General features: G+C 67.1%; 99 protein-coding genes, 2 tRNA genes and 2 pseudogenes (1 of these 103 only partly in view). 51 read left to right on the forward strand and 52 right to left on the reverse strand.

Annotation, left to right across the window (positions count from 1 at the left end; genetic code table 11):
• Positions 1–341: 341 nt before the first annotated feature.
• Positions 342–1214, reverse strand: a complete 873-nt coding sequence (locus ACZ3HL_RS18280; RefSeq protein WP_465532321.1) for a restriction system modified-DNA reader domain-containing protein — start codon at positions 1212–1214, stop codon at positions 342–344.
• A 372-nt stretch (positions 1215–1586) separates the two neighbouring features.
• Here ACZ3HL_RS18280 and ACZ3HL_RS18285 point away from each other — a divergent pair, with 372 nt between their 5' ends.
• Positions 1587–2405, forward strand: a complete 819-nt coding sequence (locus ACZ3HL_RS18285) for a hypothetical protein (RefSeq protein ID WP_465532323.1) — start codon at positions 1587–1589, stop codon at positions 2403–2405.
• Between the two features lie 590 nt (positions 2406–2995).
• Here the strand turns inward: ACZ3HL_RS18285 and ACZ3HL_RS18290 are convergent.
• The 14 genes from ACZ3HL_RS18290 to ACZ3HL_RS18355 all read right to left on the reverse strand — a co-directional run bounded on the left by ACZ3HL_RS18290 (position 2996) and on the right by ACZ3HL_RS18355 (position 16360).
• A complete protein-coding gene (locus ACZ3HL_RS18290) occupies positions 2996–3979 on the reverse strand; it encodes a hypothetical protein (protein ID WP_465532325.1) in 984 nt (327 codons plus the stop codon).
• A gap of 334 nt (positions 3980–4313) precedes the next feature.
• A complete protein-coding gene (locus ACZ3HL_RS18295) occupies positions 4314–4655 on the reverse strand; it encodes a hypothetical protein (RefSeq protein WP_465532327.1) in 342 nt (113 codons plus the stop codon).
• A 144-nt stretch (positions 4656–4799) separates the two neighbouring features.
• The gene (locus tag ACZ3HL_RS18300) at positions 4800–4955 is read right to left on the reverse strand and encodes a hypothetical protein (RefSeq protein WP_465532329.1); all 156 of its coding nucleotides are present in this window, start codon (positions 4953–4955) and stop codon (positions 4800–4802) included.
• 39 nt (positions 4956–4994) lie between these two features.
• Positions 4995–5438, reverse strand: a complete 444-nt coding sequence (locus ACZ3HL_RS18305; RefSeq protein ID WP_465532331.1) for a hypothetical protein — start codon at positions 5436–5438, stop codon at positions 4995–4997.
• 244 nt (positions 5439–5682) lie between these two features.
• Positions 5683–6600, reverse strand: a complete 918-nt coding sequence (locus ACZ3HL_RS18310) for a hypothetical protein (RefSeq protein WP_465532333.1) — start codon at positions 6598–6600, stop codon at positions 5683–5685.
• Entirely contained in the window at positions 6597–7238 is a 642-nt protein-coding gene (locus ACZ3HL_RS18315) for a hypothetical protein (protein WP_465532335.1), read from the reverse strand. Before ACZ3HL_RS18315 ends, ACZ3HL_RS18310 begins: the two co-directional genes overlap by 4 nt.
• Positions 7235–7786, reverse strand: a complete 552-nt coding sequence (locus ACZ3HL_RS18320) for an SH3 domain-containing protein (RefSeq protein WP_465532337.1) — start codon at positions 7784–7786, stop codon at positions 7235–7237. The genes ACZ3HL_RS18315 and ACZ3HL_RS18320 overlap by 4 nt, the downstream gene beginning before the upstream one ends.
• On the reverse strand, positions 7786–8007 hold the full coding sequence (locus tag ACZ3HL_RS18325) for a hypothetical protein (protein WP_465532339.1): 222 nt from the start codon (positions 8005–8007) through the stop codon (positions 7786–7788). Before ACZ3HL_RS18325 ends, ACZ3HL_RS18320 begins: the two co-directional genes overlap by 1 nt.
• An 88-nt stretch (positions 8008–8095) precedes the next feature.
• Complete coding sequence (locus ACZ3HL_RS18330; RefSeq protein ID WP_465532341.1) at positions 8096–9829, reverse strand: VWA domain-containing protein; 1734 nt, start codon at positions 9827–9829, stop codon at positions 8096–8098.
• Positions 9830–9874: 45 nt separating this feature from the next.
• Positions 9875–11026 carry an AAA family ATPase gene (locus ACZ3HL_RS18335; protein ID WP_465532343.1) on the reverse strand — a complete coding sequence of 384 codons (1152 nt, stop codon included), beginning with the start codon at positions 11024–11026 and terminating at the stop codon, positions 9875–9877.
• Positions 11027–11107: 81 nt separating this feature from the next.
• A complete protein-coding gene (locus ACZ3HL_RS18340; RefSeq protein WP_465532345.1) occupies positions 11108–11524 on the reverse strand; it encodes a hypothetical protein in 417 nt (138 codons plus the stop codon).
• Positions 11525–12339: 815 nt separating this feature from the next.
• Positions 12340–15423, reverse strand: coding sequence for a BTAD domain-containing putative transcriptional regulator (locus ACZ3HL_RS18345; RefSeq protein WP_465532347.1), 3084 nt, complete (start codon positions 15421–15423; stop codon positions 12340–12342).
• Positions 15420–15854, reverse strand: coding sequence for a hypothetical protein (locus ACZ3HL_RS18350; protein WP_465532349.1), 435 nt, complete (start codon positions 15852–15854; stop codon positions 15420–15422). Before ACZ3HL_RS18350 ends, ACZ3HL_RS18345 begins: the two co-directional genes overlap by 4 nt.
• Positions 15855–15913: 59 nt before the next feature.
• Positions 15914–16360: a pilus assembly protein TadG-related protein gene (locus ACZ3HL_RS18355; protein ID WP_465532351.1), complete on the reverse strand. Its 447-nt coding sequence runs from the start codon at positions 16358–16360 to the stop codon at positions 15914–15916.
• Between the two features lie 42 nt (positions 16361–16402).
• Here ACZ3HL_RS18355 and ACZ3HL_RS18360 point away from each other — a divergent pair, with 42 nt between their 5' ends.
• On the forward strand, positions 16403–16924 hold the full coding sequence (locus tag ACZ3HL_RS18360; protein ID WP_465532353.1) for a hypothetical protein: 522 nt from the start codon (positions 16403–16405) through the stop codon (positions 16922–16924).
• Between the two features lie 8 nt (positions 16925–16932).
• Here ACZ3HL_RS18360 and ACZ3HL_RS18365 read toward each other — a convergent pair whose 3' ends face one another.
• Together ACZ3HL_RS18365 and ACZ3HL_RS18370 are read right to left on the reverse strand one after the other, a co-directional pair.
• The gene (locus tag ACZ3HL_RS18365) at positions 16933–17400 is read right to left on the reverse strand and encodes a TadE/TadG family type IV pilus assembly protein (protein ID WP_465532355.1); all 468 of its coding nucleotides are present in this window, start codon (positions 17398–17400) and stop codon (positions 16933–16935) included.
• Positions 17397–18332, reverse strand: a complete 936-nt coding sequence (locus tag ACZ3HL_RS18370) for a hypothetical protein (RefSeq protein WP_465532357.1) — start codon at positions 18330–18332, stop codon at positions 17397–17399. The genes ACZ3HL_RS18365 and ACZ3HL_RS18370 overlap by 4 nt, the downstream gene beginning before the upstream one ends.
• Positions 18333–18573: 241 nt before the next feature.
• On the opposite strand from ACZ3HL_RS18370, the gene ACZ3HL_RS18375 reads away from it, so the two are divergent.
• The 4 genes from ACZ3HL_RS18375 to ACZ3HL_RS18390 all read left to right on the forward strand — a co-directional run bounded on the left by ACZ3HL_RS18375 (position 18574) and on the right by ACZ3HL_RS18390 (position 22500).
• Positions 18574–19659 (forward strand): tyrosine-type recombinase/integrase, encoded by a 1086-nt coding sequence (locus ACZ3HL_RS18375; protein WP_465532359.1) that lies wholly within the window; start codon positions 18574–18576, stop codon positions 19657–19659.
• Positions 19660–19663: 4 nt separating this feature from the next.
• Positions 19664–19981 carry a helix-turn-helix domain-containing protein gene (locus ACZ3HL_RS18380; protein ID WP_465532361.1) on the forward strand — a complete coding sequence of 106 codons (318 nt, stop codon included), beginning with the start codon at positions 19664–19666 and terminating at the stop codon, positions 19979–19981.
• A gap of 374 nt (positions 19982–20355) precedes the next feature.
• Positions 20356–21693: a hypothetical protein gene (locus ACZ3HL_RS18385; protein WP_465532363.1), complete on the forward strand. Its 1338-nt coding sequence runs from the start codon at positions 20356–20358 to the stop codon at positions 21691–21693.
• A 9-nt stretch (positions 21694–21702) separates the two neighbouring features.
• The gene (locus tag ACZ3HL_RS18390; protein WP_465532364.1) at positions 21703–22500 is read left to right on the forward strand and encodes a class I SAM-dependent methyltransferase; all 798 of its coding nucleotides are present in this window, start codon (positions 21703–21705) and stop codon (positions 22498–22500) included.
• Between the two features lie 44 nt (positions 22501–22544).
• On the opposite strand, the gene ACZ3HL_RS18395 is transcribed toward ACZ3HL_RS18390, so the two are convergent.
• From ACZ3HL_RS18395 to ACZ3HL_RS18425, 7 genes are all read right to left on the reverse strand, one after another.
• On the reverse strand, positions 22545–23006 hold the full coding sequence (locus tag ACZ3HL_RS18395) for a TadE/TadG family type IV pilus assembly protein (protein WP_465532366.1): 462 nt from the start codon (positions 23004–23006) through the stop codon (positions 22545–22547).
• A 2-nt stretch (positions 23007–23008) separates the two neighbouring features.
• Positions 23009–23170, reverse strand: coding sequence for a hypothetical protein (locus ACZ3HL_RS18400; RefSeq protein ID WP_465532368.1), 162 nt, complete (start codon positions 23168–23170; stop codon positions 23009–23011).
• 70 nt (positions 23171–23240) lie between these two features.
• On the reverse strand, positions 23241–24134 hold the full coding sequence (locus ACZ3HL_RS18405; RefSeq protein ID WP_465532370.1) for a type II secretion system F family protein: 894 nt from the start codon (positions 24132–24134) through the stop codon (positions 23241–23243).
• Positions 24131–25030 (reverse strand): type II secretion system F family protein, encoded by a 900-nt coding sequence (locus tag ACZ3HL_RS18410; RefSeq protein ID WP_465532372.1) that lies wholly within the window; start codon positions 25028–25030, stop codon positions 24131–24133. The genes ACZ3HL_RS18405 and ACZ3HL_RS18410 overlap by 4 nt, the downstream gene beginning before the upstream one ends.
• Complete coding sequence (locus ACZ3HL_RS18415) at positions 25027–26403, reverse strand: CpaF family protein (RefSeq protein ID WP_465532374.1); 1377 nt, start codon at positions 26401–26403, stop codon at positions 25027–25029. The genes ACZ3HL_RS18410 and ACZ3HL_RS18415 overlap by 4 nt, the downstream gene beginning before the upstream one ends.
• Positions 26400–27284: a MinD/ParA family ATP-binding protein gene (locus ACZ3HL_RS18420; protein ID WP_465532376.1), complete on the reverse strand. Its 885-nt coding sequence runs from the start codon at positions 27282–27284 to the stop codon at positions 26400–26402. The genes ACZ3HL_RS18415 and ACZ3HL_RS18420 overlap by 4 nt, the downstream gene beginning before the upstream one ends.
• Before the next feature lie 38 nt (positions 27285–27322).
• Positions 27323–28033, reverse strand: a complete 711-nt coding sequence (locus ACZ3HL_RS18425; protein ID WP_465532378.1) for an SAF domain-containing protein — start codon at positions 28031–28033, stop codon at positions 27323–27325.
• A 352-nt stretch (positions 28034–28385) separates the two neighbouring features.
• Here ACZ3HL_RS18425 and ACZ3HL_RS18430 point away from each other — a divergent pair, with 352 nt between their 5' ends.
• The gene (locus tag ACZ3HL_RS18430) at positions 28386–28661 is read left to right on the forward strand and encodes a hypothetical protein (RefSeq protein WP_465532380.1); all 276 of its coding nucleotides are present in this window, start codon (positions 28386–28388) and stop codon (positions 28659–28661) included.
• A 496-nt stretch (positions 28662–29157) separates the two neighbouring features.
• On the opposite strand, the gene ACZ3HL_RS18435 is transcribed toward ACZ3HL_RS18430, so the two are convergent.
• Positions 29158–29931, reverse strand: coding sequence for a hypothetical protein (locus ACZ3HL_RS18435; RefSeq protein WP_465532382.1), 774 nt, complete (start codon positions 29929–29931; stop codon positions 29158–29160).
• On the opposite strand from ACZ3HL_RS18435, the gene ACZ3HL_RS18440 reads away from it, so the two are divergent.
• Positions 29932–30597 carry a prepilin peptidase gene (locus ACZ3HL_RS18440; protein WP_465532384.1) on the forward strand — a complete coding sequence of 222 codons (666 nt, stop codon included), beginning with the start codon at positions 29932–29934 and terminating at the stop codon, positions 30595–30597.
• A 361-nt stretch (positions 30598–30958) separates the two neighbouring features.
• Here ACZ3HL_RS18440 and ACZ3HL_RS18445 read toward each other — a convergent pair whose 3' ends face one another.
• Positions 30959–31318, reverse strand: coding sequence for a DUF6355 family natural product biosynthesis protein (locus ACZ3HL_RS18445; protein WP_465532386.1), 360 nt, complete (start codon positions 31316–31318; stop codon positions 30959–30961).
• A 399-nt stretch (positions 31319–31717) separates the two neighbouring features.
• Positions 31718–34018, reverse strand: coding sequence for a tetratricopeptide repeat protein (locus ACZ3HL_RS18450; protein ID WP_465532388.1), 2301 nt, complete (start codon positions 34016–34018; stop codon positions 31718–31720).
• 299 nt (positions 34019–34317) lie between these two features.
• On the opposite strand from ACZ3HL_RS18450, the gene ACZ3HL_RS18455 reads away from it, so the two are divergent.
• The 4 genes from ACZ3HL_RS18455 (at position 34318) to ACZ3HL_RS18470 (ending at position 37680) form a co-directional block, all read left to right on the forward strand.
• Positions 34318–34797, forward strand: a complete 480-nt coding sequence (locus tag ACZ3HL_RS18455; protein WP_465532390.1) for an XRE family transcriptional regulator — start codon at positions 34318–34320, stop codon at positions 34795–34797.
• Between the two features lie 65 nt (positions 34798–34862).
• Positions 34863–35408 (forward strand): hypothetical protein, encoded by a 546-nt coding sequence (locus ACZ3HL_RS18460; RefSeq protein ID WP_465532392.1) that lies wholly within the window; start codon positions 34863–34865, stop codon positions 35406–35408.
• Positions 35405–36514 carry an MAB_1171c family putative transporter gene (locus ACZ3HL_RS18465; RefSeq protein WP_465532394.1) on the forward strand — a complete coding sequence of 370 codons (1110 nt, stop codon included), beginning with the start codon at positions 35405–35407 and terminating at the stop codon, positions 36512–36514. Before ACZ3HL_RS18460 ends, ACZ3HL_RS18465 begins: the two co-directional genes overlap by 4 nt.
• On the forward strand, positions 36511–37680 hold the full coding sequence (locus ACZ3HL_RS18470; protein WP_465532396.1) for an FAD-dependent monooxygenase: 1170 nt from the start codon (positions 36511–36513) through the stop codon (positions 37678–37680). The genes ACZ3HL_RS18465 and ACZ3HL_RS18470 overlap by 4 nt, the downstream gene beginning before the upstream one ends.
• Before the next feature lie 152 nt (positions 37681–37832).
• Here the strand turns inward: ACZ3HL_RS18470 and ACZ3HL_RS18475 are convergent, their stop codons facing one another.
• The gene (locus ACZ3HL_RS18475; RefSeq protein ID WP_465532398.1) at positions 37833–38492 is read right to left on the reverse strand and encodes a YdcF family protein; all 660 of its coding nucleotides are present in this window, start codon (positions 38490–38492) and stop codon (positions 37833–37835) included.
• 36 nt (positions 38493–38528) lie between these two features.
• A complete protein-coding gene (locus tag ACZ3HL_RS18480) occupies positions 38529–39578 on the reverse strand; it encodes a helix-turn-helix domain-containing protein (protein ID WP_465532400.1) in 1050 nt (349 codons plus the stop codon).
• A gap of 2155 nt (positions 39579–41733) precedes the next feature.
• Between ACZ3HL_RS18480 and ACZ3HL_RS18485 the strand changes: the two genes are divergently transcribed.
• The 3 genes from ACZ3HL_RS18485 (at position 41734) to ACZ3HL_RS18495 (ending at position 43955) form a co-directional block, all read left to right on the forward strand.
• Positions 41734–41976: a hypothetical protein gene (locus tag ACZ3HL_RS18485; RefSeq protein ID WP_465532402.1), complete on the forward strand. Its 243-nt coding sequence runs from the start codon at positions 41734–41736 to the stop codon at positions 41974–41976.
• 136 nt (positions 41977–42112) lie between these two features.
• A complete protein-coding gene (locus ACZ3HL_RS18490) occupies positions 42113–42973 on the forward strand; it encodes a DUF5753 domain-containing protein (protein WP_465532404.1) in 861 nt (286 codons plus the stop codon).
• Positions 42974–43013: 40 nt separating this feature from the next.
• A complete protein-coding gene (locus ACZ3HL_RS18495; protein ID WP_465532406.1) occupies positions 43014–43955 on the forward strand; it encodes a helix-turn-helix domain-containing protein in 942 nt (313 codons plus the stop codon).
• A gap of 59 nt (positions 43956–44014) precedes the next feature.
• Here ACZ3HL_RS18495 and ACZ3HL_RS18500 read toward each other — a convergent pair.
• Positions 44015–44209: pseudogene (locus ACZ3HL_RS18500) on the reverse strand (helix-turn-helix domain-containing protein); the annotation flags it as partial.
• Positions 44210–44280: 71 nt separating this feature from the next.
• Between ACZ3HL_RS18500 and ACZ3HL_RS18505 the strand changes: the two are divergent.
• From ACZ3HL_RS18505 to ACZ3HL_RS18515, 3 genes are all read left to right on the forward strand, one after another.
• Positions 44281–44463 carry a hypothetical protein gene (locus ACZ3HL_RS18505; RefSeq protein WP_465532408.1) on the forward strand — a complete coding sequence of 61 codons (183 nt, stop codon included), beginning with the start codon at positions 44281–44283 and terminating at the stop codon, positions 44461–44463.
• A gap of 530 nt (positions 44464–44993) precedes the next feature.
• Positions 44994–45296: a helix-turn-helix domain-containing protein gene (locus ACZ3HL_RS18510; RefSeq protein ID WP_465532410.1), complete on the forward strand. Its 303-nt coding sequence runs from the start codon at positions 44994–44996 to the stop codon at positions 45294–45296.
• On the forward strand, positions 45293–45601 hold the full coding sequence (locus tag ACZ3HL_RS18515; protein ID WP_465532412.1) for a helix-turn-helix domain-containing protein: 309 nt from the start codon (positions 45293–45295) through the stop codon (positions 45599–45601). The genes ACZ3HL_RS18510 and ACZ3HL_RS18515 overlap by 4 nt, the downstream gene beginning before the upstream one ends.
• A gap of 27 nt (positions 45602–45628) precedes the next feature.
• On the opposite strand, the gene ACZ3HL_RS18520 is transcribed toward ACZ3HL_RS18515, so the two are convergent.
• The 3 genes from ACZ3HL_RS18520 to ACZ3HL_RS18530 form a co-directional block, all read right to left on the reverse strand.
• On the reverse strand, positions 45629–46249 hold the full coding sequence (locus ACZ3HL_RS18520) for a DUF3558 domain-containing protein (protein WP_465532414.1): 621 nt from the start codon (positions 46247–46249) through the stop codon (positions 45629–45631).
• The gene (locus tag ACZ3HL_RS18525) at positions 46249–46662 is read right to left on the reverse strand and encodes a hypothetical protein (RefSeq protein ID WP_465532416.1); all 414 of its coding nucleotides are present in this window, start codon (positions 46660–46662) and stop codon (positions 46249–46251) included. Before ACZ3HL_RS18525 ends, ACZ3HL_RS18520 begins: the two co-directional genes overlap by 1 nt.
• A gap of 148 nt (positions 46663–46810) precedes the next feature.
• The gene (locus ACZ3HL_RS18530) at positions 46811–47080 is read right to left on the reverse strand and encodes a hypothetical protein (RefSeq protein ID WP_465532418.1); all 270 of its coding nucleotides are present in this window, start codon (positions 47078–47080) and stop codon (positions 46811–46813) included.
• A gap of 292 nt (positions 47081–47372) precedes the next feature.
• Here ACZ3HL_RS18530 and ACZ3HL_RS18535 point away from each other — a divergent pair, with 292 nt between their 5' ends.
• Entirely contained in the window at positions 47373–47555 is a 183-nt protein-coding gene (locus tag ACZ3HL_RS18535; RefSeq protein ID WP_465532420.1) for a hypothetical protein, read from the forward strand.
• A 7-nt stretch (positions 47556–47562) separates the two neighbouring features.
• Here the strand turns inward: ACZ3HL_RS18535 and ACZ3HL_RS18540 are convergent, their stop codons facing one another.
• From ACZ3HL_RS18540 to ACZ3HL_RS18565, 6 genes are all read right to left on the reverse strand, one after another.
• The gene (locus ACZ3HL_RS18540; RefSeq protein ID WP_465532422.1) at positions 47563–47895 is read right to left on the reverse strand and encodes a hypothetical protein; all 333 of its coding nucleotides are present in this window, start codon (positions 47893–47895) and stop codon (positions 47563–47565) included.
• Between the two features lie 446 nt (positions 47896–48341).
• Positions 48342–48464 carry a hypothetical protein gene (locus tag ACZ3HL_RS18545; protein WP_465532423.1) on the reverse strand — a complete coding sequence of 41 codons (123 nt, stop codon included), beginning with the start codon at positions 48462–48464 and terminating at the stop codon, positions 48342–48344.
• 147 nt (positions 48465–48611) lie between these two features.
• Positions 48612–48684 (reverse strand) — tRNA-Lys (locus ACZ3HL_RS18550).
• Between the two features lie 505 nt (positions 48685–49189).
• Positions 49190–49924: a class I SAM-dependent methyltransferase gene (locus ACZ3HL_RS18555; RefSeq protein WP_465532425.1), complete on the reverse strand. Its 735-nt coding sequence runs from the start codon at positions 49922–49924 to the stop codon at positions 49190–49192.
• Positions 49921–51483, reverse strand: a complete 1563-nt coding sequence (locus ACZ3HL_RS18560) for an asparagine synthase-related protein (protein ID WP_465532427.1) — start codon at positions 51481–51483, stop codon at positions 49921–49923. The genes ACZ3HL_RS18555 and ACZ3HL_RS18560 overlap by 4 nt, the downstream gene beginning before the upstream one ends.
• Positions 51484–51558: 75 nt before the next feature.
• Positions 51559–51684 carry a hypothetical protein gene (locus ACZ3HL_RS18565; RefSeq protein WP_350592703.1) on the reverse strand — a complete coding sequence of 42 codons (126 nt, stop codon included), beginning with the start codon at positions 51682–51684 and terminating at the stop codon, positions 51559–51561.
• A gap of 286 nt (positions 51685–51970) precedes the next feature.
• Between ACZ3HL_RS18565 and ACZ3HL_RS18570 the strand changes: the two genes are divergently transcribed.
• Together ACZ3HL_RS18570 and ACZ3HL_RS18575 are read left to right on the forward strand one after the other, a co-directional pair.
• Entirely contained in the window at positions 51971–53257 is a 1287-nt protein-coding gene (locus ACZ3HL_RS18570; RefSeq protein ID WP_465532429.1) for a helix-turn-helix domain-containing protein, read from the forward strand.
• 15 nt (positions 53258–53272) lie between these two features.
• Complete coding sequence (locus ACZ3HL_RS18575) at positions 53273–53632, forward strand: hypothetical protein (RefSeq protein ID WP_465532431.1); 360 nt, start codon at positions 53273–53275, stop codon at positions 53630–53632.
• A 213-nt stretch (positions 53633–53845) separates the two neighbouring features.
• Here the strand turns inward: ACZ3HL_RS18575 and ACZ3HL_RS18580 are convergent, their stop codons facing one another.
• A complete protein-coding gene (locus tag ACZ3HL_RS18580) occupies positions 53846–54190 on the reverse strand; it encodes a hypothetical protein (protein ID WP_465532433.1) in 345 nt (114 codons plus the stop codon).
• A 33-nt stretch (positions 54191–54223) separates the two neighbouring features.
• Positions 54224–54577 (reverse strand): hypothetical protein, encoded by a 354-nt coding sequence (locus ACZ3HL_RS18585; RefSeq protein ID WP_465532435.1) that lies wholly within the window; start codon positions 54575–54577, stop codon positions 54224–54226.
• Positions 54578–54906: 329 nt separating this feature from the next.
• Between ACZ3HL_RS18585 and ACZ3HL_RS18590 the strand changes: the two genes are divergently transcribed.
• The 4 genes from ACZ3HL_RS18590 (at position 54907) to ACZ3HL_RS18605 (ending at position 61169) form a co-directional block, all read left to right on the forward strand.
• The gene (locus ACZ3HL_RS18590; RefSeq protein WP_465532437.1) at positions 54907–55602 is read left to right on the forward strand and encodes a cysteine hydrolase family protein; all 696 of its coding nucleotides are present in this window, start codon (positions 54907–54909) and stop codon (positions 55600–55602) included.
• Positions 55603–55900: 298 nt separating this feature from the next.
• On the forward strand, positions 55901–56128 hold the full coding sequence (locus ACZ3HL_RS18595) for a hypothetical protein (protein WP_465532783.1): 228 nt from the start codon (positions 55901–55903) through the stop codon (positions 56126–56128).
• A gap of 246 nt (positions 56129–56374) precedes the next feature.
• Positions 56375–58966 carry a hypothetical protein gene (locus tag ACZ3HL_RS18600; protein WP_465532439.1) on the forward strand — a complete coding sequence of 864 codons (2592 nt, stop codon included), beginning with the start codon at positions 56375–56377 and terminating at the stop codon, positions 58964–58966.
• Positions 58967–59198: 232 nt separating this feature from the next.
• Positions 59199–61169: a hypothetical protein gene (locus tag ACZ3HL_RS18605; protein ID WP_465532441.1), complete on the forward strand. Its 1971-nt coding sequence runs from the start codon at positions 59199–59201 to the stop codon at positions 61167–61169.
• 339 nt (positions 61170–61508) lie between these two features.
• Here ACZ3HL_RS18605 and ACZ3HL_RS18610 read toward each other — a convergent pair whose 3' ends face one another.
• A complete protein-coding gene (locus tag ACZ3HL_RS18610) occupies positions 61509–62255 on the reverse strand; it encodes a hypothetical protein (RefSeq protein ID WP_465532443.1) in 747 nt (248 codons plus the stop codon).
• Positions 62256–62371: 116 nt separating this feature from the next.
• Between ACZ3HL_RS18610 and ACZ3HL_RS18615 the strand changes: the two genes are divergently transcribed.
• Entirely contained in the window at positions 62372–63880 is a 1509-nt protein-coding gene (locus ACZ3HL_RS18615) for a hypothetical protein (protein ID WP_465532445.1), read from the forward strand.
• Between the two features lie 48 nt (positions 63881–63928).
• Complete coding sequence (locus ACZ3HL_RS18620) at positions 63929–65380, forward strand: hypothetical protein (protein ID WP_465532447.1); 1452 nt, start codon at positions 63929–63931, stop codon at positions 65378–65380.
• Between the two features lie 3 nt (positions 65381–65383).
• On the opposite strand, the gene ACZ3HL_RS18625 is transcribed toward ACZ3HL_RS18620, so the two are convergent.
• A complete protein-coding gene (locus tag ACZ3HL_RS18625; RefSeq protein ID WP_465532449.1) occupies positions 65384–66316 on the reverse strand; it encodes a hypothetical protein in 933 nt (310 codons plus the stop codon).
• An 812-nt stretch (positions 66317–67128) separates the two neighbouring features.
• Between ACZ3HL_RS18625 and ACZ3HL_RS18630 the strand changes: the two genes are divergently transcribed.
• The gene (locus ACZ3HL_RS18630) at positions 67129–67563 is read left to right on the forward strand and encodes a hypothetical protein (RefSeq protein WP_465532451.1); all 435 of its coding nucleotides are present in this window, start codon (positions 67129–67131) and stop codon (positions 67561–67563) included.
• Positions 67564–67750: 187 nt separating this feature from the next.
• A complete protein-coding gene (locus tag ACZ3HL_RS18635) occupies positions 67751–69976 on the forward strand; it encodes a DEAD/DEAH box helicase (protein WP_465532453.1) in 2226 nt (741 codons plus the stop codon).
• Positions 69977–70430: 454 nt separating this feature from the next.
• Here the strand turns inward: ACZ3HL_RS18635 and ACZ3HL_RS18640 are convergent, their stop codons facing one another.
• The gene (locus ACZ3HL_RS18640; protein WP_465532455.1) at positions 70431–70682 is read right to left on the reverse strand and encodes a hypothetical protein; all 252 of its coding nucleotides are present in this window, start codon (positions 70680–70682) and stop codon (positions 70431–70433) included.
• 1127 nt (positions 70683–71809) lie between these two features.
• Here ACZ3HL_RS18640 and ACZ3HL_RS18645 point away from each other — a divergent pair.
• From ACZ3HL_RS18645 to ACZ3HL_RS18675, 7 genes and pseudogenes are all read left to right on the forward strand, one after another.
• Positions 71810–78502 carry a LamG domain-containing protein gene (locus ACZ3HL_RS18645; RefSeq protein ID WP_465532457.1) on the forward strand — a complete coding sequence of 2231 codons (6693 nt, stop codon included), beginning with the start codon at positions 71810–71812 and terminating at the stop codon, positions 78500–78502.
• A gap of 86 nt (positions 78503–78588) precedes the next feature.
• Positions 78589–84411 carry an RHS repeat-associated core domain-containing protein gene (locus ACZ3HL_RS18650; protein ID WP_465532459.1) on the forward strand — a complete coding sequence of 1941 codons (5823 nt, stop codon included), beginning with the start codon at positions 78589–78591 and terminating at the stop codon, positions 84409–84411.
• 3 nt (positions 84412–84414) lie between these two features.
• Positions 84415–84750 carry an ankyrin repeat domain-containing protein gene (locus ACZ3HL_RS18655; protein WP_465532461.1) on the forward strand — a complete coding sequence of 112 codons (336 nt, stop codon included), beginning with the start codon at positions 84415–84417 and terminating at the stop codon, positions 84748–84750.
• A gap of 659 nt (positions 84751–85409) precedes the next feature.
• Positions 85410–85585, forward strand: a pseudogene (locus tag ACZ3HL_RS18660) (DUF349 domain-containing protein); the annotation flags it as partial.
• A 293-nt stretch (positions 85586–85878) separates the two neighbouring features.
• Positions 85879–85942: transfer RNA gene (locus ACZ3HL_RS18665), tRNA-Lys, on the forward strand.
• An 899-nt stretch (positions 85943–86841) separates the two neighbouring features.
• Positions 86842–87225, forward strand: a complete 384-nt coding sequence (locus ACZ3HL_RS18670) for a hypothetical protein (RefSeq protein ID WP_465532463.1) — start codon at positions 86842–86844, stop codon at positions 87223–87225.
• Positions 87226–87480: 255 nt separating this feature from the next.
• Positions 87481–87783: an ankyrin repeat domain-containing protein gene (locus ACZ3HL_RS18675; RefSeq protein ID WP_465532465.1), complete on the forward strand. Its 303-nt coding sequence runs from the start codon at positions 87481–87483 to the stop codon at positions 87781–87783.
• A gap of 274 nt (positions 87784–88057) precedes the next feature.
• Here the strand turns inward: ACZ3HL_RS18675 and ACZ3HL_RS18680 are convergent, their stop codons facing one another.
• Positions 88058–89293, reverse strand: a complete 1236-nt coding sequence (locus tag ACZ3HL_RS18680) for a PucR family transcriptional regulator (RefSeq protein ID WP_465532467.1) — start codon at positions 89291–89293, stop codon at positions 88058–88060.
• Between the two features lie 160 nt (positions 89294–89453).
• Here ACZ3HL_RS18680 and ACZ3HL_RS18685 point away from each other — a divergent pair, with 160 nt between their 5' ends.
• Genes ACZ3HL_RS18685 through ACZ3HL_RS18725 form a run of 9 tightly spaced genes read left to right on the forward strand, consistent with a single transcriptional unit; the run spans position 89454 to position 99529 of the window.
• Positions 89454–90971: a flavin-containing monooxygenase gene (locus tag ACZ3HL_RS18685; RefSeq protein WP_465532469.1), complete on the forward strand. Its 1518-nt coding sequence runs from the start codon at positions 89454–89456 to the stop codon at positions 90969–90971.
• Positions 90964–91887 (forward strand): alpha/beta fold hydrolase, encoded by a 924-nt coding sequence (locus tag ACZ3HL_RS18690; protein ID WP_465532471.1) that lies wholly within the window; start codon positions 90964–90966, stop codon positions 91885–91887. Before ACZ3HL_RS18685 ends, ACZ3HL_RS18690 begins: the two co-directional genes overlap by 8 nt.
• A gap of 21 nt (positions 91888–91908) precedes the next feature.
• Positions 91909–93255 (forward strand): NAD(P)/FAD-dependent oxidoreductase, encoded by a 1347-nt coding sequence (locus ACZ3HL_RS18695; protein ID WP_465532473.1) that lies wholly within the window; start codon positions 91909–91911, stop codon positions 93253–93255.
• 52 nt (positions 93256–93307) lie between these two features.
• On the forward strand, positions 93308–94702 hold the full coding sequence (locus ACZ3HL_RS18700) for a flavin monoamine oxidase family protein (RefSeq protein ID WP_465532475.1): 1395 nt from the start codon (positions 93308–93310) through the stop codon (positions 94700–94702).
• Positions 94699–95403 (forward strand): transporter, encoded by a 705-nt coding sequence (locus tag ACZ3HL_RS18705; RefSeq protein WP_465532477.1) that lies wholly within the window; start codon positions 94699–94701, stop codon positions 95401–95403. The genes ACZ3HL_RS18700 and ACZ3HL_RS18705 overlap by 4 nt, the downstream gene beginning before the upstream one ends.
• The gene (locus ACZ3HL_RS18710; protein ID WP_465532479.1) at positions 95400–96758 is read left to right on the forward strand and encodes an NAD-dependent succinate-semialdehyde dehydrogenase; all 1359 of its coding nucleotides are present in this window, start codon (positions 95400–95402) and stop codon (positions 96756–96758) included. Before ACZ3HL_RS18705 ends, ACZ3HL_RS18710 begins: the two co-directional genes overlap by 4 nt.
• Positions 96759–96785: 27 nt before the next feature.
• Positions 96786–97901, forward strand: a complete 1116-nt coding sequence (locus tag ACZ3HL_RS18715) for a Zn-dependent alcohol dehydrogenase (protein ID WP_465532481.1) — start codon at positions 96786–96788, stop codon at positions 97899–97901.
• Positions 97902–97918: 17 nt separating this feature from the next.
• Positions 97919–99175: an aspartate aminotransferase family protein gene (locus ACZ3HL_RS18720; RefSeq protein WP_465532483.1), complete on the forward strand. Its 1257-nt coding sequence runs from the start codon at positions 97919–97921 to the stop codon at positions 99173–99175.
• A gap of 60 nt (positions 99176–99235) precedes the next feature.
• On the forward strand, positions 99236–99529 hold the full coding sequence (locus tag ACZ3HL_RS18725; protein WP_465414964.1) for a DUF1330 domain-containing protein: 294 nt from the start codon (positions 99236–99238) through the stop codon (positions 99527–99529).
• A gap of 41 nt (positions 99530–99570) precedes the next feature.
• On the opposite strand, the gene ACZ3HL_RS18730 is transcribed toward ACZ3HL_RS18725, so the two are convergent.
• Entirely contained in the window at positions 99571–99831 is a 261-nt protein-coding gene (locus tag ACZ3HL_RS18730; RefSeq protein ID WP_465532485.1) for a hypothetical protein, read from the reverse strand.
• Between the two features lie 746 nt (positions 99832–100577).
• On the opposite strand from ACZ3HL_RS18730, the gene ACZ3HL_RS18735 reads away from it, so the two are divergent.
• A complete protein-coding gene (locus ACZ3HL_RS18735) occupies positions 100578–100910 on the forward strand; it encodes a MerR family transcriptional regulator (RefSeq protein ID WP_465414968.1) in 333 nt (110 codons plus the stop codon).
• 125 nt (positions 100911–101035) lie between these two features.
• Complete coding sequence (locus tag ACZ3HL_RS18740) at positions 101036–101590, forward strand: dihydrofolate reductase family protein (RefSeq protein WP_465414970.1); 555 nt, start codon at positions 101036–101038, stop codon at positions 101588–101590.
• Position 101591: 1 nt separating this feature from the next.
• Here ACZ3HL_RS18740 and ACZ3HL_RS18745 read toward each other — a convergent pair whose 3' ends face one another.
• From ACZ3HL_RS18745 to ACZ3HL_RS18760, 4 genes are all read right to left on the reverse strand, one after another.
• Entirely contained in the window at positions 101592–102425 is an 834-nt protein-coding gene (locus tag ACZ3HL_RS18745; RefSeq protein WP_465532486.1) for an SCO6745 family protein, read from the reverse strand.
• 91 nt (positions 102426–102516) lie between these two features.
• Positions 102517–103242 carry a dienelactone hydrolase family protein gene (locus tag ACZ3HL_RS18750; protein ID WP_465532488.1) on the reverse strand — a complete coding sequence of 242 codons (726 nt, stop codon included), beginning with the start codon at positions 103240–103242 and terminating at the stop codon, positions 102517–102519.
• Positions 103243–103411: 169 nt separating this feature from the next.
• Complete coding sequence (locus ACZ3HL_RS18755) at positions 103412–104620, reverse strand: amidohydrolase family protein (RefSeq protein WP_465532490.1); 1209 nt, start codon at positions 104618–104620, stop codon at positions 103412–103414.
• Positions 104621–104680: 60 nt separating this feature from the next.
• Positions 104681–109123 (reverse strand): DUF6531 domain-containing protein, encoded by a 4443-nt coding sequence (locus tag ACZ3HL_RS18760; protein WP_465532492.1) that lies wholly within the window; start codon positions 109121–109123, stop codon positions 104681–104683.
• Positions 109124–109335: 212 nt separating this feature from the next.
• Here ACZ3HL_RS18760 and ACZ3HL_RS18765 point away from each other — a divergent pair, with 212 nt between their 5' ends.
• From ACZ3HL_RS18765 to ACZ3HL_RS18775, 3 genes are all read left to right on the forward strand, one after another.
• On the forward strand, positions 109336–110859 hold the full coding sequence (locus tag ACZ3HL_RS18765; RefSeq protein ID WP_465532494.1) for a nucleobase:cation symporter-2 family protein: 1524 nt from the start codon (positions 109336–109338) through the stop codon (positions 110857–110859).
• A gap of 473 nt (positions 110860–111332) precedes the next feature.
• Positions 111333–111536 (forward strand): cold-shock protein, encoded by a 204-nt coding sequence (locus ACZ3HL_RS18770; RefSeq protein ID WP_005149851.1) that lies wholly within the window; start codon positions 111333–111335, stop codon positions 111534–111536.
• Positions 111537–111638: 102 nt separating this feature from the next.
• Positions 111639–112283 carry a GNAT family N-acetyltransferase gene (locus ACZ3HL_RS18775; RefSeq protein ID WP_465532496.1) on the forward strand — a complete coding sequence of 215 codons (645 nt, stop codon included), beginning with the start codon at positions 111639–111641 and terminating at the stop codon, positions 112281–112283.
• Here the strand turns inward: ACZ3HL_RS18775 and ACZ3HL_RS18780 are convergent.
• Together ACZ3HL_RS18780 and ACZ3HL_RS18785 are read right to left on the reverse strand one after the other, a co-directional pair.
• A complete protein-coding gene (locus ACZ3HL_RS18780) occupies positions 112273–112920 on the reverse strand; it encodes a response regulator (protein WP_465532498.1) in 648 nt (215 codons plus the stop codon). The two genes, ACZ3HL_RS18775 and ACZ3HL_RS18780, sit on opposite strands and share 11 nt — an antisense overlap.
• Entirely contained in the window at positions 112917–114119 is a 1203-nt protein-coding gene (locus ACZ3HL_RS18785) for a sensor histidine kinase (protein ID WP_465532500.1), read from the reverse strand. The genes ACZ3HL_RS18780 and ACZ3HL_RS18785 overlap by 4 nt, the downstream gene beginning before the upstream one ends.
• Positions 114120–114258: 139 nt before the next feature.
• Between ACZ3HL_RS18785 and ACZ3HL_RS18790 the strand changes: the two genes are divergently transcribed.
• Positions 114259–115343, forward strand: partial view of an alpha/beta hydrolase family protein gene (locus tag ACZ3HL_RS18790; RefSeq protein WP_465532502.1) — the 5' portion only. It continues 4 nt past the right edge of the window; 1085 of the gene's 1089 nt are visible here — the first part of the coding sequence; its start codon is at positions 114259–114261; the stop codon falls past the right edge of the window.

Below are 115343 nucleotides of genomic sequence, written 5' to 3' on the forward strand. Positions count from 1 at the left end.
GTGGACACTCGGCGAGCGACGCCTGGAGTCACGTGGGGGAAATCAGCCTCCGTCATGGTTTACTCCGCAAAGTCGGTCCGTGCTCCGGGTTCGATCTTTCGTGATCCACAGCGCCGTTAACCCCGTCGGGCGCGCGGGCGGCCGGTCAGCACAGAGAACCCCATCGTGCTGACCGGTCGACCCGGCGTCGACGGAACCAGCACGTCGGCAATATCGTCGTCAGCGCGATCCACGCATCGCCAGCGATACTGGGCGCGCGGATACTGCTCGGGTCGGTATCGGGCGGTTACGGTGCAAGGCAACGGGGCGGCACCGTCGGTGCTGGCGCCGCCCCTTGGGGGTCATTGGCCGCGCTGGACGGCCAGTTCGCTGCGCAGGTCACCTAACGTGCGCCCGTCGGATACGCGCCGGAACGCGCTCCAGCCGTTCTGGTGATTGCCGCCCAGTGCGGTGGTGGCGCCGGACGGGTTGGCGTATGCGCGCCCGTCGGAAAGAACAAGACAGCCGTCGGCCCGGACACGCGCGAAGTGCTCAACCCCGATGTGGCGACGGGCCCAGATGAAGTCCTCGCCTGCCTTGATCATTCCGACGGCGAGAAGTTTGGCGACGCCACCGCGTGCCCATTTCACGGGTGGCACGAACAATGATGGTGCGGGTTCCGGCGGTACGGCGGCTTCGGTGGCGTCGACATGCAAGCCCATCAGCGCGGCGGCGGTCGGCGCGACGATACGCGGCCAGCGGTCGTCGACCGCCTTCCAAAGACCGACCTGCTGCCAGTGACCGTGGTATGCCAGCAACATTTCGACATCGGTGACGCGGTCACGAGGCAACATGCAGATCGGGTCGGCGGGTGGCGCCAACCGTACGACAAGGTCTCCGTCGTGTAAGTCAGCCGACGGCATCTCGGGAATCCAGCTACCCGCGAACAGCTCGACATCGGCGGGCCCCTCAGATTCGGCGGCAAGGATGTCCACTGCCAGCACTAGCATCGCCCAGGCATGGTCCGGCGTGCGCATCGGCGTGGTGAACGCCGGGACGAGAATCGTCGCGTCCGGTGGCAAGCCTTCCCAGTCACGCAAGATGGCCTCGCCATCAGTCTCTCCCGCATCGGCTGTCCCGTCGTCACGGTCGGTCAGGCTTGTGGGTAGTTCTTCGGCCTCAGCCACGTCAACGGCGACGGCTGGTGTTTCCACGGTGTCGGATTCGGTCGTCATTGCTATGCGTCCCTTCAGGTTCGGGGCTAGGTGTCGGTGTGAACCGACCTGTATGGACGCTTCGTTGCCGGGGTTTTGTCAACCCCTGCCGGGTGCGGCAATGACGTATTTAACCCTTCTGGTGCACAAATTCCCGGCCGATGCCATCCTGCATGAAGGCAATTCGTCGCACATTGCCGCGATGTCAAAAGGATTTCCGGCCACGCGCGTGTACGTCCCCGCGAGACGTCTGTCTTGTTTGGACGGTTCCCTTGACAGGAAGGCAGCAATGGAGCGTTCATAGGCGTGTAGCCCGAACAGCCGGATGCGCACCGGCGGGCGACGCCCCGGCTGGGGCGTGACCATTTCCCCCTGTTCACAAGGAGTTTCGTCATGTCCGGTAACAACAACGCCGCTGACGCGGTCTCTGACCGTCACCTGCACGTCGTCGACAACAGCGATGACACACAGAAAACCTCGACCACCGTAGACAAGGTCTGGGCCGCGCTGGCCGCCGATCCCGGTGCCACGACCGCCCGGCTGGCGGCGGCAGCGGGGGTCGGACGGTCGACCGCCGCGAAGATTCTGACTCAGTGGGGCCGCGACGGCACCGTCATCCGCACCTCCGGTGACGGCCCCGCAAGCCCGACAACCTGGGCGCCCGCACCGTCAGAGGAGGACACCGCCGACGCCGAACCGGACAACACCGCCACAGCGTCCAGCGTCCCTATCACTGCCGACACCGCCGCGACCGGCACCAACATCCACGACACGACCGATCCCGCCGTCAACGACGGCGCTAAGAACGGCCAGGCCACCGCGACACGCGACGACGACAGCACAGGCGAGAAGGCTGGCCCGTCGGGCCAGGATGGCACGCTGCCCGCCACGGATGACGCCGGAGACACCGTGGACGCCCCGTCGACCATGCCCGTGAAGCCTGTGGCTGCGCAGTCGAAAGACCGGTTGCGCAAGGGTGGGCTGCGGGCGCTGGTGGAGGACTATCTGGCCGAGCGCCCCCAGGACAGCTTCGGTCCAGCCCAGATAGGGAAGGCGCTCGGTCGGTCGGGCGGGGCGGTCAACAACGCTTTGGAGAAGCTTGTTGTCGACGGGTACGCGCGGAAGACCTGCGAGGCCCCGAAACGGTTCGCCATCAACCCGGACAAGACCGACGTTGATACGCCGACGGAAGCCGCTACCGTCACCGTGTGAAAGCACGTCCCTGTGGCCCGGTCAGCCGGACTGACCGGGCCACAGGGCGGTTCCTGTGGCCGAATCGCGGTGTGCGCCCCCGTGTCGCGACGGGATTCGAGGTTGCGCGTAGCTGGTGCGCGTCCGTCGCGCACCGCAGGTCCAGCGGCGCTGCTGTGGTGGTGTCGAAGTACTCGAACAGCTTTGGGTCTGGTGTGAGCCGTGTCCGGCGGTCGTGCGCAGGGCGGTGGTGATGCCTTGGCTGTGAGCCGGTGGCGTGCCAAGCTCGATAGCCGGCACGGAAAGGCCGGGCCTTCGCTAGCAGGGGCCACGGCGAGGGCGGCCTGCTGGTCTTCCGGAAGCGCGAACACAACGTCGTGGGTCAAGGCGGCGGGCAGCCACGTCAACGAGTGAGTTGCGACGCGGAGCCGGAGATTGGTTGGCCGGCGGTCGGCAATGTGAGCTTGGTTCCTTCTTCGCGCGAGTACTTCGTGGGCTCGGAGGCACCGCCGTTCTCACCTCGCCCGGTCGCTGCTGCCATCCCCGCAACGCCATTTTCTGATCGCGGAAAGACTGAAGATCCACCCGCGAAAACTGTTACCACAGTTCATTCACGTCACCTCGAAAGAGAGCCATCGAAAGCGGACAACGAGACGCCCTGCCGCATAGAGTCTTCTGCCGCTATGCAACTTCCGACGATCCCTCGCCGTATTCAACGGGAACCTGCCGTGCCGCCCGAGTGGGGACTGGGCGCGGGTCCTCTTTCGCGCATCGCGTCTGGTTCTCTGGCCTGGGTCAGGATGACTGGAACGTGGGCACGATTCCCTGGATTTTGCTGACACGGGGTGGAAGATCCATTCGTCGCTGTCGATGCGGTAGGTGCCGTCGGGGCCGGGTTCGATGCGCCAGGGCAGATAGCCGTCGCGGGCGCGTCGATGCTGGTGGACGTGGACCAGTGTGTCACCGTCGAAGTACACCTGTGGGTAGTCATCAGGCCAACCGCTGTGTGCGCGGGTGCAGAATCCGGCGACGGCCTCGGCTATCTCGGGCCGGAACTCGGCGATACACCCTTCGGCGTCGTGGCGGGCCTCGACGCGGGCGGAGAACCTGCTGAATGGCAGGTTGTTCGGGTCACAGGTGACCAGGGTTTCGGCGGGGTAGCGGCGGATGCGACCTTCGCACCGTCCGGCGGGCCGGTGGGAGAAGCTGCCTGGGGTGTGAGTCGGGCCGGAGAGGAACCAGTGGCCCAGCTCGCCCAGTGGGTAGCGGCCGTCGGCGCCGAGGGCGATCTCGTGGCGGTGGTGAGCGGCGTCTCCGGTGAAGACCACCAGCAGATCGCCTTCGAAGCGGGCCAGCGGGTACCAATCAGGGTCGACCGAGTAGACCAGGTTGAGCCACTCGCACATCGCTTCAGCGACCTCCCGGCGCAGCCGGGGCCGTACCCACACGCCGTGGTGGCGGCGGGGCTCGACGACAGCGGGAAAGGTGACCTGGTATGGCTCGGCACGGGCTGCGGGCACGAACTCGATCCAGTACTCGCCGGCGGCGTGGTCGATGCCCGCGGACGCGTCCAGAGCGTTGGTGAGTGTGGTCATCGTGGCTCTCCTTCGACAGTCGTGTTCTGGTGCCGGGGGTGGATCCAGCGGTGCGCGACGGGATCCCAGGTGGCGGTGGTCATCAGGCGATTGAGGTTGGGGAGCCCGTCCCTGTAGGTCCAGCCGAACTCGAAACATTCGGCCGCGCCGGGCCATCGCCCGAACCAGGTGTCCTTCGGGCATGGGCAGGCCTCGGCGTGGCCTGTGCGCTGCTGTCCGGTGGCCAGACAGCGCGCCACAGAACACCACTCGTGATGGACGTGGCCGATCTTGGCGTGGCAACGCGGGCAGGACGGCTGCAACGGCCCGCGAGGCCGTAACCACAGCGGGGCCGTCATGCGGGCCTCCGAGCCGGGTCGTGCTGGACTTCGAGGTACTCGTCCCACGACCGTGCCTCGGCGGCGACACGCGTGTCGTGCAGACGCACGTCGGGGTTCGCGAGCAGGTGGCGGTGCGCGAGGACCAGCCCCGCTCCTGCGGTGATCGCGTCGGCGAGGCGCAGGTGCATGCGTGCCCAATCGAGGCAGCGCTTGTACTCGTTCTGGTGATACGCGCGGCTGCTGAGGTCCGGGTATATCGCGCGGGCTTGGGCGAACAGGGACTCGGCGGCGGCGTAGTGCTCGGCGGCGCTGCGTGGCTCGCCCGCCTGTATGGCAGGCGTGGTGTGGAGCGACATGGCGTCCTCTCTCAGGTTGTCGGTGATCAGTAGGCGGTGACCACGGCGCGGGCGCGGGGATCGGCCAGCACCGGGTGCGTGGTGTGGCGTTCGTCGTCGTCGGCGAGCACACGCACGCCGAAGCGCGGCGGCCCGCCGCAGGCGTCAGCCCAGCCGTAGAAGGCGGGCAGCGTCGTGGTGCGAAGTGTCGCGGTCGGCGGCGCGGTCGAGGACGTAGGCCAGCACGATCACCGGGGTCCACGGCCCGGGCAGCATCACCGCCAGCACCGTCCACAAGAGACGCTTCTTCCTGTCGCGCATGATGTGTCGCCCTCCTTGCAGTACAGGGGAAAAGGTTGGTCAGTTGAAGGTGGGAATCGCGCCCAGCGTGCCGACGACCTCAGCCACGACGGCGGGCACGTCCATCACCGCGAACACGGCGTAGCCGCCGAGCTCGGTGTTGGCGCTGGCCCCGACCCGGCTGGCGAGCACCGCCTCGCAGCGGCCGCTGTTCCACTGCTCGAACGAGACCTCCGCCTCGGTGAGCATCCGCCACGCGGCCGGGCAGTACAGGCGCAGTACCTCGGGCCACACGCGCTCGGGCACGTCGAGCTCGCCGCAGTACAGCGCGGACACCACCGCGACGATCGACGCGCGACCGGACAGGACGAAACCCCAGTCCGGATCGAATCGCTCGACCGGGCGGTACCGCTTGTCCCGTCCGGTCAGGGCGGGCAGGATCTCGCCCGCGCCGGGTTCAGCGCGACGGTAGAGGTCATGGGGAATAGGCAGGAACGTAGGCATTGCTGATCTGTCCTTTCCGGACTCTGCGGTCGTGGGGGTTTGTGTCAGAGCATGTGCGAGCAGTCGGTGGCGGGTAGGCCGGGGGCTGTCTCGCGGTCAGCACGGCGCGGCCGTGGGGGTCTCTGAGGAGGTTGTCGGGGTGGCAGGCGAACTGCAGGGACCGAGCCAAAGGGCCGTCAGTCCGGTGCCGAGGTAGAAGTCGGTGCGCGTGACCATCACAAAGTCCCTTCGTGGGATTGCCGGGTCAGAGGTCCTCGCGGACGGGGCATCCGGGTGTGTGGCCGACGCCGGAGGTCAGCCCGGGCGGGCACGGCACGGGGGTGCCCGTGGCCCGTGCGTCGAGGTAGCGGCCCAGCGCCGCAGGGTCGTTGGCCGCGAGCAGCGGTACCTCGCCGCCGCACTCCGGGCACGGCCCGAGGACACGCAGGTCGTCCACCACGCCGTCGAACGAGATGAGCCGGTAGTCGGTGCCGCCGTCGCTGATGGTCACCCGAAACCAGTGCCACCCGCCGTGCTGACGGTCGGGGTCGTCGGTGACCGTCACCGCCGTCCGCGCCACACCGAACTCCTCGGCCACGTCACGCCCCAGGGCGCGGCGGAGGGCGGCGCGCTTGAGGTAGGCGGGATCGCGGCCGACGTCGAGACCAGGGTCTTGCCGTCGGGCCCTGTCGAAGGCCTCACGAGCGCGCCCGGCAAGCGTGGACCCTTCTCCAGTAGGAGGCTGCTCGCAGTCAAGAGTGATGCTGTGCCAGTCATTCTCGGCGTTGTCGATACGGAAAACACCGTCGGGCAAGTACAGCACTCGACCGCCGTCAAAGGTGTACGCGCCGCCCGCGTGACGGCCCTTGCACTGCCACGTCTTCCACGTCGCGAGGTCGTAGTCGCAGCCGGACACCGCTGGCCCGAACCCGCACATCGGCCACGCCTCGGCCAGGACGTCCAACGCGGTACAGAAGTCGGTCTCGCTGGTAGCGGTCAGGAATCGCCGCCCGACGGGCAGCAGGGCGACGGTCGCCGGGTCGGGTGTCCTGTCCGGGTATGCGGATTCGAGGTAGCCGACATACTGGGTTCCTGGGCCCGTGCCGAGGAAGACCTCAACGAGGGACGCCTTGTGACGATCGCAGGGGAGCAGGCGCGTGAGGGTGGCGTTGATCGTGGTCATGTCGTCTCCTCGGTTTCCGTTGTGGACAGTGCGGTGGTGGCGTCATCGGCACGCAGTGCCTGTGCTAGCGCGGAAATACGAGTCAGCGCGTCGTCGACCGCCATGGTCAGCGTGATGCTCACGAGGTCGCCGCTCCTGAAGTAGATGCGGGCAGGCTCGGGTGCCTGAGGGAACGCGCTTGCCAGTTGGTCAGCGATGTGAAGCTGGGCCTTGTGCTGGCGTGCTTGGGTTTCGAGGCGTTCGCGTCGGGCGGTCTGGGCGCGGTCGAGCCACTGACGGAAGGACGGGATCAGCCGCATCTGGATGTGGATCGCGACCTCGGCGGCCGGGGCACCGACAGCGAACGTGGCAACGGGCAACGGGTCTCGGTACCAGAAGAAAACGTCGTCAAGTTCTCGCGGCAGGTCCCCGGGAACGAGCCGGTAGCGCCACGAGCCCGGTCCTGGTACCGGTTTGAAGCCGACGCTGACCCCGGTGGCCAGGCACACGACGTCGGCGGTCTGGTCCCGGTCTCGGCCACGGCCGACCGTCCATTTCCCCGGTAGCGCGGTCGCGACGTCGATCGCGGCGAGGGCAACACGGTCTTCTTTGCTGATGCGTGCGGGTTTGTCAGCCGTCTCGACTGCAGTCGTTGTCATGACAGGGGCTCCTTTCGGTGTCCCGCGCGGAGTTCCGACGCATGTGCGGAGTAGAGGCAGTGCCGGTGGTGGGCGGGGTCGCCGTGGAATTCGAAGGGCGCGGTGTCGAAGAAGCGCTCCTCGGACTCGGGGTCGAGGTGGGCGCCGAGGTCGGCGAGGCCGGCGACTCGCGCGATGGGGACCCGCGGTGCCTCGCAGTCCGGGCACGGGCCGAGCAACAGCCAGGACCACATCACGAACCCGGACGGGTCGGGAATGAAATACCAGCGGCGGCCGTCGCTGGTGACCTCGATCAAATCCCCCGGGGAGAGGGTGGCCCCGGTGCCGTAGTGGCGGTCCGGGTCGTCCCGCACGAGCACGGTGTCGACATCGACGCCGAGCGCGGCCGCGATATGGCTTGTGGTGATCGCGCGACGATTCCACGACGACCGGGCACGGTGACGATCGGCGAACGCGCGCGGCGCGATAACGCGGTGACGGCGGGCGACGGTGATCGCGCGGTCGGCCAGCGAGGCGGGTGCGTCGCTGGGTGTTTCGTCGGTGGTCATCACGACCACCCCAGCGCGTCGGCGACGGGCGCGGGCACGTATCCGACCTGGTCACTCGCTCCGAGCCACACCACGGGCTGATCGGCGCGATCCGGGACGCACACGACGCGCGCGAGCAGGTTTTCCAGGGGGTAGGTGGGTTGTGTCGCGAGCCGTACGGGGTCGTAGTGGCCGAGGGCGGCGATCAGCTCGCCCACGGTCGCGATCGTGGTGTTGGTCATCGGGTAGTCCTCTCCGGTTGTGGCGTGGGCCCGGGCGGGGCGGAAATGAGGGGGGAGGGTGTCCGCCCCGCCCGGGGTCTGTGGGTGGTTAGCGGGTGGCGCGTAGTGCGGCGGTGGCGGCGTGGCCGATCTCGCGGGCGGTGGTGGTCGGCTTCGTGAGCGGGTGCACGGTGTCCCCTTTCACAAGCTCCGCATCCGGGACGACCCGCTTGGGGGTCAGCCACAACACCGCGCACCCGTTGGCGCGTAACCGTTCGAGCCGCTTCTGCGCGTTGCTGCGGTAGTCGTCGTCGACGATGTCGGTGTCGGTCACGACGACCAGCAGCCGCGCGGCGTCGGCACGGGAAAGATTCAGCGCGCCATCAAGTGCGCTGATCGCACTGTCGAGGGCTTCGACACCGTCGAGGGCGGCGAACTCGGTCACGTCGCGGGGCACTGTTCCGGGGTGAGTGAGCGGGCGGACCGTAGCGCCGAAGATCACGCTGGCGGTGGCGGCGGGCACGCGGGTGTGGTGGGCGGCTTGGCCGAGGATCCAGGCGGCCGAGGCCACCGGGCGCGCGAACTTTCCCATCGAACCGGACACGTCGCACGCGATGCCCAGCCGTAGTGGCGGGGTGGGCACCGTCCTACGGGTCGTGCGGGTGAACGGCTCGGCGGTGGGTATGACACCCGCCGCACGTTGCGCGTCGGCGGCCATAGCGCCACGCATTCGCAACCGTCCCGGTGGTGTTGCCGACGTTGTCTTGGTGGCGGTGCGGTCACGTACCCCGGCGGTGTCCAGCGCGCGGGCGAGGTGCCGTGCGGCGGTGCGTTCGGCGGCAGTCGGCGGGCGCGTGCCTGTTGTCCGGGTACCGCCCGACCGGCTACCGCCGCTGGTGAACACGGTGTCCGCGTCCCGTTCGGCGGCCTCGCGCGCTGCTTCCTTGGCGGCTGCGGCTTCCAGCCGTTCGGTCACGAGATCGGTGGGTGCGGGTTCACTGTCCACTTCGGCCGCAATGGCACCCACCGCACGCGAGACGGCATCGGCCAGTGGCGACGGGGTGACCTCGCCGTCGCCCGGCTCGTCGGTGCCGGGGGCGTCGGGGTCGGTGCCGATTGCCTCACACCAGCGGCGTCCGAGGTCGATCATGGTGTCGGCGTCATTGTCGGCGGTGCGGTGGGCCTCGCGCCAGATTTCGCGCAGGGTCGCCAGGGTGTCGGTTCCGAGAATGCGGCGCACTATTCGGGCGACTGCGGCGGTTTCGCGGGCGTTGAGTATCCCGCCGTCTATCCGTGCCAGTAGGAGCGCGGCGGCGGTGGCCGCGCTGTGGGCGGACATCGTGAGGGCTGCGGCGCGGCCCTTGGTGTCGGCGAGGATGAGGTTGGTGGCGCTAGCCCGCAACCAGTACCGATCGCGCGGGCGGCGGCGCACCTGTGCCGCTTCGATACGCGACTCTTCCAGTAGCATCGCGGCGGCCGCAGCCCCTGGTGGCGCGCCGGAAGGAACGTTCCACACGGAATGCTTGGCGTGGGCACTTTCGTGGGTGAGCAGCCCCCATATGGTGCGGTAGCGCTTGCGGTCCCCGACCCGGTGCGGTTCGACGGTGGCGGGGTCGACACCGGTGTCCAGATGGGATCCGTCGACTTCGATGGTGGCGGAGCCGGGGAAGAAACACGCGGGGGAACCATGGCCCGCCCCGGGCGCGACGGTCACCACTAGGTCGTCACGGTCGGCGATCGCGGGAACCTCGTCACCGAACGCGGCGGACAGGGCCAACCACTCGGGGGCGGCGGGAAACACGGCGGTTGGCGTGGCGGCGAGTGCGGCTACGTGGGCGGTCATGACTTAGGTCCTTTCCGGGCAGGCGCGCGGGTCGATGGTGGCGGGCTAGAACTGTGCCCCGAGTGAGAGCGGGGCGATGTCGGCGCCGAACACGTTGCGCACGGCATCGGCGACCACGTCCCGGTCCTCTTCGGGAGCGATGCCGACCAGGTTTCCGGCGGCGGCACTGATGCCGAGCACGTCGGCGATCCGGTTGAACGCGATCAGTTCCCGCAATTGCGGCGCCCACCCGATCTCGCCTTTGTCCTGCCGTGTGGCCAGATTCTTGGCTACCCGAACGGCTTTCGGGTCGATCTTGAGCTGGGTGGCGAGGTCGTAGTCGGTGGACACGTGGATCTGCGCGGAAAACCGCGACGAGAGCGCGTCGGTGAGCACCGCGCCGTGAACCCCGGGGTTGTGTCCGGCCACCACGTAGAACCCGGGCGCGGCGTCCACGACCTCATTTTTGTGGGTTTTGATGACGATTTGGCGGCGTCCGTCCATCGCGGGGTACACCACCGCGAGCACGGTCGGCGGTATGAGTGTCGCGTCGTCGATGAACAGCGCGCGCCCGTCTCGCATCGCGGTCACCAGCGGCCCGTAGGCGAATTCGTAGCGCCCGTCGGGGGTTTGGGTGTAGGAACCCACGAAGTCGTCGGTCACGGTGTCGCTGTCGCCCTGAATGGTCACGAGGTCGTCGAACGCCGCCTCGACCACCGACGTTTTCCCGGTACCGGGCGGGCCGTACATGAGCGCGGACACGTTCGCGTCCCGCAATCGCCGTAGTGCGGTCACATCGGACAGCCCGGACAACCTACGGGGGTGGTACATCTGCCCGTTCGGACGGCGTACCGGCCCTGTCACCAGCGGGGGCGGGGCGGGTTTCGACGGTGCGGCGGCGGGAGTGGTGCCGCGCGGGGTGACCGTGGCGGTTTTGGCGGCGTCGGCGGTTTTGGTGGTCGCGCGGTAGGTGACCGGGTTCAAACCGACCTTTTCGGCTTCCCCGCGCGCTTCCAGCGTCGCCAACGCGTTACCGACCGCGCCGGATGATTTCCCGCCGAGTCGATTCGCGATGGTGCCGGGGGTGAGCGTGGCGGTGGGGTCGTGGGCGAGTTGTTCGGCCACCATGCGCCGAAGTTCGCCGTTGCGCAGTCGCAGTGCCGCGCGCAAGGTGGCGGGCGCGCCGTCCGTGGCCGGAGTCATGGCTGGCGTGGTCATCGTCAGGGTTTCCTTTCAACGCACAGGGATGACGGTCAGCAGGCGGGGGACCGGGGCGGCGGTTGTCCGGATGGGGCGGGTTCAGTCGATCGCGGCGGTGATGGTCGCGGCGAACACGGCCAACGGTGCACCGGTGAGCTGTACCCGCCACGCCTCAAACCCGTAAAAGTCACGGGTGAACGCGTGCACGTCGAAAGACGCGGCTTCGGCGTCAGCGACCGCGACGCGCGCCCATCGGTGCTCGTACCAGTGCATGTGGGGGTTGTGCGTGAAACCGCGCCCGATCAGGTAGCCAATGGCCTCGTCGGCGGGCGTGTTCGTGGCTGACATCATTTTCTCCCCGTTTCGGGATTGGCGGCGCTGTGGACATAGCTCGCGCCGGGTGCGGTATTTCGATTTTTTCCGGTTTTCCCGGTGACACAACAAACGTAACTCTGCCCCGGGCGCCGCGCAATAGGTTTTCGGGGCGAATTCGCGGGAATTTTCGCGAATTCGCATACCGTCCGGCCGGAAGCCGCATTCGCGGCATTTCGCGAACGGTGTCCGCAGGTCAGCGCCGACTTGGAGGGGGTGAAGGCTGACGGCGAATCGGGTGGGGGGCGGCTAAAGCAGGAATTCGATACCGAATTCAATAAGGAGAAAAGAGCTGGATGAGGTGAGATGTCATCGAAGGTGAGGGTGAATTGAACCAAGTTCGATACGTCAGACACCGCTGCCCGGCCCGATGTGATTACCTGCTTGGTGTCAAGCGTGTCTGGGATACCATTGGATCCCCCGTCAGGGGTATACGCTGCGTAAACGCGAGGCGTGGGGGGATCCGGCTTAAGCGGATACCGGAAGACGAGGTGTATCGGCCGGGGTATCGGCCCCGTCGCTGGCAGACACGCTCCGCGTCTCCGATCGCGGACATGGTCGCTGCGCGTGCTCGGCCAGGGCAAGGAACAGATGGGCGGGCGCGTCGCGCGACTGGGCTCCGTGGCGCTGCCGCCCGCGTGCGCCGCGGTGCGCGTGGATCCGCGTTCGCCGACGGTGCACTCTTCCCTCGCGCTGAGGTGATTTCTCGCCGCCCGTCCGCGGGTGGCGTTTCCCTTGTCGGGCAATATGTCGAGTACTCGTCGCGCATCGTCGAGTGAACAGGACAGGCGTCGAGGTAGTGCGTGTGCACGGAGATACTTTTCTTTTGCCGCAAGGGTTTCATTGTCACTGTCGACGCTAGCATCGCCGGTGGCAAAGGGCCCGTGGCCCGTCGAGGTATTTCACTGTTCTCCATTGTGGGCAATGGAGTGTCTTTTCCCGGCGTGATGTCTCTTCGGTCAGGTATGGGGCCGGTCATCGGTTGCCGCGCCGGTGGTTCCGGTGTCGGAGATCCCGGTGTGGCGGGCGCGTAGCCGCCGTGCGAGCTCGGTGGTCTCCGGGGTGGGTGTGGTGTCTACTTCGGCCAGCCGGGTCCGCAGCAGGGTCACGGTGCGGGAGATGGCTTCGTGGCGGCCCACGGTGTGTTGCAGGCGCATGATGTCGCGGTAGAGCAGCTCGTTGTGCGGGTCGAACGCGCGCGCGGTTTCCAGCAGATCGAGCGTGTAGTCGGGGTCGGTGTGCACGCGGGCGCGGGCCAGGGCCGCGACGGCGTCCAGGGCGTCGCGGCGGGTGGCCTCCCGTGCGGCGGGGAGCCAGTCGGCGTCCAGCCCGTCGGCCAGCAGTCCGCCGTAGCGGGCGACGATCTCCTCGTACGCGGCGATGCGGTCGGTGTCGGTGGTCGCTGCCCGGCGGCGGGCGACCGCGTCGGCGAAGCCGCGGTAGTCGATCTCGACGAGGGCGGGATCGAGGCGGTACTGGCTGTGCTCGACGAGGACCAGCTCGCTGACCGCGCCCGCGGTGATTCCGCCGACCGCGCTGCGGATCCGGGAGAGGATGGTGCGCAGCACGCCGGCCGGCCGCTGCGGGGCGTGCTCGCGCCACAGGGCGTCGATGAGCGCGTCCCTGGACACCCCGCCGGGATGGACGGCCAGGAATACCAGCAGTTCCAGCAGGCGCGGGGAAAACCGGTCCGAGATCTCGCGCAGGTGCTCGGGCTGGGCGGGATCGGGCCGCCAGTACAGCGCGGGTGCGCCGAAGACCGAGAACACGATCGGCGCCGCCTCGGTACTCGGCCCGTGGCTGTCCGCGCAGGTGGCGAACGGCGCGTCCGGCGGCGCGGTGGCTGGCTCTGATTCCTCAGCAGGTGCGGGTGCCGCGTGCGTGTCTGCGGGGACGGGACCGCCGGTGATTTCGAGGCTGTCGTTGCTGTCCTGGCTCGCCGCGGGCATTTCCATGTCGCCGGTGGCCGGGGTGCTGGGCGGTTCCGGGGCCCGGTGAGGGTCGGGGTGACGTTGTCGCGGTACGGGCCCGGCGTTGCGGAGGAGGGCGAGCAGGTCGCGGGTGGCGGTGTCGGGCAGGGTGAACGCCCGGGTGCCGCGCAGGGGCTCGCCCAGGCCGGGGCCGGTGGCGGAGATGGTCCCGGTGCTGGTGATGTAGGCGGTGACGCCGGGTTGCCATTGGCCCAGCAGCACTGCCGTGACACCGGCCTGGCCGCCGTTGTCCAGGAGGCTCTGCAGTCGCGCCCGCTCGTCCGTATCGGCCGGTGGGCTGGCGATCAGCACCCGCGGCGCGGGTGAGGCCGCCTCGGGTGCGCCGGCCGGGACAGTGGGCTCGAGCAGGTCGAGGGCGGCGGTCAAGTCGTCGACCACCCGCACCGTGCGAGGAAGGTCTTCAGCCTGGGCCGGGACGCCGAGCAGACGGACGAGGTCGCCCGCGGGAATCAGCACGGTGACCTCGGTGCCCCCGGTGAGCATCGTGAGGACCAGGGCGCGGGCCGCGGCGTAACCGCCGGGCCCGACCAGGCCGAGGCCATGCGCGCGGGCGAGGTCGAGCGCCAGCATCTGCCCGCCGGCCACCCCCGGCGCCTCGGTGTCGGGGCCGGTGGCGTCGTCGAGGGCGATTTCCGGCGCCACCATGATCCGCCGTCCGGGTGACGCCTCCGGGGTCCGGGTGCCGAGGACCCGCCGCTGGCCGTGCGGGAGGACCCGGACTGACCGTGATCCGGGGCGGCGCGACGCGAGAGCACGCTGACCACCGTCCCCCTCGTCCGCAGGCGATCCCGCCGCGCCTGCGGCGGGATCGGGCTCCTCGGCCTCGGTGTCCAGGGCGAGGTCGTCGTCGTGATGCTGGGCCTGCAGGTGCGCCAGGCGCAGCTGGTAAACGACCGGGGTCACGGGCAGGTCGTCTCCCCGCGTGCCGCTGCCTGGCCGGTAGGCCGCGTTGCGGCGGCGCCGCAGGAGCACGAACGCGGTGCTGACCGCCGCGGCCACACCCAGGCTGACGAACAGCTCACTGCCCCAGGACACACCCCCGGACCGATCCGCCCGTTCTCCGGCGGAGTCCGGGCGGCCGGTCGCCGCCGGTGCAGCGGGCGTGCTGGATGCCGGAGTGTGGTCCTCGATGCTCGGCGGCACCGGCGACACAGACGCCGGGGGAGCGGGCGGCGGCGGTGGGACGGGAGGTGTCGGTGGTCCGGCGTGCTGGCCGGGCCGGGTGCTGCTGGTTTCGGGCAGGCGGAACAGGTCGCCGGGGTGGATGAGGTGCGGGTTGGTCAGGGCTCGCCCGCCGGGTTGGGCGCTGCCCGCGTTGAGCGCCCAGATCTCGGGCCAGCGGTCCCCATCGCCGAGCGTGCGGTCGGCGATGCGCCACAGCGAGTCGCACACCCCGTTCTCCGGCGGTTTCGCCCTTTCCATACCCGGCGGCCTGTCCTCTCCGGCCGCCATCGCAGCGGCGGCTCGCGCCTGAGTGCCTCCGCCCACCGAGGGTGCGGGCGTGCTCCCGGCGGCGGAGCCCGAGGTGTGCCAGGCGGGCGCGGTGGCCACGATCGGGCCGCGACCGTCGCCGGTGAGTCCGCCGGTCGTGGCCGCGGGCGCGGCGGTGGCGGTACGGCCGAGGACGGAGATGAGTGCCGCGCCAAGGAGAACCGCGACCAGGCGACGCAGCAGCCCGCTGTGCTCGCGCAGCTCGGGCTGGCGAGCGCCGCGGGCCACCTCGGCCACGCAGGCGAGGGCATCGAGGGTGAAGAAGAACCACAGCAGCCAGGCCAGGCACGCCAACACATCCAGCAGGAACCCGGTCGACATCGGCTGCAGCAACACCGTAGTCAGCTCGTCGGTGGTGGGCAGGTGATCAGGCAGCGGCCAGCCGACGAAGTACACCAAGGCCCAGGGCAGGCCGGCCGCCAGAGCGAGCAGCACGACTGACGCGAGCACACCGCGCACCACACGGCCGACGAACCGGAGTACGGCCGCGACCACCCACCCGATGCGGTGAGCCGCGCCCGGTGCCCGTGCCGGGTTGCCGCGTGCAGGACGCACCGTCATGTCCCCTCCACCGCGACACCGACAGGAGCGTCCGCGCCAGCGCGAGATGCGGCACCGGATTCGGGCAGCGTGGACGCCTGCCTGCCCGTCGATGCCCTCACCACGGACGGTCGCCTACCCGTGTCGCTCTTCCCGTTGGTAGCCGACCGTTTGCGCTTGGTACTGGTGCGGGTTGACGTCCGGGCGGTCAGCCATCGAGTGAGGTCAGCGGCCGGGATGTCGGTGAACCGCGCCAGTTCGTCGACGTCGATGACATCGCCGGCCGCGGAAAGGACGTCGCCGAGTTCTCGCTCGATGGCACTGAGTTGCCCCGCGATGGTGGCTCGGCGCTGCGCGAGTTCGCCAACCTGCTGTGCCGTAGCGGATCGCTTCGCGCTGCGGGCGGAGTCGGCCTCTGCGACGCGGCGTTCGATCTCTTCAGTCGTCGCCATCCTGTTCTCCTTCCTCGATAACGACCGCTGCCCTGCAGTAGACGAGCGGCGGGGTGTGGTCATGGCTCCACGGCGCTGACCCCGAGCTGTGGATGGGCGGCGCCCCGCCCGTGGGTGTGGATGTCGTCGATCCCGGCCAGCGACAGCAGCTGAGTCCGGTAGACGGCGGTGACCTCGACGATCACCGTGTCCCTCGCGACCGTCACGGTGCCGATGGCTCCGACACTGGCCAGGTACCGCTGCACGAGGTCACGTGCCCGCACCGGGTCGAGCCGAACGACACCGGTGGCGCGATAGGCGGCGAGGTCGAGCGCTTGGGCGCCGGCACGGGCGGCGGACTCGGCCTGTCCGCCGGCGCGGACCTTGCTCGCCAGGGCGAGACCGCCGTCCAGACACAGCCCGGTCAGAGCGAGCAGCCCGAGCAGGAGAGCGAGCGCGAACGCGGTCACCCGCCCTTCCTCCGCCCGCCACCACCCGCGCAGCCGGTACACGGACGTGCCGGGCACGCGGGCGCGCGACAAGCCTGGGCAGCGGCCAGAATGAGCGGTGTGACCGCGACGTTGGAATCGCCTGAGGTGACCGAAGATCGCGTGACCGCCTGGCACGAGGCCGGGCACGTCCTCGTCTACCTGTTGCAGGGCCGGTCGCTGCGCTACGTCACGCTGCGGCCTCGCGGCGCCGGGCGTGCCGGTTTCACCGCGGTCCGGCCCCGCCTTGTCGATCTGGCCTCGGTGGCGGTCGTCGCTCACGCCGGGCCACTCGCCCAGGCTCGCTATGTCCTCGATGTGACCAGCGCGGCCGAACGGCGTCACGAGGGTGTGACCGACGACGACGTCCGTCTCGGCGCCTACCTGCACGGCGGGCACGACGACCTCGCCCTGATCGCCGAAGCCCGCCAGGTCTACGGGCTTTCCGTCGACCGGCCCGACCTGTGGGCCGAGATCGCACAGGACCTCGTCGACCGGCACTGGACCGACATCAGCCGTATCGCCGAAGCGTTGCTCCAGCACCGGACACTGACCGGCGCCCAGCTCCGCGCTCTCGTGCTTGGGCTTCCGCTCGTGCGCTGACACCACCATCAGGCATCACCCCGCCGGCCCTGGGACCGGTAGGTGTCGACAACTTCGCTGGCGGACGAGACCAGGGTCTTCCCGCCGGGTACGCCGAGCAGCGCGGCTTGTCCGAAGTCGACGGAACACCTGACGTGTACGGTCACGACCCCGGCGGGAACCAAGGATCCTGACAGCGTGGTGGTCACGTCACGGCACACCACATCCGCTTGGGCGAGCGCGGCGCCGGCGGTGTCGCGGGCGGCGGCGGTAGCGGCAGTGGTGGTGCGGTGCAGGGTGGCGGCGCGGGCGGCCTGGTGGGCGGCGTCGTCGAGCCGCAGCCGCGCGTCGACGCCGCGGTGCACCACCACGGCCAGCAGCACCAGCAGCATGACCAACACCGGTGTGATCAGCACGGCCTCGGCGGTCACCGATCCGCGCTCGGCGCGCCACCAGCCCCGTGCCCCTGCGACCAGTCTGCTTCCTTGCCGCGTCACGGCTTCCCCTCTCCTGCTGGGCCGCCGGCTCCGGGCGGTGTGGTCGCGCGGTGCGGTGGCAGCAGCGTGAGCTGGGGCCACTGCGAGGGTGGCCGCTCCCAGGGGAATTCCCCGGCCCGGGTGAGGTCCCGCGCGGCGGTCACGTGAGCGAACACGTTCCGCGGCAACACTTCCGCGGCGCCGGTCAAGTCGCGAAGCTCCTCGCGGCCGGGCAGCGCGGCCAGGACACGATCGGTGCGGCAGGTCAGATCGGTGCGCCGCAGTTTCGCTTCCCACGCGCGGGTCAGCACCAGGCAGCCGCGCAGATGCCGGGCGACCTCGTCCAGGCCGTGGTCGATCGTGGTGACCGCCTGGCGTGCCGCGGCCACCAGGTCCTCACCGGCGTCGGGATCGGTGGCGAGTTCCTCAGCGAGGGCGCGCGCGTCACGGCCGCGGTCCAGACAGCACAGGGCCTCCCACACCACCCGGTGCGCCTCAACCGGGAGTGCGGGGTCGATCCAGGTGCGAGCCGGTGTGCGATGCAGCTCGTCGACACCGGCCAGCAAGTCCCGCACCAGCCTCGCGATATCGGGCCCGAGGTCGGCGAAATCCCTGCTGCGCCAACCCTCTCCGCGGCGCAACCGGGTCCGGGTAGCAGCACGGTGCAGCCACCGCTCCTCTCTGGCCGCGCACGCGACACGCCATCCGGCCAGCAGGACGATCAGCACCACGGCGGCGAAGACGAACTTCCCGGCGAATCCGTTTCCCGTCACCAGAGCGAATCCCACGACAGTCGCCCCCACCAGTCCTTTCAGGACAGTGCCTTGTCGCACCGCGGCGAGGACCTGTCGGCGCCGCCAGTGGCGCGCGGTGGCGGCGGGATGAAGCAACACGGTGTCCGGCCCGTCCGGGAACACGCCGTCGAGCACCGGCGAATGTCTGAGGTTGCCCATCGGAAGGCTCCTGTCGATCTCGCACCAGAAACTGGGCCTGGATAAGGAAAAGTCAGGGTGTTGCGCCTGTGTCTGTCAGAACACTTACGAGTTCGTCCAGGCTGAAGAAGCCCTGGTCACGCCTTCGTGCAGGTAGCCGTGGGTTCGCGCGATCGCGAGGATAAGTTGACGTTTGGTCGGGATTCCTGAATGATCGTCGATCATCGCGACGCATGGTCGCTCCTGGTGAAGTGAGGTGTGGATGTCGCTCGCGGTGGTCCGGTCGTTGGGCAGCGGGCGACGGCTGCGGACGCCGCAGGAGTTGGAGGATTTTGAGCAGGAACTGGTCGACCAGTACCTGCTGGCCGCGGTGGGTGCTGGGGTTGGTGACGAGGCGGTCCGGCAGGACCGGATGGTGATCTTCGAGTTCCTTCGGTTCCTGGGCCGTCCGTTGTGGACGGTACGGCCAGAGGATGCTGACCAGTTCCTCTCGTCCCAGAGGAAGAAGCGCAGGCTCGCGCGGTCCACTGTCTACAAGAAATCGCTCGCGCTGTCGCAGTTGTTCGACTTTCTCCTCGTCCGCTACCAGGGCGACATCCACGCCATGACCGGGCACGTGCTGGTCCAGCCGATCGACGAGTTCAACCGTCCGACCAACCCGGACTACGGCGAGAGCCGTATCCCGCCGTCGGACGAGGAAGTCGACCTCTTGTTCGGCGGCTGGCGCTCGGAGGTCACCCGGTCGCGGAAGTACCTGCCGGCGGCGCGGGATTACCTCGCGGCCTCGCTGTGGCGGCGAGTCGGATTGCGGATCACGGAAACCACCATGCTGGATATCCGGGACTGGCGACCGGACCTGGGTGAGTTGGGCAAGCTGCACGTCCGCTACGGCAAGGGCAGCCAGGGGCGCGGTCACAAGACCCGGTTGGTGCCGGCGATCAACGGCGCGGATGCGTTGCTGACGTGGTGGCTGACCGATGTACGGCACCAGTTCGGCGAGGACTGGGCCGACCCGGACGCGCCGCTGCTGCCTAGCGAGCGCCGCGACCGTGACACCGGCCGCTGCACACGAGCGGGAGCGAACACGCTGCGCTCTGGTTTCGCCGAGGCGGTCGAGGAGCACCTGCCGAGGTGGAAGGGGCGCCTGACACCGCATGGGATGCGGCACTACTGCGCCTCGTCGTTGTATGCCCGTGGGGTGGATCTCAAAGCGGTACAAGAACTTTTGGGCCATGAGTGGCTGTCCACCACGACCCGGTACGTGCATGTTCACGACGATCACATCGAGCGCGCCTGGGCGGTGGCCAACGATCGTATCGCCGCCCGGCTGATCGGCCTGGAAGGGTGACGTCATGCGCTGGAATCTGAGAATGAAGGCCGCCGAGGCCGGAATCTGGAAGTCGACCGAATTGCGGCGGCGGCTGGCCGAGGCCGGGTTGGAGATCAGCGCCGGGAAGATGTCCGGGTGGTGGACGACCACCCCGACCACGATCCGGTTGGACGACCTGGACGTGTTGTGCTCGGTGCTGGGCTGCGAGCCGACCGACCTACTTGTCCGCGAGCCGGAGAAGGTCGCCGCCCGCAAACCGAAGAAGACCAGCGAAGCCACCACCGGCGGACCGGCGGTCAAGCCGCGACTCGGGCGGCATCGATCGGAACCGCCCGCATGAAGGGCGGAATCCCGAAGTTCTGCCCACGCTGCCGCGCCAAGCCCGTGGCGTGGACCAAACCGCTGCGAGTCGACTATTGCTACGACTGCCTGCCTGGCGGGCCATACACCCCACCGCCGTGCACGCGCTGCCAGTCCACACAGGACTATTATTCGGCCGGTCTGTGCATCTTGTGCCATCCCAAAGCGCCGCAACAACCGGGCTCGTGCAAGGACTGCTACGCCTGGGGCGTGGTCCGCAAACACAAGTGGCTGTGCTGGGGCTGCCGCTCGTGGCGCACCAAATTCGAGGTAGGCACCTGCACCTGCTGCGGTCGGGAGGTCACCGTCGACGACGACGGAGTGTGTCGGTTGTGCTGGCGTCAGGCTGCGTCGTTGCGCTGGACGAAGACCGGCCTGAGTCTCGCCGAGGCCAACCAGTATGGCCAGCAATTGTTCCTGGCTAACCTGCATCAGCGAGGCAAGCGCGCCGCTCGGGCGACTCCCTACGTCAAGCTGCCACCGCGCCCGCAGACGCCGCCTCGCGTGGTTGCCCACAGCCAGCTCGCGCTGCTCGCTCTTCCGCGCGATCTCCCTGCCGGTCTGCGCGCAGGCTTTGCTCCACCCCCGGCCCCTGAGGTCGCCGAGTTTCTGTTCCGCAGCGCTCGTGAGTGCGCTCAGCAGCACGGATGGAGCTACTCGACCACCAAGAAGGTCTGCCGTGGAGTGGAGATTCTCCTTGCCCTGCAAGACACTCCGGGCGCGCCCATACCCGTCACCCTGATCGAGCAACTGCCGAGCATTCACTTGCCGGCCAGGCTGATTCGGGAGTTCCTCGACGTCTACGACCTGGTCGAGGATGACGGCACGCCCGCGGTCGAAATCTGGTTCGACACCCAAATGGTGGGCCTGCCGGAGACCATGATCGACGAATTGCGCCTGTGGTGGACGGTGCTCCGTGACGGCAACAGCACCGTGCCGCGCAGCCATCCCCGGGTTCGCACTACCGCACAGATCAAACTGCGCTGGGCACTGCCCGTTCTTCAGAACTGGGCCGATCAGGGAGTCGACTCGCTGCGCCAGATCAGCCGAGACGACGTGCTCAAGGTCCTGCCCGCCAGCGGCAACGACCGCTACACCCTCGGCGCCGGACTGCGATCGATCTTCAAAGTCCTCAAAGCACACAAGGTCGCCTTCGACGACCCCACCGCCAGGCTGCGCCTCGGCGCACCCGAGAGCCGCCAGCCGCTGCCCGCCGACCTGGCCCTGATGCAGGAAGGACTGACCTCCCCCGACCCCACCCGCGCGGCGATGACCGCACTGCTGGCCTTCCACGGCCTGGCCGCCGGGCAGCTGCGCACCCTGCACCTCACCGACATCCGAGACGGCCGCCTGCACCTCGACGGCCGTACCATCCTGCTCGCCGAGGCCGTCCGCGTCCGGCTGACCGCCTACCTCGATTACCGCAACCACCGTTGGCCACACACAGCTAACCCACACCTGTTCATCCACTACCGCACCGCGCTGGGCACCAAACCCGTCGGCACCCGCTGGCCCGGACTCGTACTGGGCACAGCCGCCCGCGACATCCGCACCGACCGCATCCTCGACGAAGTCCGAGCCACCAATGGCGACGTCCGGAACCTCTGCGACCTGTTCGGACTCAGCGTCAAAGCCGCCAGCCGCTACACCGCCGTACTCGATCCGCCCGGGCTCATCAGGACACCCCAGTAGTCTGGGCTCGTGACTGAGGTTGATCGGGAAAAGCTGCGAACGACCTTCGGCGAAGACGCCGAACGCTACGACCGTTGCCGACCGGGCTATCCCGCCGAGATGTTCGACGACCTCGCCATCCTGGCCGGCATCGGCCCTCGGTCCCGGGTGTTGGAGATCGGCTGCGGCACCGGCCAAGCGACACTTCCCCTGGCCCAGCGCGGATGCGCGATCGTCGCCGTCGAGTTGAGCCCTGACCTGGCCGCCATCGCACGGCGGCATCTCGCTGACTTTCCTACGGCCCAGGTGGTGGTGTCGGCCTTCGAGGATTGGCCGCTGCCCGACGCCGGATTCGACCTCGTGCTGTCCGCAACGGCCTTCCACTGGATCGACCCCGAGATCCGGACGAGCAAAGCCGCTGACGCCCTGCGCCCTGGCGGCACCTTGGCGGTCATATCCACGCACCACATCGCTGGAGGCACCGAGCCGTTCTTCGCGGAGGTCCAGGAACGTTACGAACGCTTCGACCCCACCACGCCGCCAGGCTTGCGCCTTCAGGCATCCGACAACGTGCCAACCGATTCGACTGAGATCGATGACTCGCGACGTTTCGGTCCCGTCCAGTTCCGCCGCTACGAGTGGGAGCAAACCTATAGCACGCAGGAGTACATCGATCTGCTCTTGACCTACTCGGGACACCGAGCCATGCCGCCAGCCAGTCAACGTGGCCTGCTGAGCAGCATCGCGAACCTGATCGACACCAGCTACGGCGGACGGATAACCAAGCGATACATGACCGAATTGGCCACCGCGCGCCGCACAAGCTGAGACGAACCCTGCTCGTCGCACCGAACCGGAGCGTCCTGATACCGTCATCCGGCGCCTCCAGCACTCGGGTTCCCGCCAACGGACGCTTCAGAATTCGTGAACCCGTAAACGTTGGGCACGAAACGCTCGACCTGGCCGACTGTTTCGGCGTGCACGTGCAGGTGCACACCTGGCAAGACCGTTGCGGCCTCGCCACGGACACTCACCGCCACCGAGGTCGCGTCACGGGTCACGGTGAGCCGTGGCTCGCGCAGTGGGCCGGCGGCGAGGTCGTCGAGCAGCCGCTGTCCTGCGGCGTGTCCGGCACCGGCGGTGCCGTGCTGGACGCGGGCGGCGGCAAGGGCTTGCGAGGCGGCGACCTGGGCGACGTGTGTCGCGTGGGACCACACGGCGAACTGGATGATCGCCAGCAACGCCAACAGCAACAGCGGTGTCGCGATGACCAGCTCGACCGTGACCTCGCCCCGGTCCCCGGACAACGCATGGCGAAGGCGCCGGGCCGGCATGGTCAGCCGATCCCGAGGTTGATCGAATTGGCCTTCTCGGTCAATTTGGCCGTGATGAGCGTGATGATCGCGATCGCGGCGATGGCCAGCAGGGCGGTGATGATGACGGTGGTGGTGATCTCGCCGCGCTCGGGGTCGGCTCGCAGGAGGGCGATCCTCGCCAACGTGACAGTCCATATCGTACGGATGTATGGTTTCATTGCTCTTTCCTTCCTGTGCAAGGTTTTCTCTGACTCAAAGCCCGTTGAGGACCTGGACGACCGCGGGGTAGGCGATGAACCCCAAGAAGCTGAGGAACAGCAGCGTGACCGGCAATGCCATGCGTTCGGTCGCTGCCTGGGCTTCGGTCTCGGCGTCGGTGACCTGATGTGTCCGCAGCGCTTGTGCCTTCGCCGCCAGTGAGGCGCGGACGCGAGCGCCTTCGGTACCGGCCAAGGAAATCGAGGCGGCGAGTTCGGCGAACTCGGTGATGCCGAGTTCCTCACCGAGTCGGCGCAAGGTGGCCCAGGGTGTGCTGCGGGTCAGGTGCGCGGCGTTCAGCGCGCGGCGGATCTTGTCGAACGCCGGCCCTGTGCCGACGGACGCGGCGTCACCGAGAGCGGCCTCGACCCCTGCTCCACCGGCGAGGGTGATCCACACCAGATCCAGGAAGGCGGACAGGGCGTCACGGAACTCGCGCCGCGACCGGATCGCCTTGGCTCGCACCTCGAGATCCGGGGTCAGGAACCCGAGCGCGGCGAGGCCGAGCCCGGCCAGCAATGGCACCTCGACTCCCAGCGACAGCCCGCCGAGAACCAGCAGGGCTTGCAGCAGCCACGGCGCCAGCAACCCGGCCGCGGCGAGCACGGCTTTCGACGCCAGGTGAGTGTCGACACCACGGCCGGTGACCCGCAGGTCGGCCTCGACCTTCTTGCCGGGCAGCCCGAGCATCCGCAGGCCAGGCACGAACACGCGGCCCCAGGCGCGCACCCACGCGGCATCGGTGGTGAGGACGATCGGCGTGGCCGGCCGCCCGGCACCGGCCTGAGCGAGCTGGTCGCTCAGCGCCGGGCGAGGTGGCACAGCCCACGTCAGGAGAAGCCAGAGGCCGACACCAGCACCGGTGCCGAAGACGAGTGCGGGGATCATGGGCGTTCTCCTCCATCTCGCGTCCTGCTGACCCCTGGCGCGTCCAGGACGAGCACTCGCGGTTGCCGTTCACCCGTCGCGATCCGGGCGAGCCAGGCGAACCCGGCGGCGAACAGGGCCCCGATGAGCAGCAGGACGAGCTGGCCGGTGGCGGTGTTGTAGACGTCGAGGTAGACGCGGTTGAACACCACGACCCCGATGGCGAAGGCGAGGGTGGTGGCGACGATGACCCGCACCGAGGTCCGGGTCCGGGCCCGGCCGGTCTCCACCCGCATCCGCATCGCGGCCTGCTCGCGGGCGGTGATGGCCAGCGAGCCGAGCAGATCGCCGAGCTGGCGGGCCTGGTGCTCGGCCGCGAGCACGAGCGCGGCGAGGACGAGGTCCGCGGTCGGGTCGTCCAGCTCGCGCGCGAGAGCCCGCAGCGCGGGCGCGAGGCGCTGCCCGCTTTCCAGCCTCACAGTGAGGGTGGCGACCTCGCCGCGGATGGCCGCGGGCGCGAGCGGAGCGGTGGCGAGGATGGCTTGCTCGAGCCCCGCCGCGGCGGACAGGACGTCACGCAGCATCTCCGTCCACGACGCGATCGCCTCGATCCGCGCGACCCGGCGGGCGTGGGCACGGTCCGGACCGACCAACCGGGGCAGAAACCACGCTCCAGCGGTGGCCAGCACCGCGCCGACCACCCACCCGGTCACAACCCCGGCCAGCACACCCACGCCGACCGCCACGGCCAGACGCAGCAGTACCCGCCGGTCACCAACCCGACCACGCACGGCACGCCCCATCTCGTGACGACGCGAGGGCGGCGCCACGGTCCGGCGCCTGGCGGCCATGATCAGCAGCACGCCGACGGCGGTCCCCAAACCGAGCGCGGCGGCGACCATGGTGTGGATGCTCATGGCGTCCACCACCCCTCCGGACGGGCCAGCAGGTCGGGATCGAATCCGGCGGCGACGAGGTCGTCGAGAGTGTCGGCGCGCAGGGCGCCAGCCACCGGGACGGCGCGGCGGTCCGGGCCGCAGCGGTAGACCTCATTGGAGATCACCGACCCGCCCTCGGCGTCGACCACCTCCCGGATCGAGGCGATCACCCGAGTCGTCCGGTCGGCGGCCCGGTCGAGGTGCACCACGAAATGCACCGCCGACGCGACGAGCAGCGCGGTGGCCTCCAGCGGCAGCCGCTCCGGTCCTTGGGCGGCGTAGGACGCGAGGCGGGTGAACGCGATCTTCGAACTACTGGCGTGGAGGGTGGCCATGGAACCGTCGTTGCCCTGGGACATCGCGTTGCACATCGGAATGACCTCAGACCCGCGGATCTCCCCGACGATCACGCGATCCGGGGACATCCGCAGCCCCCAGCGGACCAGCTCCGCCTGATCGATCGCGCCCTCGCCCTCGACGTTGGGCTCGCGGGCCTGCAGGGCAGTGACATCGGCGTGCCGCTCCAGATCCTGGTCCAGTCCGAGTTCGAAGGCGTCCTCGACGGTGACGATCCGCTCGGTTGGGGCCATCTCCGCGGCCATACCCCGCAGCAGCGTGGTCTTCCCTGCGCCGGTGCCGCCGGTGACGAGCACGTTCTTCCGTGCCCGCACCAGCGCCCGCAGGAACCGTTCCAGCCCGACGTCGAGAGTGCCGCGGCGGCGGAGCTGGGCAAGGGTGGCGGTGAGGTAGCCGTGCCGGCGGATCGTGCACGCCGTCACCCCACCCGCGGTCAGGCCGAGGACAGCGAAGAGCCGCTCGCCGCCGGGCAGCTGGAGGTTCAGTGCCGGACTGCCGCGATCGAACCTGCGCTCCTCCGACGACGCCCGAGCCGCGAGGGTGCGGATCAGGTCGGTGAGTTCCTCATTCGACGCTGCCACCGGCGCGACCTGGGCACGGCGGCCGTCGTTGTACTGCACGAACACCCGGTCGAAGCGGTTGACCACGATCGTCTCCACCGACGGATCCGCCAGCAAAGGCTGCAAACCGCCCAAGCCGAACACCTCATCCAAGACCTGATCGACGACCCGCTGCTCCGTCGCCGAATCCACCAGGGCACGCCCTGCCAGAAGCTCGGCCTCGCTGTGCGCGGCGACCGCGGCGTCGAGGACCTCGCGGCCGATCTCGCGACGCCGCGCCACACCCAACGCGCCGCCGCTCACACGGGACACGGTCTCGACCCGGCCAGGCAGATCCGTGCTCAGCGCCTGCCGGAGCCGGGCACGCAACCGCTGCTCGGCATCCCCCGGGTCGCTCGCGGCGGACGGTGCGGCGCGGTGATTGGTCTGAGTCATGCGAGTGGCTCCTTTCCGGCGGTGCTGGGCTGATGACCGTTGCGCCGCGGATCGCTCACACGCGGCGGCGCGGACGCCGGGGGTGGCCCGAAGGCGGGCGGGGCGATAAGCACGCCACCGGGTCGGCGCACCTGCTGGACAGGTACACCCGGCACACCGGCCGACATGGGCGCCGGTGGCGAGGCAGCGGGATCGACGGGCACGGCCAGGCTGCGGGCGAGAGCGGCGACATGGCGGGCCAGGCCACTGCTGGTGCTGCGGCGGCGGGCCGGCGGCGCCCGGTGACCGGTCAGGGTGACGGCAGCGACTGGGTCGTGCGGGAGACGCCCGATCGCGGGCACCCCCAGCTCGCGCTCTACAACCACGGTCGGGTAGCCATCACCGGTCAGGAGCAGACCGGGACGTGGCGTCCAGCGCGCCAGGTCTCCCAGCCGTACCGCGGCGTGGGCGAGGTCGTCGCCGTGAGTACCAGTCACCAACACCAGAGCATCGGCGCGGCGCGCGATCGACTCGGCTGGCGATCCGGGATCCACCCGGCCACAGTCGGCGAACAGCACCACTCCCGAATCGCGGGCCACGACGGGCAGCAGCGATCCGCCCGGGGCCGTGGTCAGGGTCGACAGAGCAGCACGTGCGTGCACGCCACCTGGCGGGGCCACTAGCGCGCGGGCGCCGCCGGGCAGGGCCTGGGTGTGGTCCCACACCGCCGAGGGATCGCGGGTGCGGCGTGCCGCGGCGGCGAGGCTCACCAGCCCTGGGGTGGTCGGCAGGCCGAACCGCATCGCCAGATCACCTCCGGCCGGATCGACCTCGGCGACCAGGCGGCGCGTGGTCTCGGCGTGCGGCCATGTCATGGCCAGCGCGACAGCCAGAGTGGTCACGCCCGGCGAACCTTTCACCGAGCACAAGGCGATCAGCATCACCGCTCACCGCCCGCCGGTTGCATCACCAGCGCCAGCTGACCGGCCGGGACTTGCGCCAGCTGCGACGCCCCGGAGGTGTCGAGCTCCAGCGACAGCACGGTTGTCTGGTCCGTGGCCACAGGGGTGACCCCGACGACCGTGGCACGCCAGGATGTTCCCGGTGCTTGTCCGGTGGCCGGGCTTCCTGGCGTGGTGGCGGTGGTGACCACGACGGTTACCGGGGCGCCGGCGGCCAGCTCGGGCGGGGCCTGGCCCGGCTTCACGACGACCGCGACCACCGCCCGGCCCGCCGCCGGGATCGCGGCAGCGCCCACCGCGTCCGGCGTCAGCAGCGTTCCCGCGCCGAGGCTGGTCGCCATCGGCCGCCCCAGCACGCTCGCCGCCCGATCCGCCGGGATTAGCGCCACGCCCGGCGCGGCGGACACGTCAATGCTGCGCAGGTCGGCTGGGGTCAGCACATGCCCGAGCGGGACTGGCTTCGCCAGCGCCAGCACCGGAACCCGGTCCTGAGTGCTGGTCGTCCACCACACCGCACCACCGACGCACAGCACCACCAGCAGCAGCCCGGCCACGAGATGCGGCAACCGGCGCCGCCGACCCCGGCGCGCAGCCGACCCTGACGGGGAACCCGAGGAATTCAGCCACGGCACCGGCTGTGCTTCACCGGTCGCGCTGTGGCCGCGCGGGGAACTGTCGGTACTGGTCACGAGAAACCCCTCCAGGCATAGCTCGCCCGCACCACGTATTCACCCGGCCAGAAATGCCGCCGCGAATACGCGGTCAGGAAAGGAAAAGAAACAAAACTCTGGATTCAGATGGGAACGTCGTCCGGGCTATCCGGTGCCCAGGGCTTGGGCTTCGGCGACCCGGAAGGACGCTCCTGCGCTGGTGGTCATGTCCGGGAACGTGCCCGACGCACCGGCACCCGACCACGTGATCCGCCACGACACCGTCGCCATAACAGGAAACCGTTCGCTCGGCCCGCTGGCCGACGATCGCTGGTAGGTATGGCCGCAGTCGGGCGACGCCGACCGCGGATCTCCCTGGGCGGGAAACGGCGTGCCCGGGCCAGCGCAGGACACGGTGCTGCCGTCGCCCATCGCCCAGGACACCGAAGTCGGGATCGCGGTCGCGGTAACCGACACCCCGGGAACCGAAGCCGTCGCCGACCGCGGCCGCCACATCGCCCGGTCCAACCACAGCCACGTCGGCAGCTGCACCAGCTGGGTTCCAGCCGGGCTTGAGGCAATCACCGGACTCGGCAACCGCAGCTGCGACCGCGCCTGCTCGGCCAACTCTTCTGGCGAGGGCAGCGGCGCGGCACCCGGTGCCTGACCATCGGGAATCCACACCGGCGCCCGGTAGAGCGCGTCTCGCTGTCCCTGACCAGAACACTGATAGACGTACCACGCGCCACCCGGGCCTTGCACCAGCAGCGCATCTTGGGGCCGCGGGCGGGCCAACGACACGAACTGCACCCCACCAGAACCCGAGCGGCCTGCGTGAAAGCGGATCGTCTGCACACCGTTCGCCGGCGGCTGGTAGTTACTGCGCACGTACGAGCAATCGGCTTGGTTGCTGTTGCTCCCGACGATTCGATCGCCCGGCAGTGGCGGGGCCGTGCCCCGGTCCCCAGCCTGCGACTTCGGCGTACCAGGTTTCGGTGCTGAGCCCCGTCGCGGTGCGGGCTGCGCGCCGCGCCCTGCGTTGAGGTCACAGTAGGGCGAGGGATCGCTGCTGCAGTCGACACTGCCCCAGCCGCCGGCTAGCGCCGGTGTTGTCGCGCAAAGGAATAGCCCGAAAGCGAGGCCGGTGGTTGTACCCGTTCTCCCTAACATGTTCCTACGTCCTGAATCGCGAAGTCGGCGATTTTCCAGGACCCATCGACCGCCTTTTTCGCCATGGCGTTGATGTGCCGACGCCCTCCCGGGCCGTCGTTGGCCGGTTGGCCGTTGTCCGCGCGGTACTTGATCCAGCGGCTGTCATCGCCGCAGTCCACGATGTTCACCGTGGTCGGGTTGTCGGCGGGTTCCACGGATTCGACCGTGGGGGCGTTCTCCGGCTTCCCCTTGGTGACGATCCCGTTGTAGTGATCTGCATACAGGCCACGAGAGATCTTCGACAGCGCTTCTGCTGTCGCGTTCTGGACCAATTTCGGCGATTGCCAGTCCGAGGTCGTCGCGGCCTCGGCCATGTCGCTCCACATGCCCAGGTAGGCGGCAGTGGCCTTCTGCTTGGCGATGTCGGCGGGCGAGGCGGCTGTGCTGCTCGGGGCGAGTGGCGGTGCTGGCGTGGAAGTCGGGGTCGTGCTGTTGTCCGGGCTGCAGGCGCTCAAGCCAAGTCCGGCCGAGGCGGCGGCGAGGATGGCCACGGCGAGGCGGGGGCTGTGGCAGCGGGTCATTACGGTCCCCCATTTCTTCGACGATCGCAGGTCAGCGCGGGCGAGCCACACCGCCGTGACGCTCCACTGCAGCGGGTTCACCTCAACACCGACTTTCGTGGTGATGGCGCTCCGGGCAGCAGCACTCGCGTGAAGTTCACCCGTTGGTTTGAGAGGCGGCCGGCCGGAAGATCGGGCGGGCAGGATGGCGTACAAGGTGATCATGTGAGGGGCGGAGGAGTCGTGCAGCTGACGGCGAGCAGCTGGTGGTGGAGTGGCAGCGCGGCCGTCGGCCTGGTGCTCGGTGCGGCGGCGAGCGGGCTCACGCGCCGGTTCCTGCGACATGAGCCGACGCTGGCCGGGGCATGGTGGTTCGGCGCGATCCTCACGGCCGCCGTCCTGGGGTTGCTGGGCTGGCGCGTGGGAGCACGCGGTGAACTCGCCGTCTACGGGTTCGTGGCAGTCCTGGCGGTTCCCTTGGCGGTAATCGACTGGTGTGAACACCGGCTTCCCCGGGCATTGACGTGGCCGCAGCTTGCCGGTGCCATGCTGGGCTTCGTGGTGCTGTGCTTGGTCCGTCACGACCCCGCGCCGGGTATTCGAGCGCTTGCCGCGCTCGTCGCGGCGGGCGGGATGTTCCTGATCCTCGCCGTGGCCACCGGCGGTGGTGTCGGTGCCGGCGACGTCAGCGTCGCCGCGGTGGTCGGCCTGGTGACCGGTTGGATCGGCTGGGCCCAGGTCGTCGGAGCGCTGCTGACGGCCTCGCTGCTCGCGTTGGTCATGATCGCCGTGCCCGGCGTCCGACGCCGCGATGACGACGGCGCTGCGGTAGTGCCGTTCGGGCCGTGTCTTCTGGGAGGCGCGCTCTCCATGGTGCTGGCGGGTGGATAGAACGCATCCCGCCATGTGGTGCGACTCCATGAGTGTCTGGCTCGTCATCGTTCTTCCCTGCTTCTCTGACAACGCTCGTTGCGGGTGACGTCCTACCGGCTGGCTTGGTCTGCCAGCGGGGTTGCCGGGGTGGCGCTTGAGGGGAGGGCGCCACCCCGGCGGCTTCCGTCGATCCCTCGATGGCACCGACGGAGCGCTTGTTGATGAGCGGATAGTTGGGGTGCGGCGTGCCGGGCCAAACTGGGGCGGAGAGTTCGGATTCCCGCCACGCCGCGTCCGGGGCGCTGACCTCCCCGGAGCGCCAGACCAACCGCCGATCAGCAAGTCTCGGGTCGGCGATGACAGCTCTGGCGAGTCTGGATCACGCTGGGCCGTAGTAGCCAGGGATGCAGCGAACGCCTCCGTTCCACCAGGCCCCGGTCACCCGCCATCTGATGACCGGTTGAAGATTGGTCGTGCCGGGCCCGACGCAATAGCGGAAGAGATTGCCCAAGAAATCCTCGACGTCCAGCATCACGGTGGACCCGGTACCGCCGTCGCAGTGCCGGTACTTTCCCCAGCCGAGATAGCCACATCCCTCGCTGACGGAAGCGGGACCGCGATCCGCTGTTTCCCTTGCCGTGGCAGCGTTTGCCGTCACGCCTGACCCTACGATCGCGAGCGCTGCAACCACTCCAGCCAGACCGAATCGAACCGCACGAGTCTGCGAAATTTCAATCATATCCTCAACCCTCACGAGTAATGGAAGTGAATAGCCGAACAACGAGCCCCTGACGATCCATAAGATCGATGAAATCTATCTGCGACGGTTGCCCTGTTCTGCCATTCACTATCCACCATCGCAAGTTGAACGGGAACCCGTCAGGCGAGCACAACGTTGTGCCGATTCTGTGTTGATCTTGTCCTGACCTTGTCAAGACGGAAGCGGTTTTCATTAGTCATGGCTACGCCCTGAACCCGGGAGGCAGCGATGCATGCACGCGCCGAAGCCAGTTGAGCCCGGCCAGATCTATCCTGACTGGACTCGCGCGGAAGGCCAGGATCATGATTTCTGAGAGCACGCGCCAACGCGGCTGCACGACAGGCCGAACCATCACGTTCAACCGTGGTTGCGAATGCTTTATCGTGCCCACGAAGGCGAGTGCAGAACTGGATCAGCGGGAGCGCCCTTGGCCGCCCACTGAGGTTTTCCGCGCAACGCGGCGCGTGCACGAATTTCGTGCGCTCGCGAATCGTGGAGGCTTTCCAGTATGTCGGCAGCTTTTTCGTAGGTGGCTGTGGCCTGCGGACGAAACCCCAGGGCAAGCAGGGAGTCCGCTCGGGCGATCAGTGTGTCAGCGAGGTTCCATCGTTGCCACGGGCGCTGCCGGAGGGAGACCGCGGTATCAAAGTGCGTAAGGGCCGCCCTATGTTCGCCTCTGCGTTGCAGCAGGATGCCGAGGCTGTGGTGCGCGAGGCTTTGGATGCCGTCGGAGTCGCGCTTCTGAGCGAGGCTCAGTGCCTCGCGCGCTGTGTTGATAGCTCGCTCGCGATCACCGGCTTCGTAGAAGGCAAGGGCGAGTGCTGCTCGGTTCATGACGACGCCGATGTCGTGGTGAAGTGCCTGGAACCGGTCGTCCGCCGCCTGGAAGTGGGCGATCGCGTCATCGTGCCGTTGGCTATCGGCGAGGGCGAGCGCCAAGCCGTGTGCGGTCCATGCCGCGGGCAGCTCGTCACCGAGTTCGGCGTAGAGCTCGAGGGCTTGTGTGAGATGCGAGATGGCTTCGGCTGTCCGGCCGAGGTCACGCTCAGCCCAGCCGAGGACTTGCAGGCTACGGGCGGTGCCTGGGGTGCTTTCCGCCGCGGTCGCGGCGTCAAGCCCGTCGTTGGCGGCAATGAGCCAGTCCGTCCAGCTTCGAGTGATAGCGAAGTACGGGAGGAACGCCGTCGGCAGGACCCACAGGAGATCCTTTGCGAGGTGGCTGCGAGTGTTCTTCGCGATTTGCAGGGCGGTCGCGACCTCGATCTGGCACCAGGACATCGCCTCGTCAAAGCCAGGGCCGTCTTGGCCGAAGTCCGCGAGCAGGCTGTTGATCGTCGAGTCACGCCAGTTCGGAATGAGCGAGTTGTTGGCAGAAAGCGCTCGTGCCGTGTACCACCTCAGAACCCGGTCCTGTGCCTTCTCGACATCTCGCAGGTGCTCCTCGACCAGCGCGCGCTGATACGCGTATGCCCGCAGGAGGTAGTCGATGCGGTAGCGGCCATCCGGCATGGGCATTACCAGGTGAGCCTGCCGAAGCACGGTGAGAAGTGACTCCGCGACGTCGGGCTCGATGTCGGCGAGCACAGCAGTGGAGTCCGCGCTGACGGTGTACGCGGGGCTGATCCCCAACAGGCGGAACAGCCGTGCCGCAGCCGGTGGCAAAGCGAGGTAGGACAGGTCGATCACGCCATGGATGTCGACCGTGGGGTCCGGCGATGTGAAGAGGTCCAGCCGGTGGCGGTCGGTCGCCAGCTGGGCGGCGATCTTGCCCAGGGTGCTGTCGGGTCGCTGTTGGAGGTGTTCCGCGATGATCAGGACCGCCATCGGCAGTCGGCCGCAGCGTCGTACTACCGCTTCCGCGGCCACGGGGTCCGCGGCTAGCCGATGACGACCGGCGCGGCTGTCGAGCAAGGTCAGTGCGTCGTTGATCGGCAAGGCGGGCAAGTCGATCGACACGCCACCGGTCCGCAGCAGCAGGCTGGCTTGGTGCTCGCGACTGGTAGTGACGACGACGCTGCCGCCGCCGGGCAGCAGATGCCGCACCTGGCTGTAGTCGGCGATGTTGTCGAGGACCACCACGGCGGGGCGTTCGGCAAGGATCGATCGGAACCGTGCGGCCCGGACCTCAAGGGTGCCGTTCAGGTCCGCCTGGCCGGCGCCCAATGCCTGCAAGAAGCCATCCAGCACCTCCTCCGATGCCCTGGGCGCACCGGGGCCGAGCCCGCGCATATCAGCAAAGAGGCAGCCGCCGGGAAATCGATCGAGGATGCGGGTGACCCAGTGCACGGCCAGTGCCGTTTTCCCGACCCAGACGCCTCCCTCGATCACGATCGTGTGGGCGCCGCCGTTTACCTGGCTCGCGAGCGCGTCGTCCATCGTCCGCAGGACGTCTGCGCGTCCGACGAAGCCTGCGACGTCGGCGGGCAGTTGCATCGGCTTGTCCCCGCCCGCTGAGCCTTCGGAGCGTTGTTGTTCGGCGAGGCGTTCGAGTCGCCCCTCCGCGTCGAGGGCCGTGTCGATCTGGCGTACGACCTCCGGCAGAAGGCGCCGGTGGCCGTGGAGCAGCTTGGATAAGTAGCTCGGGCTGTAGCGGGCTTTCGCGGCTACATCACCCAGGCTCATTCCCCGTTCACGGCGCAGCCGGTGCACGGCCTCAGCAAAGCTGTTGATGTGTCGCATCTGCGTCTCCCCATCCGCAGAGCAATCGACCGCGCTAGACGCGAGCCGCTCTTGCCCCGCTGCGCCGGGGCGAGCCCGGACCTGCCTCCTGCGCTGGCGCCATTACGGTCACCATCAACTTCCTCCGACCTTGAGTTCCAAGCCCGCTAGCCCACCTGGGTGGCGAACTTTCTCCTCAGTTGAAGCTTCTTTGCCTCGAGACTATTCTCAGAAGAAAGTTGTTTTCAACTGAGGAGAAAGTGATCACCCGATTGGGTGTCTCACCAGTGAGGACGTAGAGGCTGTCATGGAGGCCTGGGGTGGCAGGGCAAGCGACGCGAACGCTCGCCGCGAAGCTGAACGACCTCTTCGCGGCGAAGAAGCGACCGGACGGCAAGGAGTACAGCAACGAGCAGGTCGCCGCAGCAATTATTGCCGGCGGATACGTCAGGACGGCATCTCAGAGCTACATCTGGGGACTCCGTAACGGCACGAAGAACAACCCGACAAAGGGTTATCTGGAGGGACTCGCGGCTTTCTTCGAGGTTCCGGTCGCGTACTTCTTCGATGACGACGTCGAGCTGGTGCGGCAAGTCGACCAGCAGCTAGAAGCGCTGAAGGCGGAGCGCGCGAGGGTGGACAGCCTGTCGGGTGACGAGGAGATTCAGCTGCTGGCGATGCGCGCCGGTCAACTGTCACCCGAGCGCCTGAAGCTGGTGAAGGACATGCTCGACCTCGTCTACCAGCAAGAACAGGCTGAGAGGCCGTCACCACCCGATGGAGGGCTTCCAGGCGTCTAGAACGGACCAGCCACAGCAATTTCTGCGATGCTGCCCGAAGTCGCTGCTGCGAAGGGAGGGTACGGGTGTCAGAACGGCGCATACGCCGACAATGCCGTGAGATGCTGAGCAAGCTCGACATTCGCCCGCCCTTGGACGTCACCGAGCTATGCCGTCAGATGGGCGAGATCCGAGGAAAACCGATCCGCCTCATCGCCTATCCCATTCCCGTGCCCGGCCCTTTCGGTATGTGGATCTCCACACGCGAAGCGGACTACATCCTTTTCCAGAAGGAAACGTCCAAGCGGCACCAGGACCACATCGTCCTGCACGAACTCGGCCACATTCTCGGCGGTCACCAGGGCGCGCTCGACAGCGACGTCCTTCCCGATGGGCTCACAACGCCAGGCACACAATCCCTGAGCGAGCAGTACCCAGATATCGGCGACGACGCGGTGAAACGAGCGCTCCGGAGAACTGCCTACGACACCGACCATGAACGGGAGGCCGAAGCAGTCGCGACGATCATCCTCGAATGGGCATCCATCCTGAACATCGCGGCCCCTCGGCCCTCTGACGGCGCTGCACGCGGCATGGACACCGCTCTCGGCGCCCGGATCGGCTGGCTATGAGCTGGCTCATCAGCGCCGCACTGATCAGCTGCCTGCTTGGCGGCCTGGTCTGGAAGGGCTATCAGCTCAGCCGACAACCCTGGAACCTGCCCCTGCAAGGCATCGTCGGCTTCCTCACCTTCGCGCTCATCGGGCGCATCCTGCGTGACGTCGTCGGCGACGCGTCGCTCGTGCGCGGGGGACCGGTGTGGTCCGCCGTCGCATGGCACGCTCCCACGTCGGCCGCCGTTCTCTCCCTACTGTTCTTCTTCGACGCAGCGACACTGCCTCGACAAGTGGCCAAACGCCGCACCCGCCGCAACCTGATGGTGCTCGTCACCGCCGAACTCGTCATGATCGGTGCTGCCGCTTCTGCGCCGGCGCCACGCTCCGTTCCGCACATGTCGGTCATCTACTTCGCCGCCAACCTCTTCATGGGCTGCGCGCTCGCAGCCTGCGCGGTCTCAGCCCTGCGCTACGCCCGCCAGGCCGAACGGCGGCTAAGTATAGGACTTCGTGTCGCGGCCGTCGGCTTCGTCCTTGTCGCGGTGACCAGCGGAATATTCGCTGCGATCGACGTCGAGTACTGGTTCACCGGAACCCTGTTCATGGACATCATCGGCGTGAACGGGACGCTGTCGTTCACCGGCATCGTCGCGATCGTCGTTGGCCTCCTCTATCCGGCGGCCCGCATGCGACTGACCGCCATACGTATCTGGTGGCGTCAACGTCGCGCCTACCAAGGGCTCGGGCCGTTGTGGACGGCTCTACACCACGCGTTCCCTGAAGACGAATTTCTCCGCGCCTCCACCACACCGTGGGACTCCCTCCGCGTATGGGACGTACACCGGCGCTACTACCGTCGAATGATCGAATGCCGAGACGGACTCGTCCGAATCAGCCCACGCGTAGCGAAACTCCGCGAACACCACGCGCGCGACACACCGCTGTCAGACCTCATCGCCGAAGCGCTCCAGGACTCCCCTGACGACCACGGTCAGCAACAGCGGGCCATCCCTCTCGCCATCCCGGACACCAACTCAGCGCACGACGAGGTCGACGAACTCGTAGCGCTCTCACGTGCCTTTGCTGCCAGACACCCAGCCACCTCAGGGAGGGCCGCGTGACCCATCACGCGATCATCGTCGGCGGCGGCATCGCAGGATCCGCGGCCGCCATAGCTCTGCGCAAAGCCGACATCACAGCCGAAGTCTATGAAGCTCGCCACGACGGAGGCGACTACAGCGGAGCCGCACTACGCCTTCCACGCAACGGTCTCAACGCCCTACGCGCCATCGACGCACACGACCTCGTCACCGACATCTCCTACCCCGTCGCCAACACCGAACTCAGCTCAGGCACCGGCCGACACCTCGGCACGGTCTCCTTCACCGGCAACGGACACAACGACGTCCCCCGCACGATGCCCCGCGCTCGCCTCGCCCGCGTCTTGCGCACCGCAGCCGCCGACCGCGGAGCCGCCGTCACCATGAACAAGCGCCTGATAGCCGCGACCAGCTGCTCCGGCAACGTCATAGCAACCTTCGACGACGGATCCACCGCCGAAGGCACCGTGCTCATCGGCGCAGACGGACTCAACTCCACCACCCGCGGGCTGACCTTTCCCTCCACACCAGAACCCCACTACGCCGGAACCCACCTCGTCTACGGCTACGCCCCCGCAAGCACTTCCGCTCCTCCGTCGCCGGACGCCTTTCACATCTACTGGGGAAAGAAGGCGACATTCGGCTACACAACCGCTGCCGGCGACATCTACTGGTACGCCAACATCGCCTCACCAGAACCACTCTTGGTGGACGAACCGCGCGACATTGAAACCTGGCGCAAACGCCTTATAAGGCTCTTCCGGCGCGACCACACGCCGGCTACGACCATCATCCGAACCGCGAACGTCATCTTGCCCTCCAACACACGCACCCTCGACACGATGCCGGCGTGGCACACTGACCACATCGTCCTTATCGGCGACGCGGCACACGCAGTCCCACCAGCCACGGAGCAGGGCGCCGCAATGGCCCTCGAAGATGCCGTCGTCCTAGGTCAAACCCTGCGCGACAACCAAAAGACAACATCGGCAATCGATGCATTCGAAGCGACGCGACGCGAAAGAGTCACACGGGCCGGATCCAGCCGACACAGCCGCACAACACATCGCCGCGGGACACCGCGCTGGATCGAGCAGCGACGCCGCGACCGCAGAGTCGCTCAGGCGGTTCAAAGCGGCGCCATGAATCCACCCGCATGGTTGCATGACCACCAAATACCCTGGTAGATGCAGTTCGCTCGCGCCTGCCTTCCAGTAGCCGCCCGGACCCTTCTGTGCGAGGTTGATCGTCGAAGTGATCCGATATCGGACCTCAACGCCAAGAACAAGGGCCGACGAATATTAGCGCGGCGAGGACCTGCTACCAATCAGCACGACGTCTAGGAAAGAAGCCGACTGTTGAATCCTTCCTCTACCAGAAGGTCGAAAGCATCGCGAACCGACTGGGGGACTGCTTGCTCAATCGCGAATCCTTGCCTGGGGTATTCCATAACTCGATGAAGATCGCCGACCATCATGTCCACGACCTCGACTGCGTCGCCGATGGTTTTGACGTACTCTTCTAGTGTATGGGGCGATGACGTGCAGACCACGTCTACGTCGGGCCAGAGCTTACGACACGTTGCGTAGGCGCGTCGTTCCATGTATGGCATAGATATGAGTAGGACTGAGTCCGGAGTTTCCACTCCCGCGTCCGCCAGCGCCAGCCGCGCAAGGGAGATGTTCGATCCGGTGTTGCGTGCTTCCGGCTCGAGAACGATGGCTTGTTCCGGTACGCTAAGTTCCAACGCATGTTCGCGGAAATGGACAGCTTCTCCGCGAGGAAACACTGCCGCTGTGTCCCGGCTGGTTGCACCAGTGAAGACGACGGTTGAAAAAAGGCCTCGGCTGTAGAGGTCTGCGGTATATGAAGCAACGCCGATGTCGTTGCAACCGAGAGCGATTGCGACTGAGCAGGGTCGGAGTATGTGATGCATCTGGTGGTAGTCCCAGACTAGCTCCGCGGCCAGCCATTGCGACTCAGTTAGTCCGAGCTTCACGATGCGTAGCACTCCTTGGTTGCGCGAGGGTTGCACTCATGACTTGCCTTCGAAGGCGTGGCGGATACCCTCGATACTCATCAGCTGGTGCATCATGCCGTACCGCGCTGACGTGGCTGCTGCCGCGTCGAGCAGGGCTAAGCCGTTGTCTGCCGTGGCCGCATCCGAGAGCAGGATATGAGCATGGGCGGTATCGAGCCGGACTCTTTGCATCGGCGCGTCTCCGGCGCGGTTGTTCAAGGCAATCTCGATCGCGTCGGAGGCGCTTCGCAGGTCGGCCGTACCACGATGGGCGAGAGCCAGCTTCTGGTAGGCGACTGACCAGTCTTGCGGCTCTTCCAGCTGCTCGAATCGCCGGATTGCGGGACGGATGAAGGAGACTGCTTCAACGTTCATTCCATGCTTGCTCAGTGCTGTGCCAACCCAAAGCTGAGCCCGCGCGCGATCTCGCTCAGCCAGCCGTTGGTCGGTAGCCAGCCGCCTATACGCCTCTGCCGCCTCGACCAACCGACCATCCATCTCATCGAGAACCGCCAGCTGTAGTTCGAGCTGCGCGACACGCCGGCTGGCGCCCAACTCGCCATAAACCTGGATCGCTTTCAGGTAGCTCTGCCGAGCTGATAGCGGCCCGCGAAGCAGGCCTTGATCTTGCCGTAGATCACCTAGTAGCCGCAGGGATCGCCCGTACAGGTGCAGACCCAGCATGCCAGCCGTCTCCACTCGGAACCGCAGGACCCAGCGATCCAGGAGAAGCCTCGCAAGGTCGAATTCCTGCCGCCCGAGACAGATCGCCGTCCGGTCTAGATCGTCTTCCCACGAGTCGTAGTCGAACTCCACGCTGACCGAGCGTTCCGGCGAACGCCCAGACGTCCGTTCATGGACCTCTCGAAGCAACAGCTCGAGCTCCGAGAGCGAGACGTTGAGAAGCCTGGCCAGCTTCGGACGCTTAGGTGGAAGCGGCTTGACTAAGCCATTTTCCCAACGACTGAGGGTGCTGACGCTGACGTCCAACGCGAAGGCAAGATTCTCCTGTGTGAGCCCGACTGTCGCCCGGGCCGCCGCCAGGGCCGACTCTTTGGTTGCCATAGGTTCACCCGCCAATACACATCGTGACAGGACACACGTTACCGCAGGTCAATGGGTCGCATGCGAGGTTCTTGCGTAGTTGCTGCGGGGTTGACGCTCTGGTCATCGCCGACAGGGCATACCAATGTCGTGACATCACGCCCCCAAGGAGCTGATGTTTGTGACTACCGACTGCCTTCCTTCTGTTGTCGACACGCGCCGACGCCGGGTTCCCGATCCGTTGCCTGTACGCGACGATCCGCGTCGAGAGCGTTTCGTCCCTGCTCGGGCAAGCAGCGTTAGCTGCTTCTCAACATCTCTACCCCTGCCGCCGGTTGATCCGCCTACCTGGGTGTTGATGTCGCGCGTTTCTCGGGGGTTATGCACGTTGTCGGAGGCCTCGCCGAATGTCCGCCCGCCGGCAAGCTTTGCGGCGGATAGCAGGTTCTTGATCGGCGAGTGACACACCATGTCTTGCGAGAATTCCACCGAGGCTCCCATGACTCTTGACGACGACTTTCAGAACCTTCGTGTCCACGGTTGGGAGGAATGGCGATTTGGGCTTGACTCCGCACCGTTCGGCGATGTCTTTCTCTACCGGTGGCCGGCTCATGCGGACATCCTGGTTCTCCGTTGTCGCGTCTCCGCTGAGGCCTATCGAACTCCGCTCGCTCCGGGCGTCGATCCTTTCACGCCTGAGGTGATTTGCTGGTCGTTCGGCGGCAGGACGCACGATGCCTTGAGGCGGCTTCTCGCTCTTCCTCATCCAGACGAATGCACTGCTCCGAATTGGGGACAGCGGTTTCATGGAACGGCTCGGGTCCCGTTGCCGTGGCTGCATGCCCCGGGGCGCCGTATCTGGCCTGAGGGCGACCCAGCTGTCCAGCAGCCCTCTGGCCGCCCCGGAGTAGCCCTCCCGCATCGGGCGCCGTCAGCCTGAGGCCTGCGCGCCGCCAAGGACCGCGTACTTCACCTGTTCTCCCTGACTCCGTTCATTACAGACCTTTCTGGACGCCACCATGCTCGAGAAGCTTCAGCCTTCCGCTACGCGTGCAACGCGTTCGGCCACCTGTGCCGTAGCGAAGATCAAGCATCAGGTCTCCACTGACGGGAGCGCTGAGGTCCGCTCAGCCGTCGGGATTACCGCACTTTGCGGGGCGGTCATTCTTCCTCAGGTCGACGACTGGCCCCCGGGACGTGCTTGCCGAGAGTGCGTCCGGGCACTCAGACATCTGAGGCGGCGAGAGGCTCTGGCCGCGATTCCGCTCGATGTCCGGGATCTGTACGCGCGCGAGAAGAAGCAGCCACCGCACCGTAGCCGGGCCGGACACCGACGACACTGCGCCCTCATCCGGCTTTTGCACCGCAGGTGCACCGGTGCTGGCCGACGGGACATCCCCAGACCGAGGGCTGAGGATCCCGCGGCTACCGACCCGAATGAGGCCACGTGACATCGCAATCAGCACTTCACCGCAGGAATCCTCGGGGTACCACCGAGTGTGTCGTGCGTGATCTCGCCATGGCTAGCGGATTCCGTTCGCTGTATCCCGGCGCAGCTGACGCTGTGGCCGCCGCGTGGCTTGTCCGCGTCGGCCGAGGGCACACGGATGTCATATTCCTGGGGCCTGGCCACCATGCCTTCGCTCACCGCTATCCCAGTCACCAAGTGATCACGGGGGTTCTGGGGCGTGCGTGGCGTGCCGTGGGCGGATGCGCGAGCTCGGTTGTCGACGCGGTCTTGAGGTGGCCACGTGACTAGGTCAAGGTCTCCCTCGTCGCCGAACGCCGGCATCCTGATGGCTCTTGCTGTCGGGGCACGTACCGTGGATTCCCGGGAACCGGCCCGGTGATCGGTCGTGACAGACGGCGTGGTCAGCGGAGCTCTCGACGGGACCTGCCCCGAGCTGGTCGAGTACTGGTTCTACGGTCGAGTTGTCCTGCACCGTGTTACACCCCGCTATCGACACCGGCTCCGGTACGGCCGGATCGCGCTCAGCGTGAGTCACTGCGGGAAGCTCTGCGGCCCACCGTTCCCCGCAGGCGAGCGGGACCTGTCCTGGTGCGACGTGTGCTATCCGCCGTCTCACGGTTAGGAACAGATGCCTTTGCGCTTCATTCAACCTACGACCGATTTCCACGCCCGTTACAACCGACGCCTCTGAAGGGAACAGCCCTAATGTCGCACCACCACACCGGCAAAACGGTTCTGCTCGAGACGGTCAGCGGCCGCACCTATGCGGAGGTCTTCGCGGCCGCAGCCGAATGGTTCGCCGACCCTGCCCAGGCGGACGTTGCTGTATGGGGTCTCACCCTGGACCAGAAGGGCCGGCTGTACATCGCCGCCGACGACTTGTTTTACCTGGAGTTCTTCTACCAGCGCTTCGACAAGGCGCAACTCGCGCACGAGGCCGGCGCCTGACCAGAATCGACACGGGTCCCAGAAGTCCCAGCGATCGTGCGTCAATGCCATCCACCAACCTCACCCACAACACGTATCGCGCCTGCGGAAGTCGCGCCGTGCTTCGGCATGGATCAGATAAGCACTATGAGGAATTGTGAAGAAAAGTAACGCGACCTCTTTGTCGACCGTGAAGATGAGGGAGCTGGGAATCGAGCTTCAGCGAATCCGCAAGCGGGAGGGCTGCGGCGGAGGCGGCCTGGGCAAGTTGCTGAACTGCAATGCGTCCACGGTTTCGCGTCTGGAGAACGGTCTCACCAAGGTCGAGGACGGGAAAGTCGCGCTCTATCTAGCGCGGGCGAATGCCACTCCCGCTGAACTCGATGAACTGGTGGCTTTGGATCGCTGCCCGGATGACGGCTATCAAATCAGGTCTCACCCGGCGGGTTTTCCTGACCTTCTTCCCATCGTCACCATGCTCGACCGCGAAAGTACATCCATCACCAGCTACGCCCCCATGGAAGTGCCCCACTACCTCCAGGTTGAACCCTACATCCGTGATGCACTCAGTCAGTACGGATACGAGGAGCGGGTGCTCGACTCGGCGGTGAAGGCCCGGCTCTCCCGCCACCCATCCTCTCTTCGCCGCCCCGGCCCCTTTACCTTCTACCTTTCTGAAGCAGCACTCCATGGGGAACTCGGAAACCTCACAGTCGCGCACGAGCAGCTGGCGTATCTGACGACCGTGTCCTCACTGCCGCCCTTTCATATCCATCTCGTTCCAGAGGGCACAGCCCTGACGGATATTGGAGCGGGATTCACCTTATACCGACACAGCGAATACCGCCCCGTACTACACCTCCAACAGCCCACCACCAGCCTTTTCCTTGAAAAGGATGCCGACATCACCTTCTACGAAAGTCGTCTGCAACATATCGCGAGCCTAGCCCTCAGCCGCAGCGAGACCCGAAAGAAGCTCGCCGCCCGCCTGGCCGAGATTAAACCGCAGTCCAAGTAACTCGGGGGCTACGTTGCCCCAGCAATCAGAGCAATCGGTAGTGCACACGATAGCGAGGCATTCGTTGACCGCAAAACGCGAAAAGAACTTTTCGACCGCTAAAAGAAGGGAGCTGGGCGCCGAACTTAGGCGAATCCGCAAACGCGCAGGTTACCTCGGTGTCAACATGGCGTCTATGCTGAATTGGGGAGAGCCTGCGATCTCGCACTTGGAGAACGGCACACGCAGGCCCCCAGAGGGAAGGGTGGCGCTCTACCTCGCACGAGCGAAAGCAACCACCGAGGAGTTCGAGCAACTGGTGGCGCTCGACCGGTTTCCCGACGACGGCTACCAAGCCCGGCCTCATCCCACGGGTTTCCCCGACTCACTGCCCATTGTCACCTTGCTCGACGACGAAAGCAGCTCCTTCGCCAGCTACGATGCTCTCGAGATCCCCCGGTGTCTCCAAATCGAACCGTACATCCGCATCGTCCTCAGAAAGCATGGCTATGAGGACGGTACCGCACTGGACGCAGCGGTACGGGCTCGCCTCACCCGGCAGCCGGCATCCATGTGCAAACCCGGCCCTTTCACGTTCTACATTCCGGAAAAAGCCCTCCTCGCCAACTCCGGGAGCCCGGAGGTCGTACACGAGCAACTGGTGCATCTGTCGATCCTGTCTTCACTTCCCCGCTGCCACATCCACCTCGTTCCCGCGGACGCCCCCGTAGCTGATCTCTGCACAAGGTTCACCCTGTACCGGCACGACGAGCATCCCCCTGTCGTCCACCATCAGCTCCCCACCGCCAGCCTCTTCCTGGAGCAAGTACGGGACGTCGGCTACTACGAGGGGCAACTGGAATGCTTGACGGAACTGGCACTCGACCGGCGAGAGACCCGGGAATGGCTTACTCGAACGCTGGCCGATGTCGAGCGGCGCCTCGCGCACGGTCGGCCTCTCGCCCCGAGCCTCGTCAAGAACGCGACGGCGGCCGGGTCATGAGATTCCCTTACGCCGTCGGCGACGCCGGTCATGCCGTACAGGGTGGCCGTCTTCACGCTCAGGGCCTTCGCCGAACCCGCCACGAGCGCCGGGCTCGGCGGAACACCGCCCTGCTCGACCTTCTTGATCAGGGACATGGAGAAGTGCGTGGCCTGCGCGAGTTGCTGCTGCGTGATGCCGACGAGCTTGCGGGTCGCCCTGATGCGGGCGCCGACGCTGTCGCCTGGCAGCTCGGACTTGGTTATGGGCGTCACCTGCTCTCGCTCACTACCGAGGATGGCGTCGTAAGCGGCGAGTGCAGACTGTCGACACAACGGGGCGGCCAGTGGACGTGGTGGCTGGCCTCGCGCTGGACAGTTCTGGGCAGCTGCGTATCGCGCTGGCGATCGGCGACGGCCAGACCGCGACGTTGCCCGGCGGCAAGCTCGCCGAGCTGGTCATGAACCTGCAGGACGCGCACGAAGGCATGGTGTACTGGCGCAGCGAGGCGGCTGGTCATGACCGATGAGGCCGCATGGCTGGCGTCCCTGGAGTTCGATCACCGCGCACCGAGTCGGCGGAGAGATCGACCTCGAGAACCGGAAGCTCCCCAAGACGATTGCGGATATGGCGGCCGAGGGCTGGGCCGAGGCAGCAGAGATGGGTGCGCCGGCGGGATACGGGGCGGCGACCGTGACAGCCGTGATCTACATCGACCCCGAGGCGATTCACTCGGTGGTCGACGGCGAGTGGCACCGCGGTGTTCGAGTCCCGCTGCACCAGCGGCGCGCACGGTGTGCCGACGGGCGCCCGGACCGTGACCGGATTTACCGGCAGGAGCACAACATCCCGCAAGCGCATGACCGGCTCTCCGCCGTCATTGATCTCCCGGGCTGCGCCTCTCTCTCGCTTGACGCGCCGCCCGGTTTCCAGACCTCACCGCCTTCTGGTGGAGGGCGCGGTGAGGGGCCCTGGCGAGCGGGCCCGAATGGGGGCGAGGGGTCCCGGCGACTGTCTCCACGGCCGGGCCCCTCGCGTTCCGCAGACGACAGGATGGGAATGCCGAACGACAACGACCCCGCGACGCTGGCGGTCGCGTACCTGGACGGCGCCACGCTCGAAGGTCTCGCCGCCCAACACGGGCTGCCCTATCAAACCGTCCGTCGAGCCGTTCTCAGCGAGGGCGTGACGCTGCGGCCGCCGAAGGTCCGGTTGCCGCCGCTCCCTCCGGGCATGGTCAACATGTACGAGAACGGCGCCTCCATCCGACAGGTCGGCGCCAAATTCGGGCATAGCTACTGCCAGGCCCGGCGCATGCTCCTCTCAGCGGGGGTCACGCTGCGACCGCGAGGCCGGCAGTGACGGACGACCTCGGCGCGACGCTCCGGCGGGAATATGAGGACGGTGCCACGATCGCCGATCTGAAGACCCGCCATAACCTCACGTATCACCGGGCGCGGACGCTGCTGCTGGCGGCGGGCACGACGCTACGCAAGGACGGCCCGTCGCCCGTCGTACCGGCGTCGCGGAGCATGGTGATCGCCTACGAAGCCGGGATGACCATCCCCGAGGTCGCCGAAAGCTTCGGCTGCACCTACAGCATGATGCGGCGGAAACTGCTCGCGGCTGGTGTCACGCCGCGGAAGAAAGGCCGTCGGCTCGGTTGAGCCCGACGGCCTCGTCTTCGGCCGCCGCTACTTCGCTGCCCGAAGGGTGGCCAGGACGCTGATCGCGGCCAGGCGCGCGGCGTCGCACGGGTCCTTCTTGCCGATGTTGTGCTCGGACTGCTCCGCCGCGACACCGACCGTTTCGGTGTCGCTGGTGCCCAACGCGACATTGCATCCGCCTTCGGCGCGCCTGTCGATCACGCCGTAGGCGGTCACGGGGTAGCCCTCGATCGGTTCGAGTGGCTCGACGAGTTTGTAGGCATTGCCCTTGGCGGCGTAAACGGCGGCCGTGCCTCCGTCAGGCCCCTTGCCGAAGATCACGTTGATCATCGGGCGGGCGGTACCGGGAGCGACCCACGCACATGCAGGTCCCGCCGATTCGTTCCGCGGCGTGGCTTCGACTTTGGGCCCGATGAGGTCTTTGGCTTGAGTGCTGGTGAGAGCGTCGCATGGCGCCGCCCGGAACCGGGCCAGATCGATCGGCTCGCCGACCTTGGGAACATCGGGCCCGGGAACCTGGCTGGCTGAACTCGACGGTGCTGGGCTGGTCCCGCCCACCGACGGTGTCGGGTTTCCGTTGTTCGGGGTGGAGCAGGCGGTCAGGACCAGCGCCGCCGCGCCGAGAACCAGGATCGTGCGTCGCGTCACTAGATACCCTTCGACTGCTGGTTGATGTCCTCGGTGGCCCGCTCTTCGGCGGTGGCGTACTTGCCGAGCGCGGCCACGTACTTGGCGGCCATCTTCTCGCAGTAGGCGGCTCGCTCCTTGAGCGCCGTGACGAGCGCTTCGCCGGACGACCGGATGAGCTGGGCGTTGTCCCCGCTCGCGTATTCGGCGCCCGGCGGCTGCGCCTTGGCGATGAACTCCGCGTCGGCAAGGTCCTTCAGGTACTCCTGGCCGAGCTCCCGCCATTCCTTGACGAGCTCGTGCAGGGTGGCCTCGTCGTACTTGAACCCGGCCCCTTCCGGCACAGGCTCACCGTAGGCACCGCCGGACGGCCGGAAGTAACCGGACACGCCCAGGTCGAGCCCGGGTTCGTAGGCAGGCGATCCCTCAGGCATGGCTCCCCCCTCGCGACTCGCACCGCGCCCCACCGACCGGACGATGCCGCCCTGAAACCCCCGTCATCGCGGAACCCTCCCCTAATGTTCACGTCGATCGACCCTCGACGGCCGAGCATAGGGCATCGTTCCGCGACGATGGGGCTACTCAGCGAAGCCGACGACCGCCGTCGTCGCGCGGGTCGGCGACCGGGGTCACGAGCGGTTCGGCCTGGCGGCGGACGCCGAACGCGGCGGCCGAGCTCGTGCCCGCGCCGACGAGCGTGGCGACGGCGACGAGCAGGACCTGGAGGGCGGTGTCTTGCTCAGCGGTGATGATGCCGACACCGGCCAGGCCGATGACGATTCCGCCGACGGCGATCCAGATCCGAGCGGTCGAGTTCGCCGCAGTCTTGACAGGAAATCGATCGGGGTTCACGGACCCACCATGACCACATCGACACCAACCCGCGCGCTCGGACTGGCCGCAATCGCCACCAAGCCTTCGCGTTGCCATTGTTCAGCAGCCTCCGCTTCCTCGCGCGCCTTTCAGGCCGCCGCATCAGCCCGCTCGATCTCCCATCGCGAGCGCCCTTGAGACCGCTTGCTCTGCGTTCCGCACGGCTGCTGCTTCTTGTTCACACACTGCCGACCGGGCGCAGCCTGGCAGACCGGGCACTCGTAATCGTCCCGGGCAGGGGTTCTTCGGGTCCGACACGCTGGTCGATTCGATGCGGCGGGTGCTGCGGGTCTGTGGGCTGGTGGTCGAGGTGCATGTGCTGGACGAGGTCGCGCCCGGCCGTGCGTCGACGCGCCGGGAGCTGGCGGAACTCGTGCAGCGGGAGTCCGAACGGGTGGCGTACGGGACGGTCGAGGTTCCCTCGTCGCGCCGGCACGCCACCCGGGTCGCCTGAACGCCGCTCAGCAGGCCTTCACGGCCACGCTGTGCACCCGGCCGGAGATGTTGTAGATGGTCACGGTGTCCCAGCCGCCGTTCGCGGTGACCTGGTACTTGTAGCCGGACGGCACCCGCTGGCTGCGCTTCGCGCCTGCCGGGACGTTGCTCTGCTGCACGACGAGCCGGCCCGCCCTCGACCCGCTGGCGTAGATGATCGAGTAGAGCTTGGGGCCGGAGCAGTTGTTGGTCCAGTTGATGTAGCCGTAGGTCGCGGCGGACGCCGGGCCGGCCGTGACGGCGAGGCCGCCGAGGGTCAAGGCCAGGGAAGCGAGCAGGACGGGCAAGCGCTGACGCACGTGTTCTCCTTCGGGTACGAATGGATCACGTGCAGCCAACACCATGCTGTTGATCACCACATCGGTCGTTCGCGCCACAAATCGGCTGAAATTCGATGGATTCCGGCGCTCGGTCTCGCGTACGGCCATGGCCCGGTTACCCTCGGTCTGAACCTGTGCCGGGGTGGGGAATGGGCGATGGCCGCGACGAGCCGCAGCCGGAGGCCGTGCGCAACCAGATCTCCGACGGCGCAGTCGTCATCGGTCCGGGTCGTGCACGACGACAACGGTGTCGTCATACAGACCCGTGCCTCGCGGGTCCGCGAACCGGGAGACGAACTCGGTCCCACGGTAGGTGACGGACTCAAAACCGCCGTTGCGGCCACCCAGCCATGCTGAGTCCACTCCCGCCCGACAACGGGATCACCGACTCGGGCCCACGCAATAGGCTCGCCGCACCAACCGGCCTACGGGCACGGCTCAAGCAACTCCGCACCCGCCGCGACGACCTCACCGCCGACCTCGACGACGGACCCGCCGCACCCGACGCCGCCGACCACATCGGCGACGTGATCGCCGAGGGCAGTCACAACCAGACCAAGGCCCTGATCGAAGCCCTCATTGCACGGGTCACAATACCGGACCCGACACGCTCAAGCCCGTGTTCCGCATCCCCCAACCCCGCAACGCAAACGAGGCCGCAACCGCTTTACCAGCGGAAACGGCCCCGAAAGGAGTGGGCCGCCCGGGGCTCGAACCCGGAACCTATGGATTAAAAGTCCACAGCTCTACCAATTGAGCTAACGGCCCGCGCTGGAGAGTTTAGCGTGAGGTCTTCGGGCACCGTGCGCCCTGGTGTGCAGTTGATGTTCGAGGCGCCATGTCCGTCGCGCTTTGTCGCGCGTCGCCTGGCGTCCACATGCCTCGTCCGGCCTGGGAACTACCTCGAGTTGGCCGTGCTCACCTGGGGTTGCAGCGGCACGTCAGTGGAATCTGTCGCTGTCGCCTGCCAGTGAGGATGAGCGGACAGTCTTCGTTGTGGATCTGGAAGGGGTCGTGGGGTCCGGGTTGAGTCCTCGGAAGTCTGCGGCATCGTCCTCGCCGATCTCCGCGGCGTTGATAGTCGTGACCGACGACGCACGTCCCGGCACTTCGCCGGCTACCGGGCCGAGGTCCGCATGTACCCGCCGCTCGTCCGCGAACCGGCCAAGGCGATCGGTCTCAGGGTCGCTGACCGGGCCCAAGTACGCCAAGCCCGATCCGCAGGACTCGACGCACTCGAAGAAGCGAACCCGCCCCTGCTCGAGGTCACCCGCTAAATCGGGCCGTACCTGGCGACGAAATGCGCGGTAGAGCCGGTCAGTGGCCCGGTGTGGTCCTGCGGGTCGGTGAACAGTGCCAGGGGCGTGAAACCGGCGAGGCCGGCGTAGAGCTCTAGTTCGCGAGGGAACAGGACGCGGCGTTCGAGGAGGTCGCGTTCGGTGGTGCCGTTGTCGAGTCGCCAGGTGCGGCGGACCGTGGCGATCTGCGTGCGGGGGTCCCAGCTGTGCTCGGTGGTGACTTCGGCGTGGAGTCCTGCCTCGTCGATCCGGCTGGAGGTAGGCGTGGTGGTGGCAGTAGGGGCTATCTGGGTGACGATGACGAGCAGTGTTCCGGGGTGCGCGTGGGTGGCGAAGGTGGTGAATGCGGCCTGGATGTCGTTGTTGTGGTGCAGGTAGGCCAGGGTGTTGCCGAGGCACGTGATCGTGTCGAAGGTGCCGTCCAGTCGGACGGTGCGCAGGTCTCCGACACGGAGGTCGAGGGCGGGATACCTCTGTCGTGCGTGTTCGATGAGTGCGGGCTGGAGGTCGACGCCTACGCAGTGGTGGGTGGTGGCGAGCCGGGCGAGGTCGCGAGCGGTGCCGCAGCCGAGGTCCAGGATGCTGCTGGTGGGTGTGGTGCCGAACTGGTCGATTAGGCGCTGGCAGGTCGCGGCCGCGGTGCTGTCGCGGGTGAGTGCGTCGTAGAGGTCGGGACGTCGGTAGGCGATGTTGTTGGCGGCGAGGTTCATGCGGCCGGGGTGGTTGTCGGGGCCTGCAGTGACCGGAGGCCGACTTCGAGGACGAGGGTGTCGCACAGCACGGACGGCACGGTAGCGCTCTGGTGGGCGCGTTGCACGGTTCGCCGGAGCGCGTCGGGGTCGACGAAGCCTTGTTCGGCGAGGATCATGCCGTCGGCCAGCAGGCGCTCGGCCAGCCGCAGTCCGTTGTGCCGCAGGCCGTGTTGCATCAGGTCCCGGAAGTGCTCGGTTCGCTGCGGGTGGGTGACCAGGGGCGGCAGGCCGGCGTGGGTGAGGAAGTCGCGGTAAAGCTTTTTGTGTCGGCGGAGCTCGAGCGGGAGTTGTTCGGCGAACCGGGCCAGGGGCGGGTGGGTGAACGGGGCGACGGGCCAGATTCCTGACCTCAGGTAGGCGGGGTGGTGGATGGCGAACCCCATCAAGGTCGGTGTCGGCAACACGGCGGAGGGCGACAGGTTGTCGTCGATCTCGACGACAGCATGGCGGGCGCGTTGCCCAAGCCATGACGCTTCTGTCAGGGGCTGGGGTGGAGGTGGGGGTAGTTCGTCGATGCGGGGTGCCATGATTTCGTCGCCGCCGTTGCCGGTCAGCATGATCCCTACGCCGCTGTGGGCGGCCCTTTCGGCGAGGGCTTCGAACGCCTCGCGGTAGAACTCGCCGCGGGGATCATGCGCCGCCCCGCTGGCGCGTATGCCGCTGTCGCAGAATGGGGCATGGTCGTGTGCATGCAGAATGTCGTCGACCGCGCCGACCTGTCTGGCGATCGTCAGACGGCGGCGGTGCTGCTCCGCGCCGGGGGCGCCGTTGACGACGAGGCCAAAGGTTCGCAGCGGTGTCGAGGCAGTTGTGCGTGCGGCGACCGCGATGGTGGCGGAGTCCAGGCCGCCGGACAGTTCGAGCCCCATCATGATGTTGCTTTCATGCCAGGGGCGCAGTGCGTCGGTGAGCAGATGGGCAAGCACGGCTGTGGGTTCTACGCCGGGGCGTAGAACCCGTGATCGCGTGACGTGCTCGGCCGGGGCCGGGTACGCGGTGCGCAGGCCGGTTTCGGTGAACGTCGCGGTCGCGCGTTCGGTCAGCATCGTCACGTCGGTGAAGAGGGTGTCGCTGGTGTAGCGGTGCCGTCTGGTCAGGGCGCGTGCCACGGCGCGATCGAGAAGGCCGGACTGCCCCGTGAGGTGGCGGAGCGCGGGGAGATCCCAGGCGCCGTGCAAGACGCCTCCGTCGGCGGCGAGGTAGATCGGCACGGTGCCACCGGCACCCGAGGTGAGGGTGATCCGTCCTGGTTGTATGCGGAGCAGCAGCGCATCTCCTCGTTCGGCGCCTGCCACGCTGTCATCGCCGCGGTTGTGGTGCGTCGTCTCCGGCAAAGTCAGCGGGCTGGCTGCGTCACGGACCAGGACCGTAGTGACCCCCGGGCGCTGGTCGATGTCGTGACGCAGCGCTGGATGAGCAACCGGTCGTATCCAGCTGTCGCCGCGGCACCATCGGTCGGTGTCCCAGTGCCACGTCGTATCGGTGCGGGTGCTCAGCGCCAGGCGAAACGAGAGCATGGTGGATTTGGTCCCTTTCCGCGGTGCGGCTCGGGCAGCACACGCTGCCCGAGCCGCAGTGCACAGGCTGGTCGATCAGCTGGCGCAGTGGTCGCCCTTGTCGTTGCCGTCGGCGTCGCCGGGCATCTTCGGGGAGTAGAGCCCCTCCACCGAGGGCACACCGAGCACCAGTTCTCCGGTGAACATCGCGTCCACGTCCATCTCGACGTCTCCTTGTCCGTTCGCTTGCACATAGCGCCCGCGGCGGCATTCCCTATCCGGACGAGCGCTCGGGCTGTTGCGAGTTCAGTCAACGTTCCGCCGACTCGTGACGACCAGAGCGCGCACTACGCATCAACTACGCACAAAGTAGGCATCGAAGCCTCTGACCTGCATAAATGACTCTCCGGCGGTGGTGGTCCGAACGGGTGCAGCTCGCTGCGTGCTGATCAGTCCCGGCAGGTTTCTGGCTATCGTGACCGGGGACCAACGGGGCAGGGTGGTGCATATGGGCGACCGGCGGACCGCCTTCGTCGCACGGCGGGAGGCGATGGGCTACACCCAGGAGTCCTTCGCGGCTGAGCTGAAGGTGGAGTTCTCCACCGTCAGCCGGTGGGAACGTGGTGAGGCGACCCCGCAGCCGTTTCGCAGGTCCCGGATCGCGAAGGCGCTCGACGTCACCCTGCAGGAACTAGGTACGTTGCTAGGGCAGGCACCGGCTCCGGCGCGGTGCCCCGCGACCGTGGCCGTAGTCCCACCCGATCCAGCGGAGGCCGACGACATGAACCGTCGCGACCTGCTGCGCTTGTTCAGCGCGACAGGGGCGCTACTGGCTTTGCCGCCGGCAACCGGGGATGTCGCCCGGGCCGCCGCTGCGGCGAGTGGTGGTGCCCTCGATGCTGCGGGGGCAGAGGAATTCGCCGTGTTCGCCAGCCATTTGTGGCGGGTGTATGGGCTGGCATCGAACAAGAGCCAAGTGCTGCCGCTCGTGCGAACCCAGCTCGATGTGCTCACCGACGCGCTGCGCCAGTCGCAAACACCGGCGACACGGCAACGGCTCTGTCAGCTGGCCGCCGACCTTTTCCAGCTGGCCGGCGAGATCTACTTCGACGGCGACCGCTACACCGACGCGGCACACTGCTACAGCCTGGCCGCAGCCGCGAGCAAGGAAGCCGGAGCGCCGGACTTGTGGGCCTGTGCGCTGACCCGGCATGCGTTCATCGCCGTCTACGAACGCCAGTTCATAGACGGCCGTCCGCTGCTCGATCTGGCTGCCCGTCTGGCGTCCCGGGGTGACACCGGCTTGTCGACCCGGCACTGGGTCGCCGCAGTCCAAGCGGAAACCTTCGCGGGCCTCGGCGATCTCGACGCCTGCCAGCGCGCACTCGACACCGCGGCAGAAGTCCAGCACTTGACAGGGCGCGTGCACAATGGCGGCTGGCTCCGCTTCGACGGCTCGCGCCTGGCCGAGGAGCGCGGCACCTGTTACGTCACTCTCGGCCGCCTCGACTTGGCCGAAGCGGCCCTGACTGATGCTCTCAACGGCGCGCTCACCGCCCGGCGGAAGGCCGGTGTCCTGACCGACCTGGCCATGATCGGTGTCCACCGCGCCGATCCCGACCAGGTCATCACCTACGCCGACGCCGTCCTGGCCACCGCTCGCCAGACCGGATCCGGGGTGGTCGCTCGCAAACTACGCGGCCTCCAGCCGCACCTGGCTCCCTTGCTCGCCGACCAGAACATTCAGCGGCTCGACGCCGAGATCGCCGGCCTCGTCAGCGGCCACGCCGCATAGTGGAGGAAGTACAGCATGCCCAACGACCGTGGCCGCGTGTTCCGCGAAGCCTGGATCGCCGGAGTCATCGAGCACTACCCCGGTGAACCGAAACCCGGCTACATCACGCCCTGGGACGAGACACCGGACTGGGAACGCGACTCTGCCACCGCCGTGTACGACCAAGTACTGGCCTTCATCACCGCCACGAACGGCGCCACGGCAAAGCTCACCTCAGACCAGAAGGGCCGCTTCGTCGCCCTGTGCTGGATCGGTCAGATCTTCAAACACTTCCCCGACCCGAAACCGTCCTACGTCGCGGACTGGGACGACCTGCCCGAGTGGCAGAAGGCCACTGACATCGACATCTTCGAACGCATCGAACGGGACGCTTAAACCTTGGCCATAAGGAGTCCACAACCACAGGCAGGAACTCGTCGCTGATCTCCCGGCAGACAGCTTCAACCGCTGCGCCCTCATCGTCGACGAGCCAAGCGCCGAATCCGCCGGAATCGCCGAACTACGTAGCGCCCTGGACGCCTACGACGACCTCGACCTGACCACCATCACCGGCCTCCTCGACCTCGCCTCGGCGAAGGCGCTGGCACTTCACCACAACGAGGCCGCCGAGCAGCTACCCATGCTGCACCACCTGTATGCCCTGGCCGACCAGCCCAACCGCGTCAGTGAACCGCGCGCGCCGCGCTCCACGACGCGTACTGCCTCGCCGCCACGGTCGCAGGCCGCTTCCGGCAACGCGACCTCGCCGCGATCGCCTCCGAACCCCATGTCGCCCTCGCGAAGCAGACCGGCGACCCGCTGCGCGTCGCGATCAGCGACTACCACCGAAGTACCCGCCACCTCCAGCACGGCGACTACCGCGCCGGTCTCCGGATCGCTATGGCGGCGGGCTCGCCCGCTGGAATGTCGTCGTGGCTCCCGCGAACGCGCCATGGCCGGACGGGACTCTCGCGCAGCGACGGGCAGCTACCACCGCTTCCGGCTGATCGGCCACCAGCGCACCGTCCCATCAAGCAGGTCGGCGGTGCGCTCTTCGGCGTCGTCCGGGAAAGGCTCCCAGCGGGAGACGTCGCCCTCGTGGACGCGGAATCCTTGCTGGTAGGTGCCGAACAGGAACGCGCCCGCCGCGCCGTGCGGGCGCTGGTGCACCCAGTCCGGCAGCGCGGCGGTGGGCAGGGTCTGCTCGATCCAGCGGCGGGCCTGGTCTTCGGTGTCGAAGTCCTGCTCTGCGACGCAGTCGACGTTGTCGTCATCGCCGATTCCGACCAGGATCGCGGCGCTGAATCCGGTGCGGACGTCCTCGTGCGTGGTCATCACCATCGTGAACTCCCCATTCACTCCCCGGCGGGTGGACCGTCCATGATCGCACTCGCGCTGCCGTGTCGCCACCCGCGCAGACGACCAGCGCTCGGATAACCGCAGTTCAGCCCCTCCGTCTGGTCTGGTCGAGGGCGCCAGCGACGTGGTCAATTGAACGTGCCACGGCCGAATTCCTCGATCCCGTGCCCGCCGAATCCGCCCAGCTACGTGACCGCCTGATCTATTGATAACCCCCGCTCCGGGTGTTGTCCTCCCCGATGCGCATCGGGGCGTCGGGGCGAACACTGCCCTCCGAAGCATTGAGGCACGCAACAGAGAAGAGGCTGACGATGAGCGATACCGCCCTGTTGATGATCGATATGCAGAATGGCTACCTCGCCGACGACGGCGTACGGGACGCGCTCGGCTGGCCACCGATTTGGCGGCTGCCTGACACCATCGCGGCGTGTGCCGAACTGCTGGCGGCCGCGCGAGAGCGGCAGGTGCCGGTGATCTACTCACGCTCGGTGGGCAGCGCCGCCGGGCCGCTCGGGGATAACCCGCGCTACGCGCGGCTCATACAGCACCGAGCCGATCGCCTGCCCCGGATCTCGGCGGAACAGCAGGAGTGGAAACGGCACATCATGGACGCGCTCACGCCGCAGCCCGGGGAGGTGGTGCTGGACAAGACGCGGGCGAGCTTGTTCGACTACACCGAACTCGAACCCCTGCTCCGTAACCTGAACGTGTCGCGGTTGATCGTGGCGGGCTTGCAAACCAACGTGTGCGTCGAAGCCACCGTCCGCGCCGCGCTCGCCCACAACTTCGAAGTCGCCGTCCCCGACAACGCCGTGTCCACCGACGGCCCCGACCTTCACCACGCCGCCCTCAACTCCATGCGCGTGCTCTACACCGAAATCGCACCCTGGCAAGAGCTCCTCGCCCCCGACGCACCCTGGGACCGCGCCTTCACCACCCCCGACTACGGCCGCAACCCCGGCTACTGGACCGAAACCACCACACACCGACCGAAAAACCAGCCGTGAGCCTGCACATAACTGCCCGACTCGATCGACGCCCAATTCGTCTGTCCAATGTAGACGATTGCGGCCACGGGGAGGATTGTTCTCTCCCCAGTCGGCGAGGACGTGCAACCGGACACGGCGCCCACAGCGCCGAAGCCCGGATCGTTGTGGCCGCCGCCGGTGTGCCCAACCTGATGGGCCACGGGGACCGCACCTGACCGGCAAGGACGGCCGCGTCACCGTAATCGATGTGGACACCAACATCGTCAAGTAAGCCGGTGTGCGCCTTGCTGCCGCCGACGTCGGGAATGCCGAGGTCGTGTTCGGCGACGGCGCCCGTGGACACGAGCCCGTCGCACCTTACGACCACGTCATTGCCTCCGTTGGCGCTTACGGGATTCCCATCAACTGGCTGTCTCAGCTGGCACCCACCGGACGGCTGGTGATAGTTCCGAGATTGTCTCTGCGGTGTCGGCGGCTTTGCCGTGCGCGCCGTCCGGCTCGGTGTGGATCAGGTAGGTGGCTAGGCACGGACAGGCTGTCTTGAAGGCGTAGAACCTGCCGCGCATCGCTTCGTCAACCAGGACGGCGGGCTGGCCCACGCCGGGCGTATGAGCTCGAGATTGCCGCGAAGAGGTGGTTGCTCAAGCAGTCAGGTGGTGGCTAGCGTCATGTCCGGTCACTCGGTGTTGTGAGATGGTCACGACCGTGCACAGCCCTGCTCCCATTCGGGACCGACTGGCTGTGACGTCGCCTGCTGGGTGTGACTGTGCAGACGCAGCGAGGGGGATGGATGGGGACCGGCGATTGGACACCTCGGCTGGAGGAGCAGCTGAAGCGGGATCTCGTCGCGATCCTCGACGAGGTCACCGGATCCGCTGAGTTGCAGGAGATCTTTTCCGAACTCAGCTGGCCGTCCACCGCCGTCGACCAGCTCAAGGCGGACCTGCTCGACGACAACAATTTCCGGCGTCGGCTGAGAGCGCGCTACGCGCACGTTGCCGAGCGGGCAACCTCCCTGGATGAGCACACACGTGACGCCCCGCCGTGGTTCGACGATGGCATGTGGTGGTTGCCGGATAGCGACCGCCGCCGCGTGTTCTGGCTCGGTGTGGTCGTTTACCCGTGGGCCGTCGCAGCAGCCGTCTCGGTGCTGCTTATGCCCGCAGTGCTCTGGTTGCAGGTTGCGTTCATGATCCTGGTCGCGGTCGCCATGTACCACGGCGAACCGCTAACCAGAAAGGTGATGCTGCCACGCGGACTCAGTGAGACGACCTGGCGGCGCCTGCAGTGGGGAAGGCACCGACGCAAACTCCGCTGGGGAGTTTCCAAACTCCGCTACGACTGGAAGAAGACCGTACGCGACGAGCTTGTGCTTCCAGAAATTCGGCAACGGATCAACAACGGCTCGCAGCGGACCTTCAGCCACAAGCTGACCATCCGTGACGCCTCCGGGCTGCGTGCCAGCGGCGCGCTTTCCTTCATCATCACCACCGGCGCGGTCGAGCACCTGCGCCGCGAACTCACCCGCATCACCTCTGGTGCGATCGCCCTGGCCGGCCGACGTGGCGTCGGGAAGACCACGCTGTTGCACGCGCTGGCCACTGGGATGATGCCGGAGGTCCAACAGGCCGATCGACTGACGGTCGTCGTGCCCGCACCGGCCCGGTACGAGCTGCGGGAGTTCGTGCTGCACCTGCACACGGTGATTTGCCGTGCGGTGCTCGCCCGCATCGGTGGCGCCGGTGGCACGTTGCCGGGGACACACGATCGGTGGGCCTCTCACTATGCGGCTGCAGGCCGGCGGACCCATTGGCGTGAGACCGCCTGGCATCTGGTGCGCGCTACGGGCTTCCTGCTGCTCGGAGCCGCGCTCAGCGGTTTGTTATGGTACCGGGACATCGCGACGCTGCCGCACTCCTACGTCGCGGACCTGACGCCCGTACTCAGCGCCGTGCTCGGGTCCGGACCGGCGCTGCACCAGCCGACGTCGATCACCGAGCTGCGCCGCTGGGCAGCTCTGGGCACGATGACCTTGTTCGTGCTGGCGGCGGCGGTCAACCTGCTTGCCATCGTGGCCGCCCCGGCTGCGCGGTGGGCGGTCCAGCGCGTAGTGGCCTGGATTTCTGCCGGAAAAGCGTTTCGGGATCGCTGGCGTACCTCACCGGCCCGGTACAGGTTGCGGCAGATAGTTCGCGACGTTGCCGACCGGTTTCACCTGCCATGGAGGCCCGGGCCCGTGTCGGCCCCGGCGCACCGGGCACAAACGCTGACCGGAATCGACGAGGGAGTGCGGCTGCCGCAGCTGGATCGTTCGGTGCGGGCACTGGCTCTGATGGCGGCCGACCAACTCCGCAAGATCCGGTTCCTGCAAACCCACACCAGCGGATGGTCCGGCAAGATCGACGCACCGAAAACCCTTGGCCTGACCGTGAACCGCTCAATCGCCCACGCCGAACAGCCGCTGACCCAGCCAGAGGTGGTCGATCAGCTGCGCGACTTCCTCGACCGCGCTGCCGCCGTCCTGATCCGCGCCGGAGAAGCCAGTGGCATCACGATCGCGATCGACGAACTCGACAAGTTCGCCGACCCCGCTCAGGCACACGAGTTCGTCAATGACATCAAGACCGTTTTCGGTGTCGAGAACTGTGTCTTCCTCGTGTCTGTCTCCGACGACGCGCTCGCCTCCTTCGAACGGCGTGGTATTCCCGTCCGTGACGCACTCGACAGCGCATTTACCACGATGATCGCGGTCGAGCCGTTCACCCTGGAGGAATCCCAGCAATGGCTCGACAGGCAGGTCATCGGGCTGCCGACCCCCTTCTCCTGTCTCTGCCACTGCTTGTCGGCTGGCATCCCCCGCGAGCTCGCCCGCTCAGCCGCGGCACTGGACGACCTGCACCGCGAGCACCGCGGCATTCGCCTGCAAGAAGTCACCAGCCGCATCATCGCCGCCGACGTCGCAGCGAAACTCCGTGCTTTCTCCCATGCCGCCCAGCAGCTCCCGGCAGGACCTGCCCCCTCCGAACTGATCGTCACTCTCAACATCGTCGGCGGGCTCACCCGGCCTGACACCGTCGCTCTCACGCATAGGCTTATGGAACTCTCCCTCACGCTGCACAACGACAAAGACGACGAAGTCAACCCGGACCTAACGAAACTGCGTCACGAAGCGGCGAGCTTCTGCTATTTGTCCGCGACTCTCACTGAGCTGTTCAGCGACACGCTCAACCAGGAGACCCTCACCAACGTTTGTATCCCTGGGATGCTCCCGCACTTGGAAACCCTCGCCGCCGCTCGACGAGCACTCGCCGTCGAACCACTCCTCGCCTGGTCGATGATCTCCACATTCCGTCAACACCAAAACCTCGCCCCACTGCAGTGAACCGATCAGCCGCTTCAGCTCTACGGCGGCCCGCACGCGGTAGCCCTGTGTCGACAACACGGCATCGAAGCCCGAATCATTTCTTCCAATCAAGCCTACGAAGTAGAAAAAGGGGCGGCCAATGTCGGAGGCTGTTGACGAAGGCAGTGCTACACCCGTTAGTCCGAACACGGAGCAGTGTGAGAAGTCGGGACGAGAGCTGTCGGTGGGTGTCGCATGGCAACCCGCGGCCGTGATCGATCCGAGCCTCGAAGACAGCGAGATTCGGCTCGTCCGCGCGTCATCGTGGACGTGGGCAGCCCCGAGCTGGGTGATGCGCGCGAGCGTGCTCTGGGGCGCGGTGGCGTTCTTGGTGGCGGGGGTCATAATCACCATGGCCACGGTGTGGAATCGACTGGCACCGGCTATGTCGTCCAACCTGCTGACCTGGATTGCCCCCATCCTCGCCGCAGCCCTGGCTACCGCCGCTCTTGTTACCGGTATTGCCGCTCGGCCCAGCATCGCCCGGCAGAATCGGCGACACCACGCGATCCTCCCCACCGATATCGTCAACACCTCGGCGCGTTCCCTGTTTCGCCACGTCTGCTGCGCTCGCAGCGCACTCGGACACTTCGGTGGCTCGTCGTTCGATCACCGCCTGTGGACGCTCGCCCTGTCCCTGCGCGATAACGCGGCGGAACCGTCCGAATCGCTGGCTACGCAGTGCCGCGAATTCGCGCAAGCGTGCTACACCAAGGCAATCGAGATGTGCCTGGACGCTCCGCCCAAGGCACCGACCAGAGGCCTTGTCCATTTGCCGTCCCGCGATCAGACCCGATGGATGGCCACCGGAGCGGTCACGCTGGACAGGCACGATGACGTCCGCATACGGCTCCGCGTGCAACAAGCAACGGCAGCAAGCCGCCCAAGCTCACTGCTGGCGAAGCGGCTCGGCGTGACCTTGATGATCTCCGGACTCGGTCTCACGGTCTCGCTGAGCATGTTGCTCACTCACAGCGGCACGGCGCACATGGCCGGGGTTGCCGTGCTCGTTCTGGTCTGCGTACCCGCCTGGTTGCGGCACATCTCCGACGCGAACTTGCTGGCGGACGTCAGCATGATACGGGCCTACCTCGTCATCAACTCGTTCACCGGGCGTCAGTGGCGGGATTTCAACCTTGTGTACGAACACTGGTGGGCGCCCTGCTCACGCGACGAATCCGCCACCTATTCGCAAGCCCATGCTCCTTGGGTCCTGACCATGATGGTCCTCGACCCGCTCGTCGACCCCGCCGCGACCCGGCGACTCGCTGGTATTCCGTCCGACGATGATGAGAACACCGACCTTGATCCGGCCGACCTTGATCCGGCGTCGTGGATACGCGAATCTGAGCACGCGCTGTCGGAGCGCCTCACCCTCACGTGGTGGCGGCATCTGTCATGGAAGCGCGTAGCCAAGCTGTTGTCCGTCGCCGGACCGGCGTTCGTGGTGTGGCGGATCGCGGCGGTCACCGATTACCACAGCACCGATATCTGGCAGGTGGCCAGCTCGATCACGCTGTCCGACTGGCTTCGCGTCGCCATCGGCACGTTGATCGCCTGGCATCCCTGGACCCTGATGGTCGCCGGTGGCCTCGCCGCGTCGATCGGCGGCTACCTGAGCTCCGTCGTGCTCTACGAAACCGGCATGGAAAGCACCCGCCAGGGACGCGACCTCATGCTCGGCACCCTCGGCGCAATGATCAAATTCACGGTCAGTGCCGTCGGCCCTCTCCTGCCGGCACTCGTGATCACCATCATCGGCCCACCGATCGTCGGTGCGGTCACCGCCGTGTGCCTGGTTGGCGCAGTCGTCACTGTGTCGACCATGGTGCCCGACCAGTACCGCCAACTGGTCGCCCAAGACCCGGCCCGGGCATCCCGAACTATCGCCGTCATACGGTCTCGCGTCGATCGTGTTGTCCGGCCCATCGGCATGACCCTGCCATTTCTCGGTCTGCTCGCGCTCATGATTGGCATGATCGCCGCTGTCCAAAGCGACACACCGTGGGTTCCCCGCGACTGCATCCGCTCCACCACGGCAGGCCACATCGCATTCCGGCCCGGCTATGCCCTCGCCGTCGCCGACCGAGGCTGGGTCGTCCTCGACCCCGCGACGCGCCACATACAGATCCTCGACAAGAACGGCACCGCCACGGCACCGTCCACCGCGTGCGGCCTCTGACTGGCTGCCATGACGACCGAATGACGACACAGGACACGACATCAAGGACCACCAAGTGGGTCCGATCTACATGGCCGCGTTCGGACGCGGCCGATAGCCTTCGCCCTTACCGTTCTGAGCTATTGGCAACACGACATCTACGGCGGCCTGGCCGCCGCCTTGGGATGGCCGATGTGCTTTCACGACGGCTCCAGGTTGGCAAGCGCGGTGTCGAGGTAGCGGGTGGCGCGGTGGCTGGTCAGGGTGATAAGGACCGTTGACAAACGCGTGGTCACCGCGGCCGTTGCGACTGCGCGTGGCACAGCACGGAGGTGACCAGTCACGGCAACGACGGCGATGCTAGTCGCGTGGTGTGGGCTGGCATGTCTGGCACGGACGTCGATCTGGGTTCGCTCGTAACCACTCGTCGGCTTGGGATGTGTTGAGCCGGAGAAGCTCGCGGCCAGGTGAGGTCGTTCGGTAGCTGGTGAGGTGGCGGCAATTGCGTCGATGCAGGACTGTCGCGGCGGGACGAGCTGTGTACTGGTGTTCCTGGTCTGTGCAGGGCCGGATCGTCTCCAACTGCTGCCGTAGCACGATTGCGCGGTGTGTGAGTTCTTGCCGTTCCTGCTCGACGGCGGAGAGTCGTTTCTCCAGGCGCGCGAGTTCCCTCTCGAGTGCGCCGGTATCGGTGGTGTGCGGCTGCTCCGGCGCGGCGAGGCCGAGCGGCGTGGCCGCGATGATGGTCGAGGGGTTGAGCCCGCAGGTCGGGCACGGACATTCGCCACCGAACGCGTCGTGGACGTACTTGTTCTCGCGGTGAGCGGTCCGCTCGATCACGTGGCTGCAGTAGAGACGCAGCCGCCAGCGCATCAGGTTGCTTCGCGGCTGTTGAGCGATCCGGCGCGTAATAGCGGCCAGGCCTTGGATCTGGTCGTGTGATAGTGGGGGAAGGGTGGCCACCGTCGTGCGGACATGTTCGACCATGGCGACGTAGTCGGCTTGGCGCCGGTGGTCGCCACGGGTCAGTTCGTGCTCGGCCAGTGGATCGCCCAGGTGCCGATATTCGGACAGATCGAACGGTGGCCAGGGTTGCTGCCAGGTCATCGGCATACCCTGCACCAGCACTCGGGGCGGCGCCTGGCGAGGCACCGCCCCGAGTGCTGGGTCGCGACGCCGATCGTGTGGCCATGGCGAGATGGATCTCGTGTCACGCTGTCGGCATGGAATCTCCGGTTCTCGCCGCCCTGGTCTGTGCTCCGGATCTGTCGCGTCCTCAGTTGCGGGGTGTGATCGCTATGGTTGCGGCGTTGGCACCTGCACACATCGTGGATGTGGCCGAGCGGAGCGATCTCGACGATGAACTGCGGGGCGAGATCATCCGCCGCGCTTCGCGCTACCTGGTCGTGGACGTTCTGGAGCGATGGCCTGCGGCTCCTGCCTTGCTCGAGGTTGCCGCAGAGGCCCATAGTGCGTTCGCTGGTCTGGTTCTGTACTGCGAGGAACAGGGCTGGCGGGATCGTGCCACCGAGCTGGCTTCTCGGGTGGACGTCGGTGACGTCGACCATCTCGTAGCGAGGTGGACCCGGAACTTCGGCTCGCTGCCTTCCGTAATCCGGATCGCGCTGATCCATGCTGCGTTGACCGAGACGGCTCCGCGGCCTCGGCTGACTGAGATGTCCAAGTGGGAGCAGCGGCAGGCGATGGAGCAGCTTGCTGAAGAGGTACGCAGGCGCGAGGGGAAGGCGTGGCAGCTTCTTGAGCCGGCGCCGGAACTGTGGGAGCAACTCGCTCGCGACGGCAAGGATGCCGGGCATGTTCGGCGTATCCTCCTCGACCATGCCGAACGGCTGACCGACGACGTTCTGGCCGCGTGCCTGCCCGAGGTGACCAATGACGACCTGCGGGATGGCGATGACTTGTTCGCGGGGGTGCGGCTGTCCCAAGCTGCAGCCCGGGTGCGCCGCTGGCCGCGTCTGCGCGATATAGCTCCGGCGGAGCTGCGTCGGGTCGTGCAGGAAGCTGTCGAGGACGGCTGGGCGCCGGACGGCCGCTTCACACATTGGCCGGAGCTCACTGCGCTGGCGGAGTTGAGCGACGACACGGCCTTGCTGTCCGGTGCGGTCGCGGCGACGCGTCGCGCCACCAAGCCGGGCTATGTGACGTGGCAGCGTCAGGACGGGCCTTCGTGGGAGGAGGAACGGGTCGGCACGGTCGCGGCACTGACGGCCAACCCCGCGACGCCGCGCGCCGAATTGGTCGCGCTGCTTCCTGTCTTGGATGAGCCTGCGCTCCTGTCTGTCGAGCAGCACGGCGATGGTGACCTGCGAGCCGCGGCACGCGCCCAGGTGGACGGACTTCGTCGAGCGGCCGACGCCGGCCGTCCTGAGCTCATTCACGTCCCCTCCGATGCTGAGCTCGCCGAGTCCGAAGACCCGGTAGCTGAACTCCGCGGACACCTCAAGTACCTGCGGGCTCGAGCCGAACAACGCGACACCACCTGTGAGGCTCTTCTCCGGTCGCGCTTCACCACCCCTGACGTCCTGCGTGCCCTGCCTGCTCACCGCGTCCTGGACAGCGCGGAGCAGTCGGAACTGACGGCCAACATGATCATCGACGTGTGCGGCGACGACGCAGCTCGATGGGAAGCTGTTGCCGGCCACCTTGACACGCCGCCTCGCAAGACGGTCACCTTCGAGGCATGGCTGAGCACTGTCGGCGGCACTCGCTAGCACTGTGACTCGTGACGACCGTGGACGGTTCCTTCGAGGGGAGGGTAGATGACCAGTCGGAAGGCGCCGCTCAATGCGGCTCAGCGGGAAGTCCTCGCGTGGGTGCGGGATGGGTGCGCGACAGGAGTCTACGAGGATTGGTCGCACCGCCTGGTAGCTCGTGCGCTGCAAAGCCGCGGCCTGCTCCTGGTGAAAGGCCATGGTCAGTCTTGGGTTGCCTCGATCACCAAGGAAGGCATCTACTACCTCGAGAACGACTCGTATTCATCCCGCGAAGACCACCGCCGGTCCTCGTCTGGCGAGAAGAAGCCCGAGCAGAGTCGCCAGACATCGGCACCAGGCGTCCAGCAGCACTCTGAGCCTGCTGCGGCTCGACCTGTTGTTACGCCGCGGGTGAAGGCGGTCGCGCAGAAGCGAGGGCCTGTCGACCAGTTCATGCAGAAGCTCCATGATGCGGTCGATCATCGTGTCCTGGTGTCGCCTGACCAGGTGTCCAAGCAACGCCAGCTCGCGGCTTCGGCAAGGCGGTTCGGGCGGATCGCGGAGGGCCAGCGGCTGTCGTTCGAATACGTTCGGCACGACGGTAGATACTGGCTGGCGATCACTCTGGGGTCGCCGCCCGAGTGGCACACCAGACTGACCGCTCGAGCCGCGTCCAAGACACTCCCGGACCCGACCGATGTGGTTCAGGCGAGCATGGAGCTGGAGGAATTCTCCGTCCAGGGAGCGCCGCGTGACCGAGCGTTCCGCCTGCTCGAGGCCCTGGTCCGGGGTGCAGGTGAGATCGGGATGACCGTGTCGCTCCAGACCGAGCGGCACACACGCGGATACGCGGGAAAAGGCGACCATCAGAATGAGGTCCGGTTCGCTCTCGACCGGGACGAGGTTTGGCTCCGATTCACCCAGGCCACGCTGCAGCGTCCGCACGAGCCGACAGAACGGGAGCTCAAGCGAGCGCGGCAGGGCTTCATGTTCCCGGACTTCGACCAGGTCCCGGATGAGCACCTCGGGATTGTCTTGTCCGGCGGCGGGCGGTTCTGGGCCGACAGCTGGAAGGACACCGACGAGCATCGTCTGGAAGACGATCTCGTGGAGATTCTGGAGGAAGTCCGGCTCCGGCTCGGTGACTTGGCGGTGCGGCGAGCGGCGGCTGAGGAACGGCAGCGTCAGGCGGAGCTGGAGCGGGTCGAACGCGCGAAACGTCAGGCCGAGGCAGAGCACCGCGCCGCGCTCGCGCAGCGGGAGCAGCTGATCGATGAGGAGGCGCGGAGTCAAGCGAGTCGCTGGGCCGAGGCCGGCCAGCTGCGTGCTTATGCGGCGGAGGTGCGCCGGCGGGCGTCATCGCTGACTGCGGAGTGTCGTGCGGATGCGATGGACTGGGCGGACCGGATCATGAAGGTCGCCGACGCGCTGGACCCGTTTCCCGACCGCGCGGTCCGTCCTCACCTTCTCCTGGGCATGCCGACCACGAGTGAGGTGCAGGCTTTCAGGAACCGGTGACGCTCACCAGCGGCGATATCCCCAGCGTCGTGGCGCGCGTTCGTACCGGACGGGGATCTCCGACGGTTTTAGTGGACGGTCGACGACAGGGCGGTAGTTGGCCGGGGTGATCCGCTCTTCCTCATGCACGCGTTCCATCACCTCGGCGAAATGGCTGTGTTCGTGTTCTTTCATCTGGTCGATGAGCCGGGTGATGAGCACGTCCAGGCGCTGCACCTCCGCCTCGGCCGCAGCTAGCCGTTCCTGCATGGTGACGGCGCGATGACCACACCAGCCCCGCAGCAGTTCGTGCCGAGGCCTGTCGTGTTCGAGGTACCACCGGTACTCCCAGTCCGGATCCGACGTCCTCTTCTGTCCGTCGTGGCCCGTGTAGGACTCGCCACGCTTGGTCTTTTCCCGGCACTGCCGTTCCTCCTCGATCACGCCGTCCAGGATCGGCATCGGGTTCACCCGGCAGGCGTACTCGGCGATCATGAGCGTGCCCGCGGGGGACACCACCGTGCTGTCCTCGGTCGTGAACGAATCGACCTGGCCGAGGAGTTCGCTGACGGGGATCCCGATGAGCGGCTCGAGCGCGACTGGGTCGTGGATTGTGGTGACCCATCGCACCAGAGCCGACCACTCCCAGGTCGCGACCTCATCCGGGATCAACTCCCTGAACACGGTCTCGACGCCCGCTTCCTCCGGATCGGTCAGCTCGAACGCGGCGAGCCGTTCCCAGTTCGCCATCAGCTCGTCGTACTCACGCACTCCGGACCACGCCCCACGGAGCCGTTTCCCGGGAACCTTCTCCCGCTTCCCGGGGCTCTCACCGTCCAGGAATTCGATCTCGTACTTCGCGGCCTTCTTTTGCATCTCGATCGCGACGACACGGACACGTTGCGAGGAGTCGAAGTCCCGGATGCGATAAATCTGCTCGTCTCCGACCTGGACCATCCGCATTCCTCCCCTCGACGGGACACCGGCAGCGTCACCACATTAGCCAGTCGGTCACGCCTCGAGATCGCGCTCGGCGGTGCCTGGAGGTCCTCAGTCGACGAGAGGTATCGCGGCACGGATCCAATCGCTGGACGTCGGTCGTCCGACGTGGACGACGGGAAGAGCGGCGGCAGTGAGGATGCCGGTGGCCTTGTCGAAACGAAGCTGGAGCCGCAGAGCCCGGTAGCCGGCAGCGGGTTGCCAGCCGAACTCACCAAATCAGTAGACCTCGTACCCGAGCAGCCGGAGTCGGCGGTCCTCCGTGACCATCTGTTAGTACAGCCTGGGAGAAGCTTGATCGCCGTCGCGCTCGACCTTACTGATACCCAGCGACACGGCGTGGCAGTCATGCAGGTTCAGCGCCATCTCCGGCTCCGGGACACCATCAAGGTTCTTCGTCGAGCGCCACCAGCCGAAGGCCCCACAGGACTACCCACTCGGTTTTTCGGTGGCGCCGCACCAGCACCATCAGGCAGCCAAGTTCCCGTAGCCAGGCTGGGTAAGCAGTAAACTCCCTCACCGGCGTACAAAGCAGAGGGAGTGACCACCTCGGCCCGCTGGAGGAACAGTTGACGGAACTATTTTCGGAGTATCGAGAAACCAGCGTCACTGACCCGCTCAGGCAGGGCGATGTGCTGGAGGCAGTGGACACCGCGGCGTCCTGCTGACGGCGTCACCTGCTCGTGCTTACTGCCGACTGCGACCTCGAACACGCCAAGCACCGGGGACGGGTGACGTGTGTTCCTCTGCTCACTGCGCGGGAGTACCTGATGGAGATGAAGGTTCCCGGTCTGCGCGAGACCGCAGTGAGGAAATTTATCGGCGAGCTGCGCACGGTTCTGCCCTCTGCCGGGCCTAACATCTCCGACGAGCGGCTCGCGGAATGGCCATGCGAAGCGGCCCCAAGTGAGATCGTCGCCGCGCTGGGCCTGACCGGCCCAAACGCGGACACAGCCACGGCAGCACTGGAATCGATCCGCCTGGCAAGCCAGGACGCGGTGACCTTGGACGAGGCAGTCAAGGCTCTGATCGAGGCCCAGGCAGGTGCACCCAATGCGAAGAAGCGCGACAATATCGTCAATGCGATGGTCCAGGCGCTGAAGACGCCCTACTCGCAGCCGCCGGGTGACGCACTGTTCCTCTCTGCGATCGCACCGGCCAACGACCTTGGCTACTTCGCCTACCTGCGCCACCTCGAGCAGTAGCAGAGGACGAGATCGCGATCGGGCCGACCAGGACCGCCGCGACGTACCGGCGCATCGCGCGCCTCCAGGACCGGTACACCCACGCACTCGTTCAGCGGTTTGCACTCGTCTTCATGTCGATCGGTCTCCCCACCTCATACGAAGAGATGCGCAACCTCCATTCCGATTATCTGGGAGAGATCTGCCGGTGAAGCCGCTCATCACCACAGTCAACGCGCTCAAGGAACTCGCTACAGGACTGTCCCGGGAGGCCATCCCAGCATCACCGCTGCTGTTCGAGTACACCGGCGTCGACGTCGACGTCCTTGTGCACGTGGAGGACACGGCCGATGAGCAGCGTATCGTCGTGATAAGACAGTCAGACACCAGGGAACGCACCGTTCCTGCCCATCCCGCCGATCTCAAAGGTGACGTGCTGAGCCGCGTTGCTTCGTTCGCCGAACGCGCTCGCGCGAATGGGCCGCTGACGCTGCCGCATGGTTGGCACCAGTACAAGCGCAACAACCTGATCACGTTCTTTGCCGGGCAGCGCGGCGACATCGAGGGGCGGCGGTGGATCGCAGAGGTGCTGCCCGGCGCGCCGCCGGACATCGTCCTCTGGGGAATGGCGAGGTCGGACCGGCCAGCGATCCTGGAGGAGTTCGAGGCCAACAAGCCTTCCCTGCCGTCGCGGTGGAAGCAAGACTGGGAATCCGCAGTCGCGGAGTGCGCCGAGTGGGTCGAACTGGCGAAGCGGTCCGAGTCAAACGACGTCCAGATCGAGCTGGGACACCTGGAGCAATCGACGACGAAGGGGTGGTCCTACGAACAGTGGCTGACGGAGATCACCGCAGATCAACGATCCTTCATCGAAGCCACAACCGACAAGTCGATTCGCTTGCGCGGACCTGCGGGTTCGGGCAAGACGCTGGCGTTGTCGCTCAAGGCGATCAGAGAGGTACTCGACGCCCGGGGTGCCGGGAGCGAGCTACGTGTACTGGTAGTGACCCATAGCTGGTCCTTGGCCACGGCGATCTCGGATTCCATCGACTCCATGGGGAAGGGGACGCTTCCGGAAATCGATGTCTTCCCGCTTCTGGAAATCGCCAAGTTGATCTCGCCGCATTACGCCAATGACAAGTCGGGGTACAGTCTCGCGGCCGACGACAGTTTCAGCGGCAAGCAGGATCAGCTGAACGAGATCCTCGATGTGCTGGACGACTTCGTCACCGGCGACTGGGTTACCTACCGAGCACGGGTCAACCACGGTCTGCGTGCCAGGTTCGACTCTGCGGAGCCCGACGACCGGAAAGCGCTGGCGTGGGACCTGCTGCTTGAATTCGGATCTGTCATCGGCGCCGCCGCGATCTTCCCCGGCGCCGGCGCCGAGTCACGGTACGTCCAGTTGCCCAGAGCTGGGTGGATGCTCCCGTTGCAAACACGAGACGACAAGCGAGTCGTCTTCGCGTTGTACACGAAGTACATGGAGAACCTGGACGCGCGCTCGACGCTGACGTCGGACCAGGTGCTGGCGGACCTGCTCAGCCACCTGGAAACTCATGCGTGGAATCGGGTGCGCAAGATTCAAGGCTACGACCTGATCTTCGTGGACGAGTTCCACCTGTTCAGTCCGCTGGAGCGACAGGTGCTCCACTACCTGTCGCGGGACGTGAGCATCTACCCGCGCGTGTTCATGGCCGTCGATCCGCGGCAGTCTCCGTCCGAAGCATTCATCGGGGTAGCCGCAGATGAAACTCGATCTTCGTCGGGCGCGTTTGAGGACAGCATCGGCGACGTGACTAACTTCGAACTGACGACGGTGCACCGGTTCACTCCCCAAATCCTGGATCTGATCAAGCACGTTCACCACGAGTTCCCGACGTTGGACCTGGGGGCGGATTGGCAGATCGACTTCGCTGCGGTGGAATCGGCACAGGAGCCCGGTCCGATTCCCCTATTGAACAAGGCAGCCTCGCGAGAAGGTGAAGACACGGACATCGCCAAGGCGGTGCAGAAGCTGTATCCAGCAGGTCGTATTGCGTTGGCCGTGGTGGACGGCCGTCACTGGCACCGGTTCAGCGAACTCGCGTCTCGGATCGCCACGTCGGGGAAGTACCACGTGTCGACGATCTCCGGCCGGACCGACATCGAGGGAATCGGCTACCGAAACCGTGGTCTTGTGGTCGGGCCTGCGGAATACCTGGCCGGACTTCAGTTCGACATCGTCCTAATCGCGGGTGTTCCGGACATGGACGTGACCAGAACCGCTCCCAGCGAACGCACCAGGTTGCTGTCACTCCTGTATTTGGCTCTAAGTCGCGCACAGACTCAGGTGCGGGTCTTTGTGAACGACGACGACGGCGGTGCTGCTGAGGTGCTCAGCCGGGCAGTCACGAACGGCGTTTTGGAGCAGCAACAGGGCAGCTTGGTGTGAACCCACCCGGGTCACCCTGCGACTGGGGCTGGGTAGCGCTTTGAGGGCGTCACAACCTCGACAGGTGGTGGCGCCACACAGCTCACCGAGGTCGAACGGCTAAGTCGTGGCGTCGGGCGGATCAGCTCTGAGCCGGTCGGTGCGACGGCATCGTGGCCGGAACGACCACCCGAGGCGTGACAGGCTTGCAGTACCGACGAGACCGGCAGCCTCGCAACTGGCAGCTGGGTACACCCGCCGCAGGGTGCTCCCCGGGTGCTCCTGTGCCGAAGCATTGCCCGGCACAGGCAGGCATTAGACGGCACTCGAAGATGAACGTCTCTCGTGTCAACCTGTACTACCGGGGCAGGTTGACACTAAGCGACACTCGGCGACACCGGGTAGTCGCAAACTTTTAATCCGTAGGTTCTGGGTTCGAGCCCCAGGCGGCCCACTCTTCGAACATCCCCGCTGATCAGCGGGGATGTTCTCGTTTGTGGATCTTGCTGGTGTCGCTCTTGGGCTTGCCGATCTCGATGGTCGCGCCGACCTGCTGGATCTGATGCGACACCGTCAGGTACCCGCCATCGAGGTCGACATCGCTCCACTGCAGCCTGATCACCTCGTCGCGGCGCAGGCCCAGCAACGCCAGCAGGTGGAACAGCGGGTAGAGCCGGTGGTCGCGGATCGTCCGCAGGAACGTCGCGGTCTGTGCGGCGGTCCACACCGCGACTGGCGGCCGGTCCCCGGTCGCTCGCCACAGGGCGACCCGTGGTGGCGTCCATACCACGGCGTGTGGCGCCTGTGGCGGGGGAGCTCGACGAACTGCGCGGGATTGCGGTCGATCGGGCCGCGCCGGACCGCCGCGCGCAAGGTGGCATGGATGCGTTGCAGCGTTCCCGCGGTGATTGGGCGGCCTGCCGCGCCGGGTGTCCGGATGATCGCCTGCACCTGTGCGTTGAGCTCTCCCAACAGCCGGTCGCCCAGGTATGGGATCAGGTGCCCGCGGATGTGCTGGCGGTAGCTGTGCAGCGTCGACGCGCCTGGTCCGACCCGGGTGTCCAGCCAGAGCTGCAGCCATTGCGCGACCGTGATCGCCACGGTCGACAAATCCTTCCCGCCCGAATCGAACAGGCAGGCCCGAGCCGGGCGCGCCGCCAGCTGCGACGAGAACCCGCCGCGGCGAATCTGTCGTCTCCGCCCTTCCGGCCACGGCGGCATCTCCACCCGGATGTACCAGCTCCCGTGCCCCCCGCACCGCCAACCCGCGACACCGGCTACCCAGCAACCGGTCCGCGCTGTCCCGACAACCGCACCGCTTGTACACAACAGCGACCTTCATGGCACACCGCTCACTCCTTCGACGGACGTACTCAGCGTGCGCCGCCGGCGTGTCGTCGCGGAACCCGCGATAAGGGACGCCGCAAGACAGTCCGACAGGAGGGACCGAGCCGACGCGCTCGCCGGGCTCCGTGGTGTCCGTGCGCGCACCCTCTCAGCGATCCCGTCTTGGTGCTCGGACGGGCTGACGTGCTCACGGCGCGATCGCATTGAGATGTGACGACGGTATCTATGACCGGGTAGCAAATTCGGCGGCAAGTCAGAAAAGCACCAACCGGTTGTTGGGGTGAACCTGGCAATTGGCGTGCCTTGAAGAGTTGACACAGAACCACTGGTTCACTCCATGATCGTTCACTCTGTTGGAGGCTTCCTTCACTCGATAGTGATCGTGAAGAGTCATGATTACTTTGTGGGTCGCGTGGCGTCGGGGACGCGCGTTGGCCGTTTCGAGGGGGATCTTTTCCAATGTCGCGTCCGTCGGTGGCGCGTGGCTTAAGGCTGCGCGCGTTACCCATGGTGTTCCTGATGCTCGCCGGTGTCGTCGTGGTGACGGCGAGTTCGCCGAAAAGTTCGCTGCCGACTCCGGTCGTTCCCGTCGCTGAGGCGCCGGATGCCGCCAGCGCGTTCGCGGCGGCCCGGTTGCAGGGCACTCCGGTCGGGGTGGCGAACCAGACCGCTGAGGCGAAGAAGGTCCTGGCGAACCCTGACGGGACGTTGACGGCGCAGTTGTCGCCGCAGCCCGTGCGGGCTCGCAAGGGCGACAACTGGGTGCCCATCGACACGGCGCTGACCTCTATGCCGGATGGCACGATCAGGCCGAAGGCGGCTGTGGCCGACGTGGCGTTCTCCGCAGGCGGGGAGGGGCCGCTGGTTCAGTTCTCACGTGAGGGCAAGCGTCTCGCGTTGCGGTGGCCTGGCGCGTTGCCGAAGCCTGAGCTCGAGGGCAGCACGGCGAGGTACCGGGAGGTGCTGCCTGGCGTCGACCTGGAGATGCAGGCCGAAGCGGAGGGATACAACCAGCGTTTCGTGGTCAAGACCCCGGAGGCGGGACGCAATCCGGCGTCGGCGTCGATCAAGCTCCTTCTCGAGACGGAAGGCGTACGGCTCAGCTCCGACGACGCCGGACGTGTCCAGGCTGTGGATTCCGCAGGACAGCAGGTCTTCGTCGCACCGGCGGCCACGATGTGGGACGCGCGGGGGCGGGAGAGCACGAGCACACCGGTCGAGGTCAAGGTCGATAACTCCGCGATGACGTTGACCCCGAATGCCGCGATGCTGGCGGACCCGGCTACGCGGTATCCGGTCGTGGTCGACCCCGATATGCGGACGCCGGGGCAGAGCATGTGGGCGAAAGTCTTTCGGGGACACCCCGACCGGTCGTATGTCAACGGGACGGGTGACGGTGACGCGTGGGCGAAGGTCGGGAAGTGCGCGGTGAGCGACTGTCAGAGCATCGATGTGGCCCGCACTTTTTTTCAGTTCGATACGGGTTTCCTGTCGGATAAGCAGATCATGTCGGTGGGTTTCGCCACGGATGTCGTGCATGGCCGGAATTGCGATGTTAAGAATCACAAGCTTTTCATCGCGGACCGGAACATTTCGTCGGATACTACGTGGGACAACCAGCCGGGCGGTCGGGATATCGGCACGGTCGGCGTGCCGGGTACTTGCGCGGCCTCCCCAGAATACAAGACGGTGAATTTCGGTGTCGGTCTGTATATCAGTCCGAGCGGTCCGTCGACGTATTTCCTGCGGGCGGAGTCGGAGTCTGATTCATACGCGTGGCGCCGTTATGATGTGACGAGAACGTTTCTGCGGATCAATTACAACACGAAGCCGAACGCGCCGTATGACATGAAGACCGACCCGCCGCTGCCAGCGCCGTGTCGTTGGTGTGGTGGTGTGCCGTATGTCGGGGATCCGTCGATCCGGTTGTTGAGCAGGTTGTCCGACCCGGACGCCAATGATCAGCTGCGTCCGGTCTGGAACATTTACGGCGGCGCTCCGGACGAGCGTGCGCCCGGCATCTTCCAGGCCTCGGGTGCCTATCACAGCACTGATGTCGATTTGACGAAGCGTGATGGGCAACGTGTGACGTGGACGGTGTGGGGGCATGACACCGCAGACGGCGGGCCTTGGCGGAACGGGCCCGGGCCGTTCATCGTCGACCGGACGGGTATCGGTACCAAACCGACCGTGACTGCGCCGCTCTACAAGGCGGACAACCTGTGGCACGGTGGTGTCGGCGTGCCGGATGTCTTCGAGTTCGGGGCGAGCGGGGTCGCGGATGTCGATCACTATCTCTATGGCTGGACGGATCCGCCCACGACACCGATCGATGCGGACGCCCTCGGTGGCAAGGCCTCTGTGAAGCTGACCCCGCCTGGAGACGGCCCGCGGGATTTGTTCGTGCAGAGTGTCGATCGTGCGGGGCATCGCAGTCCGGCACAGGTGCACCACTTCTACGTGCGGGCGGGCAACGGCCCGTTGGCGCAGTGGTCGTTGGAGGGCAACACAAAGGACACCGCGACACTGGGCTTTCGTGACGCGACGCTGCACGGCGGACCGGCTTATGTGCCGGGCAGTACGGGGTCGGGTGTCAAGCTGGACGGTGTCGACGACTACGTGACGGCGCCGACTTCGGCTGGTACGTTCCCGAGTTTTTCCTTCTCTGGCTGGGTCAACCTCGCGGGGAAGAAGCCCGGCTGGTCGACGCTGATGAGCCAGAACGCGACGACGACGGCGATGGTGAAGCTCGGGCACACCGGTACCGCGACCGATCGCTGGGCGTTGGAGTTCCGGCCTGGAAACGACCCGGCCACGGTGCCGACGACGGTGACGTCGATCAATGCGGCACAGGCGAACACCTGGACCCATTTGGCTGGTGTCTACGACTCCGGGGCGCAGCAGATCCGGCTGTACGTCAATGGTGATCTGCAGGGCAGTGCGGTGTGGAAGGACCCGTGGCCCGCGCCCCACGAGTTCGCGGTCGGGCGCGCGATCGTCAACAGTGTCGGGGCGGACTATCTGGCGGGTGCGGTCGACGAGATCCGGACTTATGACCGGGTACTGACCGACGCCGAGGTCAAGTCCGCGGTCACACGCGACAACGTCACCGCCGGCTATTGGAATCTCGATGACGCGGACGGGACGACCGCGCGCAATGCCGCCGCGGGTGGCGAGATGGCGGTCCTGCAGCCTGGCGCCAGGTTCGCGCCTTCGGGGGCGGTCAACGGTTCCGCCACCTTTGACGGTGTCAAGGGTTACGCGACCACGTCAGGGCCGGTGGTGCGGACCGATCAGAGTTACGCGATCACCGCATGGGTGAAGCCGGACAAGCTCGGGGACATGACCGCCGTCTCCCAGGACGGCACGGCGGTGAGTGGCTTCTACCTCAAGCAGAACAACGGTTCCTGGGTTTTCGGGATGAACCCCGGAGACGCCACCGGTGGCACGGCAGTAGAGGCAAGGTCCGGAGCGAACACGGTGCAGACCGCGCCGTGGACCCACCTGGCCGGCGTGTACAACGCGACCGCCAAGACCCTCACCCTCGTGGTCAACGGAAAGCAGGTCGCGAGCGTGCCTGCTCCGGCGACGCCGTGGCATGCCGCCGGCGCGTTCGCCATCGGGCGAGGCCAGTACGGGACCCCGCTCGGGTTCTGGTCCGGCGGTGTCGATGAGGTGCGCGCCTACAGCCGCACGCTCGACCTCTCGGAGATCCAGGGCATCGTCGCCCAGAACAACGTCACGGCCGCCACCTGGAAACTCGACGGTGACGCGCAAGACACCTCGGGCATGGCTAAACACGGAACCGCGAAGAACGGTGCCCAGTGGGTCGCCGGGCAGACCAGCTACCCGGATCACACCGATCTCGCGGTGAACCTGGACGGTGTCGACGACCATGTCAGCGCACCGGCGGCGGTCGACAGCAGCATGAGCTTCTCGGTCGCTGCTTGGGTCAAGATGACCAAAAAGACCCCGGGTTGGGGTGCGGTGCTGAGCCAGAGCGGGCAGAACGTATCCGCGTTCAACCTCGGTTACACCGGCGCTGCCGATGACCGGTGGGCGTTCGCGATGCACGGCCCCGACAGCACGGCGCCGGCCTCTGTCGTGCGGGCGCGGTCGGCGCAGCCGGTCCAAACGGGAGTCTGGACCCATCTCGCCGCGAACTACGACAGCAACACCGGCGAGATGCAGCTGTATGTGAACGGCACCCTGTCGGGGAGCGCGTCGTTCACCGCGAAGTGGAACGCGACCGCCGAGTTCGACATCGGCCGCGGCAAATGGGCTGGCAACTGGCTGGACGCTTTCGGTGGCGCGGTCGACGACGTCAAGGTCTACAGCCGGACTCTGTTCACCGACGAGATCCGCACCATGTCCGGCCAGGACCTCACGCTCGTGCACAACTGGCAGCTCGATGAATCCAGCGGTACCAAGGTCGCCGACTCCACCGGCGCCCGCACCGGGACGCTTGAGCCGGGAACACAGTTCGCGCAAGGCCGGGTCGGGAACGCCGTGCAGTTCGACGGCAAGACCGGAGCCATTGGCACCACCGGTGCCGATCTGCGCACGGACGAGAGCTTCAGTGTGTCGGCATGGGTGTACATGGACCGCAAATCCGACATCGTCTCCAAACTGACCGCGGTGAGCATCGATGGTGAGCGGACCAGCAAGTTCCGGCTCGGGCACGTCGCCGACGAGATGAACGCGACCTGCTTCGGCGGTGAATTCGAGAACCCCAACGCCTGCGGAAAATGGGTGTTCGAGATGGCAGAATCCGACACGGACGCGGCTCCGGTCACCAAAGCCGCGGTGCCGACTTTCCCCGCGGAGATCAATTCCTGGGTTCACCTGGCTGGTACCTATGACCGGCAGACCAAGAAGACTTGGCTGTATGTCAACGGGAACAGGGTCGGCGACGGCACGCTGATCACACGCTGGCAAGCACCCGGTGCGACCCAGATCGGGCGAGGCTTGGTCGCGGACAAGCCGGGCCAGCACTGGACCGGGAAGGTCGACGATGTCCGCCTCTACACCACAGCGCTCGACCGCGACAGGATGGCCAGCCTGTACAAGTCCTATCCCGCCGCCGATGGCGGTGCCGCGACGTTGCCGGTCGCGGACGCGGGGCAGTGGCGGTTCGACGAGAACGCCGGGAAGGTGGCGCTGGACGCGAGCGGGCGTGGAATGACCGTGGCATTGAAGGACGGTGCCGGTTGGGGCGGCGGGCTGAACAGCCCAGGGTTGCAGTTGGACGGCACCACCGGCTATGCGCAGACCGCCGGTCCGGTGCTGGATACGACGAAGAGCTTCTCGGCCGCAGCCTGGGTCCAGTTGACGAAAACCGACAGCGGCTACTACTCGGTGTTCGGGCAGGAAGGGAACCGGGTCAGTGCCTTCCTCGTCCAGTATGACGGCGGCACGAAGAGGTGGCGTGTCGTGGTCCCCGGCGAGGACAAGGACGATCCAGCGGGGGTCGAGGTCTGGGAGACCCAACCTTCGATTCCCCACAACTGGACGCATCTGGCCGTGGTGTACGACGCCCAGTTCCGGCAGCTGAAGTTGTACGTCGATGGTGTCCAGTCCGGTATTCAGGTCGGTGTCACGACCATTCCTTCGAACGGGGCCTTCTCGATCGGCCGAGCTCGCTGGAACGGCATGGACGGAGGCTTCTTCTCAGAGAGGATCGACGACGTCCGGGCCTTCTCGAAGGCACTCACCGACGCGGAGGTGCGGAAGGTCCATGACGACACCCCGCGGGGAGACGGGGGCGCATGGCGGTTCGACGACGGAACTGGACAGGACTACAGCTGGCGCGACAATGCCGTCGTCCCGTCCAGTGGTACGTCGTTCGTGCCGGGGATCAGTGGCACAGCACTCCAGCTGGACGGGGCTGGTGGCCAGGCGACCGCACCTGAGCGTGGCCTGGCGGCAGAAGACAGTTTCACGGTGTCGGCGTGGGCCAAGCTGGCCCGGACCGACCAGGTCGCGACCGTGCTGTCCCAAGATGGTTCGAGAATGAGCGGTTTCACGATCCAGTACCGCCCTGAAGTGAACCGGTGGACGTTCGGCTCGACCGCGCAGGACGCCGATTCATCACCGCTGCAGTACGTCAGCTCCTTCGACCCAGCGGTCGTGAACCGGTGGACGCACCTGACGGGCGTCTACGACCACGCCGCGCACGAGCTCCGCCTCTATGTCAATGGGCAGTTCGCCGGCAAGAAACAGAACGTGGTCCTCTGGCAAGCGGATGGTTCGTTCGCGATCGGCCGTGCCAAGTACAACGGGCAACACAAGGAGTTCTTCCCGGGCTTGGTCGACGAGGTCTATGCCCGCTATGGGATCGCCTCGGATGCGGCGATTCAGGCGCACGGAGCCTTTCCGGCGACGGATGCCGGCCAGTTCGGCCGCTTCCGCGACGAAACAGGCGAGCAGAGGAGTGCGAACACCGGCGAGGCACCGCCTGCCGGAAGTCGCTTCGAGAAGAGCCTCGGCATGCTGGTCCCGGCGACACATCCCAACACACGTGTCCTGTACTCCTGTCGAAACGGTGAAGAGTTCTTCACCTCAATGGACATTTCCTGCGATGGTCACGTCAAGCTCGGTAACATCGGATCGGTATACACCGCCCAGCCGAGCAACCTCCCCACCATGGCGGTCTACCGTTGTGCTTTGGCCGAGGAACATTTCGACAGCAGCGACGAGAAGTGCGAAGGCGCGACAAAACTGGGAGTGCTGGGGTACACACTCGCTTACGTACCACTCGTGCGGTACTACAACGAGAACGCCTATGACCATCTCGGTACGACGCACGGGGCACGGCCCGGCTATCACAAGGAGTTCCGTCATGGCTACGTTCCTCTGACCCCGCAGCAAGGTACGCAGCCCTTCACCGCTTGTGTGAACTACACGGACCACTTCGTCTCCCTCGACACCGCCTGCGAGGGCAAAACTGTCATCGAATCGATCGGCCATCTCTGGACACAGAAACCCGATGACCCCACCGCGAAATCTCTCTACCGCTGTGGCAGCAGCGGGACCGAGTCGATGACCAGCGACGACGACAACTGCGAAGGCCTGCCCAAGGACCGATTCCTCGGCTACGTCCTCGCCGACCTCCCCCGGGTCGAACCCGTCTTCGCAGCTCCGAGTAGCGCGGAACCGACGCCCGGCGAAGTACAGCCATCAGCAGTCGGCGGCGGCTAGATCTCCAGCCCGAACCGCGAATCCCCCACCGCACACGAGGTAGCCCCCGCCGGGGCGGGCCTCGCCGCGTCCAGCCTGGAGAACTGATGCGACACAAGTCGTCCACACGCCGCACTTCGAGAACCCTGACCGTTGCGTTGATCTGCTCGCTGGTCGTGACCGGCGTCAGCACCTCGCAAGTCGCGAACGCCGCAGGCGGCCCGAGCGTCGACCTGCCGAACATCGGCTCGACCTCGGTCACACAGCAGACCATGGCAGGCAGAGGGCTCGACGACGCGAGTCGCGCCGCGCTCACTGGAGACCAGCCGGCCGGCTCCACGACTCCCGACGGCGTCGGCACCAGCAGGGCGACCTCCTTGTCGCCCACGGCGACCTGGGACGTCTCGGAGCAGACTGGGGACTTCGCTTGGTCGTATCCGTTGCGGGTGCCCCCGGTGCCAGGAAACCTGACACCCAGCCTGGCACTGTCCTACGCGTCGTCGACAGTGGATGGGCGCACGAGTGCCACCAATAACCAGGCGTCCTGGGTCGGCGACGGCTGGGACCTTCACCCGGGGTTCGTCGAACGCACCTACGGCGGGTGCCAGGACGACAAGGAAGGCGGGACCACTCCGCCCAAGGTCGGCGATCTGTGCTGGAAGAGTGACAACGCCACCGCTGTCTACAACGGGATCGGCGGGATGCTGATCCACGACACCGGCAAGAACGTGTGGCGACAGAAGAGCGACAACGGCGCCCGCATCGAGCATCTCACCGGTGCCGCCAACGGTGCCCGTGACGGCGAGTACTGGAAGATCACCACCGTCGACGGCACTCAGTACTTCTTCGGGTCCGCACCGGCGTCGAAGTCGACCTGGACCGTGCCCGTCTATGGCGACGACGCCGGCGAACCCTGCCACGCGGCAGACAACAAATTCGAGAACTCTGCCTGTGTCCAGGCTTACCGGTGGAATCTCGACAAAGTCGTCGACCGGCACGGCAACCTGATCCTGTACAGCTACGACATCGAGACCAACAACTACGGGCAGAATCTCAAGGACACGGCCGTCTCATACGTTCGCGGCGGCACGCTCAAAGAGATCCAGTACGGCCTCCGTGAAGGTGACCCCGCCCCGGCGGCGGGGAAGGTGACCTTCACGACCGCGGAGCGGTGCGTTCCTGGCAGCCAGTGCGTCTTCGAGAAGCCTGAGAACTTCCCTGACGTCGCCCTGTCAGACCGATGTGACGGCGCGACGTGCAAGGACCATTACACACCCACGTTCTGGTCGACCAAACGCCTCGCGAAGATCACGACTCAGGTCCGCAAGGACAACGCCTACATCGACGTCGACAGCTGGACCCTCGAGCACCTCTTCCCCAACCCCGACGACGGCAACAAGGCCGCACTCTGGCTCAAGTCCATCGCCCATACGGGCCACGTCGGCACGCCCATCGCACAGCCCAAAGTCACGTTCGAAGGCAAGAAACTGCCGAACCGGGTCGTGAAAGACGACGGTGTCGGACCTCTGAACCGTTATCGGCTTTCGGCGATAGTTTCCGAGGCCGGTGGTGTCACCACCGTCAACTACGCTCAGCCCGACTGCACCGCGACCTCGCTTCCCGACAAACCGGAGAACAACACCAGGCGCTGCTATCCAGTGACCTGGACCAAAAAGGACTTCGCCGAACGGACCGACTACTTCCACAAGCACGTCGTCGAATCCGTCGTCCAGTCCGACCGCCTCGGCTCGAGTTCGGAGCAGGTCACCAGCTACGCCTACCCCGAAGGTGCGGCGTGGCACTTCACCCTGTCCGAGTTCACCGCCGAGAAGGACAAGACCTGGAACGAGTTCCGCGGCTTCGGCAAGGTCATCGTCCGCACCGGTAAGGCCGACGATCCCAGCGGACCGATCAGCTACACCGAAACCCGTTACTTCCGCGGTATGCACGGGGACAAGCTCCCCAACAACGGCGCGCGCACAGCCGATGCCAAAGACAGCGAGGGTGGCGTTCACGTCGACGAAGATTGGCTCCAGGGACTGGAACTGGAAACCATCACCAAGAACGGCGAGGCCGGGGCGGTGGTCAGCAAAACGATCACCGAGCCCAGCTGGGAAGGCCCGACGGCGGTCCGTGGCGCATTCAAGGCCTACATCGTCCATGCCGGTACCCAGCGCGCGTTCACCGCACTGGCAGCGGGTGGTTGGCGAGTCACGAAAACCACCACAGACTACGACTCCAACGGCCTCCCGACGAAGGTCCACGACCTCGGTGACGCCAATGTGACGGGTGACGAACGCTGCACGACCACGACCTACGCGCAGAACACCGGACGATGGCTGCTGAACTACCCCTCACGAGTCGAAACACGCGCAGGAAACTGCGGATTCCTGCCACAGTACCCACGCGACACGATCTCCGATATCCGAACGTCATACGACGGTCTCGCGAACGGAGCTCCGCCGACCGTCGGTGATGTCACACTGACCGAAGAGGTCGATGGCTATAACGGCTTCACGCCGTTCTACCGCACTGTCACCAAGTACACGCGCGACATCCATGGCCGCGCGGTCGAGACCGCCGACGCGGACGGCAATACCTCGACCGCTGTCTACACTCCCGCGACCGGCGGTCCCGTCACCCAACTGGTCGCGGCCAATGCTCTGGGCCACAAGACGACCACCGTCTTCGAGCCCGCATGGGGTGTACCGCGGCTCATCACCGATGCCAATAGCCGGGTCGCGGAAGTCACCTACGACGCTCTCGGACGGAAGACCGAGATCTGGCAGCCCAACCGGCCGCGAGCAGAGAATGCTCAAGGCAATGCGCGCTTCGCCTATGACGTCCGCAACGACGCGCCAAGTTCTGTCACGACGACTCAAATCGGCCCCAATGGCAACTACGCCACCTCGACAACGATCCTCGACAGCTTCTATCGAACACGGCAAGTCCAGACACCAGCGCCCGGCGGAGGCAGGCTCCTCACCGATACCCGGTACGACTCACAGGGGCGCGCCTACAAGACCACCCAGCCCTTCTACAACGACAAGCCGGTCGACACCTCACTCTGGGTCGCCAGCGAAACCGAAGTCCCCGGGCTGACACAGGCAGAGCACGACGGCGCAGGCCGCGTCATCACCTCGACCTATCGCGGCGGAACCACAGAATGGCGGACCAGCACGACCTACGGCGGGGACTCGGTCAGCGTCACACCACCCGAGGGTGGTGTCGCGACCACCACGACCACCGACGCCCGTAGCCGCACCAGCAGCCTCCGCCAGTACCACGGGGCCCAGCCGACCGGCGACCACTACGACGAAACCAAGTATGACTACACCGCGGCCGGCCAGCTCGCCACGCTCACCGACTCGAGCGGGAACCGCTGGTCCTACACCTATGACATCCACGGTTCGCTGATCCGCACCGATGACCCTGATCGCGGCGCCACCACCTACACCTACAACAAGCTGAATCAGCAGATTTCGAGCACGGACGCCCGCAATGCGACCTTGGCGTTCCGCTACGACAAGCTCGGCCGGAAGACCGGCGTGTTCAAGGGCAACCTGTCGGGAACCATGCTCAGTGAATGGGTCTATGACACCGCGTTCAAGGGCATCGGGCAGGTCGCGTCGTCGACGCGCTGGATCGACGGCAACGCCTACGTCAAGAAGGTCAACGTCTATGGGCCGCTGTATCAGCCGACCGTCCAATCGGTCATCATCCCGCCGGTCGAAGGGCCGAAACTCGCCGGCACCTACCAGTCGTTCCTGCAGTACAACCCGGACGGAAGCATCGGCGGCGCCGGTGTTCCCAAGGCTGGTGACCTGCCTGCCGAGAGCATGCTCCACGTCTACGACGATCTCGGGAACCCCCTCACTACCGAAGGCAGCTGGGACGGCCCTGACTACCAGGACTACGTGTCCGACACCAGCTACACGCGCTACGGCGAACCACAACGACTGCAGCTCGGCGGTGAGAGCAGCACCAGCACGGATGGGAAACGGGCTTGGCTGTCTTACTACTACGACACCAACACCCGTCGGCTCGATCGCACCATCGTCGACGCCGAGGTTCCGCAACCGATGCAGGCCAACACTCGCTACGACTACAACCCCGCGGGGAACCTGACCTCGATCACCAACGCCCCGATCGGACAGCCTGCCGACAAGCAGTGCTTCGGCTACGACTACCTCCAACGCCTCACCGAGGCATGGACACCGAACGGAGACTGCGGGCAAGCCCCAGCTACGACCAGCCTTACCGGGCCTGCCCCGTACTGGCAGTCCTTCACGTACGACAAGTCAGGCAGCCGTACCGGAGACACCCAGCATTCGCCCAGCGGGGACGTCACCCGCAAGTATACCTACGCCGCACCAGGCACACCGAAACCGCACATCCTGAACTCGGTCACCTCAGAAGGACCATCCGGGACCAAAACGGCTCAGTACACCTATGACGAGATCGGCAACACCAAGACCCGCCCCGGCGTCACCGGAGAGCAGAACCTCGACTGGAACGTCGAGAACAGACTGGAGAAGGTCACCGACGGCAGCGCGGCGACGAGTTTCCTCTACGACGCCGACGGCGAACGGCTCATCCGCCGCGACCCCGCCGGGGCCACCCTCTATCTCGGGCAGCAAGAGGTGCGGCTCGACAAGGCGAGCGGCAACGCGACCACGACCCGGTACTACACCCACGGTGGCCTGGCCGTCGCGATGCGCACCGGCGGTATCCTGAGCTGGCTCGCCGGCGACCACCAGGGGACCACGCAGGTCGCGATCAACGCGAACGACCTCACGGTCAAGCAACGGCGCCAAACACCGTTCGGGTCCCAGCGCGGTCCGGGTGTCGTGATGCCGGGCGAACGCGGCTTCGTCGGCGGCACCAACGACGCCTCGACCGGGCTGGTTCATCTCGGAGCTCGTGACTACGACGCTGACCTGGGCCGGTTCGTGTCGCTGGACCCGATCATGCGGCCGACCGACCCGCAGCAGATCAACGGCTACAACTACGCCAACAACTCACCGATCAGCCTGAGCGACCCGACCGGCACGGAACCGTGCCGCGCGAACTGTGACTGCATGTACAGCGGGAAATGCGGTGGCGGTAGCGGAGCGTGGACGCCGCCGGTGGCTCCGCCACCGTCGCCCAAAAACACGCGCCACGCCTACCCGACGTCGTTCGGCAAGGACACGCCGAAGATGTCGCCGAAGCAGCGACGGGCCACCTGGCAGACTCAGTACGCCACGTGGAAACACCTGCCGGTCGCGCAGCGTCCGGTGGACTTCGCTCAGTTCGAGTTCGCGTTCTGCTCCGAGTTCCCTGATGTTCGCAGCTGCGACCCCAGCCCACCCGGCTGGGAAGAAACCCTTCAAGCCGCTGCGTTCTTCTTCCCCTGGGGCAGAGTCGGTAAGGCAGCCTGGGAACTCGGCGTGGGGGCGACCGCGTCGAAAGCCGCGACCGTTGAGGCCGGCGGGGCTGTCGCCGCCGCTAGCGCGGCTAGTGTCGGCGCAGGAGCGACGGCTGGCAATGCCGCCATGGAGGCGGCTCAGGCGCTGCGCGTATCAGAGAAGGTCGGTGCGAGGCGCAACGTTGCGGCCGCCGAGGTAGCCCTCGATGGGCAGCCCTCGTATATCCTGACGTCCGTCAGCGGCGATGCAATACGTCCGGGTACGGTATCCGAGGTTCTAACGGCCGGGAACCCGCAGAGATTTATACCTACAGCTACAGGTCGTAACCCCAGAACCTCCGACACGGAGTTGAAGCTGCTGAACGCAATCGCAAACCGGATAGGTCAGTCTTCGCCTCACGTTCGAGGGACGATCAACCTTCATACGGACTTTGCTGTATGCACATCGTGTTCTTCTGTGATATCTCAGTTCAGGGACGCCTTCCCTGGCATCCGCCTGAATCTGACAACAGGAAGGTGAAAGATGGTAGACGATATGACTCTGGCTCATCAGGCTGTTGAGATGGAAGACCTTCCTGCGCTGCGAGACCTTCTCGACCGTGGCGTTGATGTGAACGAAGAGTGTAATGGCCTTACATTGCTGCATCACGCCGTTGACGTGGAAGTAGACGGTCATGTGCAGTCTGGAGAATCCCTGCATGTCGACACTACTGCGTACCTTCTTGCGCGAGGGGCAGATCCTCGGCGTGGTTCAAGTGGTGGTTCCGGGCCTACTGCCGAGCATATGGCTCGTTTAAGCGGACACTGGCTGGCGGTGGCATTATTTGATGACTGGATTCGTGTGCGCATGGGAAATTAATAGAAGCAGAGTTTTGACCTGAAATCATGTTCGCGTGAAAGGCGTGTAGCGAAGGCGCCTGTCAGTGATCTGAGGGTGAATGCATCGGTTTCAATATAGCAATCTGGTCGATTTATCTGAATCGAGATTAGGTCGATGACGAACGCGCGGTCGCGATCGAAGACGGGAGCTGCCCGTGCGTCATGTGAACGCTTGTTGACCTTCCCGAAAGGAAGCCCTGCGTTCAACATGCGGCCGTCGTCGGCGGAGAACTGATAGGTGCGGCGGTGGCAGGCAAGGCACAGGTGCAGCCCGGGCATTCCCCGCACACGCGGGACGGACAGGGGGAGTTCGATGCGTCAGCCGGACAACGTGGGGTTATTCCTGCAAACACGGGGCGGGCCGGGAGATCAAATTGCCGAGCATGGTTCCGAGCCCCAGGCCGGACTAGTACCGGGACACCTGGCTATAGTCCGCCCCGCGTCCGCGGGGACGGCCCGTACTGCTGCATGCTTAGTGGGATCTTGGGCGGGTCTGCCCCGCGTATGTGGGGATCGCTAGACGGACGAACGGTGCGCCACCCGCCCCGTTCGTCCTGCGTACGCGGGAACGTCCTCATCCGAGACCTCTTCAGCGTGAGTTGATCATGTCCGCCCTGCGGGTGTGGAACTGCCCGGCTCGTCTGGTCGGCCGAGGAGAGCAAGTGGCGGCGGACCGACCCAGAGGCGCAGTTTCGTGAGCAGGTGCAGCACTTCGAGTCACAGGCGGCGAAGGCCCGTGTGGCGGGCTATGGCGGCGCGCGAAGAAGGCGGACGAGCAGGCCGCGCAGTGGCGTGAGTGGCTGAAGCGGCCATAGCGGACGAGTGAGCGCGACGTCCATATTGAGGGCATGTCAATGCCGGCGCGGCCAGGTTGGCAAACGCTCGGCCCAATGGCTGCCTTTCCTGAGCGTATGGAAGCGGGTTCGAACCCGACCGCTCTCTTCCGAGGCCGGAATCGCCAGGCCTGTCGCAGGGGGCACGTCGTCTCCGATTGGGCTCCGTTGCCGACGTAGAGCCCGACACAGGTTGGTACAGGGCGACACTCGTCCCCGGCGAAGGCTGGTGCTGACCTGCACCAACTGACAATATTTGACACTGAACGTCACTAGGCGGCATGGCTGAGCTGCGGACTTTTAATCCGTAGGTTCTGGGTTCGAGCCCCAGGCGGCCCACTCACTCGACGTCCTCGCTGCCCGGCGGGGCTGTCGGTCTTGCGAGACTCGACGACGTGATCTTGTGGGCTCTCCCAGTGCTCCGCGCAGGAGATCGCTGCGGCACTCGGGGTGAGGTCGTGTTCGGGGCGTGCTTCGCCGGTGCGGCATCCGCAGGCGCGTGCCTGTGGTGCGAGCGGCGTCGAGGAGGCGAGCCGTGGCTTCTGCAAAGTCGCGGGCAAGGCTTGGCGGCCCGCTGCCGGCTGGCAGTGATCGCCGTGGCCGAAAGATCATTTTCGCCTGAATCGGGCAGGTAGGACCAGGCCTGGCGTCGTCGGCTGAGACTGGAATCCGCCCCGGCGAATCTGTCGTCTCCGCCCCGTCCGGCCACGACGGCATCTCCATCCGGAAGGGACCAGCTCCCGTGTCCTCGCGCCAGCAACCCTCGGCATCGGCTGCCCAGTAACCGCCCTGCGCTGTCTCGGCAACCACACCGCTTGTACACGCCAGCGACCCGACAACGGTGATCAAGCCGACGCGCGCGTTACCCATGGTGTTCCTGATGCACGCCGGCGTCGTCGTGGTGACGGCGAGTTCGCTGTCGACCATGAATGCAATAAAGGAGCAGTCCGCAAATGTATGCGGATTGGATTGTTCGGAAATTTCCGTAAATTTGCACAGGGCTGCAGGGCGGCGGAGGTAAAGTTGTCTCGTTCAAAGGGGAGGGTAACGAGCTGCGAGTTCGAGAAGGGGATACAATAAGGAACTATGCATATCGCCACGTGTATGCTGGCGGGTGGTACGCGTATGATCCCTCACGTGAGCGCCGAGGCTATCCCATGGGGAGACTGCATGCGAACGATGAAGTCGCTGAACCCGGGCTTGCGGTGGGGGAAATCCGGATTTGTCGGGGTGTTCTCATGATTCAGACGAGAAATGTGGTCGAGGCGCTCTCTGTTCATGGCGTCATTGGCTGGTCTCGTATTGCTGTAGGGCGTAGTATTCTTAGCGGTCTCGTCCTTCCTTCGATGATTGTGTGGCGCTATCTGGAGCCGTCCGAGGATGTCCGAAGATTCATCTCCGAATGTGTGGACAATTTTTCAGGATCATTGACATGGGTATTCAACTTCGAGCGCCGAAACTGGACGTTGATGCCGGTCAGGGTTGGCGACGCGTTTGCGAAGGCGGGTCCGACGTATGTCAATGTTTTGTCGGATCTGGCTAAAAGTGATCAAGATACCTGGGTGGCGGCTAATGAAGACTTGGCTTCTTTGTTGGGCTTGATCAAAGAAAGTATGTCTTAGTGTCGAGATTCGATGGTTGGTCGAGAATTGCGCGTCCGGCCCCGAAATATGTAGATCAGTGATTGGCCGGCTTGAGGAGGAATTTGGATGGGGTTCGAGTAGGCTGCAGGCTGATCACCCCGAGCGGCGCCGAGATGACGCGGATCTCGGTCGACCGGGGGCCGGTCTCCAAGGCTGCGACTGCGGAGGCCGGCGGCGCAGTCGAAGAGGAGGGCAATAGTGGCCGACTTAAGTCCTGCTCATCAGGCTGTTGAGATGAGCGATCTTCCGCTGCTTTGTGAACTACTTGATGGCGGCGCTGACATCAATGAAGAGCATGATGGGTTCACGTTGTTGCATCATGCCATTGATGTCGAGATCGACAGTCGCACGCAGACAGGCGAGCCGCTACACGTGGACGTCACGGCTTACTTGCTCGCACGAGGAGCGGACCCGCAGCGTCCTTCGGATGGTGGTCGTGGCGTTCCAGCGGAGCATATGGCCTTCGAGAGTCGTCATTGGCTGGCGTCGACTCTCTTCGAGGGATGGGGTAATCGTCGACAGGGAGAGGGCGCCTAGGGTTGCAGGAAGGCGCGAGTACGCAAAGCTGGGTTTCCAGTATGCGACCGGGCGCGTCGTCTCCGACTGGGCTCCGTTGCCGACGTAGAGCCCGACACAGGTTGGTACAGGGCGGCACTCGTCCCCGACAAAGACTGGCGTTGACCTGCACGAACTGGCACTACTTGGTAGTGAACTCCCGTAGGTGACCCGGCATTTGACCGTAGGTTCTGGGTTCGAGCCCCAGGCGGCCCACCTCCTCGCCGACCCCGTTCGGTCCCACGTTCCCCCGCTCTCAGCTGGACCCGGCCGCCATGATCTCCGGCGCGACGTCCAGCACCAGCAGCGCGGCCGCGACATGGGTGGGGTTGTGCTCGACCTTGACGACCGAGAGCTCGTTGGCACGCGAGACTCGGCGCTCGATGGTGTTGCGGTGGGCGTAGAGGTTGGCGGCCGCCCGGGTGGTGTTGAAGCCGCACTGCACGTAGGTGAGGAGTGCCTCCCGCAGCGCCGAGTCGGCTTCGGCCAGCGGGCCGAGGGTGTTGACGACGAACCGGCGTGCGCTGGCGCGATCTTTCGTGAGGGCGTCGATCAGCTCGACGTCGGCGTAGGCCATGAATCGCCGGCCGGATCCGAGGCGGACGATCAACGCCTGGGCTGACAGGGCATCTTGGTGGCTGGACCTGAACCCGTCGAGTCCGCGTCCGGGTCTGCCCACCGCTACGCGAACCTCGTCCGCCGACGCCACGATCTTCTCGGCCGGGTGCAGGTCCGGGGTGTCCGCTCCCGACAGCCAGATCCAGCGCGACGTGGTGCTGGCACGGGCGACCATCGTGCTTCGGCCCGCGTCAGCGGAGCGCAGGGCCGCGATCGCTTCGTCCAGGGCGGCTTGCCTGCCGGGATCGTCGACCCACAGCACAAGACCCACGTGCCACCGTGCCATCCGGTAGCGCAGGCGCCCCTCGGCGAAGTCCTCCGACATCGGCGCCCCGCTGGCGATCATCTGGATCAGGGCGATCGCCTCGGCGTCCGCGTTGCCCATCGCGGCGGCGAGGCTGGCCTCGCGCAGGGTCGAGACCGAGTCGAGAGAGTACTGCACCAGCGACTTCGCCGACACGTCCAAGACGCCCACGAGCAGGTCCCGGTCCGCGCAGTGCGCCGAGCATTCCTCCAGCCAGCGGCGCCAGCCGATCCCCAGCGCCGCCCGCCATCCCGCGACGAAGTCGGGTGCGATGCCGCGGGCGACGAGATCGCCGATGTACGCGGTGATCCTCGGGCCGAGGTAGGGCTCCACCCGCCGCCCGGGGTGCTGGATGTTCGAGGTCAGCCACTGGACGAGATCCGAGCGGTTGAGGTCCCGGTCCTCCTCGCCCAGCGATGCGTCCGTGAGCACGGCCGGGTCGTACTGCACTCGGCGAGTGGACGCGGAGAGGGCGTCGGCCAGGGCTTCCGCGTCCGGCAGGAGTCGCTGGCACACAGACCGGATCGCCTCGGCGACCTCGGGGGCGGGCGGTGGCCACAGCTCTTCCATCCCCGAAGTGTGCCTCCCCTCCGACGAGTCGGCACGGCATGTGCCGAGTGCATCGTGCACCAGCTTCGCGCGAACCCTGTGCTCAGTGTCGTTGTGACCGGAGTCATGGCTGACGACAGTGGAAAGCCATCGGTAGCCGGCTCGGCGAGGAGAGGCAGACATGACAGCTGAGGTGAGGGACGCGGTCGAGGAGTTCGACGTCGTCGTCATCGGCGCGGGAATCTCCGGGATCGGCGCGGCGGCGTATTTCAGCCGGGAGCTGCCCGGCAAGTCACTCGTCGTGCTGGAGGGCCGCGACAACATCGGCGGCACCTGGGATCTCTTCCGCTACCCGGGCATCCGGTCGGACTCGGACCTCCACACCTTCGGCTACGAGTTCAAACCGTGGCGCCACGAGGCCGCGATCGCCGACGCCCCGCTCATCCGGGAGTACCTCCAGGAGACGGTGGAGGAGAACGACCTCGAGCGCCTGATCAGGCTGCGCCATCGGGTCGTCCGGGCGGAATGGTCCTCAGTGGACTCGACGTGGACCCTCCGCGTCGAGGTGCCGGGGTCGGCCACGAAGACGATCCGGGCGGGATGGGTATTCGCCGCCACCGGCTATTACCGGTACGACAAGGGGTTCTCCCCGGAGTTCCCCGGATGCGACGACTTCGGGGGAGAGATCGTCCATCCGCAGCACTGGCCCGAGAACCTCGACCACAGCGGCAAGAAGGTCGTCGTCATCGGCAGCGGCGCGACCGCGGTGACGCTGGTACCGGCCCTGACCACCGGGCCGGACGCCGCCGAACACGTGACGATGCTGCAGCGCACTCCCGCCTACATCATGGCGCTGCCCCGGGTCGACCGCGTCGCCACGACCCTGACGAAACTGCTGGGGGAGAAGCGCGGGTACGCCGCGACGAGGTTCAAGAACATCTGGGTCGAACACGCGATCGTCAAGGGTTTGCGGGCGTTCCCCAAGCTCGGGCGGGCCATGATCCGCCGCGAGAACCTCAAGCGGCTGCCCAAGGGCTTCGACGTCGACAAGCATTTCAACCCGCCGTACGACCCGTGGGACCAGCGGCTGTGCCTGGCCCCGGACGGCGACTTCTTCGACGCGATCACGGCGGGCGACGCCTCCGTCGTCACCGGCGCCATCCGGAGGTTCAGCGAACGCGGCATCGTCCTGGAGTCGGGCGAGGAGCTCGAAGCCGACATCATCGTGACCGCGACCGGGTTGAACATGCGGCTCTTCGACGGAATGCCGATCCTGGTCGACGGGCGTGAAACCGATATCGCGGACTCGGTCTCCTACCGCGGGATGCTGCTGAGCGGGATCCCCAACTGGGCGATGGCGATCGGCTACACGACCTCCTCCTGGACGCTCAAGGTGAGCCTGATGTGCCGCTACTTCATCGACCTGGTCCGGCACATGGACGCGCACGGCCACGACCGGGTGGTCCCGGTCGCGTCGCCGGGGATGCCACGCAGGCCGGTCATGGACCTGAAGGCCGGCTACGCCAGGCGCGCCGAGAGCCGGCTGCCCAAACAGGGGCCCGTCGCCCCGTGGCGGATGGCGATGTCCTATCCCGAGGACGCCAAGGCGCTGCGCGGTCCGGTCGCCGACGAAAACCTCGAGTTCGGCACCACCCGGCCGGCGGTGCTGCCCGGGGAGAGGCGGTCGGCCCATGTCTGAAGAGAACGCCGACCAGTACGCGGCGCTGCCGTCCGGCACGACGATCTGCTTCCGTGACCACGGCGACCAGGCCGGCCCCGCGATCCTGCTCATCGCCGGACTGGGCGAGGACCTCACCTTCTGGCCCGTCTCGTTCGTCGGCGCGCTTCTCGACCGGGGATTCCGGGTCGTCACGATGGACAACCGCGACGTCGGCCGGTCCACGTTCGCGGCCACCCCGCCGCCCCGGCTGTGGCGCCAGGTGCTCGCGCGCCCTCGCGGCGACGCCTATTCGCTGGCGGACATGGCTTCCGACGCCGTCGGCGTCCTCGACCACCTCGGGATCGGGCAAGCCCACCTGGTCGGCCGGTCCATGGGCGGGATGATCGCGCAGACGATCGCCGCGGCCGAACCCGCGCGTGTCCTGTCCTTGACCTCGATCTTCTCGACCACGGGTGCGAAGAAGGTCGGTCAGCCCGCGTGGTCGACGATGCGGCTGCTCACCGCCCGGCCGGCGCGGACCAGAACCGCGGCCGTGCGTGCCCACCTGCGGATCACCGGCCACATCGCCGGAGCGGGATACCCCATCGACGACGTGGCCGAGGCCGCCGTCGCGGCGGGTGGCTGGGACCGCGGCGCGGGCGACCTGGCCGCGGGCTCGGCCCGGCAGATCCAGGCGATCCAGGCGTCCGGCGACCGGACCGCCCAGCTGAGCAGGATCACCGCGCCCACTCTGGTGATCAACGGCGATCAGGACCTTCTGGTCGCCCCCAGCGGCGGTGCCGCGACGGTGCGGGCCATCCGCTCCGCGCAGCACGTCGTCATTCCCGGAATGGGGCACCACACTCCGGAGGCCCTGGTCGAACCCATCACCCGATACATCTCGGAACACGCCAAGCGCGTGACCGAAGGGGGAAACCATGTCCGGATCTCCTGAGCGGAAAGCGGGCGCAACCTCATGAGGATCGACGACGTCGAGTGCAGCACCTTCAGCGGCTGGATCGACCCGCCGGCGGACCTCCTGCCGAGCCTCGACGGCGACCTCGCGTGCGATGTCGCGGTCATCGGCGGGGGCATGGGCGGGATGGCGACGGCGCTGCGGCTCGCCGAGCGCGGCCAGGACGTGGTGCTGCTGGAGGCCGAGTTCTGCGGCTACGGTTCCAGTTCGCGCAACGGGGGACAGATCGCGAGCGTTCCGGGCGGCGACCTCCGGCTGCTGGGCCTCTTCTATCCCAAGAAGGTGCCCGGCATGGTGCGGCTGGCCGAGAATTCCGCGAGCTTCGTCGAAGACCTCATCAAGACCCGCGACATCGACTGCGACTACGAGCCCAACGGCCTGGCGTTCGCCGCCGTGGGACCCGGACAGATGCTTCGGACGCGTACCTTGGCGGCGATTCTCCGGCACGCCGGCGGACGCGGTCACGTCGGCACGAGCGAGGAACTCGGCATTCCCCGCTGCTTCGTCGGCGGCATGCGCGAGGCCGTGGGCGGGATGCTGAATCCCGGCAAGCTGAGCCGGGGAGTACGCGGCGCCCTGGTCTCGTCGTCGGCCCGGGTTTTCGAACGGACCAAGGTCACCGACGTGACCCGGCGCGACGGCGAGGTCGTGATCACGACGCCCGGCGGCACCGTGCGGGCGAACAAGGCGGTGCTCGCGACGAACGCCTACTCGGGGGAATGGGACATCACCCCCGAGCGTCTCTCGGTGCCGATGTGGCTCATCGAGATGGAGACCGAGCCGATCGCCCCGGAGCGTCTCGCCGCACTGGGCTGGACCAGCCGGTCGGGAGTGATCACCCAGCACCAGGTCATGGAGCACTACCGCCTCACCCCGCGCAACACCATCGTGTTCGGCGTCCGGCGCGTCGAGCGCGGCATGACCTACCCCCTTCCGGCGAAGGCCCCGGACCGGGCGCTGGTCGAAGAGCTCGCCGGCGCGTTCGCGACACGTTTCCCCACCCTCGCCGACGTCGCCGTGGAGAGGGCGTGGGGCGGCTGGATCGCGATCACCTCGTCGTGGCTGTCGATCGCCGGGCGGATCGAGGACAACGTCTACTACTCGATCGCGTGCAACGGACACGGACTGGCCCAGGCACCGTACGTCGGGTCGCTCATCGCCGACCTGATCGTGGACGGAGTGCGACACGACGATCTCGACGGCATCTGGGCGAAGAAGCCGAAGTTCCCTCCCTTCGCGATGGTCGGCCCGCGTGGCCTGCGCATGGTGTGGGCACTCGACCGCTTCACCGATCTGATCAACGGCAGCCGGCGTCGCGCCCTTCGCGCCGCTGCCCGGGTGCGCTGAACCACCACTACCTCTCGCGGCACGCGAAGCCGCGTGGGCAAAGGAGAAAAGCATGTCGAGTTCTCGTAAGGCAGGCTCCCGGGCCGCCTCGGTCGATGTCGTGGTCGTCGGTGCCGGCTTCGCCGGTCTGAGCGCCGCGGAGCGGCTCGTGAGCATGGGCCGGTCCGTCCGGGTCGTCGAAGGTCGCGACCGGGTCGGTGGCCGGTCGCTCTCCGGCGAGGTGGCCGGGGTGCGCGTCGATCTCGGCGCGACCTGGGTCTCCCGGCGACACACGGCGATCCGCGATCTCGCGAACCGGGCAGGATGCACCACGACCGACCAGTTCGACCAAGGACGCAATGTCCTGTGGGCGGCCGGCCGACGCCGCACCTACCAGGGCACGATTCCCACGGTCTCGCCGGTGGCGCTGGTCGACATGGCCCGCGTGCAGCTGGCGCTGAACAAACTCGTCGCGAGTATCGACGTCGAAGCCGCCTGGAACTCTCCCGATGCCGGCCGGTTCGACGTGATCTCGTTCGGCGAATGGCTCGACCGGAAGAACGCGCTGCCTGCCACCCGTGCGTTGATGACCATCGTCAGCAAGGTGCAGTGGGGCTGCAGTCCGGGGGACGTCTCGCTGCTGCACGCGTTGCGTTACATCCGCGCGGCGGGCGGGGTCGACCACATGCTCGACGTGGAGGGCGGCCAGCAACAGGAACGGTACGCCGAAACCACCCAGGAGATCGCGAAGCGGGTCGCTGGGAAACTCGGCGACCGCGTCGTCCTCGGCACACCGGTCCGCCGGATCTCCCAAGACGACCACGGCGTCACGGTCCGCACCGACGCGGAAGAAATCAAGGCGAAGTACGCGATCGTCACCGTCGCGCCGGCGCATCGCGCCGGGATCGACTTCCACCCGTCCCTGCCCGAGCAGGCCGAAGGGCTCGCGAAAACCTGGCGTATGGGCGTCCTGAGCAAGGCGTTCGTCGCTTACGAAAAGCCCTTCTGGCGGACCAGCGGACTTTCGGGCGAGGCACTGACCGACACCGGGACCGTGTTCATCGCCTTCGACGTTTCCCCTGACGCCAACGGGCCGGGCGTCCTGATGGCGTTCTGCGACCCCCGCGTGTTCGACGGTTTCAGCCCCGAGCATCGACGCGGCAGGGTCGTCCAGCAGCTCGTCCAGCTGTACGGCGCACAAGCGAACGCGCCCATCGACTACGTGGACCATTGCTGGGGAACGGAACCGTTCGCCCCGGGAGGCCCGAATCCCGCCGTCGCCCCGTACGCGACCACGAGCTACGGCCCCGCTCTCACCGAGCCGCACGGGCGCGTCCATTGGGCAGGCACAGAAACCGCGGGCGAGTGGGCGGGCACCATGAACGGCGCCGTCCTGACCGGTCAGCGCACCGCCGAGCGCGTCGCGGCCGCGGTGGCGCGCGAACCCCAGGAGGTGGTGGCGCGATGAAGGACGCACTCTTCCTCCTCGCCGATCTGTGGATGATCTTCGTCGGCTACTTCTTCGGCTGGAAGTTCATCCGTCGCTACGGCAACTACCTGCTCGGTCTGGAATGGATGGTCGTCGCGACCTCGGGCAGCAACTTCCTGCTCTGGTCGCTGCTCGGAGGCAGCACGGACAGCCTCCTGTACGACGTGGCGTACTTCTTCGACGCCTTCTCCCGGTCGGTCGGCATCACGCTCATCCTCGTCATGGGCCTGATGAAGGTCACCCATCGCTACAAGCCGTCCCGCACCGTCGATGTCGGCGTGTTCGCGCTCGCCACCGCGGCCGGGCTGTTCCTCCGGCAGTTCCATGGCGAAGATCCCCGCGTCGACCAGGGGGCGTTCGCCGTCGCCGCGTTCTACGTCGTGGCCAACGTCGTCACGGCCGTCTTCCTGGCGTACTTCGCCAAGCGGCTCTGGGACATCGGCGCGAAGGGGCCGGCGATCTGGACGGGACTGGTGACCGCCGCCGCGATCACCATCGCGATCACCTACGACTTCTTCCCCTTCCCGTTCGACGACGCGAACCGCACGTTCTTCTACACCGCCGCGCTGGCGACGTGGGGAACCCAGGGATTCGTCTACTTCATCGGCTATCGCGTGCTGCACAACCACAACGTCGCTTCCAGCGCGAAGACGGCGCAGGAAGCGGGTGCGTCCTCATGAAGGCGGACACACAGCGGTACGCCGTGGTCGATCCGGCTACCGACGAGCTGGTACGGGAGTATCCGTCCGCGACCGACGCGGCCATGGACCTGGCGCTCGGCGCGGCCGCGAACGCCTACCGGGAATGGTCGAACCAGACCGTGGCTCAGCGCGCCGGTCTACTGCGCGCCGTAGCCGCCCTGCACACCGCGCGCAGCGGCGAACTCGCCCGGATCGCCCACCGGGAGATGGGCAAGCCGCTGGACGAAGCCGCCGCCGAGGTCGAGTTCAGTGCGTCGATCTATTCGTTCTACGCCGCGAACGCGCACAGGTTCCTCGCCGACGAGCCCATCGAGCTGATCGAGGGGGAGGGCACGGCGTTCGTCCGCCGTCAGCCGATCGGTGTCCTGCTGGGCATCATGCCCTGGAACTATCCATACTACCAGGTCGCCCGGTTCGCAGCGCCCAACCTCGTCCTTGGCAACACCATCGTGCTCAAGCCCGCGCCGCAATGCCCGGAGTCGTCGGCTGCCCTGCAACGGATCTTCACCGACGCGGGCCTTCCCGATGGCGGCTACGTCAACGTCTACGCGACCAACGAACAGGCCGCCGGCGCCATCGCCGACCGCCGCGTGCAAGGCGTGTCCTTCACCGGTTCCGAGCGCGCCGGCGCGCGAGTCGCGGAAATCGCGGGACGGCACCTCAAGAAGGTGGTACTCGAACTGGGCGGCTCGGACCCGTTCATCGTGCTGTCGTCCGACGACCTGGACGCCACGGCCCAGGCCGCGGTGGACACTCGATTCGAGAACACCGGGCAGGCGTGCAACGCGGGCAAGCGGATCATCGTCGCCGCGGACATCCATGACGAATTCCTCGACACGTTCACGAAAAAGGTGCTCGCCAGGGCTGACGGAACGGCTCCGCTGTCCTCGGTGACGGCCGCCGAGCGCCTCGAAGCACAGGTCCAGCGGGCCGTCGACGACGGCGCGACCCTGATCTGCGAAGGGCGACGCGACGGCGCGTTCTTCCCGCCTGCTGTCCTTAGTGGACTGTCACCGGCTTCGCCGTCGGCCGCCGAGGAATTGTTCGGCCCCGTCGCGACCGTCTATCGAGTGGAATCCGAAGCCGAGGCCGTCGAATTGGCCAACAGCACCCCCTATGGGCTGGGCTCCTACGTGTACACCACGGACCCCGAACAAGCGATGCGGGTCGCCGATCGGATCGAGGCGGGCATGGTCTTCGTCAACGGCGTCGGCCTCGAAGGCCCGGAACTGCCGTTCGGCGGAGTCAAGCGGTCCGGCTTCGGCCGTGAACTCGGCCGGGCGGGGATCGACGAGTTCGCCAACAAGAAGCTCATCCGTACGGCTCGGACGTGAATCACCCTAGCCAGAGGGGAATCTGCCATGCCTGTCGAATTCGACGCCGCCGTCTTCACGACACCGGACGCTCCGCTGACCATCGAACGAGTGTCGCTGCCCGATACGCCGCCGCCCGGTGAGGTACTGGTACGGCTCAAGGCGAGCGGGGTGTGCCACAGCGACCTGCACGCGCTCGTCGGGGAATGGGAAGTGCCGGCGCCGATGATTCTCGGCCATGAGGGCGCCGGAATCATCGAGAGCGTGGGCGAAGGTGTCACGACCCTGGCGAAGGGCGACCACGTCGTCCTTTCGTGGACGCCGTCGTGCCGCCGATGCCGCTACTGCGTCAGCGGCAGGCCCGTCCTCTGTGACATGGTCAGCCGGCACTCGGCCAACCACCTGTCCTTCGATGGCCGGACTCGCGTCACGTCACCGGGCGAACAGGACGTGTACAGCTTCGCGGGACTGGGAACGTTCGGCCAGTACACCCTGGTGCCCGAATCGGCCGCCATCGCGATCCGGGACGACGCCCCGTTCGAACAGTCGGCCCTGATCGGCTGCGCTGTGACGACCGGAGTCGGAGCGGCGGTCAACACCGCGAAGGTCCGGCCGGGCGACACCGTGCTGGTTCTGGGCTGCGGCGGTGTCGGGCTGAACGCGATCCAGGGTGCCCGCCTGGTCGGCGCGCGACGGATCATCGCCGCGGACATCTCCGACCAGAAGCTCGAGCAGGCTCGCGTCTTCGGTGCGACAGAGCTGATCAACAGCGGACGGGAGAACCTCGCGGACCGGGTACGCCGGCTCACCGGCGGACGCGGTGTGGAGGTCGCCATCGAGGCGATCGGGCTGCCGCGCACCATCGAGTCGGCCTACGAGGTGCTGGCGCGAGGCGGAAGGGCCGTCGTGGCCGGGCAGGTGGCGGACGGTGTACGGATCTCGATCGATCCGTTCGTCATGTCCGATCAGGAACTTTCGCTCATCGGATCCAACTACGGCTCCAGCAAGCCCGACGTCGACTTCCCGCTGCTGGTCGATCACTACATGCACGACCGGATCGATCTCGACTCGCTGGTGACACGCGTGATCGGGCTGGCAGGCATCAACGAGGCGTTCGACGAAATGAAGCGCGGCGCCGGCATCCGCTCGGTGATCAAGTACTGAAAGGGACCGATCGTCGCATGGCTCTGGAATCGTCGCGGATCGCGTTCGAACGAGCCCGTCGCAGCGTCGGCGGTGGGGTGGGGTCGGGCCTGCGCGCCGCGATGCGTCCCCACCCGCTCTTCGTGCGAGAGGCACGAGGCGCGCACGTCTGGGATCTCGACGGCGATCGGTATGTCGACTACGTGATGGCCTGGGGGCCGCTCGTGCTCGGCCACGGCGATCCGCGCGTGCTGTCCGCGGTGTCCGCGGCCGCGGCCGGGATGCAGGTCGTCGGCACCGGTCACGCCCTCGAATACCTCGCCGCGGAAGCGGTCCTGGAAGCCGTGCCCCACGGCGAGCGGCTGCTGTGGAGCAATACCGGAACCGAAGCGGTGCAGGTCGCGCTGCGCCTCGCCCGAGCCGCGACGGGGCGGCGCCGCGTCCTCAAGTTCGCCAAGAGCTACCACGGCTGGCACGACACCGTCTACGCCGGGATGTCCGAGGACGACGGGGATCGACCTGCGCGGCCGGGCGGCAAAGGGCAGTCTCCCAGCGTTCTGGACGACCTGGTCGTGGCGCGCTTCAACGACGCACCTCTTGCCGAGCGTCTCCTGAGCGAGTCCGTCGAACGCGACATCGCCGCGGTGCTCGTCGATCCGGTGATGAGCAACGCCGGTGTCGAGGCACCCACGCCGGAGTTCCTGTCCACGCTGCGAACTTCGTGTGACCGGCACGGCGTCGTCCTCGTCTTCGACGAGGTGATCGCCGGGTTCCGGATCGCGCGTGGCGGCGCGGCCGAGAAGTACGGCGTGCTCCCGGACCTGTCCGTCTACGGAAAGGCGATGGCCGGAGGATTCACCCAGAGCGCCGTCGTCGGACGGGCGGAACTGATCGATCAGGTGACGGCGGGCGTCGTCCATGCCGGGACCTTCAACGCCAACCCGATCGCGCTCGCGGCCGTCGAAGCGACGATGCGCGTCCTCGCCGACCCGGCTGTCTACGAGACGCTCGAAGAGATCGCGTCCGAGTTCGAAGCCCTCGTCGGCGGCGCTCTCGGTTCGGTTCCCGACGGCGGCGGCTTCAACCGAGTCGGCTCGCTCCTTCAGTACGTCCCCGCGGCCGGGGCCACCGGCATCCACGGCACCGGCGGGCTCTGGACCGTGATCCTGGAAGGGATGCTGCGGCAGGGCTTCCTGTTCATGCCCTCCGGCAAGGTCTTCCTCAGCACGGCCCACACCACCGCTCATGTCGAGGCGACAGCCGAGGCGCTCGGGAACCTGCTGCGCCGGTCGTGATCTCCGGACATCGTCCCGGCGGCGGATACTTCATGTATCACTCGAACGCAGGAGGTTTCCGTGGCCAAGGGCTACTGGGTCAGTGTCTACCCCGCCATTTCCGACCCCGAGACGCTGACCGGCTACAACAAGCTGGCCGGCGTGGCCGTCCGAGCCGGAGGCGGGCGGACCCTGGCCCGTGACGGCCGGATCGTGGCCCACGAAGCCGGGGCCACGCACCGCGTCGTCCTGGTCGAGTTCGACAGCTTCGAACAGGCCGTCGCGGCATACGAGAGCGAGGCCTACCAGAAGGCGCTGACGGCCCTCCCCGACGGCGTGGAGCGCGACTTCCGCATCATCGAAGGGATCGACTGACGGACGATTCCTTGTGACACAGGCCCTGGGCTTCGCCGCGTTCAGGCGCCCAGGCGGTTGTAGATCCGGCTGGCCAGGGAGGCGGCCAGCTGGTTCAACGCGCTCCATGGCTCGCTGAGCGCGAACCGGCCGAGCAGCTCCGCCACCGCGTAGGCCTCGGCTTCCGAGAGCAACGTCGCGCGCTCGTCTCGCAGCCCTCGCTCGGCCAGGCGGGTGAGAGCTTCGGCGTACTCGTCCAGGTCACGCACCTCTGTCAGGCCGTACCGCTCGTCGAGCGAATCTCCCGCGAGGTCGTCACTCATGGCCCTGGGTGCTCCTTCTGCTGTCGTCCAACCGGCGCTACAGAAAATCTATGGTGGCCGGGGTAGACATTCAACGGCGGGTGTGTGTAATGTTCTCCTTGTACCGAGAAAGACAACGTCAAGCAGGCGCGGGAGATGACGTAACTACCCGCGAGATGTGAGATGAGCCGGTCAGGCGGTGCCGGGGCGAGCAAAAGGCCCCGGGCGCTTGGCCGGGAGCAAGATCTCAGGGCCGGGTTGTGAAGAAGGTTCGACCAGGTGGTACCGGCCCTGGCGGAAGTGCACGAAGCGGGCGGAGCACGTGCGCCCGTGAAGAACGCGTAGTTGTTAGTCGGTTAATGCAGTTGCAGGACCGGTCAGGTGGCCGGAGCCGATCAGTGAACGGGGCTCCGGGCAGTGGCCAGCGGCGTCAGCGTGCTGGGACCGATCAGTGGAAGGGTTCCCGCCGGTGTCGTCCGTAGCAGGTGAAGTGGCAGTACCCAGCAAGTGGAAAACACAGGAAAGAAGGGAACGGCAACATCATTGGATCGCCCGCAGCGGCAAGGTAGCGCCGCGCGGGTGCCGTAGTTCCATCGAGTTCGGAGGTGGTTCGCGGTCACGAATGAGCGATCCCCGCGAAGTCCGGCTTCCCAGCGGACGCGGGTGCAAGAGGCCGGCGGTCACGTCGGTTGACAATGGTGAAACCCAACCCTGAGGACCCCGGGTGCCGCGTCGGCACCCGGGGTCCTTTGTGATGTGGAGGTGGAATGATCCCTGACCAAACCGGACCGGCCTCGCCAGACGGGGCCGACAAATTCGATGACGAGCACTACCCCGCCTACACGATGGGCCGGGCCGCCGACATGCTCGGCGCCACCCAGGGCTTCCTTCGCAGCCTCGACGAGGCCGGGCTGATCACCCCGCAGCGTTCCTCCGGCGGCCATCGCCGCTACTCCCGGCACCAGCTCCGCCTGGCCGCCCGGGTGCGGGAACTGGTCGATCAGGGCACCGCCGTCGAGGCCGCCTGCCGCATCGTCACCCTCGAAGACCAGCTGCACGAAGCTCAGCGCCTCAATGCCGAACTCCGCGCCGACGACTGAAAACCGCGCCCTGTGAACGCCCTTGTCCGGATCGGGCAAGGGCGTTCGTGCGTGTGTGTCGAGACCGTCGAGCCCGCTCCGACTCCCTCCTGAAAGCGCCGGACGGGAGCGAAGGAGGCCTTGTGATGAGCAAGGTGGTGCTGGATGTGTCGATGTCGCTGGACGGCTTCACCGCCGGGCCGGACGTCCGGGCCGAAGAGCCCATGGGCGACGGCGGGGAACGGCTGCACGAATGGATGGCCGGGGAGGGCCCCGACGCCCGCGTTTTCGAGGAGGTGAACGCGCGGGTCGGGGCGGCCGTCATCGGCAGGCGCACTTTCGACCTCGGTCTGCGGCCGTGGGGCGGGACGCCGTGGCCCGGTGTCCCGAGTTTCGTGATCACCCACCGGACCAGGGAAGATCTCCTCGGCGACAACGGCGGCACGTTCGCCTTCGACGGGCTGGAGGCCTCGGTCCGGCGTGCCAAGGACGCGGCCGGGGACAAGGACGTCGTCGTGCTCGGGGCCGACGTCGCCGGGCAACTGCTGGCCGCGGGCCTGCTCGACGAGGTCCACCTCCACCTCGCCCCCGTGGTGCTGGGCCGGGGGACCTCCGTGTTCGGCGGGCGTCTTGGCGAGCTCGTGCCCCTGGGTGAACCTGTCGCGGGCGCCGCCACCCACCTGCGTTATCGCGTCCGGTGAACTACCACGGGATGGTGGCCCGGATGGCGGCCGAGACCGGTTCGAGGTCGGCGACGAGACGCTTGAGTTCGCTGGGGCTCAGGGCGTTGTAAGGCGCCTCCGCGAGCCGGTCGGTCATCGCCTCGACGCGCTCCTTGGTGGCCAGGCCGGAGTCGGTGAGCCGGCCGTCGGTGCCGATGAGGCCGCGGGCACTCATCCCGTCCACGACCGCGGCCAGCTGCGCGGTGGGGAGATGCCAGACCCGGCCGAACTCGTTCGCGGGGATGCCGGCGGACAGGGCGTGGAGCACGTGGCACTCGGTCCCGCCGATGCCTTCGGCCAGCAATGCGACGGTGTGGCCGTCGCCGCGGTGCTCGCGCAACAGGGTGGCCGCGTGCCACAGCCGCGCCACGGGCTCCTGCGGGACCGGGAGCGCTCGGACGGCGGCGAAGAGGGCGCGTCCCTCGACGGGGGCGCTGGTCGCCGCCTTCAGCAGGAGCTCGCCGGCGGGCGTGATGCGGGGGTCGTCGGCGAGGTCACCGAGGATCCGCCGCATTCCCGCGACGCACCCCCGCTCGCGGGCGGCCAGCGCCGCCTCGGGCGTGGTCAGCTCCCAGACCTTCGGGAGGTGACGTGCGACCTCGCCCGGGGCGAAGTTGTAGAAGATGGCGTGGATCACCTCGGCGGGCACCGACCGGCCGAACGGCGCGGCCCGCCCGGCGAAGTAGGCGTCCCACGGGTTGCGCAGGCCGAGCGCGATCAGGGCCTCGTCGGACTCGTCGGCGAAGTAGGGGATCAGGCCGATGGGCTCGACCAGGTCGTACATACGGCGGGCGACGGGTTCCGGGTGCGACATCGTGTCTCCTGTGGTCGTGGCGGCGCCCTCGTGGCGCCCTCTCGACCTGGCTACGAACGCCGCACCCGGAAATCGACATCGTGCCCGAGACCTACTTCAGGTGCCGGGTGATGAACCGGCCCGCCGAGTCTCCCTCGAAGTGCGGGACACCGGTGTGCCCGCCCATGTTGGCGTGCAGCGTCTTCTCCCGCGAACCGAACGCGTCGAACAGGTCGAGGGCCTGCTGCCGATCATTCCCCTCGTCGTCCCACTGCAGCAGGACCAGCAACGGGATGGTGACCTGCCGCGCCTCTTCGAGGATGCTGCGAGGCACGTAGCTCCCGGCGAACAGAACGGCGGCCGCGATCCGTGGCTCGACCAGCGCCAGCCGGGTCGCGATGGCGATCACCCCGCCCGAGAACCCGACCGGGCCGCCGATTTCGGGCAGCGCGAGGAGAGCGTCCAGGGTGGTCCGCCACTCCGGGACCGCCGTTTCGACCAGCGGGAGGACGAGCCGGTCGACGATGTCTTCGGTGACCGGTTCGCCGGCCTTCAGTACGCGCTGCAGGTCTGCGCGGGCCTCGTCGACAACGGGGAAGCGGGGCCGGTCACCGGCGCCCGGGAGTTCGATGGTGGCCGCGGCGTAACCCGTCGCCGTGCAGGCCAGGGCCCTGGCCGCGAGCCGGGGATACATCCTGCCGAGTCCGCCGGGGTGCCCCAGCAGGATCAGCGGGGCCGGTGCCGCCGATTCGGGCGTCCACAGGATTCCGGGAATGTCGCCGAGGGTGAATTCGCGCTCGAGGGCGTCTTCGAGGCGTCGTTCGGAGGTGAAGTGCATGGTCGTGCCTTTCGGGAGTGCTCGTGAAACGGCGCTCCCGGGCGACCTATCGCCCGGCCGTGACCCCTGAGGGGAGCACCCTGGTCGGAATGTCCACGGGTACCACCTCCTCGTTCGCTCGCACGGCCTCCGGCAAGTTAGCAGCGGCCACCGTCGGCGCGCCAACGGTTTACCCGAGCACCGAAAGCCCGTCCGCCACGACCACGCCGTCGTGCAGCACCGTGCGGTCCTTGCCGCGGTCCATCACCGCGCTCGTCGGGGTCTCGCCGTCCACCAGCACCAGGTCGGCGCGGTCGCCGACGGCCACCCCCGGCCGGTCGCCGATACCCGCCAGCCGCGGGACGTCGTGGCTCATGATCGACGCGCCGCCCATCGTCGCGACGGCCAGTGCCATCTCGATCAGGTCGTCGCGGCGGAAGCCGTTGGTGAAGGCCAGCTGCCAGGTGCGGTCGAGCAGGTCGCAGTTGCCGTACGGGCTCCAGTAGTCCCGCTGGCCGTCTTCGCCGAGGCCGACGCGCACGCCCGCGGTCGTGAGGTCCGCGAGCGACAGCTGACCGTCGGTGGACGGCGCGACGGTCGCCATCGCGATGTCCAGTTCGGCGAACGTGTCGATCAGGCGGCGGCTCACCGATTCCGAGATCGAGCCCAGTTCGTACGCGTGCGACATGGTCACCTTGCCGCGCATGTCCAGCGCGCGGACCCGTTCGATCACCAGGTCGGTCGAGAACACCCCGAGGTGACCGGGTTCGTGCAGGTGGATGTCCACCTCGACGCCGTACTTCTCGGCGAGCCCGAACACGACGTCGAGATGCCCCTTGGGGTCCTTGTCGAGCGAGCACGGGTCGATCCCGCCGACGACCGTGGCGCCCGAGCGCAGCGAAGCCTCCAGCACGTCCACGGTGCCGGGCTCCCGCAGGATCCCGGCCTGGGGGAACGCCATGATCTCGATGTCCGCGTGCCGGGCGAAGCGCTCCTTCGCGGCGAGGACGGCGTCGAGCTTCTCTAGCCGGCAGTCGACGTCCACCTGCGCGTACGTGCGCACGCGGGTGGTGCCGTTCGCGATCATGCGCTCCAGCGTCCCGCTGACGCGTTCGGGCAGCGGGACCTCGGCGTTCCGCCAGTTCTCGCGGTCGTTCAGCATCATCGCCCAGACACCCGGCGCACCGGTGTGGGGCCGGAACGGCAGGCCGATCCGCGTCGAGTCCAGGTGGACGTGCACGTCGCTGAACGACGGGAACAGCAGCCGCCCGCGCCCTTCGACCGTGTCCGGCGACGGCGCGGCGGCGGGATCGTGCGGCCGCACCGCGGTGATCCGGCCGTCGGCCACCTCGACGTCGCTGCGCTGTCCACCCCAGGGGCGGACGTCACGGATCAACACGGGGACACCTTTCTCGCCGGACTCTCTTTGGTATACCAAATCCGGTGAGCGGCGGCAAACTCACTTGGTGTGCCGGTACGGGCGCGTGTGCCCGGTTTCCGCGTTGTGCTTGGTGATGTGGTCGATCCCCATCGATTCGAGCCTCGGGTACTCGGTCACGTCGAACACGTTGTCCTCGCGGCGATGCGGGTAGACGTCGTGCCCCTTGCCCGGCCAGTAGGGGAAGACCACGTGCGTGTCCTTGTTGGAGTTCTTGGCGAAGGTTTCGGAGACGTAGTCCCATTTCTCCTGGACGAGCGGTTTCCTCGGGTCGTTGGGATCGTTGATCCACCCGGGCATCTTGATGTTGTTGTCCTTGAGGGTTCCTTCGAGGGTGTTGCCGCCGTTCTGCTTCGCGATCTTGGTCGCCTTCTCCTCGACCGAGCCGAGATACTCGTCCTCTTCGCCGCGTTTGCGCTTCTTGGTGCCACCGGACCAGAAGAAGTGCTTGTCCGCCTTCAGGATCTGGTCGAGTTTCGGCTTGAACTTCTCGAACTCCTCCTTCGACATCTTGTCGACGTCGATGGGAGGCTTCCGCGGGCTCCTCCGCAATGGCTGGGGTTGCCCGCTGGGCCCGACCGGCTGAGGTCGCTGCTGACTGCCCGGACCGCTTCGCCCGCAGGGCGGGACGAGGCCGAGCGGGTCCCCGATGAGCAGCGGCTGGTCGACGTAACCGACGGGGTTCGGCGCGGCGGCGAGGCCGAGCGGGTCCTGGCTGAGATACCGCGACGTCCTGGGGTCGTAGTACCGGAAGACGTTGTAGTGCAGCCCGGTTTCCTCGTCGCGGTGCTGGCCGGGGAACGCCAGCGGCATCGAGGCGGTGTCGGCGCCGGGAAGCGGCACGCCCCAGAAACTGCTGCGGTCCTGCCAGACCAGCGTGCCGCGTTCGTCGAGCAGCTCGGTCGGCGTTCCCGCGGGCGACGTGATCACCGCGCGGAACACGGCGTCTTCGAGGGCGCCCGTGCGCTCGATCTGCACGACGGGGCGGTCGTCGTCGTAGCGTTCCCAGGTCAGGAGCCGGTACGACTCGTCGGCGGGGTCGTAGTCCATCCGCTCGACCACGCTCATCCCGCTCCACAGGAACCGGACGTCGTGCGTGAGCTCGGCTTCCCCCTCCGGGCCGATGAGCCAGCGGCGTTTGGCGAACCGCCGCCCCAGCGGGTCGTAGTGATAGGTCCAGAGCGCGCCGTCGGGGGTGCGCACGGAGCGCAGCCGGTCGAGGTGATCCCACTCGTAGGCGCAGGACTGGTCCGCGACGACCCGGCCCCGCTCGTCGCCGCGGTAGACGTCCTCGCCGATGGCGATGGTCCCCGCGGCGTCGTGGGTGAACCGTTCGACCCCGGCGGGTCCGCGCGCCTCGCTGACCCGGCCCGCGGTGTCGAAGGTGAGCCGCCAGGGCCGGATCGCGTCTTCGACGGCGGCGAGCCTGCCGTCCGGCCGGTAGCCGTAGACCCGCTGCCCGACGCCCGCGATGTGCTCTTCGGCGAGCCGGTCTTCCGCGTCGAACCGACGCCGGAGCACCACGGTGCCGTCGACGCCGCGCGTGATCTCCCGCCCGGCGTCGTCGTAGCCGAACTCGACTTCGTGGCCCGCGATCCGCAGCGACCGCGGCAGTCCCTCCCCGGTGAACCGCCACTCACTGTCCACACCGGACGATGTCCGCCGGACGAGCACGTCGCCGTCGTGGCGCCAGCACACCCCGAGCCCGTTGATCGTGTCCACGACGACCCGGTCCCCGTCGTCGTGGACGAGTTCGACCCGCGATTCGGTGTTCTCGGCGACGGTCATCCTGCCGAGCTCGTCGTATTCGTAGCGCGTGACGTCGTCCGGGGTACGCCTCGCCACGACGTTGCCCCCGATGTCGTAGTCGTACTCGGTCGCTTCACCCGTACTGCTGGTCATGCGCAGCAGTTGCCCCGCCGCGTCGTAGGCGTAGCCGATCCGGCGGCCCTCGTAGTCGACCTCTTCGACGAGCCTGCCCGCGGCGTCGCGGACGTAGCGCCAGGTGCGGCCGTTCGGGTTGGTCACGGAGGTGAGCCGCAGTTCGCCGTCGTAGGTGAACAGCGTGCGCGCGCCCGCGGCGTCGGTCTCTTCCAGGACGAGGCCGAACGGGCCGTACTTGCGGCGCCGCGCGGCACCCGCCGCGTCGCGGTGCTCGACGACGTGGCCCTCGGCGTCGTGTACCCACGTCTCGCGGCCGCCGTCGGGGCCGAGCCGCCAGGCACGGCGCCCGTCGGCCGTCCAGCCGAGCCTCGCCGCGCCGCCGGAGGCCGTGTACGCGAGGCGGGGGCGGCCGAACAGGTCGCGGTCGCCGGGGCGATCCGTCACGGGGGCGTCGGTCAGCGGGTCGGGCGCGTCCGGGATCTCCACCGGCATTCCGGTGCCGACCAGGGTGGTGGCCGGATCGAACGCGGGGACCGTCCGCCGGACGTCTCCCGCCGACAGCCGGACCTCGCCGTCGGTGTGGGTGAGCACCACCGTCGACCCGCCGGGACGGTGGACGGCCGCCAGCTCGCCGTCTTCGTCGTACTCGTAACGGGTCTCCCGGCCGAGTTCGTCCACTGTGGACAGGAGTTCGTCGCGCCTGTTCCAGGAGTAGCGCTGGGAGTTGCCCAGTGGATCGACGCGTTCGACCAGCTGCCTGGCGTCGTTGAGGCGATACGTCCACGTGTGGCCGAGGGCGTCGGTGTGCCGCGTCGTGCCCGGTTCGTAGGCGAACGTCGCGTTGTAGTAACCGCTCGCCCCGACGGCGCGGACGCAGCGTCCGGCGTCGTCGTAGACGTAGCGGTACCAGGTGCCCGTGCGGTCCTTCCAGCCGACGAGCCGGTGCCCGAAGTCGTAGTCGAGCGTCATGGGGCGGCCGGCGTAGTCCGTGACGGTGCTCAGCTGGCCGAGCCGGTTGTACGAGAAACGCACCAGCGGCGGCTGCCCCGGAGCGCCGAGCGTGACGATCCGCCCCTTCGCGGTGCCGATCGCGAGTTCGACGCCGTCGGCACGGCGGAGCCGCGCGGGCGTGCCGTCGGCCGCGTAGGCGAACTCGGTGCGGACGCCGTTCTGCTCGATGGCCGTGAGCGGAAGGACCCGGCCCGCGCCGGCGAAGAGCAGTTCGCGATCGCCCATCGAGAGCCGGTAGCCGTCCGCCGCGCGGCGCAGCCGGTGCCGCGGTCCCTGCACCGGCAGGACGGGGCCACCCGCCGGGACGGGATAGGTCAGCACCATGCCGTCTTCGGAATGGAACAGGACGCGGTCGCCGTGGAACGTCAATCGCTGGTCCATTGTGGACGTCCAAGATGGACCGAACCAGCGGCCGGCGGTGTAGGACGACAGATGCGTCCTGGAGAGTTCGAGCTCGCCCGCGTCGCCGGGCAACGTCACGTCGACCTGCTTCATGACGACCTCGCCCGTCGCGACGTCGACGGGGTCTCCGCAGTAGTTCTTGGAATCCGACGACGTCGAACGGTCGTCGTTGCCGTCCTTCTTGGTGGTGTCGGTGCTGCCGCCCCGGTCACGGGTGCCGCCACCGCCGCCGGTGCCGCTCGTGTTCGTCTGGTCGTTGTCGCTCCTGGTGTTCGTGCTCCTGTCGTTGGTGGGGCCGTCGTTGCCGCCGCGCGGTCCGCCGTTGCCGTCGGCGCTGGAACTGCTGGTGCCCTCGTCGATCCCGCGGTCGTTGCCGCCCTTGGTCTTGGGCGGCGGCGGGGCGTCCACCTTGCCGCCCTGCAACTTCCGCAGCGCCTTGGCGGCGTCGTCGAAGAGCGTGTCCGCCCGCTTGAGCAGCGGCATCAGGCCCTTGAGCGCCTTGACGAGCTTGGTGGTGAGGTCGGCGATCTTCGAAGCGGTCTTGGCGACCGCGGTCACCACCTGCGGCACCACCCAGGTCAAGCCGATGCCGAGGGTGAACAGCACCTGCAACGCCCAGCTGATCAGGTGGCCGACGAGTTCGGCGATGATGTCGCGGACCAGGGTGCGGACGGCGGCGACGACCTCGCCCGCGGTCTTGACCCCGCTCGACGCGCCCTCGCAACCCTTCTGCGCGGCGGTGAGCACGGTGACCGTGTCCTGTGACCGTTCGCGGTAGCGGTCCGCGGCGTCGCCCGCCCATGTCTGCAGGTCGGCCTTGACCAGGTCGGTCAGGTCCGTGCCGATGGCACCGAGTTCCTTCGCGATGTTGGACCAGGTCTCGGCCTGCGCCTTGATCTGATCGGCGTCGCCGGTCAGGGCGTCGAGCGCGTCGGAGAGCGGGCCGACGTGTTCGAGCAGCCAGCCGACACCCGCGGCGAGGATCGAACCGAACGGGTCCATGGCCATCGACAGCGCGTCGAGAGCCGTCCCGACGGCGCCCATCGCGACCGCGGCCCAGTCGCCCTTCTCGATGCCTTCCTTGAGGTCCATCGCGGATTCCAGCAACGGGACACCGGAGTGGGCCTTGGTGGAGTCCTGACGCTCAGCGACCAGCGGATTCGCCATGTATGCCGTCTTCCTGCCTCGGGATCCTCACCGACTGGGCAGCCGATTTCTACCATCGCCGCATTCCGGTGCCCTCGCGCGGAAAGGATCTTTGCCCACCCGCCGCAAGGACGACCCGTACGGGCAGGGCCTTGCAAGTTCTGCCATGCGGAAGTTAACCTCCGCAGATTGAAATTGTCCGGCATCGCTCGCTTCGATCGAGAGGCGGATCCATGGTGAAGAGGACGCGGGCCGAAGCGGCCGCGAGCGGCAGGCCCGAGGACGAACGGCTCGGGATCGGCAAGAGTTTCACTTACGGCGTCCAGCACGTCCTGACGATGTACGGCGGGATCATCGCGCCGCCCCTGATCATCGGCGGCGCCGCGGGCGTCTCGACCGCCGAGATCGGGCTGCTCGTCGCGTCGTGCCTGTTCATCGGCGGTCTGGCGACGATCCTGCAGTCGTTCGGCGTCCCCTTCTTCGGCTCCCGGCTGCCGCTGGTCCAGGGCACTTCGTTCGCGGGTGTGGCGACGATGACCGCGATCGTGGCCGACGGCGGGCTGCCCGCCGTGTTCGGCTCGGTGATCGCGTCCGCGGTGCTCGGCCTGCTCATCACCCCGGTGTTCTCCCGCCTGGTGAAGTACTTCCCGCCGGTGGTCACCGGGACGGTGATCACCGTGATCGGGCTCAGCCTGATGCCGGTCGCGGCCCAGTGGGCGATGGGCAACAACACCAAGTCGCCGGAATTCGGCTCGGTGTCCAACATCGGCCTGGCCGCGATGACGCTGGCGATCGTGCTGTTGCTCAGCAAGGTCGCCGTCCCGGCCATCTCCCGGCTCTCGATCCTCCTGTCGATCGTGGTCGGCACCGTGCTGGCCGCCGTGCTGGGCAAGGCCGATTTCTCGCAGGTCTGGGACGGCCCGATCTTCGCGGTGCCGACCCCGTTCGGCTTCGGCGCGCCGACCTTCGACGTCGCCGCGATCGTGTCGATGTTCATCGTCGTGCTGGTGACCCTCACCGAGACCACGGCCGACATGCTCGCGGTGGGGGAGATCGTCGGCACGCGGGTCGGCAAACGCCGGATCGGAGACGGGCTGCGCGCCGACATGGCGTCCTCGGCGGTGGCGCCGGTCTTCAACGGGTTCATGCAGAGCGCGTTCGCCCAGAACGTCGGGCTGGTCGCGATCACCGGCGTCCGCAGCCGGTTCGTGGTGACCGCCGGCGGCGTGATCCTGCTGGTACTGGGCATGCTCCCGGTGCTCGGCCGGGTGGTCGCCGCGATTCCGTACCCGGTGCTTGGCGGCGCCGGTCTCGTGCTGTTCGGCACGGTCGCGGCGTCCGGCATCAAGACACTGTCCAAAGTGGACTACAACGGGAACATGAACCTGGTGATCGTCGCGGCGTCGGTCGGGCTGGGCATGGTCCCGATCGCGGCGCCGGAGTTCTACCACCACTTCCCGGCGTGGGTCGGCACGATCTTCCACTCGGGGATCAGCTCCGCCGCGCTCATGGCCGTCGTGCTGAACCTGCTGTTCAACCACCTGAAACCGGCCAAGGCGGGCAGCGACCCGTCGGTGTTCGCGACCGCGACCAGGGTGATCGACTACTCCGACCTCAAGGCCCTCTCCCGGCTCAAGGACGGAGACAGGATCGTCGACGGCAAGATCGTGGACGCCGAGGGCAAGCCGGTCGAGGTGTGCGACGAGGACGGCAGGCCCATGCCCTACCGGATCGGCTCCGAGCCGGAAGGGCACTGACGCAGCCGGGCACGGCACGTCGATCGCCCGATCGGGTGTCCCGAAGGCCGCAAACCCGCTGGTCAGCCGGCCACGGAGAGGTGGCGCATCGACCGCTGGATCGGTGTCCCGAATGTGCCCTTGGAGACGCTCAATGTCCCCAAGGGCACATTGGGGACACCCCCGGCCCGAAGCCTCACGCGGTTCTGGACCACGGCGCCGGGGCGATCGAAGCGGAGCCGGGACACCCCGGCCCGAAGCCTCATCGGGTCCCGGCCGCTCGGCGTCGGCCAGGCTCGCCACGGGGGCTTCCAGGACCCGTCGAAATCGGCGATCCGACCCTCCGGCCGACCCGCCAAGGGTGACCTTGACCTGGCGATCTGTACGAATTTGAGACGGCGACGTGTGTTACGGGGCAAGACCTGCGAGAATGGTCCACGAGATCGGGGCATCGAATGAGCTCAGACTCGCTATGAAGAGCAGGTAGAAAAAGTATGGCTCAGGGCAGCGTTAAGTGGTTCAACGGCGAAAAGGGCTTCGGCTTCATCGCTCAGGACGACGGCGGACCGGACGTGTTCGTGCACTACTCGGAGATCCAGGGCAGCGGTTTCAAGTCCCTGGACGAAGGGCAGCGCGTCGAGTTCGAGATCGGCCAAGGTCAGAAGGGCCCGCAGGCCCAGCGCGTCGTCGCCATCTGACTTTCTTCACGCCGAAGGCCTCCATCCGTACCGGGTGGGGGCCTTCGGGCGTTTCGGGACCCGATATCGTCGAAGCATGCTTGTGATCGTTCGTGAGCACTCGTGCGGCCGGACGCGGTGAGCCGCTCCGCCCTGGAGCCCGGGCAGGTCGGGCGGAAGGTGCGGTTGCGCGAGGTCGGGCTCCGGGATCGCCGGGTCCTGATGGGCTTCGACCGTGACATGGCCCGCGAGGCGACACCGCTGCTCGGCGGCGGGCACCGGCACTGGGCCTCGCACCGCTCGGGATCTTCGGGCGACGACATCCACTTCGGCATCGAGACCGTCCGCGGCCGGATGCTGGTCGGTTCGGTCTGCACCATCGGCGCCGACCCGGCGACCGGCCGGTTCGGCTACGGCATCGGGATCGCCCCGCGCCACCAGCGCTGCGGATACGCCACGGACGCCATCACCGTCCTCCTGGCGCACATGTTCGGGCAACGCGGCTTCCGCAAATGCGAGGTCAGCGTGTACGGCGGCAACCTGGCGTCGCTGTCGCTGCACGCCGGCCTCGGCTTCCGCGAGGAAGGCAGGCTGCGCGACACCGAGGTGGTGCTCGGCGAGATCAAGTACCTCGTGCGGATGGGCATCACCGCCGAAGAGTTCGCCGCGCGCCCCGTGGACAGCCTCGCCGACCTCGGCAGGCGTGGCCAGCACCGGCGGCCCCGGCGCGGCAAGCACTGGCGCGCGCCCGCCGCGATCAGCGGCTGATCATCCCGGATTCGTAGGCGAAGACGACGGCCTGGACGCGGTCGCGGAGGCCGAGCTTCGTGAGGATGCGGCCGACGTGGGTCTTCACCGTCCCCGGCGAGAGATACAGCAGTTCGGCGATCTCGGCGTTGGACAGGCCGCGCGCCAGGTGCCGCAGCACCTCGTTCTCCCGGCCGGTGAGCAGGGCGAGCCGGTCGTCCGGCGGCGGCACGGGCAGGCCGGTGACGACCCGGTCGAGCAGCCGCCGGGTGACGGTTGGCGCGAGGGTGGCCTCGCCGGAGGCGACCACCCGGACACCGGCGAGCAGATCCGGCGCCAGCGCGTCCTTGAGCAGGAAGCCGCTGGCCCCTGCCTGGAGCGCGGCGTAGACGTATTCGTCCAGGTCGAACGTGGTCAGCACCAGGACGCGGGTGCGATGCGCCGCGGCGATCGCGGCGGTGGCCTCGACGCCGTCCATCTCGGGCATCCGGATGTCCATGAGCACGACGTCGGGATCGAGTTCCGCCACCAGCGCGACGGCCTCCGCGCCGTCACCCGCCTCGCCGACGACGTCGATGTCGTCCGCGTTGTCCAGGATCATCCGCAGTCCGGTGCGCACGAGCGCCTGGTCGTCGGCGATGACCACCCGGATCGTCATGACGGCAGGGTCGCGCGGACGGCGAAGCCGCGCTCCGGACGCGGTCCCGCGTCGAAGGTGCCGCCCAGTACGTTCACCCGTTCCCGCATCCCTTCGAGGCCGTGCCCGGGGCCGGCCGGAGCTTCCGCCGCGACGCCGTCGTCGGTGACCTCGATCTCCAGCGTCCCGGGGTCATAGCGCATCACGATAGTCACCGACGCGTCCGGACCGGCGTGTTTCAGCACGTTCGTCAGCGCCTCCTGCACGATCCGGTAGGCCGCCAAGTCCACTGTGGACGGAAGGGGCCGGGGTTCCCCTTCGACGCGGAACTCGACCGGCGTGCCGGCCGACCGGATGTCGGCGGCCAGCCGCGGCAGGCGTTCCGCACCGGGCCGAGGCTCCCAGTCCGGCTCGTCCTGGCCGAGCGCGCCGAGCAGCCGCCGGATCTCGCTCAACGCGGTGCGCCCGGTGTCGACGATGGCGTCCAGCGCCTCCCGTGACCGCTCGGGCCGCCGGTCCAGTTCCGCTTGGGCGCCCTGCGCCTGCAGGACCACCACGGAAAGCGCGTGCGCGACGACGTCGTGCAGTTCGCGGCTGATGCGGCCGCGTTCGGCGGCCACGGCCAGCGCGGCCTGAGTGTCGCGCTCGCGTTCGAGGTCGGCGGCCCGCTGTTCCAGCACCGACAGCCGGATCCGGCGCTGCCGCGTGTTCAGCCCGGCGAGCCACGCCACTCCGAGCGACAGGCCGATGGCCGGAAAGCCACCCCAGTCCTGCACTTGGTGGTCGTCGGCGTCGGTGCCGGCCGGTGCCAGCCGATCGATGATGATCAGTCGCGGTGGCGTCGGGCCCGGTGTCCGAGTGTTCGCTTCGGAGGCATAGAAAGCCCACGCCCCGGCGACGAACAGTCCCGCCGCCAGCAGCCCGAGCGAGCGCCGTCGTGGCCCCCAGGCCGCGACGGAGAAGAGACCGATCAACGCCACGACGTCGACCGGTCTGAGGTCGTTGCCCATGGCCAGATGCAGGAGCGAGACCGTGCCCCCGGCGGCGAAGGTGATCGTGGGATTCCGGTGCCGGACGAGCAGAGAAGCCAAGGCCACCAAGGAGGCCAGCCACCACTCGAAACCCTCGGGATCATCGGCTGAGACCACAGTGGACAGTCCGAGGACCACGGTCAGCCCGACGTCCACGGCCTTCGGGTGACTTCTGAGGAGCGACAGCACCAGCCGAGCGTAATCCCGGGCCGGGCGCCGCGAATCCCTCTCGCGGCAGACCTCGGGATACGACCTGCGGCAGACGCGCGAATACGGCGCCGGGCGCCAGCCTGGACGCAGGAAGATCCTCGACAGAAACGGAAACCTCATGAGAAGGCTTCTCGTCGCGCTGGCCGCCCTCGCCGGCATGGTGTCGTTGGCGAGTCCCGCCGCGGCGGCCCCGCGGTTGACGCTGCCGCCGCCGACCGGCTCGCATCCCGTCGGCTCCACCGACCTCCACCTCGTCGACCGCTCGCGCCAGGACCCCTGGGTGCCGTCCGGGCCGCGCGAGCTGATGGTGACGATGTTCTACCCCGCGCTGGTGCCGATCGGCCCGAAACGGCCCTACCTCACCTTCGCCGAGGCCAAGGCGTTCCTGACCGAATCGGGCCTCCCCGACGTCGACCCCGCACTGGTCGCCGGAACCCGGTCCAGTGCCAGGGTCGACGCCCCGCCTCTGCCGGGGAAGCGCGCGCTCGTCGTCCTGTCGCCGGGATTCGGCAAACCGCGCACGACGCTCACCGGGCTCGCGGAAGAGCTGGCGAGCAAGGGATTCATCGTCGCGCTGATCGGCCACAACCACGAATCCCACGGCACGGCCTTCCCGGACGGCCGCGTCACCGAATGCGCCGCGTGCGGATCGGACTCGACACTGATCCCGCCGATCCGCTCCGCGGACGTCTCGTTCGTCCTCGACACGCTGACCAGGCCCTCGTCACGCTGGTCCCACCTGATCGACCGGACGCGGATCGGGATGGCGGGACATTCCATCGGCGGGTACAGCACGCCGACCGCGATGGTCGACGACCGGCGGATCCGCGCGGGCGCGGACCTGGACGGCAGGCTGTGGTCGCCGATCCCCGCGTCCGGGATCGACCGGCCGTTCCTGCTGCTCGGCCGCGAAAGCGAGTACACCCCGGCGGGCCCGGACACGACGTGGGCGGGCAGCTGGCCGAACCTCACCGGATGGAAGCGCTGGATCAGCGTCGCGGGGGCCGGGCACGCCTCCTTCACCGACGTCGGTGTGCTCGGTGAGCAGCTCGGGCTCGGCAAACCCGGTCTCCTCGGCGGCGACCGCGGAATGGCGCTGACCAGGACATACGTCTCCGCGTTCTTCGACAAGAACCTGCGCGGCGGCCACCAGCCGCTGCTGGACGGGCCGGTGCCGGGCAACCCGGAGATCAAGTTCTGGAA

The organism is Amycolatopsis sp. NPDC000009, from assembly GCF_055563465.1.

Excerpts from the sequence above, each read along its gene's own strand:
- ACZ3HL_RS18280 (WP_465532321.1), bottom strand. The coding sequence starts at position 1,214 with ATGACGACCGAATCCGACACCGTGGAAACACCAGCCGTCGCCGTTGAC.
- ACZ3HL_RS18285 (WP_465532323.1), top strand. The coding sequence starts at position 1,587 with ATGTCCGGTAACAACAACGCCGCTGACGCGGTCTCTGACCGTCACCTG.
- ACZ3HL_RS18290 (WP_465532325.1), bottom strand. The coding sequence starts at position 3,979 with ATGACCACACTCACCAACGCTCTGGACGCGTCCGCGGGCATCGACCAC.
- ACZ3HL_RS18295 (WP_465532327.1), bottom strand. The coding sequence starts at position 4,655 with ATGTCGCTCCACACCACGCCTGCCATACAGGCGGGCGAGCCACGCAGC.
- ACZ3HL_RS18300 (WP_465532329.1), bottom strand. The coding sequence starts at position 4,955 with ATGCGCGACAGGAAGAAGCGTCTCTTGTGGACGGTGCTGGCGGTGATG.
- ACZ3HL_RS18305 (WP_465532331.1), bottom strand. The coding sequence starts at position 5,438 with ATGCCTACGTTCCTGCCTATTCCCCATGACCTCTACCGTCGCGCTGAA.
- ACZ3HL_RS18310 (WP_465532333.1), bottom strand. The coding sequence starts at position 6,600 with ATGACCACGATCAACGCCACCCTCACGCGCCTGCTCCCCTGCGATCGT.
- ACZ3HL_RS18315 (WP_465532335.1), bottom strand. The coding sequence starts at position 7,238 with ATGACAACGACTGCAGTCGAGACGGCTGACAAACCCGCACGCATCAGC.
- ACZ3HL_RS18320 (WP_465532337.1), bottom strand. The coding sequence starts at position 7,786 with ATGACCACCGACGAAACACCCAGCGACGCACCCGCCTCGCTGGCCGAC.
- ACZ3HL_RS18325 (WP_465532339.1), bottom strand. The coding sequence starts at position 8,007 with ATGACCAACACCACGATCGCGACCGTGGGCGAGCTGATCGCCGCCCTC.
- ACZ3HL_RS18330 (WP_465532341.1), bottom strand. The coding sequence starts at position 9,829 with ATGACCGCCCACGTAGCCGCACTCGCCGCCACGCCAACCGCCGTGTTT.
- ACZ3HL_RS18335 (WP_465532343.1), bottom strand. The coding sequence starts at position 11,026 with ATGACCACGCCAGCCATGACTCCGGCCACGGACGGCGCGCCCGCCACC.
- ACZ3HL_RS18340 (WP_465532345.1), bottom strand. The coding sequence starts at position 11,524 with ATGCGAATTCGCGAAAATTCCCGCGAATTCGCCCCGAAAACCTATTGC.
- ACZ3HL_RS18345 (WP_465532347.1), bottom strand. The coding sequence starts at position 15,423 with ATGACGGTGCGTCCTGCACGCGGCAACCCGGCACGGGCACCGGGCGCG.
- ACZ3HL_RS18350 (WP_465532349.1), bottom strand. The coding sequence starts at position 15,854 with ATGGCGACGACTGAAGAGATCGAACGCCGCGTCGCAGAGGCCGACTCC.
- ACZ3HL_RS18370 (WP_465532357.1), bottom strand. The coding sequence starts at position 18,332 with ATGGGCAACCTCAGACATTCGCCGGTGCTCGACGGCGTGTTCCCGGAC.
- ACZ3HL_RS18375 (WP_465532359.1), top strand. The coding sequence starts at position 18,574 with ATGTCGCTCGCGGTGGTCCGGTCGTTGGGCAGCGGGCGACGGCTGCGG.
- ACZ3HL_RS18380 (WP_465532361.1), top strand. The coding sequence starts at position 19,664 with ATGCGCTGGAATCTGAGAATGAAGGCCGCCGAGGCCGGAATCTGGAAG.
- ACZ3HL_RS18395 (WP_465532366.1), bottom strand. The coding sequence starts at position 23,006 with ATGCCGGCCCGGCGCCTTCGCCATGCGTTGTCCGGGGACCGGGGCGAG.
- ACZ3HL_RS18405 (WP_465532370.1), bottom strand. The coding sequence starts at position 24,134 with ATGATCCCCGCACTCGTCTTCGGCACCGGTGCTGGTGTCGGCCTCTGG.
- ACZ3HL_RS18410 (WP_465532372.1), bottom strand. The coding sequence starts at position 25,030 with ATGAGCATCCACACCATGGTCGCCGCCGCGCTCGGTTTGGGGACCGCC.
- ACZ3HL_RS18415 (WP_465532374.1), bottom strand. The coding sequence starts at position 26,403 with ATGACTCAGACCAATCACCGCGCCGCACCGTCCGCCGCGAGCGACCCG.
- ACZ3HL_RS18435 (WP_465532382.1), bottom strand. The coding sequence starts at position 29,931 with ATGATCACCTTGTACGCCATCCTGCCCGCCCGATCTTCCGGCCGGCCG.
- ACZ3HL_RS18445 (WP_465532386.1), bottom strand. The coding sequence starts at position 31,318 with ATGATTGAAATTTCGCAGACTCGTGCGGTTCGATTCGGTCTGGCTGGA.
- ACZ3HL_RS18450 (WP_465532388.1), bottom strand. The coding sequence starts at position 34,018 with ATGCGACACATCAACAGCTTTGCTGAGGCCGTGCACCGGCTGCGCCGT.
- ACZ3HL_RS18465 (WP_465532394.1), top strand. The coding sequence starts at position 35,405 with ATGAGCTGGCTCATCAGCGCCGCACTGATCAGCTGCCTGCTTGGCGGC.
- ACZ3HL_RS18480 (WP_465532400.1), bottom strand. The coding sequence starts at position 39,578 with ATGGCAACCAAAGAGTCGGCCCTGGCGGCGGCCCGGGCGACAGTCGGG.
- ACZ3HL_RS18485 (WP_465532402.1), top strand. The coding sequence starts at position 41,734 with ATGTCGCACCACCACACCGGCAAAACGGTTCTGCTCGAGACGGTCAGC.
- ACZ3HL_RS18510 (WP_465532410.1), top strand. The coding sequence starts at position 44,994 with ATGCCGAACGACAACGACCCCGCGACGCTGGCGGTCGCGTACCTGGAC.
- ACZ3HL_RS18525 (WP_465532416.1), bottom strand. The coding sequence starts at position 46,662 with ATGCCTGAGGGATCGCCTGCCTACGAACCCGGGCTCGACCTGGGCGTG.
- ACZ3HL_RS18535 (WP_465532420.1), top strand. The coding sequence starts at position 47,373 with ATGCGGCGGGTGCTGCGGGTCTGTGGGCTGGTGGTCGAGGTGCATGTG.
- ACZ3HL_RS18555 (WP_465532425.1), bottom strand. The coding sequence starts at position 49,924 with ATGAACCTCGCCGCCAACAACATCGCCTACCGACGTCCCGACCTCTAC.
- ACZ3HL_RS18560 (WP_465532427.1), bottom strand. The coding sequence starts at position 51,483 with ATGCTCTCGTTTCGCCTGGCGCTGAGCACCCGCACCGATACGACGTGG.
- ACZ3HL_RS18565 (WP_350592703.1), bottom strand. The coding sequence starts at position 51,684 with ATGGACGTGGACGCGATGTTCACCGGAGAACTGGTGCTCGGTGTGCCC.
- ACZ3HL_RS18570 (WP_465532429.1), top strand. The coding sequence starts at position 51,971 with ATGGGCGACCGGCGGACCGCCTTCGTCGCACGGCGGGAGGCGATGGGC.
- ACZ3HL_RS18575 (WP_465532431.1), top strand. The coding sequence starts at position 53,273 with ATGCCCAACGACCGTGGCCGCGTGTTCCGCGAAGCCTGGATCGCCGGA.
- ACZ3HL_RS18580 (WP_465532433.1), bottom strand. The coding sequence starts at position 54,190 with ATGGCGCGTTCGCGGGAGCCACGACGACATTCCAGCGGGCGAGCCCGC.
- ACZ3HL_RS18585 (WP_465532435.1), bottom strand. The coding sequence starts at position 54,577 with ATGGTGATGACCACGCACGAGGACGTCCGCACCGGATTCAGCGCCGCG.
- ACZ3HL_RS18590 (WP_465532437.1), top strand. The coding sequence starts at position 54,907 with ATGAGCGATACCGCCCTGTTGATGATCGATATGCAGAATGGCTACCTC.
- ACZ3HL_RS18600 (WP_465532439.1), top strand. The coding sequence starts at position 56,375 with ATGGGGACCGGCGATTGGACACCTCGGCTGGAGGAGCAGCTGAAGCGG.
- ACZ3HL_RS18610 (WP_465532443.1), bottom strand. The coding sequence starts at position 62,255 with ATGACCTGGCAGCAACCCTGGCCACCGTTCGATCTGTCCGAATATCGG.
- ACZ3HL_RS18615 (WP_465532445.1), top strand. The coding sequence starts at position 62,372 with ATGGAATCTCCGGTTCTCGCCGCCCTGGTCTGTGCTCCGGATCTGTCG.
- ACZ3HL_RS18620 (WP_465532447.1), top strand. The coding sequence starts at position 63,929 with ATGACCAGTCGGAAGGCGCCGCTCAATGCGGCTCAGCGGGAAGTCCTC.
- ACZ3HL_RS18625 (WP_465532449.1), bottom strand. The coding sequence starts at position 66,316 with ATGGTCCAGGTCGGAGACGAGCAGATTTATCGCATCCGGGACTTCGAC.
- ACZ3HL_RS18630 (WP_465532451.1), top strand. The coding sequence starts at position 67,129 with ATGGAGATGAAGGTTCCCGGTCTGCGCGAGACCGCAGTGAGGAAATTT.
- ACZ3HL_RS18645 (WP_465532457.1), top strand. The coding sequence starts at position 71,810 with ATGGTGTTCCTGATGCTCGCCGGTGTCGTCGTGGTGACGGCGAGTTCG.
- ACZ3HL_RS18650 (WP_465532459.1), top strand. The coding sequence starts at position 78,589 with ATGCGACACAAGTCGTCCACACGCCGCACTTCGAGAACCCTGACCGTT.
- ACZ3HL_RS18655 (WP_465532461.1), top strand. The coding sequence starts at position 84,415 with ATGGTAGACGATATGACTCTGGCTCATCAGGCTGTTGAGATGGAAGAC.
- ACZ3HL_RS18670 (WP_465532463.1), top strand. The coding sequence starts at position 86,842 with ATGATTCAGACGAGAAATGTGGTCGAGGCGCTCTCTGTTCATGGCGTC.
- ACZ3HL_RS18675 (WP_465532465.1), top strand. The coding sequence starts at position 87,481 with ATGAGCGATCTTCCGCTGCTTTGTGAACTACTTGATGGCGGCGCTGAC.
- ACZ3HL_RS18680 (WP_465532467.1), bottom strand. The coding sequence starts at position 89,293 with ATGGAAGAGCTGTGGCCACCGCCCGCCCCCGAGGTCGCCGAGGCGATC.
- ACZ3HL_RS18685 (WP_465532469.1), top strand. The coding sequence starts at position 89,454 with ATGACAGCTGAGGTGAGGGACGCGGTCGAGGAGTTCGACGTCGTCGTC.
- ACZ3HL_RS18690 (WP_465532471.1), top strand. The coding sequence starts at position 90,964 with ATGTCTGAAGAGAACGCCGACCAGTACGCGGCGCTGCCGTCCGGCACG.
- ACZ3HL_RS18695 (WP_465532473.1), top strand. The coding sequence starts at position 91,909 with ATGAGGATCGACGACGTCGAGTGCAGCACCTTCAGCGGCTGGATCGAC.
- ACZ3HL_RS18700 (WP_465532475.1), top strand. The coding sequence starts at position 93,308 with ATGTCGAGTTCTCGTAAGGCAGGCTCCCGGGCCGCCTCGGTCGATGTC.
- ACZ3HL_RS18705 (WP_465532477.1), top strand. The coding sequence starts at position 94,699 with ATGAAGGACGCACTCTTCCTCCTCGCCGATCTGTGGATGATCTTCGTC.
- ACZ3HL_RS18710 (WP_465532479.1), top strand. The coding sequence starts at position 95,400 with ATGAAGGCGGACACACAGCGGTACGCCGTGGTCGATCCGGCTACCGAC.
- ACZ3HL_RS18715 (WP_465532481.1), top strand. The coding sequence starts at position 96,786 with ATGCCTGTCGAATTCGACGCCGCCGTCTTCACGACACCGGACGCTCCG.
- ACZ3HL_RS18720 (WP_465532483.1), top strand. The coding sequence starts at position 97,919 with ATGGCTCTGGAATCGTCGCGGATCGCGTTCGAACGAGCCCGTCGCAGC.
- ACZ3HL_RS18730 (WP_465532485.1), bottom strand. The coding sequence starts at position 99,831 with ATGAGTGACGACCTCGCGGGAGATTCGCTCGACGAGCGGTACGGCCTG.
- ACZ3HL_RS18735 (WP_465414968.1), top strand. The coding sequence starts at position 100,578 with ATGATCCCTGACCAAACCGGACCGGCCTCGCCAGACGGGGCCGACAAA.
- ACZ3HL_RS18740 (WP_465414970.1), top strand. The coding sequence starts at position 101,036 with ATGAGCAAGGTGGTGCTGGATGTGTCGATGTCGCTGGACGGCTTCACC.
- ACZ3HL_RS18745 (WP_465532486.1), bottom strand. The coding sequence starts at position 102,425 with ATGTCGCACCCGGAACCCGTCGCCCGCCGTATGTACGACCTGGTCGAG.
- ACZ3HL_RS18750 (WP_465532488.1), bottom strand. The coding sequence starts at position 103,242 with ATGCACTTCACCTCCGAACGACGCCTCGAAGACGCCCTCGAGCGCGAA.
- ACZ3HL_RS18760 (WP_465532492.1), bottom strand. The coding sequence starts at position 109,123 with ATGGCGAATCCGCTGGTCGCTGAGCGTCAGGACTCCACCAAGGCCCAC.
- ACZ3HL_RS18765 (WP_465532494.1), top strand. The coding sequence starts at position 109,336 with ATGGTGAAGAGGACGCGGGCCGAAGCGGCCGCGAGCGGCAGGCCCGAG.
- ACZ3HL_RS18770 (WP_005149851.1), top strand. The coding sequence starts at position 111,333 with ATGGCTCAGGGCAGCGTTAAGTGGTTCAACGGCGAAAAGGGCTTCGGC.
- ACZ3HL_RS18780 (WP_465532498.1), bottom strand. The coding sequence starts at position 112,920 with ATGACGATCCGGGTGGTCATCGCCGACGACCAGGCGCTCGTGCGCACC.